General features: G+C 72.5%; 106 protein-coding genes (1 of these 106 cut by a window edge). 57 read left to right on the top strand and 49 right to left on the bottom strand.

Features of this window, described 5'->3' with window-relative positions:
* The 6 genes from J2W20_RS10420 to ald all read right to left on the bottom strand — a co-directional run.
* Nucleotides 1-216, bottom strand: the beginning of a protein-coding gene (locus tag J2W20_RS10420) for an MOSC domain-containing protein (RefSeq protein WP_307006500.1). The gene continues 351 nt to the left of window position 1, outside the view; the window shows 216 of its 567 coding nt (coding positions 1-216); its start codon is at nt 214-216; its stop codon lies beyond the left edge, outside the window.
* A gap of 33 nt (nt 217-249) precedes the next feature.
* The gene (locus tag J2W20_RS10415; RefSeq protein ID WP_307006499.1) at nt 250-381 is read right to left on the bottom strand and encodes a hypothetical protein; all 132 of its coding nucleotides are present in this window, start codon (nt 379-381) and stop codon (nt 250-252) included.
* Between the two features lie 121 nt (nt 382-502).
* Nucleotides 503-1,207 carry a hypothetical protein gene (locus J2W20_RS10410; RefSeq protein ID WP_307006498.1) on the bottom strand — a complete coding sequence of 235 codons (705 nt, stop codon included), beginning with the start codon at nt 1,205-1,207 and terminating at the stop codon, nt 503-505.
* Between the two features lie 26 nt (nt 1,208-1,233).
* Nucleotides 1,234-2,472: an MBL fold metallo-hydrolase RNA specificity domain-containing protein gene (locus tag J2W20_RS10405; RefSeq protein ID WP_307006497.1), complete on the bottom strand. Its 1,239-nt coding sequence runs from the start codon at nt 2,470-2,472 to the stop codon at nt 1,234-1,236.
* A gap of 312 nt (nt 2,473-2,784) precedes the next feature.
* Nucleotides 2,785-3,369 carry an NADPH-dependent FMN reductase gene (locus J2W20_RS10400; protein ID WP_307006496.1) on the bottom strand — a complete coding sequence of 195 codons (585 nt, stop codon included), beginning with the start codon at nt 3,367-3,369 and terminating at the stop codon, nt 2,785-2,787.
* A 228-nt stretch (nt 3,370-3,597) separates the two neighbouring features.
* Nucleotides 3,598-4,716 carry an alanine dehydrogenase gene (gene ald, locus J2W20_RS10395; RefSeq protein ID WP_307006495.1) on the bottom strand — a complete coding sequence of 373 codons (1,119 nt, stop codon included), beginning with the start codon at nt 4,714-4,716 and terminating at the stop codon, nt 3,598-3,600.
* A gap of 239 nt (nt 4,717-4,955) precedes the next feature.
* On the opposite strand from ald, the gene J2W20_RS10390 reads away from it, so the two are divergent.
* Nucleotides 4,956-6,152 carry a PucR family transcriptional regulator gene (locus J2W20_RS10390; RefSeq protein WP_307006494.1) on the top strand — a complete coding sequence of 399 codons (1,197 nt, stop codon included), beginning with the start codon at nt 4,956-4,958 and terminating at the stop codon, nt 6,150-6,152.
* A gap of 29 nt (nt 6,153-6,181) precedes the next feature.
* Here J2W20_RS10390 and J2W20_RS10385 read toward each other — a convergent pair whose 3' ends face one another.
* The gene (locus J2W20_RS10385) at nt 6,182-6,571 is read right to left on the bottom strand and encodes a helix-turn-helix domain-containing protein (protein WP_307006493.1); all 390 of its coding nucleotides are present in this window, start codon (nt 6,569-6,571) and stop codon (nt 6,182-6,184) included.
* A gap of 182 nt (nt 6,572-6,753) precedes the next feature.
* Nucleotides 6,754-8,208 carry an amino acid permease gene (locus tag J2W20_RS10380; RefSeq protein ID WP_307006491.1) on the bottom strand — a complete coding sequence of 485 codons (1,455 nt, stop codon included), beginning with the start codon at nt 8,206-8,208 and terminating at the stop codon, nt 6,754-6,756.
* 230 nt (nt 8,209-8,438) lie between these two features.
* Between J2W20_RS10380 and J2W20_RS10375 the strand changes: the two genes are divergently transcribed.
* Nucleotides 8,439-8,657, top strand: a complete 219-nt coding sequence (locus J2W20_RS10375) for a hypothetical protein (protein WP_307006490.1) — start codon at nt 8,439-8,441, stop codon at nt 8,655-8,657.
* Nucleotides 8,658-8,725: 68 nt separating this feature from the next.
* Here J2W20_RS10375 and J2W20_RS10370 read toward each other — a convergent pair whose 3' ends face one another.
* From J2W20_RS10370 to J2W20_RS10350, 5 genes are all read right to left on the bottom strand, one after another.
* Nucleotides 8,726-10,201, bottom strand: a complete 1,476-nt coding sequence (locus J2W20_RS10370) for a sugar porter family MFS transporter (RefSeq protein WP_307006489.1) — start codon at nt 10,199-10,201, stop codon at nt 8,726-8,728.
* 139 nt (nt 10,202-10,340) lie between these two features.
* Nucleotides 10,341-12,515 carry a 4-alpha-glucanotransferase gene (gene malQ / locus J2W20_RS10365; RefSeq protein WP_307006488.1) on the bottom strand — a complete coding sequence of 725 codons (2,175 nt, stop codon included), beginning with the start codon at nt 12,513-12,515 and terminating at the stop codon, nt 10,341-10,343.
* 64 nt (nt 12,516-12,579) lie between these two features.
* Nucleotides 12,580-13,050 carry a DUF3237 domain-containing protein gene (locus tag J2W20_RS10360; protein WP_307006487.1) on the bottom strand — a complete coding sequence of 157 codons (471 nt, stop codon included), beginning with the start codon at nt 13,048-13,050 and terminating at the stop codon, nt 12,580-12,582.
* Between the two features lie 19 nt (nt 13,051-13,069).
* Entirely contained in the window at nt 13,070-14,812 is a 1,743-nt protein-coding gene (locus J2W20_RS10355; RefSeq protein WP_307006486.1) for a CocE/NonD family hydrolase, read from the bottom strand.
* 3 nt (nt 14,813-14,815) lie between these two features.
* On the bottom strand, nt 14,816-16,159 hold the full coding sequence (locus J2W20_RS10350) for an MFS transporter (RefSeq protein WP_307006485.1): 1,344 nt from the start codon (nt 16,157-16,159) through the stop codon (nt 14,816-14,818).
* Between the two features lie 126 nt (nt 16,160-16,285).
* On the opposite strand from J2W20_RS10350, the gene J2W20_RS10345 reads away from it, so the two are divergent.
* From J2W20_RS10345 to J2W20_RS10300, 10 genes are all read left to right on the top strand, one after another.
* Nucleotides 16,286-17,191, top strand: a complete 906-nt coding sequence (locus tag J2W20_RS10345; protein ID WP_307006484.1) for a PaaX family transcriptional regulator — start codon at nt 16,286-16,288, stop codon at nt 17,189-17,191.
* 207 nt (nt 17,192-17,398) lie between these two features.
* Nucleotides 17,399-19,474 (top strand): heavy metal translocating P-type ATPase, encoded by a 2,076-nt coding sequence (locus tag J2W20_RS10340; RefSeq protein WP_307006619.1) that lies wholly within the window; start codon nt 17,399-17,401, stop codon nt 19,472-19,474.
* 13 nt (nt 19,475-19,487) lie between these two features.
* Nucleotides 19,488-19,922, top strand: coding sequence for a DUF6153 family protein (locus J2W20_RS10335; RefSeq protein WP_307006483.1), 435 nt, complete (start codon nt 19,488-19,490; stop codon nt 19,920-19,922).
* Between the two features lie 52 nt (nt 19,923-19,974).
* Complete coding sequence (locus J2W20_RS10330) at nt 19,975-20,580, top strand: DUF305 domain-containing protein (protein WP_307006482.1); 606 nt, start codon at nt 19,975-19,977, stop codon at nt 20,578-20,580.
* Nucleotides 20,581-20,670: 90 nt separating this feature from the next.
* A complete protein-coding gene (locus tag J2W20_RS10325; RefSeq protein ID WP_307006481.1) occupies nt 20,671-21,081 on the top strand; it encodes a DUF302 domain-containing protein in 411 nt (136 codons plus the stop codon).
* 101 nt (nt 21,082-21,182) lie between these two features.
* Nucleotides 21,183-22,097, top strand: a complete 915-nt coding sequence (locus tag J2W20_RS10320) for a cation diffusion facilitator family transporter (RefSeq protein WP_307006480.1) — start codon at nt 21,183-21,185, stop codon at nt 22,095-22,097.
* A gap of 42 nt (nt 22,098-22,139) precedes the next feature.
* Nucleotides 22,140-22,520, top strand: coding sequence for an ArsR/SmtB family transcription factor (locus J2W20_RS10315; protein ID WP_307006479.1), 381 nt, complete (start codon nt 22,140-22,142; stop codon nt 22,518-22,520).
* Nucleotides 22,517-23,605, top strand: coding sequence for a cation diffusion facilitator family transporter (locus J2W20_RS10310; protein WP_307006478.1), 1,089 nt, complete (start codon nt 22,517-22,519; stop codon nt 23,603-23,605). The genes J2W20_RS10315 and J2W20_RS10310 overlap by 4 nt, the downstream gene beginning before the upstream one ends.
* Nucleotides 23,606-23,671: 66 nt before the next feature.
* Nucleotides 23,672-23,947, top strand: coding sequence for an SHOCT domain-containing protein (locus J2W20_RS10305; protein ID WP_307006477.1), 276 nt, complete (start codon nt 23,672-23,674; stop codon nt 23,945-23,947).
* Nucleotides 23,944-24,498: a sulfocyanin-like copper-binding protein gene (locus tag J2W20_RS10300; protein WP_307006476.1), complete on the top strand. Its 555-nt coding sequence runs from the start codon at nt 23,944-23,946 to the stop codon at nt 24,496-24,498. The genes J2W20_RS10305 and J2W20_RS10300 overlap by 4 nt, the downstream gene beginning before the upstream one ends.
* A 12-nt stretch (nt 24,499-24,510) precedes the next feature.
* Here J2W20_RS10300 and J2W20_RS10295 read toward each other — a convergent pair whose 3' ends face one another.
* The gene (locus J2W20_RS10295; RefSeq protein ID WP_307006475.1) at nt 24,511-26,175 is read right to left on the bottom strand and encodes an ABC1 kinase family protein; all 1,665 of its coding nucleotides are present in this window, start codon (nt 26,173-26,175) and stop codon (nt 24,511-24,513) included.
* A 37-nt stretch (nt 26,176-26,212) separates the two neighbouring features.
* Nucleotides 26,213-26,929 carry a GntR family transcriptional regulator gene (locus tag J2W20_RS10290; protein WP_307006474.1) on the bottom strand — a complete coding sequence of 239 codons (717 nt, stop codon included), beginning with the start codon at nt 26,927-26,929 and terminating at the stop codon, nt 26,213-26,215.
* Between the two features lie 120 nt (nt 26,930-27,049).
* Between J2W20_RS10290 and J2W20_RS10285 the strand changes: the two genes are divergently transcribed.
* Entirely contained in the window at nt 27,050-28,333 is a 1,284-nt protein-coding gene (locus J2W20_RS10285) for an MFS transporter (RefSeq protein WP_373457998.1), read from the top strand.
* A gap of 84 nt (nt 28,334-28,417) precedes the next feature.
* On the opposite strand, the gene J2W20_RS10280 is transcribed toward J2W20_RS10285, so the two are convergent.
* Complete coding sequence (locus tag J2W20_RS10280) at nt 28,418-29,002, bottom strand: TetR/AcrR family transcriptional regulator (protein WP_307006473.1); 585 nt, start codon at nt 29,000-29,002, stop codon at nt 28,418-28,420.
* Between the two features lie 480 nt (nt 29,003-29,482).
* Between J2W20_RS10280 and J2W20_RS10275 the strand changes: the two genes are divergently transcribed.
* From J2W20_RS10275 to J2W20_RS10265, 3 genes are all read left to right on the top strand, one after another.
* Nucleotides 29,483-30,667, top strand: coding sequence for an NAD(P)-dependent malic enzyme (locus J2W20_RS10275; RefSeq protein ID WP_373458003.1), 1,185 nt, complete (start codon nt 29,483-29,485; stop codon nt 30,665-30,667).
* Between the two features lie 46 nt (nt 30,668-30,713).
* A complete protein-coding gene (locus J2W20_RS10270) occupies nt 30,714-31,217 on the top strand; it encodes a DUF456 domain-containing protein (protein WP_307006471.1) in 504 nt (167 codons plus the stop codon).
* Between the two features lie 306 nt (nt 31,218-31,523).
* Nucleotides 31,524-32,474, top strand: coding sequence for a hypothetical protein (locus J2W20_RS10265; protein ID WP_307006470.1), 951 nt, complete (start codon nt 31,524-31,526; stop codon nt 32,472-32,474).
* Between the two features lie 119 nt (nt 32,475-32,593).
* Here the strand turns inward: J2W20_RS10265 and J2W20_RS10260 are convergent, their stop codons facing one another.
* From J2W20_RS10260 to J2W20_RS10250, 3 genes are all read right to left on the bottom strand, one after another.
* Entirely contained in the window at nt 32,594-33,175 is a 582-nt protein-coding gene (locus J2W20_RS10260) for an Lrp/AsnC family transcriptional regulator (RefSeq protein WP_307006469.1), read from the bottom strand.
* A 267-nt stretch (nt 33,176-33,442) separates the two neighbouring features.
* A complete protein-coding gene (locus tag J2W20_RS10255) occupies nt 33,443-33,727 on the bottom strand; it encodes a WXG100 family type VII secretion target (protein WP_307006054.1) in 285 nt (94 codons plus the stop codon).
* A 158-nt stretch (nt 33,728-33,885) separates the two neighbouring features.
* Entirely contained in the window at nt 33,886-34,464 is a 579-nt protein-coding gene (locus J2W20_RS10250) for a hypothetical protein (protein WP_307006468.1), read from the bottom strand.
* A 205-nt stretch (nt 34,465-34,669) separates the two neighbouring features.
* Between J2W20_RS10250 and J2W20_RS10245 the strand changes: the two genes are divergently transcribed.
* Nucleotides 34,670-35,710, top strand: coding sequence for an LLM class flavin-dependent oxidoreductase (locus tag J2W20_RS10245; RefSeq protein WP_307006466.1), 1,041 nt, complete (start codon nt 34,670-34,672; stop codon nt 35,708-35,710).
* Here J2W20_RS10245 and J2W20_RS10240 read toward each other — a convergent pair.
* From J2W20_RS10240 to J2W20_RS10215, 6 genes are all read right to left on the bottom strand, one after another.
* Entirely contained in the window at nt 35,650-36,522 is an 873-nt protein-coding gene (locus J2W20_RS10240; RefSeq protein ID WP_307006464.1) for an HAD family hydrolase, read from the bottom strand. The genes J2W20_RS10245 and J2W20_RS10240 overlap by 61 nt on opposite strands.
* Nucleotides 36,515-39,229 carry a phosphoribosyltransferase domain-containing protein gene (locus J2W20_RS10235; RefSeq protein ID WP_307006463.1) on the bottom strand — a complete coding sequence of 905 codons (2,715 nt, stop codon included), beginning with the start codon at nt 39,227-39,229 and terminating at the stop codon, nt 36,515-36,517. The genes J2W20_RS10240 and J2W20_RS10235 overlap by 8 nt, the downstream gene beginning before the upstream one ends.
* The gene (locus tag J2W20_RS10230) at nt 39,226-40,404 is read right to left on the bottom strand and encodes an HpcH/HpaI aldolase/citrate lyase family protein (protein WP_307006462.1); all 1,179 of its coding nucleotides are present in this window, start codon (nt 40,402-40,404) and stop codon (nt 39,226-39,228) included. Before J2W20_RS10230 ends, J2W20_RS10235 begins: the two co-directional genes overlap by 4 nt.
* Nucleotides 40,405-40,494: 90 nt before the next feature.
* Entirely contained in the window at nt 40,495-41,169 is a 675-nt protein-coding gene (locus tag J2W20_RS10225; protein WP_307006460.1) for a hypothetical protein, read from the bottom strand.
* Between the two features lie 92 nt (nt 41,170-41,261).
* Nucleotides 41,262-41,837, bottom strand: a complete 576-nt coding sequence (locus tag J2W20_RS10220) for a TerD family protein (RefSeq protein WP_307006459.1) — start codon at nt 41,835-41,837, stop codon at nt 41,262-41,264.
* Nucleotides 41,837-42,373 carry a hypothetical protein gene (locus J2W20_RS10215; RefSeq protein ID WP_307006458.1) on the bottom strand — a complete coding sequence of 179 codons (537 nt, stop codon included), beginning with the start codon at nt 42,371-42,373 and terminating at the stop codon, nt 41,837-41,839. The genes J2W20_RS10220 and J2W20_RS10215 overlap by 1 nt, the downstream gene beginning before the upstream one ends.
* A 90-nt stretch (nt 42,374-42,463) precedes the next feature.
* Here J2W20_RS10215 and J2W20_RS10210 point away from each other — a divergent pair, with 90 nt between their 5' ends.
* From J2W20_RS10210 to J2W20_RS10200, 3 genes are all read left to right on the top strand, one after another.
* Nucleotides 42,464-42,913, top strand: coding sequence for a MarR family winged helix-turn-helix transcriptional regulator (locus J2W20_RS10210; RefSeq protein WP_307006457.1), 450 nt, complete (start codon nt 42,464-42,466; stop codon nt 42,911-42,913).
* A gap of 42 nt (nt 42,914-42,955) precedes the next feature.
* Nucleotides 42,956-43,555 (top strand): cysteine hydrolase family protein, encoded by a 600-nt coding sequence (locus J2W20_RS10205; protein WP_307006456.1) that lies wholly within the window; start codon nt 42,956-42,958, stop codon nt 43,553-43,555.
* Between the two features lie 96 nt (nt 43,556-43,651).
* Nucleotides 43,652-44,869, top strand: a complete 1,218-nt coding sequence (locus J2W20_RS10200; protein ID WP_307006455.1) for a hypothetical protein — start codon at nt 43,652-43,654, stop codon at nt 44,867-44,869.
* Here the strand turns inward: J2W20_RS10200 and J2W20_RS10195 are convergent.
* From J2W20_RS10195 to J2W20_RS10175, 5 genes are read right to left on the bottom strand one after another with little or no spacing between them, the layout of a single operon-like run.
* Entirely contained in the window at nt 44,866-46,068 is a 1,203-nt protein-coding gene (locus J2W20_RS10195; protein ID WP_307006453.1) for a toxic anion resistance protein, read from the bottom strand. The two genes, J2W20_RS10200 and J2W20_RS10195, sit on opposite strands and share 4 nt — an antisense overlap.
* Nucleotides 46,069-46,106: 38 nt before the next feature.
* Nucleotides 46,107-46,688, bottom strand: a complete 582-nt coding sequence (locus J2W20_RS10190) for a TerD family protein (protein WP_307006452.1) — start codon at nt 46,686-46,688, stop codon at nt 46,107-46,109.
* Between the two features lie 34 nt (nt 46,689-46,722).
* Nucleotides 46,723-47,304 (bottom strand): TerD family protein, encoded by a 582-nt coding sequence (locus tag J2W20_RS10185; protein WP_307006451.1) that lies wholly within the window; start codon nt 47,302-47,304, stop codon nt 46,723-46,725.
* A gap of 33 nt (nt 47,305-47,337) precedes the next feature.
* Complete coding sequence (locus J2W20_RS10180; RefSeq protein WP_307006450.1) at nt 47,338-47,937, bottom strand: TerD family protein; 600 nt, start codon at nt 47,935-47,937, stop codon at nt 47,338-47,340.
* A gap of 43 nt (nt 47,938-47,980) precedes the next feature.
* Nucleotides 47,981-49,081 carry a DUF475 domain-containing protein gene (locus tag J2W20_RS10175; protein WP_307006449.1) on the bottom strand — a complete coding sequence of 367 codons (1,101 nt, stop codon included), beginning with the start codon at nt 49,079-49,081 and terminating at the stop codon, nt 47,981-47,983.
* A gap of 333 nt (nt 49,082-49,414) precedes the next feature.
* Between J2W20_RS10175 and J2W20_RS10170 the strand changes: the two genes are divergently transcribed.
* The 6 genes from J2W20_RS10170 (at nt 49,415) to J2W20_RS10145 (ending at nt 59,098) form a co-directional block, all read left to right on the top strand.
* Nucleotides 49,415-50,929: a DUF3375 family protein gene (locus J2W20_RS10170; protein ID WP_307006617.1), complete on the top strand. Its 1,515-nt coding sequence runs from the start codon at nt 49,415-49,417 to the stop codon at nt 50,927-50,929.
* Nucleotides 50,929-51,795, top strand: a complete 867-nt coding sequence (locus tag J2W20_RS10165; RefSeq protein WP_307006448.1) for a DUF4194 domain-containing protein — start codon at nt 50,929-50,931, stop codon at nt 51,793-51,795. Before J2W20_RS10170 ends, J2W20_RS10165 begins: the two co-directional genes overlap by 1 nt.
* Entirely contained in the window at nt 51,792-55,250 is a 3,459-nt protein-coding gene (locus J2W20_RS10160) for an ATP-binding protein (protein ID WP_307006447.1), read from the top strand. Before J2W20_RS10165 ends, J2W20_RS10160 begins: the two co-directional genes overlap by 4 nt.
* A gap of 117 nt (nt 55,251-55,367) precedes the next feature.
* On the top strand, nt 55,368-56,795 hold the full coding sequence (locus tag J2W20_RS10155; RefSeq protein WP_307006446.1) for an LCP family protein: 1,428 nt from the start codon (nt 55,368-55,370) through the stop codon (nt 56,793-56,795).
* Between the two features lie 133 nt (nt 56,796-56,928).
* Entirely contained in the window at nt 56,929-57,789 is an 861-nt protein-coding gene (locus J2W20_RS10150) for an SGNH/GDSL hydrolase family protein (RefSeq protein ID WP_307006444.1), read from the top strand.
* A gap of 115 nt (nt 57,790-57,904) precedes the next feature.
* The gene (locus J2W20_RS10145; protein WP_307006443.1) at nt 57,905-59,098 is read left to right on the top strand and encodes a multidrug effflux MFS transporter; all 1,194 of its coding nucleotides are present in this window, start codon (nt 57,905-57,907) and stop codon (nt 59,096-59,098) included.
* A 195-nt stretch (nt 59,099-59,293) separates the two neighbouring features.
* Here the strand turns inward: J2W20_RS10145 and J2W20_RS10140 are convergent, their stop codons facing one another.
* On the bottom strand, nt 59,294-59,665 hold the full coding sequence (locus J2W20_RS10140; protein WP_307006442.1) for an antibiotic biosynthesis monooxygenase family protein: 372 nt from the start codon (nt 59,663-59,665) through the stop codon (nt 59,294-59,296).
* A 192-nt stretch (nt 59,666-59,857) separates the two neighbouring features.
* Between J2W20_RS10140 and J2W20_RS10135 the strand changes: the two genes are divergently transcribed.
* The 4 genes from J2W20_RS10135 (at nt 59,858) to J2W20_RS10120 (ending at nt 65,181) form a co-directional block, all read left to right on the top strand.
* Entirely contained in the window at nt 59,858-61,333 is a 1,476-nt protein-coding gene (locus J2W20_RS10135; RefSeq protein ID WP_307006439.1) for an ATP-binding protein, read from the top strand.
* Nucleotides 61,334-61,452: 119 nt separating this feature from the next.
* Complete coding sequence (locus tag J2W20_RS10130; RefSeq protein WP_307006438.1) at nt 61,453-62,622, top strand: App1 family protein; 1,170 nt, start codon at nt 61,453-61,455, stop codon at nt 62,620-62,622.
* Nucleotides 62,623-62,791: 169 nt separating this feature from the next.
* Complete coding sequence (locus J2W20_RS10125) at nt 62,792-63,985, top strand: type III polyketide synthase (RefSeq protein WP_307006437.1); 1,194 nt, start codon at nt 62,792-62,794, stop codon at nt 63,983-63,985.
* Between the two features lie 44 nt (nt 63,986-64,029).
* On the top strand, nt 64,030-65,181 hold the full coding sequence (locus J2W20_RS10120) for an FAD-dependent oxidoreductase (protein ID WP_307006435.1): 1,152 nt from the start codon (nt 64,030-64,032) through the stop codon (nt 65,179-65,181).
* Nucleotides 65,182-65,280: 99 nt separating this feature from the next.
* Here the strand turns inward: J2W20_RS10120 and gluQRS are convergent, their stop codons facing one another.
* From gluQRS to J2W20_RS10095, 5 genes are all read right to left on the bottom strand, one after another.
* Nucleotides 65,281-66,180: a tRNA glutamyl-Q(34) synthetase GluQRS gene (gene gluQRS / locus J2W20_RS10115; protein WP_307006434.1), complete on the bottom strand. Its 900-nt coding sequence runs from the start codon at nt 66,178-66,180 to the stop codon at nt 65,281-65,283.
* Nucleotides 66,181-66,199: 19 nt separating this feature from the next.
* On the bottom strand, nt 66,200-66,451 hold the full coding sequence (locus J2W20_RS10110; RefSeq protein ID WP_307006432.1) for a hypothetical protein: 252 nt from the start codon (nt 66,449-66,451) through the stop codon (nt 66,200-66,202).
* Nucleotides 66,452-66,546: 95 nt separating this feature from the next.
* Nucleotides 66,547-67,248 carry an LLM class flavin-dependent oxidoreductase gene (locus tag J2W20_RS10105; RefSeq protein WP_307006616.1) on the bottom strand — a complete coding sequence of 234 codons (702 nt, stop codon included), beginning with the start codon at nt 67,246-67,248 and terminating at the stop codon, nt 66,547-66,549.
* Nucleotides 67,249-67,397: 149 nt separating this feature from the next.
* Nucleotides 67,398-68,726, bottom strand: coding sequence for an alkaline phosphatase family protein (locus tag J2W20_RS10100; RefSeq protein ID WP_307006431.1), 1,329 nt, complete (start codon nt 68,724-68,726; stop codon nt 67,398-67,400).
* A 123-nt stretch (nt 68,727-68,849) separates the two neighbouring features.
* On the bottom strand, nt 68,850-69,134 hold the full coding sequence (locus J2W20_RS10095; RefSeq protein ID WP_307006429.1) for a YciI family protein: 285 nt from the start codon (nt 69,132-69,134) through the stop codon (nt 68,850-68,852).
* Between the two features lie 24 nt (nt 69,135-69,158).
* Here J2W20_RS10095 and J2W20_RS10090 point away from each other — a divergent pair, with 24 nt between their 5' ends.
* Both J2W20_RS10090 and J2W20_RS10085 read left to right on the top strand, forming a co-directional pair.
* Nucleotides 69,159-69,686, top strand: coding sequence for a MarR family winged helix-turn-helix transcriptional regulator (locus J2W20_RS10090; protein ID WP_307006428.1), 528 nt, complete (start codon nt 69,159-69,161; stop codon nt 69,684-69,686).
* Entirely contained in the window at nt 69,683-70,450 is a 768-nt protein-coding gene (locus J2W20_RS10085; protein WP_307006427.1) for an SGNH/GDSL hydrolase family protein, read from the top strand. Before J2W20_RS10090 ends, J2W20_RS10085 begins: the two co-directional genes overlap by 4 nt.
* 73 nt (nt 70,451-70,523) lie before the next feature.
* Here the strand turns inward: J2W20_RS10085 and J2W20_RS10080 are convergent, their stop codons facing one another.
* From J2W20_RS10080 to argE, 6 genes are all read right to left on the bottom strand, one after another.
* Nucleotides 70,524-71,312, bottom strand: a complete 789-nt coding sequence (locus tag J2W20_RS10080) for an FAD:protein FMN transferase (RefSeq protein ID WP_307006614.1) — start codon at nt 71,310-71,312, stop codon at nt 70,524-70,526.
* Between the two features lie 61 nt (nt 71,313-71,373).
* Complete coding sequence (locus J2W20_RS10075; protein WP_307006426.1) at nt 71,374-71,916, bottom strand: FMN-binding protein; 543 nt, start codon at nt 71,914-71,916, stop codon at nt 71,374-71,376.
* A complete protein-coding gene (locus J2W20_RS10070) occupies nt 71,913-73,355 on the bottom strand; it encodes a ferredoxin reductase family protein (protein WP_307006425.1) in 1,443 nt (480 codons plus the stop codon). The genes J2W20_RS10075 and J2W20_RS10070 overlap by 4 nt, the downstream gene beginning before the upstream one ends.
* A 127-nt stretch (nt 73,356-73,482) precedes the next feature.
* A complete protein-coding gene (locus tag J2W20_RS10065) occupies nt 73,483-74,325 on the bottom strand; it encodes an enoyl-CoA hydratase/isomerase family protein (RefSeq protein ID WP_307006424.1) in 843 nt (280 codons plus the stop codon).
* Between the two features lie 76 nt (nt 74,326-74,401).
* Nucleotides 74,402-75,685, bottom strand: coding sequence for an MFS transporter (locus tag J2W20_RS10060; RefSeq protein WP_307006423.1), 1,284 nt, complete (start codon nt 75,683-75,685; stop codon nt 74,402-74,404).
* 28 nt (nt 75,686-75,713) lie between these two features.
* Nucleotides 75,714-76,907, bottom strand: coding sequence for an acetylornithine deacetylase (argE, locus tag J2W20_RS10055; RefSeq protein ID WP_307006421.1), 1,194 nt, complete (start codon nt 76,905-76,907; stop codon nt 75,714-75,716).
* A gap of 180 nt (nt 76,908-77,087) precedes the next feature.
* On the opposite strand from argE, the gene J2W20_RS10050 reads away from it, so the two are divergent.
* From J2W20_RS10050 to J2W20_RS10020, 7 genes are all read left to right on the top strand, one after another.
* A complete protein-coding gene (locus J2W20_RS10050) occupies nt 77,088-78,059 on the top strand; it encodes a glutamate ABC transporter substrate-binding protein (protein ID WP_307006420.1) in 972 nt (323 codons plus the stop codon).
* 10 nt (nt 78,060-78,069) lie between these two features.
* Complete coding sequence (locus tag J2W20_RS10045) at nt 78,070-78,717, top strand: amino acid ABC transporter permease (protein WP_307006419.1); 648 nt, start codon at nt 78,070-78,072, stop codon at nt 78,715-78,717.
* Nucleotides 78,714-79,577 (top strand): amino acid ABC transporter permease, encoded by an 864-nt coding sequence (locus tag J2W20_RS10040; protein ID WP_307006418.1) that lies wholly within the window; start codon nt 78,714-78,716, stop codon nt 79,575-79,577. The genes J2W20_RS10045 and J2W20_RS10040 overlap by 4 nt, the downstream gene beginning before the upstream one ends.
* 65 nt (nt 79,578-79,642) lie before the next feature.
* The gene (locus tag J2W20_RS10035) at nt 79,643-80,740 is read left to right on the top strand and encodes a glutathione S-transferase family protein (protein WP_307006417.1); all 1,098 of its coding nucleotides are present in this window, start codon (nt 79,643-79,645) and stop codon (nt 80,738-80,740) included.
* Nucleotides 80,737-81,585, top strand: coding sequence for a gamma-glutamyl-gamma-aminobutyrate hydrolase family protein (locus J2W20_RS10030; protein ID WP_307006416.1), 849 nt, complete (start codon nt 80,737-80,739; stop codon nt 81,583-81,585). Before J2W20_RS10035 ends, J2W20_RS10030 begins: the two co-directional genes overlap by 4 nt.
* 50 nt (nt 81,586-81,635) lie before the next feature.
* Nucleotides 81,636-82,700 (top strand): enoyl-CoA hydratase/isomerase family protein, encoded by a 1,065-nt coding sequence (locus J2W20_RS10025; protein WP_307006415.1) that lies wholly within the window; start codon nt 81,636-81,638, stop codon nt 82,698-82,700.
* A gap of 86 nt (nt 82,701-82,786) precedes the next feature.
* Nucleotides 82,787-84,073: an APC family permease gene (locus J2W20_RS10020; protein WP_307006414.1), complete on the top strand. Its 1,287-nt coding sequence runs from the start codon at nt 82,787-82,789 to the stop codon at nt 84,071-84,073.
* Between the two features lie 3 nt (nt 84,074-84,076).
* On the opposite strand, the gene J2W20_RS10015 is transcribed toward J2W20_RS10020, so the two are convergent.
* The 4 genes from J2W20_RS10015 to J2W20_RS10000 form a co-directional block, all read right to left on the bottom strand.
* Nucleotides 84,077-85,642, bottom strand: a complete 1,566-nt coding sequence (locus tag J2W20_RS10015; RefSeq protein WP_307006413.1) for an aldehyde dehydrogenase family protein — start codon at nt 85,640-85,642, stop codon at nt 84,077-84,079.
* Nucleotides 85,639-86,850: an acyl-CoA dehydrogenase family protein gene (locus tag J2W20_RS10010; protein WP_307006613.1), complete on the bottom strand. Its 1,212-nt coding sequence runs from the start codon at nt 86,848-86,850 to the stop codon at nt 85,639-85,641. Before J2W20_RS10010 ends, J2W20_RS10015 begins: the two co-directional genes overlap by 4 nt.
* A gap of 163 nt (nt 86,851-87,013) precedes the next feature.
* Entirely contained in the window at nt 87,014-88,189 is a 1,176-nt protein-coding gene (locus J2W20_RS10005) for a CaiB/BaiF CoA transferase family protein (RefSeq protein ID WP_307006412.1), read from the bottom strand.
* A 155-nt stretch (nt 88,190-88,344) separates the two neighbouring features.
* Nucleotides 88,345-89,715, bottom strand: coding sequence for an aminotransferase class III-fold pyridoxal phosphate-dependent enzyme (locus J2W20_RS10000; RefSeq protein WP_307006411.1), 1,371 nt, complete (start codon nt 89,713-89,715; stop codon nt 88,345-88,347).
* Nucleotides 89,716-90,027: 312 nt separating this feature from the next.
* On the opposite strand from J2W20_RS10000, the gene J2W20_RS09995 reads away from it, so the two are divergent.
* From J2W20_RS09995 to J2W20_RS09980, 4 genes are all read left to right on the top strand, one after another.
* The gene (locus J2W20_RS09995; protein WP_307006410.1) at nt 90,028-91,428 is read left to right on the top strand and encodes a PucR family transcriptional regulator; all 1,401 of its coding nucleotides are present in this window, start codon (nt 90,028-90,030) and stop codon (nt 91,426-91,428) included.
* Between the two features lie 148 nt (nt 91,429-91,576).
* Entirely contained in the window at nt 91,577-93,094 is a 1,518-nt protein-coding gene (locus tag J2W20_RS09990) for an MFS transporter (protein WP_307006409.1), read from the top strand.
* A gap of 53 nt (nt 93,095-93,147) precedes the next feature.
* Entirely contained in the window at nt 93,148-94,413 is a 1,266-nt protein-coding gene (locus J2W20_RS09985) for an amidohydrolase (protein WP_307006408.1), read from the top strand.
* A 209-nt stretch (nt 94,414-94,622) separates the two neighbouring features.
* Nucleotides 94,623-96,104, top strand: a complete 1,482-nt coding sequence (locus J2W20_RS09980; RefSeq protein ID WP_307006407.1) for an amino acid permease — start codon at nt 94,623-94,625, stop codon at nt 96,102-96,104.
* 31 nt (nt 96,105-96,135) lie between these two features.
* Here J2W20_RS09980 and J2W20_RS09975 read toward each other — a convergent pair whose 3' ends face one another.
* Nucleotides 96,136-96,915, bottom strand: coding sequence for an IclR family transcriptional regulator (locus tag J2W20_RS09975; RefSeq protein ID WP_307006406.1), 780 nt, complete (start codon nt 96,913-96,915; stop codon nt 96,136-96,138).
* A 132-nt stretch (nt 96,916-97,047) separates the two neighbouring features.
* On the opposite strand from J2W20_RS09975, the gene J2W20_RS09970 reads away from it, so the two are divergent.
* The 7 genes from J2W20_RS09970 to J2W20_RS09940 all read left to right on the top strand — a co-directional run bounded on the left by J2W20_RS09970 (nt 97,048) and on the right by J2W20_RS09940 (nt 106,326).
* On the top strand, nt 97,048-97,881 hold the full coding sequence (locus J2W20_RS09970; RefSeq protein WP_307006404.1) for an ABC transporter ATP-binding protein: 834 nt from the start codon (nt 97,048-97,050) through the stop codon (nt 97,879-97,881).
* Nucleotides 97,878-98,726: an ABC transporter permease gene (locus J2W20_RS09965; RefSeq protein ID WP_307006403.1), complete on the top strand. Its 849-nt coding sequence runs from the start codon at nt 97,878-97,880 to the stop codon at nt 98,724-98,726. The genes J2W20_RS09970 and J2W20_RS09965 overlap by 4 nt, the downstream gene beginning before the upstream one ends.
* Before the next feature lie 40 nt (nt 98,727-98,766).
* Nucleotides 98,767-99,885, top strand: coding sequence for an ABC transporter substrate-binding protein (locus J2W20_RS09960; RefSeq protein ID WP_307006401.1), 1,119 nt, complete (start codon nt 98,767-98,769; stop codon nt 99,883-99,885).
* Nucleotides 99,866-101,140, top strand: coding sequence for a CaiB/BaiF CoA transferase family protein (locus J2W20_RS09955; protein WP_307006399.1), 1,275 nt, complete (start codon nt 99,866-99,868; stop codon nt 101,138-101,140). The genes J2W20_RS09960 and J2W20_RS09955 overlap by 20 nt, the downstream gene beginning before the upstream one ends.
* Nucleotides 101,137-102,114 carry a hydroxymethylglutaryl-CoA lyase gene (locus J2W20_RS09950; protein WP_307006398.1) on the top strand — a complete coding sequence of 326 codons (978 nt, stop codon included), beginning with the start codon at nt 101,137-101,139 and terminating at the stop codon, nt 102,112-102,114. Before J2W20_RS09955 ends, J2W20_RS09950 begins: the two co-directional genes overlap by 4 nt.
* Nucleotides 102,115-102,177: 63 nt before the next feature.
* Complete coding sequence (locus J2W20_RS09945; protein ID WP_307006397.1) at nt 102,178-103,749, top strand: Na+/H+ antiporter; 1,572 nt, start codon at nt 102,178-102,180, stop codon at nt 103,747-103,749.
* A gap of 114 nt (nt 103,750-103,863) precedes the next feature.
* Entirely contained in the window at nt 103,864-106,326 is a 2,463-nt protein-coding gene (locus J2W20_RS09940; protein ID WP_307006395.1) for a glycoside hydrolase family 31 protein, read from the top strand.
* Between the two features lie 42 nt (nt 106,327-106,368).
* On the opposite strand, the gene J2W20_RS09935 is transcribed toward J2W20_RS09940, so the two are convergent.
* Nucleotides 106,369-108,381 (bottom strand): acyl-CoA dehydrogenase family protein, encoded by a 2,013-nt coding sequence (locus J2W20_RS09935; protein ID WP_307006394.1) that lies wholly within the window; start codon nt 108,379-108,381, stop codon nt 106,369-106,371.
* A 301-nt stretch (nt 108,382-108,682) separates the two neighbouring features.
* Between J2W20_RS09935 and J2W20_RS09930 the strand changes: the two genes are divergently transcribed.
* Together J2W20_RS09930 and J2W20_RS09925 are read left to right on the top strand one after the other, a co-directional pair.
* Nucleotides 108,683-109,531, top strand: a complete 849-nt coding sequence (locus J2W20_RS09930) for an esterase/lipase family protein (protein WP_307006393.1) — start codon at nt 108,683-108,685, stop codon at nt 109,529-109,531.
* A gap of 140 nt (nt 109,532-109,671) precedes the next feature.
* Nucleotides 109,672-110,133 (top strand): SRPBCC family protein, encoded by a 462-nt coding sequence (locus tag J2W20_RS09925; RefSeq protein WP_307006392.1) that lies wholly within the window; start codon nt 109,672-109,674, stop codon nt 110,131-110,133.
* A gap of 73 nt (nt 110,134-110,206) precedes the next feature.
* Here the strand turns inward: J2W20_RS09925 and J2W20_RS09920 are convergent, their stop codons facing one another.
* Entirely contained in the window at nt 110,207-110,851 is a 645-nt protein-coding gene (locus tag J2W20_RS09920) for an NADPH-dependent F420 reductase (protein ID WP_307006391.1), read from the bottom strand.
* 177 nt (nt 110,852-111,028) lie between these two features.
* On the opposite strand from J2W20_RS09920, the gene J2W20_RS09915 reads away from it, so the two are divergent.
* From J2W20_RS09915 to rpsN, 5 genes are all read left to right on the top strand, one after another.
* Entirely contained in the window at nt 111,029-111,364 is a 336-nt protein-coding gene (locus tag J2W20_RS09915) for an ArsR/SmtB family transcription factor (protein WP_307006390.1), read from the top strand.
* Entirely contained in the window at nt 111,361-111,816 is a 456-nt protein-coding gene (locus J2W20_RS09910) for an SRPBCC family protein (protein ID WP_307006389.1), read from the top strand. The genes J2W20_RS09915 and J2W20_RS09910 overlap by 4 nt, the downstream gene beginning before the upstream one ends.
* Nucleotides 111,817-112,047: 231 nt before the next feature.
* A complete protein-coding gene (rpmB, locus tag J2W20_RS09905; RefSeq protein WP_307006388.1) occupies nt 112,048-112,284 on the top strand; it encodes a 50S ribosomal protein L28 in 237 nt (78 codons plus the stop codon).
* Nucleotides 112,284-112,454, top strand: coding sequence for a 50S ribosomal protein L33 (rpmG, locus tag J2W20_RS09900; protein ID WP_043122011.1), 171 nt, complete (start codon nt 112,284-112,286; stop codon nt 112,452-112,454). Before rpmB ends, rpmG begins: the two co-directional genes overlap by 1 nt.
* A 2-nt stretch (nt 112,455-112,456) precedes the next feature.
* The gene (gene rpsN / locus J2W20_RS09895; RefSeq protein WP_066500625.1) at nt 112,457-112,762 is read left to right on the top strand and encodes a 30S ribosomal protein S14; all 306 of its coding nucleotides are present in this window, start codon (nt 112,457-112,459) and stop codon (nt 112,760-112,762) included.
* Nucleotides 112,763-113,191 lie beyond the last annotated feature (429 nt).

Here is a 113,191-nt window from a genome sequence, read left to right as displayed (position 1 = left end):
CTCGAGCCCCTCGACGGCCAGTACGGTCAGGGCAGCGTCCACATGTGCGGCCTTGCCGAAGAACCGGTCTCCCACGATCCCCTTGCCGGCCACGACCTCGATGGCGTGGGCATCCTCCGACGGCACCGCCGCGGCGCCGTCGCGCGCCCTGCCGAAGTAGGCGTGCGCAGGCGAGACGAAGAGGTGGAGCACCTCGACCTGGTACGGGTAGTCCATGGCCTCCACAGTACTGGAGGGCAGCAGGCGCGCTCAGTCCTCGTCGGGCCCCTCCGCTGCGTCCTCGGAATGGGCGCGGACTCCGCCGCCCTCGAGTTCGGTGTCGCCCTCGGCCGGTGCCTCGGTATGCACGCGCTCGTCGTCCTCAGGCTCGATTCCAGCCATGTCGTCCGCCTCGGTTCGGGAAGGGGGCCTGCCCCGCGGGCGGCGGGAACGCCACCGGCCCCACCTCCAGCGTAGGTCCGCCGGGCCGAGATGGCGACGGGTTCCGCCGCGCGTTCTGCCGCTACTTGAGGCTCAGCACGTCGGCCATCGGCCGGCCGTTGACGAACACCTCAGCCCGCTTCGCCCCTGCCGCGGCGATGGCCGTGAGGTTGATCTGCGCCTCGGCCCGCGGGATGTCGCACACACCGCCCAGGAAGAACGAGCCGGAGAGGTAGACCGTGATGGTCGTGCCGTCGAAGGAACTCCCCAGGTACTTCAGGGTCGACTGGTAGAGCACGTTGACGAGGCCGGACTCGCCGATCTCGCGGCTGCGGTTGGCGAACAGCCGCGTGAGGCTCGGCCCGACCTGGTCCCGGAAGGTCACCGGCTCGGTGTAGGTGGCCACGGCGGAGTCGCCGCATCCGACCTTCGGGCCGGACACGCCGCCGTCCTCGATGGCGATGTAGTAGAGGGTCAGCGGTGCCGTCTGCTCGGGCAGCTGCCCTTCGGCGGCGGGGGCCGAGGAGGAGGGGGGCGCCGGTGCCGTGGTGGGCTGCGGCGGGGCGGCCGGCGGGGTGGTCGGCGCCGGGGGCGAGGCGGAGGAGGACGACGGCGCGGGGGTGCCGCTCGCCGTCGTGCCCGCCGAAGCGGGGGGCGAGGTGGACGCGGGCGCGCTGCTCGCCGTCGTGCTCGGGGACGGCGCCGGCGACGGCGGCCCGAAGCAGGCTGCGAGGGTGAGCACCGCCGCGAGGGCGGCGGCCCCCAAGGCCGGTCGGATGGGCTTCATGGCATCCTCCTCGTGGGTTCGGCTGGTCAGCGTGGGGCGGTGAGGTCCACCCGCTCGAGGTGCTCCGGGACCCTGGCGCGCCAGCCGAGCTCGTGCTGGATCCGCCGGCGCAGGGTGTCCGAGGCCCCGATCTCCCCGTGGGTCACGTAGACCATCCGCGGCGGCCGCGGGCAGGTCCGCATCCACTGGAGGATGGCGTCGGCGTCCGCGTGCGCGGAGAGGTTGTCGAGGCTGACCACCTCGGCGCGGACCGGGACGTCGCGGCCGTAGATGCGCAGGCTCGTGGCCCCGTCGAGGAGCAGGGCGCCGCGGGTGCCCCCGGCCTGGTAGCCGCTGAGGACGATCGCGTTGCGCGGATCGGGGCCGTAGGCCTCGACGTGGTGCAGCACCCGGCCGCCCGTGAGCATGCCGGACGCGGAGATGACGACCATCGGCCCACCGCGCAGGTTCAGCAGCCGCGATTCGTCCGGGTCGCGCACCATCGTCGGGAGGGCGTACATCTCGCGGAACTCCCGGTCGCTGATCCTGTGCTCCTCGGGGTACCTCCGGTAGAGCTCCGTGGCGTCCACCGCCATGGGGCTGTTGAGGTAGACCGGAATGTCCGGGATCCGGTCCCGCCGTCGCAGGCGGGCGAGGTGCAGCATGAGCGTCTCGGCGCGGCCCACGGCGAAGGCCGCGATGACCACCACCCCATTGCGCTTCGCCACCCGGCGCACCACGTCGCCGAGCGCCTCGGTCGGGTCGTCGCGGGGATGGGCGCGGTCGCCGTAGGTGGACTCGGTGATGAGGACGTCCGTGGGCTCCAGGGGCGCAGGCGGGTTCATCAGCGGATCGTCCTCGCGCCCCAGATCGCCGGTGAAGTGCAGGGTGGTCCCGGAGGCCCCGCCGCCGTCGAGGCGGACGCGGACCTGGGCGGCGCCGAGGATGTGCCCGGCCGGGACGAAGCGCGCCTCGATCCCGGCCCCGAGGTCCAGCGGCTCCCGGAACGGCCGGGGACTGAAGCTCCCGAGGGACTCGACGGCGTCCCGGGCCGTGTAGAGGGGCTGCGGCATGCTGTGCCGCGACGACCCGCGGGCCCGGGCGGTCTCGGCCTCCTCCTCCTGGAGGTGGCCGCTGTCCGGCAGCAGGAGCGTGCACAGGTCCGTGGTCCCCGGGGTCGCGTAGACGGGGCCGCGGAACCCGCGCTTGACGAGGGCCGGGATGTAGCCCGAGTGGTCGAGGTGGGCGTGGGTCAGGACCACCGCGTCGATCGCCTCGGGCCGCACCGGGAGGGTTGCGCTCGCGCAGCTTCTTGTACCCCTGGAACAGCCCGCAGTCCACGAGGATCCGCCGGCCCCCGTGCTCGAGGAGGTAGCGGGAGCCGGTGACAGAGTCCGTGGCACCGAAGAAGCTCAGGTGCGTCCCGCCGTCGTCCCTCATGGCGGAAGCGTAGGAGCAGCGGGGCGCGGCGGCTACGGGCTTTGTGCCCCCCTAGAGACTTCTGAGGGTCATGTTCTGGAAGTCACCTGATGTGACCTCCAGAACATGACCCTCAGGAGGTGGCCTCCAGGAGGTGACTCCCAGACGGGGGGGCGAGATCAGCGGGCGGCAGCCTCGGCGAGCTCGGCCGGGGCGGTGGCGCCCGTGGTCCCGGCAAGCGCTGCGACGACCTTGGCGATGCCCTCGACGACCTCGGCATCGTCCTGGGGCTCGACCTCGGCGAAGCGCGAGTAGGAGGCGCCGATCGCGAGTGTGGCGTCCTCGACGACCTCGGCGCCGGCGACCTTGAGCGACTTGCGCACGTCGTCATGCGCCCAGACGCCGCCGTACTGGCCTGCGGAGGTGCCGATCACGGCCGCCTTCGTGCCGGTCGCGGAGGAGGCGCCGAAGGGCCGGGAGATCCAGTCGATCGCGTTGTTGATGACCGCGGGCATGGTCCCGTTGTACTCGGGGGTGACGAGCAGGAGGCCGTCCGCGGCGGCGACGGCGGCGCGGAGCTCGGCCGCCTTGGCGGGGACCTTGCCCTCGACGTCGAGGTCCTCGTTGTAGAAGGGGATCTCCTCGAGGCCCTCGAACGTGGTGACGGCGGTGCCCTCCGGGGCGGACGCGGCGGCGACCTGGGCGAACTTGCTGTTGACGGACTCGGTGCGGAGGCTGCCGACGAGGGTGAGGATCTCTGCCATGGGGGGCTCCTTGGGGTAGCGCGGTCCCCGCGGGGGAGCGGGGCTTCTGTGATGCGTCAACTACCTTGTCGCCCCGCGCATTCCACGAATCCGGAGTGCCCTTCACCACACTTCCTCCGGCGGAACGCCGCACGACGGCGGGCCGGCCCCCAAGGTGACCGGCCCGGCGTCGTGCGTCGGTTCCGACTCGGCTGCCGGCTGGCGGCTGCCGGGCCGCGCGTCGGAGTGCTAGGCGGCGACGGCCTCGCGCCAGTCGGCGACCAGCGGCAGGCCCAGCGCCTCGGACACCGAGCGGTGCGTGACCCGGCCCGCGGCGACGTTGAGCCCGCCGGCGAGGACCGCGTCCTTCTCGAGGGCGCCCTTCACGCCGAGGTCGGCGAGCAGGATCCCGTACCGCAGCGTCACGTTGGTGAGCGCGTAGGTCGAGGTGTTCGGCACGGCGCCGGGCATGTTGGCCACGCAGTAGAAGATCGAGTTGTGGACGCGGAACGTCGGGTCCTGGTGCGTGGTCGGGTGCGAGTCCTCGAAGCAGCCGCCCTGGTCGATCGCGATGTCCACGAGCACGCTGCCGGGCTTCATCCGGGCCACCAGCTCGTTGGGCACCAGCTTGGGGGCCTTCGCCCCCGGGATCAGGACCGAGCCGACCACGAGGTCCGCCTCGACGAGGGACTTCTCGATCTCGTACTTGTTCGACGCGACCGTCTTCAGCCGGCCGCCGTAGAGGGCGTCCAGCTCGGTGAGGCGCGCGATGTTGATGTCCAGGATGGTCACATCGGCGCCGAGGCCCATCGCGACGACCGCGGCGTTGGTGCCGGCCACGCCGGCGCCCAGGACCACGACCTTCGCCGGACGCACGCCCGGGACGCCGCCGAGGAGGATGCCCTTCCCGCCCGTCGGGGCGGTGAGGGCCTGCGCGCCCACCTGGACCGAGAGGCGGCCGGCCACCTCGGACATCGGGGCCAGCAGTGGCAGGCTGCGGCCGTCCTGGACCGTCTCGTAGGCGATCGCAGTGACGCCGGCGTCGAGCAGGGCGCGGGTGAGCTCCGGCTCGGCGGCGAGGTGGAGGTACGTGAACAGGATCAGGCCCGTGCGGAAGTGCCGGTACTCCGAGGCAATCGGCTCCTTCACCTTCATGACCATCTCGGCGCGGGCCCAGACGTCCGCGGCCTCCGTGACGAGCTCGGCGCCGGCCACGTGGTACTCGTCGTCGGTGATGCCGGAGGCCACGCCGGCGCCGCGCTCGATCAGCACCGTGTGGCCGTGCGACACGAACTCGTGCACGCCCGCTGCCGTGATGGCCACGCGGAACTCGTTGTTCTTGATCTCCTTGGGGACTCCGATGATCACTTTCGTCTCCATTGTGTTCGGCGGGGCCGGTGGGCCCTCGGGGTTCCCCGGTGGCGGGGAGCTTTCGGTGGTGTCTCCAGCGTAGGCCCGGTTGTGAGGCGCATTACATGGAACTGGAGGCTGCCGCTGGCGAGAACCGCGTCATTCCGGGGATCGCGCCGGTTCGCGTTCTACAGATGTCGCAGGATGGGCCGTCAGTTGTCTCCGCGTGGTTCACGCGGGGACGTATGCTGTGGCGTATGCGGCACGGCGTCGAAGATCTGGTGGAAGCGGCGGCGGCCAAGCTGGGCCGGGGGCTCAGCGTCGAGGACCTCGACGGGCTGCTGATCGCCTACTCGTCCAACCAGGCGCAGGCCGACCCCGTGCGCGTGAACTTCCTGCTCTCCAAGCGGCTCCCACCCGATGTGCAGGCGTGGCAGCTCTCGCACGGGATCGCCACCGCGGTGCGCCCGGTCACGGTCCCGGCCAATGCCGACCTCGGCATGTACGGGCGGGTGTGCGTCCCGCTGCTCGTGCGCGGCTTCCGGGTCGGATACCTGTGGGTGCAGCAGGCGGCCGACGAGGAGAGCTCCGCGGACGTCCTCGCCGCGCTGCCCGGCATCCGCCTCGAGCTGGACCTCATCGGCCAGCTCCTCCTGGAGTCCAACACCGCCGAGTCCGAACACCGCCGGCGCCGGGAGGCCGAGTTCCTCGCCGCTGCGGCCGGGGACAGGTCCGCGCTCGCGGCGATCGCCGGGTGGCGCGAGGTGCACGGGCACGCCCCGTGGCAGGTCGTGGTGCTGCTGGACCCCGACGGCGTCACCCCGCGGGACCCCCAGGCGGCGGTCGTGGCCACGAGCACCGCGGCGATGCAGGCGACCGCGGGCATCGACCCCGCCCTCTTCACCGCCGGGACCGAGACGCACGCCGTGGCCCTCTTCGCCGGGACCACCGCGCGCGCGAGCCACGCCGCCGTCCTGACCCATTACGAGCGGGAGCTCGCCAAGCGCTCGGGCCGCCCCGCCGGCCGCGTGCTCGTGGGGATCTCCGAGCCGTTCTCGGCGCTGCGGGACCTCGGCGCGGCGTACAGCCAGGCCAAGGTCGCAGCGCAGGCCGCGGCGGTCGACCCCGAGCTGGGCGAGCTGGTCGACGTGCGCTCCGTGGGCGCCTACCAGCTCATGGGGGCCCTCGCGGCCGAGCCGACGAGTGTGTTCTTCGCCGCACTCGAGGCCGAGGACCGCAACGGCGAGCTCCTGCCGGTGCTCGAGATGCTCTACGACTCCGACGGCGCCGTCCAGGCCGTGGCGGACAGGCTCCACGTGCACCGCTCCACGGTGTACCACCGGCTCGCGCGCGTGCGGAAGGTGATCCGCGCCGAGCCGCTCTCCGGGCGGGTGCGGCAGGAGCTCCACCTGGCGATCAAGGCCAGGCGGTGGGCGGGGCGCCCCCGGATCTGAGGCGCTCCCCGCGTTGAGGGGTCATGTCCCTAGGTTGAGGGGTCAGCTCCCGGCGCGCCCTTCTTCTGCGCCGAGACCCAGGCGAGCACGTCCTCGCGGCGGATGCGCCGGTGCGTGCCCCGGTACTGGACCGGCCACGTCCCGGCATCGGTCAGCTTGCGCACGTACGAGTGGCTGATGCCCGCGAGCTCGGCGGCCTGCGCGACGGTCAGGACCTCCTCCGCGCTGGTGACGGTGACTGCCTCGCCGCGGGACAGACGGGCGAGCAGGTCCCGGACGGCCTCGTCGACAGCACCCGAGAGCCGGTGTGCCGTCCCGTCGACGAACAGGGAGACGTCCTTGGCCGCGAGCGCCCTGCCGAGGGCTTCCGCTTCCGCCGGCTCGGGTGCGGGCGTGGTGCGCGGGGCGTAGCGGCTCATGGGCCCAGCGTAGCGGGGTCCCGGCGGCCTGGCTCAGGGTCTTAACCACGACGGCGGGTGGCCGGCTCGTGTGAGCCGGCCACCCGCCGTCGTGCGTACCCGAAACCCGGAAAGCGCGACGAGATGCGTACCAGGAAGCGCGATAACGCGGCGAGATGTGTACCCGAAACGGAGTCGGGGGGCTAGGCGTTGACCTTGGCCTCTTCGCGGAGGGTCTCCTGGTGGTTCGCGATCCGGGCCTGGTGGACCGGGGACTTCTTCACGAACTGCCACGCCACGAACAGGACCACGAACCAGATCGGCGTCACGCACAGGGCCATGAGCGTGTCCAGCTGGGTGGTCAGCGCCCAGACGAGGAAGGCGAAGAAGGCGTACACGACCCAGACCATCGCGCGGCCGCCGGGCATCTTGTACTTCGAGGCCGCGTGGAGCTCGGGGCGGCGCTTGAGGAACACGAGGTAGCTGGCGAGGATGATCGACCAGACGAACATGAAGCACACGGCCGAGACCGTGGTGACCATGTCGAAGGCCGCGCCGATGCTCTTGCCCGAGTAGAGCAGCACCACGCCGGAGAGCAGCAGCACGCACGAGAGGAACAGCGCGTTCTGCGGGACCTTGCGGGAGGAGAGCTTGCCGAAGGCCTTCGGGGCGTCGCCCTCGATCGCCAGGCCGAAGACCATGCGCGAGGTCGAGTAGATGCCCGAGTTGGCGCTCGACATGGCGGAGGTGAGGACCACGAGGTTGACCAGGGTCGCCGCCGCGCCGAGCCCGGCGAGCGAGAACATCCCGATGAACGGCGAGTGGCCCGCCTTGAACTCCATCCACGGCGTGACGGACATGAGGATCACGAGGGCGCCCACGTAGAACAGGCCGACGCGCACGGGGATCGCGTTGATGGCGCGGGGCAGGTTGTGCTCCGGGCTCTTCGTCTCGGCGGCGGCGGTGCCCACCAGCTCGATGCCCACGAACGCGAACACCGCGATCTGGAAGCCCGCCACGAAGCCCATGAACTCCTTGGGGAAGAACCCGCCGAACTGCCACAGGTTCGCGAACGAGGCGGTGCCGGCGCTCGAGGAGAAGCCGGTGAAGATCATGTACAGGCCGGTGATGATGAGGGCCAGGATCGCCACGATCTTGATGAGGGCGAACCAGAACTCGACCTCGCCGAACGCCTTCACGGTGGGCAGGTTGAGGGCCAGCAGGATCAGGATCGTGGCGATGCCGGGGATCCACAGCGGGATGCCGGGCCAGAGTTCGTTCGAGTACCCGGCGATCGCCACGACGTCCGCGACGCCCGTGACGACCCAGCAGAACCAGTAGGTCCAGCCGGTGAAGAAGCCGGCCCACGGGCCTAGGAGGTCCCCGGCGAAGTCGGAGAAGGACTTGTAGTTGAGGTTGCTCAGCAGCAGCTCGCCCATGGCGCGCATCACGAAGAAGAGCATGAAGCCGATGATCATGTAGACGAAGATCACCGAGGGGCCGGCTACGGAGATCGTCTTGCCGGAGCCCATGAACAGACCGGTGCCGATGGCGCCGCCGATGGCCAGGAGCTGGATGTGGCGGTTGGACAGGCCGCGGGAGAGGTGCGGCTCCTCGATGTGGCTCGACGCTGAGCCCGAGGGATTGGGCGTTGTCATAATGCGCAGACCTTCGCAGTAATGGCTTCAAATGTGACCCCTGCAACAGGGCCTTTCCAGCCTACCGCGCACTAGATGTGGTCCCGACCATACACAGTGTCTCGATGATCACATCAGACATGCGACAGATGTCGCGTCACCGGGCATGGGTGCAGAGATCTGCCGTTTTGTCCAGTCAAACTCTCGGGCCCTAAGATCCTGTCGTTTCCACCGTTTCGCCAGGAGATCCCATGTTTCACGGCAACCACGCCCACCGGTCGCTGACCGTCCACGTCGACTCTGCGCGCGAGCTCGATTCCGCACTCAGCAGCGCGATCGGCACCCTGCAGCAGCACGCCGTCGCCAACCCGTGCTGCGGCATCCTCGTCACCCGTGAGGCGGCGGGGGAGTACCGCGTCGCCGTCGACGAGAGCGTCCCCTTCGGCGTCACGCAGCAGCGCTGCGCCTGATCGGCGCCTGACCGCCCCGGCGGCGGCACTCTGGCGTACGACGCCGACCGCCCCCGCGGGCTGGCCGACTAGCGCTTGGCCCCTTTCGAGGCGCCCTTCGCGGGACGGACGAACAGGGTCTCCGCCTGCTCGAGGGACATCCCGTTGGTCTCGGGGACCTTCGCGAGCACGAACACGAAGGAGAGCACCGCGAACGCGGCGTACATCCCGTACGTGAGGGTCAGCGACCAGGCCGCCATCGGCGGGAACGAGACCGTGATCAGGAAGTTCGCGATCCACTGCGCTGCGGCCGCGATGCCCAGCCCCCGCGCGCGGATGGAGGGCGGGAAGATCTCGCCGAGCAGGACCCACACGACCGGGCCCCACGAGGCGCCGAAGCAGACCACGAAGACGTTCGCCGCGACGAGTGCGACCGGGCCCCACACGCCGCTGAGGGACGGCTCGCCGTTCACGAGCGTGGCGGTGGAGAACGCCACCGCCATCGCGGCCAGCGACACGGCCATGCCCGCCGAGCCCACGAGCAGGATCGGCTTGCGGCCGACCCTGTCCACGAGGGCAATGGCGATGAGCGTGACGAGGACGTTGGTCACCGAGGTGATGACGGAGATCTGGAGCGAGAACTGCTCGCCGAAGCCGACCGACTTCCACAGGGTGGTCGAGTAGTAGAAGATCACGTTGATGCCCACGAACTGCTGGAACACGGACAGTGCGATGCCGATCCACAGGACGGGCTTGAGGCCGAGCGCGCTGCCGCGGAGGGCGCCCTTGCGCTCGGAGAGCTTGTCCGCCTCGATCGCCTCGTGGATCTCCTTGAGCGCCCGGTCGATGCTCTCGTAGGGTGCCGTGGTCTCGAAGATCCGGCGTGCGCCGGCCTCGTCCCCCTTGAGGACCAGGAAGCGCGGCGACTCGGGGAGCGTGAAGGCGATCCACCCGTACACGGCCGCGGGGATTGCGCCGGCGATGAACATCCAGCGCCACGCCTCCACGCCGAAGAACAGCGCGTGGCTCGCGCCGCCGGCGATCGAGGCCAGCGCCGCGTCGCTGAGGAGCGCGGCGAAGATGCCCAGGGTGATGGCGAGCTGCTGGAAGGACGCGAGGCGGCCGCGGATCCTGCGCGGGGAGATCTCGGCGATGTACGCGGGGGCGACGACGGAGGCGAGGCCGATCCCGAGCCCGCCCACGAGCCGCCACAGGATGAGGTCCCACAGGCCCACGGCGAACCCTGCCCCGATGGCGCTCACCAGGAACAGCAGGGCGCCGAGCTTCATCGCGGGGATGCGGCCGTAGCGGTCGGCGAGGGCCCCGGCGAGCCACGCGCCGATGGCACAGCCGATGAGGGCGATCGCCACGGCGAGCCCGGTCACGGCGTGGGAGAGGCCGAGGGCGCCCTGGATCGAGTCGACGGCTCCGTTGACCACCGAGGAGTCGAATCCGAAGAGGAACCCGCCCACGGCCGCCGCGACGGCCAGGCCGGCGACCTTCGCCGCGGACTTCCTCTGCGGGGGCTGGGGGTCGTCCGGGGTTCTGGCTGGGTTGTTCGCCACGGTGGCTCCTGCTTCTGTGTCGGATGAGGAATGGCCCCTGGCGCCGGTGGGCCCCGCGAGCGCCGCCCAGTCTGGCACCGTCCGGCCGCTGTTCCCAAGGCCGACGCGCCAGCTCAGCCCGCTGCCGCCGTGATGCTCATCATCCTCCGGCCCCGTCGCCGCCGTCCACCGCCTCGCGCATCGCGGCGAGCAGGGAGGCGAACCTGGCGGTGGCCGGAAGGTCTTCGAGCAGGACCGCGGCGCCGTCGGGTCCCGTGAGCGGGATGCACCAGTTGGGGTACTCGCGGTTCGTGCCGGGCTGGTTCTGGGTGCGGCGGTCCCCGACCGCGTCGACGAGCGCGACGCCGAGCAGGCTCGACGGCGTGAGCGCCGTGAGCTCGTAGAGCGCCTCGATGATGTGCTGCTCATCAGCGCCGTCCTCCGACCCGTCCGCGGGCGGAGCAGGCAGGAGCCCGCGATCGCGGGCGAGGTCCAGGACGCCGGCGATCTCGGCGCTGGCCGCCTCGAGCTCCTCCTCGACGGGCCGCTCGAGAAGGCCGAGGGACTCGCGCAGCCGCACGTGCTCGCCTGCGAGGTAGCCCGCGGTCGGCGGGAGGTCATGGGTGTTCACGCTCGTGAGGCACGCCTGCCGGTACCTCTCCGGCGGAAGGGGGACGCCGGCCTCGCGCTCGAACCACAGGATCGAGGTGCCGAACACGCCCCGCTCGGCGAGGTAGTCCCGCACCCATGGCTCGAAGACGCCGAGGTCCTCGCCGATCACGATCGCGTCCGCCCGCTGGGCCTCGAGCGCGAGGATGCCCACGAGGGCCTCGTGGTCGTAGTGCACGTACGTGCCCTCGGCGGGGGAGGAGGAGCCCTCGGGGATCCACCAGAGCCGGAACAGGCCCAGGATGTGGTCCACGCGGATGCCGCCGGCGTGCCGGAGGATGGTGCGGAGCATGTCCCGGTAGGCCGCGTAGCCCGACTCGGCGAGCCGGGTGGGGTGCCACGGCGGCTGGCTCCAGTTCTGACCCTGCTGGTTGAAGACGTCCGGCGGGGCCCCCACCGACACGCCGCCGGCGAGGACGTCGGAGAGCGTCCACGCGTCCGCGCCGTCCGGACGCACGCCCACGGCGAGGTCGTGGAGCAGCCCGATCTCCATGCCCGCGGCGAGCGCGGTGCTCTGGGCGGCCTCGAGCTGCTCGTCGCAGACCCACTGGAGCCAGCGGTAGAACTCGACCCGGTCGGCGTATTCCTCGCGCAGGCCGGCGGCCTCCTGAGGCGTGGGAAGCGCCGGAGCCGGGGACCCGCCGTCGTCCGCCGCAGCCCCCGCGGCGCGGCCCTCGGCGAGCGCGGACCACAGTGCGAAGTCGGCGAGGCCCTGCCCGGCGCCCGCGCAGAACCGGGCATAGGCCTCCTCGCGGGCGGGGCTGCGGGGCACGTGCCACACCAGGTCGAGGGCGGCGAGCTTCGCGGCGTAGGAGGCGTCGCGGTCGAGCAGCGCGGCGGAGCCGTTGGCCGACTTCGGGCCCTGGGCGAGCTCCTCGATGCGGGCGCGGTCCTCCGGAGCGAGATAGCCGTACTCGGGGATGGCCTCGACGCGCACGTACAGCGGGTTCACGAAGCGCCGCGTCGAGGGCAGGTACGGGGAGTCCTCGAGGGGCGGCACCGGCGCCGACGCGTGCAGGGGATTGACGAGCACGAAGCTCGCGTCCTGCCCGGCGCCCACGGCGGCGAGGTCGGCGAGGTCGGCGAAGTCGCCGATGCCCCAGGAGCGCCGGGACCGCACGGAGTAGAGCTGGGCCATGAGCCCCCACCGCTGGCGGTCCGAGAGCCGGGCCGTGGTGGCGAGCCGGTCCGGAGTGACCACGAGGGTGGCCTCGGCGCTCCGGTCCTCGTTGCGGGCATGGAGGGTGTGCCACCCGAGGGGGAGGTCCGGCGGGAGGAGGAAGGAGGCGCGGCCCATCAGGACGCCGTCGACCCTGCGCGGCTCGGCCCAGTTCTCGGCCTGCTCCGCCGCGTACTCCGTGCCGTCCTCGGCCGTGACCCACACGGTGACGGCGCTGCCGTGCGGGACGTGCGCGTCGACGGTCGCGCCGGCGCCCTGGCGGACCACAGCGACGGGCGGCAGCAGCCGGCGCCAGGGCGCGGCCTCCATCTCCTCGAGGGCCGCGCGCATCGCCTCCGCTGAGTCCGTTGGCACCCCGAGGGCACCGAGCACCGCCCTGAGTGTCTCCGCCGAGACCTCCCGCCGGGTACCGTCCCAGCCCGCGTAGGAGGTCGCCACCTGGTGCCGTTCGGCCAGCTCGCGCAGGAGCCCCACTGCATCAGCCATGCCTTCACCCTATGCGTGCGGGGCGGCAGGGCAAGGGTGCCGGCCGCCCCGCGCGCGCCGGATGTCAGCCGACCGCGAAGACGTGCACGACGACGCGGTCCGGATGGCGCTCGCCGGTGCCCACGAACAGGGTGCGGTTCACCCAGTCCCACTGCGGCGCCGAGGAGCGCAGGCGAGGGGCGCAGCGGAAGTAGATCTCGCCCGGGTCCACCGGTTCTCCGCGCGCGATCCGGCCCAGCGCCTCGGCGGAGCCGGAGCGGATCGCGGCGTTGTCCACGGAGATGATGGCGCCGTCCTCGGTCTCGACAGCGTAGCGGGCGTCGAGCTGGGAGAGCTCCGGGGTGTGGAGGATCTGGAAGTCCGCCCCGCCCGGGAGCACGCGCCCGTTCAGACGGGGGCCGGACACGGTGCCACCGGTGATGGGGATGATCCGGCGGTGGCCCTCCGGCGTCGGGCCCACGTCGATCGGGTCGCCGATGAGGACCGAGAGGGTCCCGGCGTGCACCAGGGCGGGCGGCTGCGGCGTCTGCGTCATGGCTGGGACAGTACCCCTCTCACCCGAGGACCCCGAACGTGATCCGGCTCGGCGTGCCCGCCCCGAGGTGCACGCGCTGGTGGGCCACCGCCGTGTCCGAGGAGTCGAGCGCCCTCGCCCCGGTGTTGAGGTTCCTGTCCCACCGCGGATGGCAGCTCGAGGTGACCTGGATCCGGATCCGCTCGCCCGCGGCGAAGGTGCAGGCGGTGCTCCACAGGCTGATGGTGAACTCCTCGGCCGCCCCCGGCGTGAGGGGACGCCGCGGCACCCCGGCGCGGAAGGCGCCGTCCTCCGCGCACGCGTCCCGCCAGGAGGCGCGCACGATCCCGTCTGCCACCGCCAGTGAGCGCCCGTCCTGGGCCACGCGGCACAGCCGCACGACGAAGTCGGTGTCGACGGCCGACGACGACGCGAACAGTCGCGCCGTCACCTCGCCGAAGACGGTGAGCGGCTCCGCGAGGGGGTCCGTGGTGAACGTGAGGACGTCCGCGCGGTCCTCGACCCGCGACTGCTCGGCGGGCCCAGGGAAGTCGGCCCCGAGGTGCATCGTGGCACCGCCCGTTGAGGGGACGGGGTCGAGCGGGTCGTAGTCGTAGTCCTCCGCTGCCTCCTCGCCCGGCGTGTCGGAGAGTTTCCCGCCGGCTCCGAGGAAGAGCTCGCGCTGCCCCCTGGGTTCGGGCAGCTCCTCGAAGCCGCGCCACCGGTTCTCGCCGAGGACGTAGACAAGCACGGGGGGCATCTCCGGCTCGGGGCCGCCGGCGAGGACGTGGCGGAACCACCGGGCGTGGAGGGCGGAGAGGTCCCCGTAGGGGCCGAGTGCGGCAGCGGACCCGCCCGGGAACGCGGCGTCCGGGAACAGCCCGGTGAAGCTCGCGTGGCTCCACGGGCCGAGGACCAGGCGCGGCCGGGGCACAGTGGGATCTCGGCGGGAGGCCTCCAGCTGGAGGCGGTACTGGTCGAGCGTGTTCGGCAGGAAGATGTCGAACCAGCCGCCGATGTGGAGCGTGGCCAGCGGCACGGGCTCGGACGCCGGCCAGTTCCATGCCTCCGACGCCTCGCCGCCGGGATCCCCGCCGGCAGAGGGGACGATGAACGACTGCATGAAGGTGCACGCGCCGGACTTGAGCCCGTTCAGGGGCAGGGTGCCGTACGCCGAGCCGTCGGCGAACGCTGCGTCCAGCTCCCGCCAGGCGGCGGTCTCGCGGCCCAGACGGGCAGCGTCGGCGGCGAACTCGCGGCGGATCGTCTCGAGCGAGATGGAGCCGTGGCCCCAGCTCAGGCGTGAACCGAGCTCGAACGCACCGCCGCGGAAGAGGGCGCCGTGGTCCGCGTTGCCCGCGGCGCAGACGCCAGAGGCCAGCGCAGCGAGGCCCCGCGGGGTGCGCCGGGCGGCGCGCCACTGGGATTCGGCGAAGTACGAGCGGCCCCACATCCCGACCTTCCCCGAGGAGTACGGGAGGCGCGATGCCCAGGCGACCGTCTCGGCGCCGTCGTCCGCCTCCTGCTCGCTCGGGGCGAAGTCGCCGTCCGAGCCGAACCGCCCGCGCACGTCCTGGAGGACCACCACGAAGCCCTCCGCGGCCACGGTGGCGGGGTTGAAGTAGGCGGAGTTGACGGACAGGTCGCGCCCGTAGGGGGTGCGGGTCAGGAGGACGGGGAAGCGCTCGCCATCGGCGGCCGGCCGGTAGACCGTGGAGCGGAGGACGGCGCCGTCGCTGAGGGGGGTCTCGACGTCGTTCTCGACGAGGACGTTGTAGGCCATGCCTCAGGCACCCGCCCGCGCGCCGAGCTCGTGGGTGTCCACCTTGTACGTCTCCCGCACCCACACCAGGGTCACGAGGGCCGAGAGGCAGCAGCAGATGGCCGTGAAGACCGCGACCGGGATCCAGCCGTCGGGGCCGGGCCGCACCACGGCGGCGGCGATCGTGGGCGCGAAGCCGGTGACGATCAGCCCGAGCTGCGAGGAGATCGCGGCGCCGGAGTAGCGGATGCGGGTGGGGAACATCTCCGCGACGACCGCAGGGCCGAGCGGGTTCACCATGCCGTAGCCGACCACCATGACGAGGATCGAGGTGGCGAACACGAGCAGGACGTCCTTCTGCGAGATCGACCAGAAGAAGGCGAAGATCGAGGCCGCGCAGATCAGGTTGCCGGTGATGAAGACGGGCTTGCGGCCGATCCGGTCGGCGAGGATGCCGAACAGGGGCTGGGCGATGATGCCGAGGGCCGCCGTCACGATGGTGGTGGTGAGCATGACGCTGCTCGGGACGAAGTGGCCGTTCGTGGCGTAGGAGAGGCCGAAGGCCGAGACGATCGTGGACACGACGGCCCAGACACCGAAGAGGATGACCTTGATGACCGTGGGCCAGTAGTCGCGCAGCACGACCTTGAGGGGCAGTTCCCGCTCGGTCTCCCCGGCCTCCCGCACCTCCTCGAACACCTCGGCCTCGGGGATGCGGCGGCGGATCACGAATCCGGCCACGGCGACGACGATGCTCGCGAGGAAGGGCAGGCGCCAGCCCCACGCGATGAGGTCCGCCTGCGGCATGAAGGAGACGGCGAGGAAGGCGAGCGAGGCGAGCATGATCCCTGCCGCGGCGCCGGTGTTGACCCAGCTGGCGAAGAACGCGCGCCGGCCGGCCGGGGCGTGCTCGAGGGAGAGCGTGACGGCGCCGACAGACTCCCCCGCGGCCGAGATGCCCTGGACCACGCGCAGGAGCACGAGCAGGACCGGGGCGGCGGCGCCGATCGCGGCGGTGGACGGGAGGCAGCCGATGAGGAAGGTCGCCAGGCCCATCGAGACGAGCGTGAAGACGAGCATCTGCTTGCGGCCGATCCGGTCGCCGAAGTGGCCGATGAAGGCCGCTGCGAGCGGGCGGACCACGTAACCGATGCCCAAGGTGGCCATCGAGAGGAACTGCCCGAGGAGCGGGTCGATCCCGGGGAAGAAGATCTTGTTGAAGATCAGGGCCGAGGCGGAGCCGTAGATGAAGAAGTCGTAGTACTCGAGCGTGCTTCCGGCGAAGCTCGCCACGGCGGCTTTGCGCGCGTGCTGCCCGGGGACTCGGGCGGCTACGGCGCTGGCGGGGGAGGTTGGTCCGGCGGTCATGCGGATCTCCTGGAGGACGACGGTGTCAAGGATGTGGTGCGCGTCACCTGAAAGCCAATCGTTGCGTTAAAACTCGCGAGCGTCAATAAAACTGCAAAGTTACTTTCCGGCTGCAAGGATGAGAGGGTGCGCTATGACGGACAGGGGCGGCCTGGTGCTGCCATCGTCGACTTCCCTCGGCCCCAACGAGGGGGCACGAGCCAGCACCTCCTCGTGACCATGCTGGGCGAGTTCTGGCGGCACACCGACCTGTGGCTCCCCGCCCGGGCGATCGTCCGGCTCGCCGAGGACGTTGGGCTGAGCCGGTCCGCCGTCACCACTGCGTTGAGCCGGCTCGCTGCCCGCGGGGTCCTCGAGAACGACGGCGCCGGGCGGGCCTCGCGGTACCGCTTCACTGCCGCGGCGCGCGCCCGGCTCGCCATCGGGACACGGGAGGTGGGCCAGTTCGGCGATCCAGGCCTGAGCTGGGACCGGAGGTGGACTGCCGTGGCCTTCTCGGTGCCCGAGTCCGAACGGGAGATCCGCGAAGCCTTCCGGGCCCGGCTGAAGTGGTTGGGATTCGCCCCCGTCTACGGCGCCCTCTGGTTCTCGCCCAGAGAGCGGATGGCGCAGGTGCACGAGATCGCCGAGGCGTACGGGGTCGAGGACTACATGGCGTTCCGTGTCGAGGACAGCGCGTTCGAGGGGCGCCGGCCCTCCATCGTCAACACTGCCGAACCACCCCGCAGGTACGCCGAGTTCGCGGACGCCAACCGGGTCCGCCTCGAGAGGCTGCGCGCCGGGGAGGCCAGTCCGGCCGAGGGGTTCCGCGTGCGCGTCGAGGTCCTGGACGAGTGGCGCGCCTTCCCGTGGGACGATCCGGGGATGCCCTACGAGCTCCTTCCGGGCGACTGGCCGCTCCTGCGTGCGCGCGAGTCGTTCGTGGCGGTCTTCACGCAGACCGCACCCCTCGCGGAGCGCCATGTCCGCGACGTGCTCGGCGAGCTCGCGCCCGAGGCGCTGGCCGGCGTCCTCGTTCCCGCCGTCCCCTGACGGCTTGACCAAAATACCCCTCCGGGGTATGTTTGCAGTGCGCTGTCAGCGATGGACGCGGTCCGGGGCAGCCCGCTACCGCCGATCGCCCCACAGCCCGAACTGACCCCAGATGCGGAAAGAACGGGTAGAACGGTGAACCAGCACGGCCACGAGCACCAGCAGGGCGCAACCCTGCAGCACGCCCACGAGCGGCACTCCCACGACATGACGGCCCAGCTCCACGCGGGCCACGGCGACGCCCACACGATGCACACGCACGGCGAGCATGCCGGGCACTCCGTGGCGATGTTCCGCGACAGATTCTGGCTCACCCTGGGACTGTCCGTCGTCGTCGTGTTCTTCAGCCCCATGTTCTGGCACCTCTTCGGCGCCATGCCGCCCATGTTCCCCGGCAGCGAGTGGATCGGCCCCGTGCTCGGCACGGTGATCTTCGTCTACGGCGGCATGCCCTTCCTCAAGGGCGGCCTCGGCGAGGCACGCTCCCGCCAGCCCGGCATGATGCTGCTCATCGCGATGGCCATCACCGTCGCGTTCCTCGCCTCCTGGGCCACGAGCCTGCGGATCGGCGGATTCGACCTCGACTTCTGGTGGGAGCTCGCGCTCCTGGTCACCATCATGCTGCTCGGGCACTGGCTCGAGATGCGCGCCCTCGGCGCGTCCCAGGGGGCCCTCGCGGCGCTCGCCGCCCTGCTCCCCGACGAGGCGGAACGGGTGCTCGGCTCGGGCGCGACGGAGACGGTCCCAGCGGCCGATCTGGCACCCGGCGATCTGGTCCTCGTGCGCGCCGGCGGCCGGCTCCCGGCCGACGGCCGCATCGAATCCGGCACCGCCGAGCTGGACGAGTCCATGATCACCGGCGAGTCCAAGACGGTCAGCCGGAGCCCCGGCGACTCCGTGGTGGCCGGCACCGTCGCGACCGACACGAGCCTGCGGGTCCGGGTCGAGGCGGTCGGGGAGTCGACGGCGCTCGCCGGCATCCAGCGCATGGTCGCCGATGCGCAGTCCTCCTCGAGCCGGGCCCAGGCCCTGGCCGACCGCGCTGCGGCCTTCCTGTTCTACTTCGCCGCCGGCGCCGGCATCCTCACGTTCGCCGCATGGGCCCTCCTCGGTGAGCTTCCTACGGCAGTGACCGCCACCGTCACGGTCCTCGTCATCGCGTGCCCCCACGCCCTCGGACTCGCGATCCCCCTCGTCATCGCCATCTCGACCGAGCGCGCAGCCAAGGGCGGCGTCCTCGTGAAGGACCGGCTGGCCCTCGAGCGCATGCGCACGGTCACCGCCGTCCTGTTCGACAAGACCGGCACCCTCACCCAGGGCGCGCCGGACGTGGTCGCCGCCGCGGCGGTGCCGGGCGCAGCGGGCGCGGACAGCAGTGCGGGCGAGGGCGCGCTCCTCGCTCTCGCTGCCGCTGCCGAGTCGGACAGCGAGCACCCCGTGGCCCGCGCCATAGTCCGCGCGGCCCGGGATCGGCGCCTGGACGTTCCCGCTGCAGCCGGCTTCCAGTCCAGCTCCGGCCGCGGAGTCCAAGCGCGCGTCACCGATGCGGGCGGCGAGGCCCTGGTGCAGGTGGGCGGCCCGGCGCTGCTCACCGAGCTGGGGCTCACGAGCCCAGCGGGGCTCTCCGGGGAGGTCGAGTCGTGGACCGCGCGCGGCGCCTCCGTGCTCCACGTGGTCCGCGACGGCCGGATTGTCGGCGCGCTCGCGCTGGAGGATGCCGTCCGCGAGGAGTCCCGTGCTGCGGTCAGCGCGCTCCAGGGCCGCGGGATCCGGGTGGCGATGATCACCGGCGATGCCCAGCAGGTCGCCGACGCGGTGGCCCAGGACCTCGGAATCGACGAGGTCTTCGCCCAGGTCCTTCCGCAGGACAAGGACCGCAAGGTCGCCGAGCTCCAGGGCCGCGGGCTGAAGGTCGCCATGGTCGGCGACGGCGTCAACGACGCTCCCGCCCTCGCCCGCGCGGACGTGGGCATCGCGATCGGCGCCGGGACCGACGTGGCGATCGAGTCCGCCGGCGTGGTCCTGGCCGGCAACGACCCCCGCTCGGTGGTCTCCGTCGTCGAGCTCTCTCGGGCGAGCTACCGCAAGATGTGGCAGAACCTCGTGTGGGCCACCGGCTACAACCTGATCACGGTGCCCCTCGCCGCGGGCGTCCTCGCCTTCGCCGGGGTTGTGCTCTCGCCCGCGGTCGGCGCCGTGCTCATGTCCCTCTCCACGATCGTCGTGGCGCTCAACGCGCAGCTGCTGCGACGCCTCGACTTGGACCCCCGGCGCGTTGCCTAGCACGATGGGGGGCGTGCAGATCGACACAGCTGGGGCCGCCACCGGGGTCTTCAGGCGGCTTCCGGGCCCCGAGTCGTGGCGATCTGCCCGCGCGGTGCTCCTCGTGGCCGCGGTGATGGCCGGGCTGCTGGGCATGCACGTGCTCGGGGTGGACCACACCATGCCCATGCCGGGGTCCTCGGCCCCGACGGCAGCCGCGGCCCTGCCCGCCGTGGGGCACGCCCAGCACCCCGGGGCCGCCGCCTGCAACCCTGAGTCGCCGGCCCCGGCCGGGGCGATGGTCCACTGCACTCCGGCGCCCGGCGTGCTGCCCCCTGCACCTCCCGCCGCCGTCGTGCTTGGTCGGCCGGACGCACTCCAGCGGCCGGCCCGCGCCGCGGTGCCGGCCGCCGTGCAGCCGCGGGCGCCCACGCCAGACCTCGCGGAACTCTCGATCAGCAGGACGTGACGGCGGGCCCCAGCGCCCGTTCCCCTTGCATGCCCACTGATCGGAAGACACTGTGAACACCAAGACCCTTGCCCTGCCTGCTGCCGCCCTCCTCGCCCTCGCCGGATGCGGGACCGCAGCCCAGCCCACCCCGGCCGCCAGCGGCCCCCATGACGGCCACGCGATGCCCATGGCCTCGGCCGCCAGCACGTCCGGAACGGCCTTCAACGCCCAGGACGTGATGTTCGCGCAGATGATGATCCCCCACCACGAGCAGGCGGTGGAGATGAGCGACATCATGCTGGCCAAGCCCGGCCTCGACGGCCGTGTCAGTGCCCTCGCCCAGAAGATCAAGGGCGCCCAGGCGCCCGAGATCGCCACACTCAAGGGCTGGCTGGGTGCGTGGAATCAGCCCGGCGCCATGCCCGGCGACGCTGGCCACGGCATGGACGGCATGCTCAGCGGAGAGGACCTGGGGAAGCTGCGGGCCGCCGACGGCCGCCAGGCCTCCCGGCTGTTCCTGAGCCAGATGATCGCCCATCACGAGGGCGCCGTCGCGATGGCCCAGACCGAGAGGGCCGGCGGCTCGCACCGTGATGCCGTCGCCATGGCCAGCTCGATCGTGGACTCCCAGTCCGCCGAGATCGAGTCCATGAAGTCCCTTCTGAACACCCTCTGAGCGGGCGGGCACCGCCCGGCCGCCCGGCGCGCCCGGCGGTGCCCGCCCCGGTCCCTTGATCCCGGGCGGCGGGGCTGGGAGCGTAGGTGCATGGCCTACACGCTCACCACCCACGTCCAGCTCCCGTACGCAGAAGCGGTCGAGGCGGTGCGCGCCGCCCTCAAGGACCAGGGTTTCGGCGTCCTGACCGAGGTCGACATCCGGACCACCTTCGCCGCGAAGCTCGGCCCCGACGCCGCCAACGCGGTGGGCGACTACGTGATCCTCGGCGCCTGCAACCCGAACCTCGCCAGCCGCGCGCTGGCTGCCGAGCCCGAGATGGGGGCGCTGCTGCCCTGCAACGTGGTGGTGCGCCGCGGCGCGGGCGCGGACTCCACGACCGTCGAGGCTATCGATCCGCAGACCATGGTCCAGCTCAGCTCGAGCGAGCAGGTCCGCGAGGTGGCGGACGACGCCGGCACCCGGCTCCGCGCGGCCCTCGCCGCCGTGGCGGGGGACTAGGCAGCGCACGGTCCCGCCGCTGCTCGATCTTCTGTAACGTTGTTCCGTGGACATGGGGCCGGCGAGTCCGCCACGAGCCCGACGAAGCGGAGGAGCCGGTGATGAACGGGCACGACCATTCCCACGCCGGCGCGACGCAGGACCGCCGGCGCCTCCTCGCCGCGCTGTGCGTGACGGTGCTGATCCTGGCCGCCGAGATCGTCGGGGCGGCCGTGTCCGGGTCACTCGCCCTCCTCGCGGACGCCGGGCACATGTTCACCGACGCCTCCGGGCTCGTCATCGCGCTGATCGCCGCATCGCTGGCGCTGCGGCCCCGCACCCCCGAGCGCACGTGGGGCTACCGGCGCGCCGAGGTCCTGGCCGCCGCCCTGCAGGCCGGCCTCCTGCTCGTGGTCGGCACCCTCGTCCTCATCGAGGCGATCCGCCGCCTGATCGAACCGCCCGAGGTCGGCTCGTCCGCCATGCTCTGGTTCGGCGTGATCGGGCTCTGCGGCAACGCGATCGCCCTGCTGGTCCTCGCCGGTGGACGGCACAGCAGCTTCAACCTCCGCGCGGCGTTCCTCGAGGTGCTCAACGACGCGCTCGGCTCGGCCGCCGTCATCATCGCGGCGATCGTGATCGCCGCGACCGGGTTCACCCGCGCGGATGCCCTGGTCTCGCTCCTCATCGGCGCCCTCATCGTGCCCCGGACCCTGCGGCTGCTGAAGGAGACCACCGACGTCCTCCTCGCCTCCACCCCGAAGGGCCTCGACCTGCGGGCCGTGCGGGAGCACATGCTCGCCCTGCCCCACGTCCTCGACGTCCACGACCTCCACGCCACGCTGATCGGCACCGGCACACCGGTCATCACCGGGCACGTGACCCTCAAGGACGAATGCCTCGTCAACGGCCACTCGCAGCAGATCCTCGTGCAGCTCCAGGAATGCGTGGCCGAGCACTTCGACGTCCCCGTCGAGCACTCCACCTTCCAGCTCGAGAACGCCGCGCACCGGGACCGGGAGCACCTGCACCACTAGCCCGGCTTTGCCTCCCGGGACGCGGGGTGTCATTATCTGCGTATGAATGCAGATAAGAAGGTCTGCGGGCTCGACCCCGATTCGCAGTACGTGGACCTCGCGGTCGAGGTGTTCTCGATGCTCGCCGACGCGACCCGTGTCAGGATCATCCTGGCGCTGCGCGCCCAAGGGGAGCTCTCCGTGAACGACCTCGCCGAATCCGTCGGCAAGGCGCCGGCCGGGGTGTCACAGCACCTGGCCAAGCTGCGCCTCGCCCGCATCGTCACCGCCCGCCAGGAGGGGACGCGGGCCTTCTACCGACTGGCCAACGAGCATGCCTCGCAGATGGTCTCCGACGCGATCTTCCAGGCTGAGCACTCCCTCGACGGGGTCCCCCGCCATCACCATGCCCAGGTCGACATCGGCCAGAAGGAGAGCGCATGAGCGCCGAGCACGCCCCGCACTCCACCGGAGCGGACCAGCACCACGATCACGACCACGGGCACGCGCATGACCATGATCACGCCCACGCCCACGCCCACGGTCATGATCACGGGCACGGTCATGATCACGGGCACGACCACCACCACGGCTTCCTCGGCACGCTCAAGGAATTCTTCGTCCCGCACACCCATGACTCCTCGGATTCGATCGACGACGCGCTCGAGGCGAGCACCGAGGGCGTCCGAGCACTCAAGATCAGCCTCTTCGTCCTCCTGGGCACCACGGTCCTGCAGTTCCTCGTGGTGCTCATCAGCGGCTCGGTGGCGCTCCTTGCCGACACCGTGCACAACTTCTCGGACGCGCTCACGGCCGTCCCCCTCTGGGTGGCCTTCCTCCTGGCCCGCCGTCCCGCGACCCGCCGCTACACCTACGGCCTCGGCAAGGCCGAGGACCTCTCCGGCCTGTTCATCATCGCGGTCGTCGCCCTCTCAGCCATCGTGGCCGGCTGGCAGTCCATCGACCGGCTCTTCCACCCCCAGCCCCTCGAGAACCTCTGGTGGGTCGCCGCAGCCGGAGTCATCGGCTTCGCCGGCAACGAGGCCGTGGCCGTCTACCGCATCCGCGTGGGCCGCAAGATCGGCTCGGCCGCCCTGGTGGCCGACGGCGTCCACGCCCGCACCGACGGATTCACCTCGCTCGCCGTGGTCGTCGGGGCGGTCGGCGTCATGCTCGGCTTCCCGCTGGCGGATCCGATCGTCGGCCTCCTGATCAGCGTCGCGATCTTCGTGCTGCTGTGGGGCACCGTCCGCAGCCTGGGGCGCCGGCTGCTCGACGGCATCGAACCCGACCTCGTCGACCGCGCCGAGCACGCTCTGGCGCACACCCCCGGGGTGATCGGGGTAGAACGCGTCCAGCTGCGCTGGATCGGCCATCGTCTCCACGGCTCCGCCACCGTGCGCGTCGACGCCCTCACCACCGCCGCCCAGGCGGATGAGCTGCGATCTGCTGGCGCCCACCGGCTCGGGCATGCCCTGCCCAACCTCGAGGACGTCACGATCGCCGTCACGGCACAGGGCGCGGGGTAGGGCCCTCACCCCCGCGGTTCCGGGCCTGACGGCCCTGTCGCCCACGGCCGGCAGGGACCATGCTCGGTGACGTCGAGGGAGGACGCGATGATGTACGGCTGGTACGGCGGCGGCGGCATCTGGGGCTGGGTGGTGATGGGCGTCGTCATGCTCCTGTTCTGGGGAGGCGTGGCGGCCGTCGTCGTGCTCCTGATCCGCGGCTCCCGCGGCGGGGCAGGCCACTACCCGCCCGGGGCGCCCCCCGATGACCCCGAGCGGATCCTAGCCCAGCGGTTCGCGCGCGGCGAGATCGATGAGACGGAGTACAGGGCCCGCCTCGACGCCCTCAGGCGCAGGCCGTGACCACAAGGGGCCCGTCCACAGTCCTCATCGCCGCCCTCGCGGCCGTGCTGATGACGGCGGCGTCCCTGCTCGCCGTGGCCCTGCTCGGTCCGCCGCCCGGGGCCGTGATGGAACGAGCGCCCGCATGCGCCGCCCCCAGCCTGCCCGGCACCACGGTCAGGGTGACCGAGACGGACATGGGCGCCGGCATGAGGGGGCGGGGCATGAGGGGCCGGGGCATGCGGTTGGCCGCGGACAGGACCTCGGTCCCACGGGGGCAGGTGTCCTTCGCGGTCACCAACCTGGGCAGCGTCCCGCACGAGCTGCTGGTCCTGCCCCTGCCCGAGGGGCAGGCTCTCGGCGCCCGGGCGGTGGGGGCCGACGGGACCGCAAGCGAGGCCGGCAGCCTGGGCGAGGCCTCGGCGTCGTGCGGCGCGGGCAAGGGGGAGGGGATCGCCCCGGGGGCTGCCTCCTGGGTCACCCTCGACCTTCCCGCTGGCCACTACGAACTCCTGTGCAACGTCCCCGGCCACTACCTCGCCGGGATGTACGCCGAGCTCACGGTCACCTGAGGCCGGCTCGCCCTACCGCCGCCGGCGGCGACCGAGCGTGGTCACGGCGAGGTACCCCGTCAGGCCCGCGATCCCTGCGAGCCCCGTCCGCACGAGTGGCTCGCGCCACCCGCGCCAGCGCTTGTCGGAGGCGACGACCTCGCCCACGCCGCGGATGAATGCCGCCGCGATGACGCCGGCGAGCACCTTGTTCCCGATCCTCTCCGCCCGCGCCACGAGGGGCTCGAGCTCCGAGGCCCGCAGGTGCACCTCGAAGCCGCCCGAGTCCAGGACGCGGTTGAGGCTGTCCACGAGGTCGGGGACGTCCGAGGCGAGGTCCAGCGCCGAGAGGCCGGCGGCGCGGAGGCCCCGCAGGAGCGCCGCGGGGGAGTACTGCTCGATCAGCAGCCGGCGCACGTGGGGCTCGAGGACGCGGGAGAGCCGGAACCCCGGGTCCAGGACCCGGCCCAGGCCCTCGGCCATGACCATCATCTTGATGACGATCGCCGCCTCGGCGGGCATGAGCAGGCGGTGGCGCCGCACCACTCCCAGGAGCTTCTGGGCCATGCGGGCGATGTTCACGTCCGCGAGGTCCACGCCGTCGTACAGCTGGATGAATTCGGCCACGTCCGCCGCGAGGCGGGCCCGGTCGGCGACGGGGCCGGTCAGCGACATGCCCTCGAGCGCCCGCGCGAGCCGGCGGGCGTCCTTGCGGGCGAGCGCGATGAGGAGGTGCCCGAGGTCCCCGCGCAGCTTGTCGTCGATCTCCCCGACCATGCCGAAGTCGATGATGGAGATCCGCCCGTCCGGCTCCACGAACATGTTCCCGGGATGCGGGTCGGCGTGGAAGAACCCGTCCTCGAAGATCATCTGCGCGAGGGCCGCCGCCGAGTGGTCCGCGAGGGCGCGCCGGTCCAGCCCTGCCGCGTCGAGCGCCTGGACGTCGTTGATCTTCAGGCCCTCCATGAACTCGAGGGTGAGCACGCGGGACGTCGTCGTCTGCCAGAAGACCCGCGGGAAGCGGTAGCGGCCGTCCCCGGCGAAGTTCGCCGCGAACCGCTCGGCGTTGCGCCCCTCCTCGAGGTAGTCCAGCTCCTTGGTGAGCGTGCGCGAGAACTCGCCCACGAGCGCCACCACGTTGTACGACTCCAGCACCGGCCACGCCCGGCTGGCCCGGACCGCGACGTTGTGGAGGATCTCGAGGTCCTCCCGGATCCGCTCGACCGCGCCCGGCTTGCGGACCTTGACCACCACCTTCGTCCCGTCCGCGAGGCGCGCGGCGTGGACCTGGCCGATCGACGCGCTCGCGAGCGGAGCGTCGTCGAACGCGGAGAACGCCGCGAAGGCGTCCTCGCCGAGTTCCTCGCGCACGACGGCGCGGATCGCCTCCGCGGGGACGGGCGGCGCCGCGTCCTGCAGCTTCGCCAGCTCCGCCTGGTAGGCCTCGGGAATCAGGTCCGGCCGGGTCGAGAGGATCTGGCCGAGCTTCATGAAGGTGGGGCCGAGCTCCTCGAGGGCAAGGCGCACGTGCACGGGACCGCCCACGGGGCTCCCCGGCAGCGCCGCGCCGCCGCGCCCGCGGGGGACCAGCCGGCCGAAGCCTGCCCGGGAGAGCACCTGGCTCAGCCCGTGCCGGGCCAGCACGTCCGCGATCTCGCGGTAGCGCCGTGCATGGGTGGTCCAGGGACTCGCGGCCATGGGACGAGCCTACCGGGACTGCTGGTCCCGGACGGCGCTACCGGACCGGCTCGCCCAGCTGTTCCGCGAGCCCTTCCTGCACGGGTCGGCGGCCCGCCTCGACGTGGGCCTCGGACAGCGCCTGGGCGAGGTGGGGCTGGCCGGTGATGATGGCGTCGGCGAGCCCCTCGTGCTCGCGGGCGCTGACCTCGAGCGGCCGGTTGACGGACAGGCCGAAGACCCAGCGGTTCAGGCCCCGCAGCGGCCGGATGGACCGCTCGAGGAGCGCGTTGTCCGTGAGCGCGACGATCTGGTCGTGGAAGGACGCGTTGAGGTCGGAGGCGAGCTCGGTGTCCCCGGCCGCCAGCGCCGCGTGCGCGGCGGCGAGCGTGTCCCTGAGGACCGAGGCGTCCGCGCGGCCGTCGGCCACCCGTTCCGCGGCCCGGGCCGCGGCGAACGACTCGAGCAGCACCCGCAGGTCGAACAGCTCGTCCACGTCCTTGAGCGTCAGCTTCCGCACCACTGCGCCGCGGCGCGGGGCCGTGACCAGGAAGCCGTCCTGCTCGAGCCGGTGGATGGCCTCGCGGACCGGGATGCGGGAGACGCCGTACTGCTCCGAGAGCTCGCGCTCGCGCAGCCGCTGGCCCGGCTGGAGCTGGCCGGACACGATCGAGTTGATGATCTGCTGGTACACCTGAGCCGCCATCGCCTCGTCCGGCGCTGTCGCCGGGCTCTCTGCGTTGGCCGCGTTCGCCGCGTTCTCCACGTTCTCCACGGAGGCGACGATACCCGCTGTCCGGGCCGCACCCGCGCGCCTCCGGGGCGTCATGGAGGGCCCAGACGGGCCGTTCTGCCGTACCCTGAGGGCACCAGTCCAGCTCAGCCGGAGGTCCCCGTGGCCGTGCCCCACCGCCCCGCCGCCGCCCAGCCCGGCACGGCCGTCGCCGCCGAACCCACGGTCCCGGTCCGATTGCCCTGGATCCTGGGCGTGGTCCTGGTCAACGTGGGGATCAATGTCGCGTTCTTCGGCCCGCTCCAGGTGCTCCTGGCCCAGCAGGCGGCCGCGTTCGACCCGGGCGCGAAGGAGGCTATCTTCGCGCTGGTGACGGGCGCGGGGGCGGCGGTCTCCACGTTCGGGAACCCGCTGGCCGGGGCCCTCTCGGACCGGACCCCTGGCCGGTTCGGCCGGCGGCGGCCCTGGGTGCTCCTCGGGGCCGTGGCAGGGGCGCTCGGCCTCGTGGCCCTCGCCGGCGCGCCGAACGTTGCCGTCATGGCGGCGCTGTGGTGCCTCGTGCAGGCTGGCTGCAATGCCGCCTATGCGGCCATCACTGCGGCCATCCCGGACAAGGTGCCGGTGGCGCAGCGCGGCACCGTCGGCGGCCTGGCCGCGATGGGGATCACCGTGGGCATCCTCCTCGGCGCCGTGGTGGCCGCCGCCGTGGCCGGCAGCTTCTCCCTCGGCTACGTGGTCTGCGGGGCAGTGCTCGTCCTCGGGACCGTCGTCTACCTCGTCACCGCGGGGGACGCCGCCCTGCCGCGCGGCGCGTTCGGGGGCTTCTCGCTCCGCAGATTCCTCGCCTCGTTCTGGATCAGCCCCCGGCGCTACCCGGACTTCGGGTGGGCGTGGTTCACCAAGCTGCTCGTCAACGTGGGAAACCACATGATCCTGCTCTACCTCGTGTACTTCCTCACGGACGAGGTGCGGATCGAGCAGACCACCGGGATCGCCCCGGCCACCGGCGTGCTCATCCTCACCGGCATCTACGCGGTGCTCGTCATCGTGACCAGCGTGGTGGGCGGCCGACTCAGCGACCGCATGGGCCGGCGGAAGCCGCTCGTGATCATCTCCTCGTGCGTCATCGCCGTGGCCTCCCTGACCATTGGGCTGTTTCCGACCTGGGCCGGGGCGATCGCGGGCGCGAGCGTGCTCGGCATCGGGTACGGCGCCTACCAGGCGGTCGACTTCGCGCTCGTGACCCAGGTCCTCCCGCGCGCCGAGGACCGCGGCAAGGACCTCGGGGTCATCAACATCGCCAACTCGCTGCCGCAGGTCATCGCCCCGGCGATCGCGTACCCCTTCGTGGCGTTCCTCGGCGGGTACGTCTCGCTCTACATCGCCGCCGCCGTGATCGGCCTGCTCGGGGCCGTGTTCGTCACCCGCATCCGCAGCGTCGCCTGACCCCCCTGGACGTCCCGGACGCGGCTCCTCGAGGTCGCGGACGTGGCTCCTCCGCGGGAGGGGAGAGCAGGGGAAGGGGAGGGGTCAGCGGGCGCGGGCCACGCGCCGTCGTGCGACGATCTCGCACGCAGCCTTGAGCTGCTGCTCAGCCTCGTAGGGCATGAGGCGGCCGGTCCGCACCCCGGACACGAGCCCCGAGATGACGAGCACGATGCTCCGTCCCCGTTCCGCGTCCCCGGCCAGGCGCCCCAGCACCGACCAGGACAGCTCGTCCACCTCGCCGATGAGCGCGGCGAGCTCATGGTCGGCCGGGACCACGAGCTCGTCGAGGCACGAGTTGACGGCGGGCTGGGCCAGCCGCATGGCGAACAGCTCTCCGGCGGCGCCGGCGAGGGCGCTCGCCCGCTGCGCGTCCGTCCGGGAGGCGGCCACGCGGTCTTCGACACGGTTCCTCAGCTCGAGGAGCTGGCGCCGGTGCAGGCCCAGGAGCAGGTGCGCGGACGAGGGGAAGTACCGGTAGGCAGTGCTCGAGGAGACCCCGGCCTCGTGCGCCACCTCGGTAACGTCCACCTCGGGGTACTCGCGGGTCGCGAACTGCGCCGCCGTGTCCAGCAGCTGCTCGTACCGGGCAGCCATGCGGGGCGTCGCCGGCGGTGGAGCAGGGGTCACCAGATCGTGGGGCAATTCGAGCACTGCGAAGCAACCTCATTCCGGACGCTGGGGGGCCGTTCGGCACGCGGACAGAGAGGGGGACCGGGGGACTGTCCAACTATACGCCAGCGGCCGCGGACCGCCCGGGACCGCCCGGGACGGCGCGGTGCGGGCGCTGGCCCGGCCCGTCGGTCGGGTGACGACCCTGCGTCTTCCGCCTTGCGGAAGGCGGGCTCCATCCACCTATGATGTCCTTACCTCTTTCCCGAGGCCGGTGCCCGCGCGGTCATCCCCGCGCATGAGCCGGCTCCCGGAAGTGCCGAACCCGGCAATCACCCCGGATCCCACCAGGCTGAGCACGGGAGACCCGCGCCGACACAGCGGTCGGCCGTCTTCCCGCGCGAGGCCCGCCACGCCGTCGTGCGCCCCTCACTACCCGCGGCCCGAGCCGCGAGCGCGGCGGCACCTGACCCAGGAGACACTGCCGTGACTGCTCCCATCGACACCTTTGCCCCATCTTCTGACTCGCTCGCCGAGCCGATCAGCACCGAGGAGATCTTCGCCGCGCACGAGGGCGGGAAGCTCTCCGTCGCGGTGGAGCGCCCGCTCGTGACCAAGCGCGACCTCTCGATCGCCTACACGCCCGGGGTCGCGCAGGTGAGCCGTGTGATCGCCGCGGACCCGGCCCTGGCCCGCACGCACACGTGGGCCTCGCGGCTCGTGGCCGTGGTCTCGGACGGGACCGCGGTCCTGGGGCTGGGGGACATCGGCCCGTCCGCCTCGCTGCCCGTGATGGAGGGCAAGAGCGCCCTGTTCAAGACCTTCGGAGGGCTGGACTCGATCCCGATCGTGCTGGACACGACGGACGTGGACGAGATCGTTCAGACCCTGGTGCGGATCGCGCCCTCGTTCGGGGCGGTGAACCTCGAGGACGTCGCCGCGCCGCGCTGCTTCGAGCTCGAGGCCCGGCTGATCGAGGCCCTGGACATGCCCGTGATGCACGACGACCAGCACGGCACCGCCGTGGTGGTCCTGGCCGCGCTGACGAACGCCGCCGCCGTGGTGGGCAAGGAGCTGTCCTCGCTGCGGGCCGTGATCGCCGGTGCCGGGGCCGCGGGGATCGCCATCGCGGAGATCCTCCTGGCCTCCGGGCTGACGGACGTGGTCCTGCTCGACTCCAAGGGCGCCATCCACGCTGGGCGGCCCGGCCTGTCCGGGCTCAAGGCCGAGTACGCTGCCCGGACCAACCCGCGCGGGGTCGAAGGCGGAACGGCCGAGGCCCTCGCCGGGGCGGACGTCTTCATCGGCGTCTCCTCCTCGACCGTGCCGGAGGAGCGCCTGGCCGGGATGGCCGAGGGCGCGATCGTGTTCGCCCTGTCCAACCCCGACCCCGAGGTGGCCCCTGAGGTCGCTGCCCGGCATGCGGCCGTCGTGGCGACGGGGCGCAGCGACTTCCCGAACCAGATCAACAACGTCCTGGCCTTCCCGGGGATCTTCCGCGGGGCCCTGGACGCCGGGGCACGGCGGATCACCCCGGCGATGAAGATCGCCGCCGCCAGGGCCATCGCCGGGCTCGCCCACGACGGGCTTTCCGCGGACTACATCGTCCCGAGCCCCCTCGACCCCCGCGTCGCCCCCGCCGTCACCGCCGCGGTGGCCGCCGCCGTCGTCCCGGGCGAGTAGGCGCTCCCTCCCCGCTCCCGGCGTTCGCATGGGGGAGGATGGCCGCGTGGATACCAGCCTCCTCGCGGCCTTCCTGTGCGCGATCGCCCTCGCCGTCTCAGTGCTCGGCACGATCCTGCCGGTGCTCCCGGGCAGTGTCCTCGGGACTCTCGCCCTGCTCGAGTGGGCGCTCTTCGGCGGGGCCGGGGCCGGCGGATGGACGGTGTTCGCCATCGGCACGGTGCTGTTCACCGCCGGCATGGGTGCTTCCTATGTGCTCACGGGGCGAAGGCTCGCTGCCCGCCAGGTCCCCAACGGCTCCATTCTCGCCGCCACCGTTGTCGCCGTCATCGGCATGTTCGCGGTGCCAGTCGTCGGGCTGTTCCTGGGCTTCGCAGTGGGGCTGCTCGGGAGCGAATGGGTGAGGACCCGCGATCTGCGGGCGGCCGGGGCGTCCTCGTGGGCTGCGCTCAAGGCCTTGGGGCTGGGGCGCCTCGCCGAATTCGCGTTCGCCGCCGCGGCTGCGACCGTCTGGGTCATCGGGGCATGGGTGCACTTCGCGACCCGCTGACCCCCTGTCTCCCGTTCCGGGTACGCATCTAGTCGCCTCTTTCCCGTTCCGGGTACGCATCTAGTCGCCTCTGAGGGCTTACGGGTACGGCTGCCCCTGCGCGCCCGCGGCTGCCCCGCGCCGCCCCTCTGGCGGCCCTCGGCGCACGACGACGCGCAGCGCCGCCGTCGGCCGTCTCGCCGGGGCTTCCCCTCGGGGAAGGAACGGCCGGGCCGGTGGTGTACCCGGAATGCCGTTTCCCCAGCGAGATGCGTACCCGAAAGCCCGCCTGGGGGTGGGCGGGGCCGCGTCGCTAGCATGGTGGGCATGCCTTCCCGCGAATTGGGCGGCCGCCCCCCGTTCCACGACCCGCGCGACCTCACTCCCTTCCGCGGCGCGCAGGTCTATGCCCCTGTCCGCGGCATCAGACGCCGCCTCGCCCAGCGGGTCACTGGCCGGACCAGGGCTCCGCGCTTGCGGCCGTTCGCGTCCAAGGTGGAGAAGCAGGTCCACGCGGCCGTGTTCGCCCACGCGGAGCCGGAGCGGCTCGTGGTGATCGCCCGCGCCCACCCCAGCTGGTCCGGACTCTGCTACGTCATGGCAGGCCTCCAGGCCTACCGGTCCCACCACCACGCCCAGGCCGCCGAGCTCCTGGCCCGCGGACTCGCGGGCACGAGCGAGCCGGCCGCCGCCGCGTTCGCCACCGAGTACCTCGGGGGAGTGCGGCACTGGATCGAGGTCTCCGAAGGGGTCGAGGTCGAGGTCCTCTTCAGCGAGGAGGCCGTGTGCCTCGCGCTCGCCCACAGCCTCCGGGAGGTCGGCCGGCCGGATGAGGCGCTCGCCGTCCTCGCCCCGCTGCCGCCCTCGATGCCCACCGCCCTCGCCTCGTGCCGCCTCGCCGAGGTGCTAGGGCGCCCGCACGACATCGTGGCCTGGACCGAGGGCCTGGCCAACGCGAGCGACCTCGCCGCGGCCCTCCTCGTGCTCCGTGCCCGGGCCCTGCGCGAGCTCGGCCGCCGCGCCGACGCCCACACCGCCGTCCGCGAGGCCCTCCGGCGCCGCCGCACCGCGTTCGCGGTCAAGAACTCCGCGGCCACCGAGCGGGCGCTGCTCATGCTGGGCGTGTCCAGACGCCGGCGCGGCGCCGCAGCCTCCGCCCCCTCCTCGGCGTTCGAGGAGTTGCGCGCGCTCACGCAGGCCCGGCGCGCGCGGGACACTGAGGCCCGCGAGCTGTGGCTGAAGGACTTCGAGGACCTCGAGCGCCGGTCAGGGGAGTAGCCGGGCGTCCCGCCTGCGGACGACGGCGGGGGCGCGCCTGGCGTACCCGGAACGGCGAAAGGGCGACGAGATGCGTACCCGGAACGGCGAAAGGGCGACGAGATGCGTACCCGAAACGGTCAGGGGCGGCGGGACCTGGGCCGGGTCGCCGGGGGCGGGGCCGCGGACGACGGCGCGGGGGTGCCGCCGTCGTCGGCCTCGAGGAGCGCCGTGGTCCGGTACGGGATGACCGTGCGCAGGATCATCCGGGTCGACGTGCGCCGGATGCCTGGGCATAGGCGGATCTCCTCGGACACGCGGTAGAGGTCATCCGGGCTCGTGGCGACCGCCCGGATGAGGAGGTCGGTGTCCCCGGCCGGGGCCAGGCACTCAAGGACCTCGGGGATGCGGCCCAGCGCGGCCACGGCCTCGTTGATGTGGCTCTGGTCCAGCTCGGCGCTGACCTCGGCCAGGACGCCGCGGCCCAGCCCCTCGGGGTGCACGCGGGTACTGCTGGCGCGCAGCACGCCGCTCGCGCCCATGCGCTCGAGGCGGGACTGCACGGTGCCCCGTGCGAGGCCCAGGCGCTGCGCGAGGACCATGATGGGCGCGCGCGGGTCCTCGTCGAGCGCGAGGAGGATCCGGCGGTCGGTGCGGTCAAGCTGCTGCGTTCTGATCACTCTCCACGGCTCAAAGCGGGTTCTCTTGGTCAGATTGACCATCGATCAGCGGGACAGTTGTCGCTGGTGCCCGTGACTTGCTCTGATGGTAGCAGTCAGCCCGACGAGCCCACCGGCCCGGACGGCGCGGCGACGGCCAGCGCGGGACACCCACCGCCCCGGCCCGAGCGGTCCCACCAGACCCGGCCGCAGCAGGATGTCCGGGACTCCAGCAAGGGAGCCGGAACGCGGCGAGAGGCCCCACGGCAGATGCCGTGGGGCCTCTCGCGTGCGCGGGTCAGCGCGGGCGGCGCGGTGGCCGCGCGGGTGCTAATGCAGGCTGCTGGAGGTCTGCTCCTGCGCCGTGGCGTTGGTGTTCATGGTGCGCGAGGCGTCGCGCAGCTGCTCGACGAGCTTGGCCAGGGACTTCATGCCCGTGGACTGCCACTCGCCCTTGAACTGCTCGGCGTCGCGGCCGGCCCAGTTCGCCGGGATGTTGTTGTTGATCAGCGCATTGAGGTTGTTCTTGATCTGGTCCACCTCGTTGGCCTTCGCGTCGAACTGCTTCGCGACACCGCGGAGCTCGGCAACGTTGGCACCCTGCTGAATAGCCATGGTCTTCCCTTCCGTCCTGCCCCTCGGGCTTCCCCCGTGGACTTGGCTCCACGCTATACGCCGCCCCGCACCCGGCGCGATGGGGAGAACTCTCCACACAGGGAAGGGGCCCAACACCGCGGCTGGCGCGGCGTCGGGCCCCGTGGCGTGCCGTCCTGTCAGCTGGCCCGGCTGACCACCAGGATCGGCTGCGTCCCGGTGTGCGGGCCGGGTCGGGCGGGCATCGGCCGGGCAGGGCGCATGCGGGCGACGGCGGCGGGCTCGCTCGGGCGCGCCGGCGCCGCGTGGTCTTCGGACGACGGGGCAGGAGCCGGGGCGGGGGCCGCGGCGGAACTCAGGGCGGGCAGCAGGACCGGTATCGCGACCTCCTCGTCGGCAGGCTGCGCGTCCTCGGCGTCGACGGACCGCGGGGCGCGCGAGTCCGCGGCGGCCGAGGCGGCGGTGGCAGAGGCCCGCTTGGCGGCGAGGAGGGCATCCGCCTTGGCAATCACGGCCCGGCGGGCGTACTCGGCACGGGCCTCCTCGGTCTCGACCGCGGGCCCCTGGGCTGCGGCCTCGCGCCGGGCGAGCGCCCGCTGGACCAGTCCGCGCGCTGCCCGCAGAGCGGCCATGGCGGCCGACGCGACTCCCTGGCCAGCGCCGGCGATCACGAGCGTGATGACGGTGGCCACCGCGAGGAACAGCAGGAGCGCGCCCCCGATCATGAGCGTCCCGAAGTACACAAGGTTCGTCACCATCAACGCATCGTCCACAGCAGCTCCTCCCACGAGCTCGGGATGTTCCCCCGGCCGGCCACAACGCCTTCATTCTTTCCCGCTGGCCACGCTTGTAACACCCGGAATCGAGGACGTTGCTGAAACGCAATGGAGCTGTTATCCAACGTGACATCGGGCTCACACTTGTCTCGGGAACATCTCGGCCCGGGCACCGGTTGCCGCCCTTGTGACCGCACTTTCGATCCTTGACCTCGCCCCCATCGTGGAAGGCTCCGACGTGGCCGGCGCGCTGGCTGCCTCGACCCGCCTCGCGCGCCTCGCGGACGAAGCCGGCTACCGGCGGCTCTGGTACGCCGAGCACCACAACACGGACGCGCTCGCCTCGAGCGCCACGGCGCTCCTGATCGCCAATGCGGCAGCGAACACGTCCAGGCTGCGCGTCGGCTCGGGCGGGATCATGCTCCCGAACCACGCGCCGCTCGCCGTCGCCGAGGCGTTCGGCACGCTCGCCAACCTCTACGGCGACCGCATCGACCTCGGCCTGGGGCGCGCCCCCGGGACCGATCCGCGCACCGCTGCCCTCCTGCGCCGCGGGGCGCGCGACGACGGCGAGGCCGCCTTCGCTGCGAACATCCGGCTCCTCGCGTGGTTCTTCGGCGAGCAGGAGGACGACGCCGAGAGCGTCCAGCTCTCCCAGGGGGTCCACGCCGCCGTGGCCCGCGGGACCGAGGTCCCGCTGTGGATCCTCGGGAGCTCGACGGCCGGCGCAGCGATCGCGGGCCAGCTCGGTCTGCCGTACGCGGCCGCGAGCCACTTCGCCCCGTTCCAGCTTTCGGAGGCGATCTGGACCTACCGGCAGATGTTCAACCCGTCCGCGCCGACCGCGCAGATCTCCGAGCCGTACGTCATGGCCGGCGCCAACCTCATGGTCGCCCCGACGCGCGAGGAGGCGGAGTTCCTCTTCACCACCCACCAGCAGATGTTCGTGGCGATCCGCCGCGGCGCCCGGGGGCCGCTCCGTCCGCCGGTCCGCGAGATGGACTGGGCCCCCCACGAGGAGCAGATGGCCACCTCGGCGCTGCGCTTCTCCGCCGTCGGCACCCCCGGAGAGGCGGCCGAGTTCCTGCGGGTCTTCGCGGCCTCGTACGGCATCGACGAGATCATCCTCACCGGCTACGCCCACGATCCCGCGATGCGCGAGCGCTCCTACCGCCTCATGGCCGAGGAATGGGCCAAGGACGCCTCCGCGTCCGCCGCCGTCGGCTGAGCGCGGGCAGGCAGGACGCGCGCGGCCTCCAGCGCCGCGCGGAGGATTTCCTCGCCCGCCAGGACCCCCGCGCTATCCGTCACCTGCAGCCCGGGGTGGGTGTAGCACACGGCCTCGAGCTCGCCATGGCGGGGGCGCAGGGCCACGTCGGCCAGCTCGAGGAGCCCCCGGTCGAGCAGCGAGTCGCCGGCGGCGATGAGCCGCGCTGACCCCGTCCGGTCCATCACCTCGGCAACGGCGGCCTCCTTGGTCACTGCCGCCGGGACGCAGTAGAGCTTGCGCCCCTGGAGCGAGACGATCCAGCCGCGCCCGGCGCACCAGTCCGTGAGCTCGGCGAGCCACTCGTCCGGCAACGCTGCCCGGTTGACGATCGCGTAGGCGAACAGGTCCTCGGCCGTCCGGACCCGCTCCACCCACGGCGGATCGTTCTCGCACAGGCGTGCCAGAACCTCGCCGATGGGTGCCGAGCCGCGCCCGACGGCGCCGCGCACCCGCGCGGACCACGCGCCGTCGGGCGTCCCGTGGTGCAGGAGGACGCCTCCGTTGGTGGTGATCGCGTACGGGGTGGCGGGGAGCTGGACGCGGGCGAACTGGGCCTGGGTCCGGGTGGTCACCGGGACCAAAACGGCGTGGCCGTCCAGCTCGTGCAGGAGGTCCTCCGCCACGCGGGTCATGTAGCTCAGCGGGGCGTTCTCGTACACCTCGCTCACCACGAGCCGCGGAGCGTCCTGGTCGGGGCCGTCGAGGTGGAGCGCCTTCGCGGAGTAGATGAGGGTGCGGTCGAGGTCGCACGCCACGAGCGGCCTAGACATCGCGCACCGCCCTGCCGTCGGCCCCGGTCGCGCCGGGGGTGAAGCGCGGATGGATGATCCCCACGCAGCTGTACGGCAGGCCGTCCGACGGCTCCACCGGAACGCCCCGCTGGGCGGCGAGCAGGAGCACGTGGGCGAGGTCGCCGTGCAGGAGGCGGCCGGCGTCGTCCGTGGCCAGCAGCTCCGGGCGCGCGAGCACCTTCCAGGGGACCCGGCGCAGCAGCACGCGGGTGGTCTCCCCGACGCCGGGCTTGACGAGGTTGACCGCGTGCTCGAGTGGGCCGAGGCCCTGCTCCGCGGCAATCCGCTCGACGGCCGCCCAGCCGGCCCACGTGGGCTCGGCGAGGGGCCCGGGCAGCCGCGGACGGACGCCGGGGAAGTGCGCGGCCACCGCGTCGACGAACTCGTTCGAGACGTCCCGGGGGGCGAGCTCGCGGTAGAACTTGGCCCCGTGCGTCTCGTGCGGGCCGACCAGCGCGCGGTTGAACACCGTGCGGGACACGAGCCCCGAGACGGTCGAGTTGAGGCAGGCCGAGGGGATGAGGAAGTCGTCCCGGGTGCCGAACACCCGCACGCAGCGCCCCGGGTCCGCCAGGACGGCGAGCTCGGAGGAGAGGCGCACCCCGTCGGAGGCGGCGAAGTCCCCGAGCGCCGCGGCGAGCTCCCGCGCGATCGCGCCCTTGCCGGTCCAGCCGTCCACGAACATGATCTGCTCGGGCCGGTGGCGGGTGAGCAGCCAGCGCAGCGCGTTGGCGTCGATCCCGAGGCCGCGCACGATGCTCATCGTGTAGTGCGGCACGTCGAGCCCGTGGGCGTGCGCGGCCCAGCGGCGCATGAGCACCCCGACGGGAGTCCCTGCCCGGGCGAGCGAGACGAGCACCGGCTCCCGCCCGCGCAGGGCGAGGACCTGCTCGGTGACGTCCGCGACGGCCTGCGCGATGGGCTGCCCGGATGCCGCGAGGGCCTCGTGGAACAGCGCCTGGTACTCGGGGCTCGGCTCGTACTCCTGCGGCAGCGACTCGGCGTAGCTCGCCCGGCCGGACTGGATCGCGGCCTCGCGCTCGTGGGCCGGCGCCTCGAGGCGCGCGCCCGAGAGGTCCTTGAGCAGCCAGCCGACGTCCTCGGGCGGGTAGGAGCCGAAGCCCCCGGAATGGGCGCCGCCGCGCAGCGGCTCGGCGTACGGCGGCTCGGCGCCGAGGTGGAGCACGACGACGGTGCGCGCCGCCCGGGCGAGCGCCTCGTTGACGCCGGGCTCGCCGTGGGCCTCCGTTCCCGGGCTGCCCGGGGAGGCGAGGTCCTCAGGCTCGGTGCCGGGCTCGGGCACATAGACGATGGCGTCGAAGCGCTCCCCGGGGGGCAGGACGTTGTAGGCGTGCCGGCGGCCGGTGCCCGGCGCGCCGTCGAGGGCGTGGTCGTGGGAGGCGAACGTCAGCGCGGAGCGAACCGCGTAGCCGGGCTCGTCGTGGACGTGCACGGGCGAGCGGGTGGTCGAGGAGACGAGGACGCCGGGGACGTCGGCGGCGAGGGCGTCGGCGATGGCGAGGGGCAGCGCGAGGTGCTCCTCCGCGCCGAGCACGAGGACCCGGCCGTCCCGCGGGACCCCGGCCCGGGCGAGGGCCGCGGACGCGGCGCGCGCTGCGGGGGCGGCGAGTTCCGCGAGCCGGACCCCGTGGGGACCGGCGGTGTCGACGCCGAACCGCGCGCTCCGGACCGTGCCGAGGTCACCCCGTAGGTGCGCGAGGTCGCCCGGTGGGGGCGCGAGGTCGCCCGATGGGACCGCGGGGCCGGGGGACTCGGCCAGCCAGTGTGCGGCCCGCTCGAGGACACCGGCGGGCAGGCCCACCGATCCCTCCCCGAGCGCCACCACCGTCAGGGCGCACCCGAGCTCGTCGGCGAGCCGCTCGAACTCGGCGCGGTCCTCGGCCGAGCGAAGGTCAACCAGGGTGGCGACCACGTACCGCCGGCGAGGCGGGGTGCCGGCGGAGGGGCCGGCGTCGTGCGCGGCCTCCGGGAGCCAGGCGGCGTGCAGCTCGCGCACCGTGTTGAGGACGGTGCGGCCGGTAGAGAGCTCGTCGTCGACCAGCACCACGGTGGCGGCTCGGGCGAGGCGCGTGGGGTCGCTCGGCACGAGGGCGTGCCCCGTCGCATGCGAGTGCTCCTCCTCGAAGCCGCCGAAGGGACGCACGGGCGTGCTCAGCCGCGTCGAGTGGAGGTAGTACGAGCCGAGGTACTCGGCGACTACATGGCCGAGGCCCGTGGCGGTCTCGGCATAGCCGAGGGTCGCGATCTGCTCGCCGCCGGCGGGCGGCGCCGGCAGGGGGAGGGGCGGCGCGTCCGACGGCGCGTCCCCGGCGAGGCGGGCCAGGAGCGCCCGGGCGGCCTCCTCCAGCGGGGGCCCCGGGGCCGTGTGGTCTGCGGGAGTGAGCCCCAGCTCGCGGGCCACGGCCGCGCCGAGGAGCCGGGCGGCGCCGAGGGCGAGCGCCGGCGAGGTGGGCACGTGCTTGGCGAGGACGCGCGAGACGAGCAGCTGGGCCCGCTTCGGGTTGCGCCGCACCGCGAAGCCCACGAGGGCGGCGACGGGCAGGAGGCTGCCCGGCGCCGTCGCGAGCGTGATCCCCAGGCGGTCGCGGACCACCGTGCCGGGCCACTCGTCCTCCGGCGGGGTGACCTCGCGGTCCCACGGGGTGACCTCGGCGGTGCTTGTCACTTCATGCTCGCTTCCAGCAGGTCCACGAAGGTCACGTCCGGCCGGGCGACGCCGAAGGCGTCGGCGCGCAGGAGGGTGCGGCGGGCCCACGCCCGGTGGGGCTTGGCCTCGTTCATCCGCACGCCGGAGCGGGACGCGACCGCCCCGCCGCCCTCGGCCGCCATGATGTCCACGGCGTCGACGTACTCGTCGTGCGCCACGACGTGGAGCGCGTGCACGAGCGGGACGTGGGAGGGGTGGATCACCGTCTTGCCGAGCAGGCCGTTGGCCAGGTCGAGCTCGATCTCGCGCAGGAGCCCGTCGAGGTTCGCACCGAGCAGCTGCTCGCGCAGCACGCCCGAGTTCGCGGCATCGAACGGTGTGGCGCGCAGGAGGGGCCGCAGGATCCGCTCGGTGTTCGTGTAGTGCTCCCAGACGGGACCGGAGACGACCCACCCGCCGTCGGCCCGGCCGAGGATGCCCACCACGTCCGCGATCACCTCTGCGACCACGGCCACGTGGTAGATGGTCAGGTCGCGCGAGCGCCGCAGGCCGTAGGCGGAGGCGATGTCCGTGGCCCCGATCCGCACCGACAGGATGAGCTCGCGGTGGGCCTCGAGCAGGTCGCGGACGGCGAGCAGGGCCTCCGGCCGACTCTCCCGGTGCGTGGTCACCGGGTGCTCGATGATGGGCATGGCCCGCAGCGGCACCCGCGGCGAGAGCTCGGCGTTGAGCTGCCCGAGGGCCTCGAGGAACCGCTCGGCGCGGCCCGAGGAGTTCTCGAATTTGGGGAGCACGAAGCCCGTGAGGATCTCTGCGGCGTCCCCGAGCCGGCGGCCGAGGGCGAGCAGCTGCTCGGGCGAGCGGGGCCGCACAAACAGCAGCGGCAGCGTCCGCGCCCGGGCCGGCGCCTCGAGCCCCGCAAGCTCGGCCAGGGCCCCGGCCACGTTGTCCTCGGCGCTCTCCACCGCCGAGTCGGGGACGGCGTCCTCGAGGCACAGCACGGTGCTCGTGCAGCCGGAGCGGGCTCGGCGGAGGATCCCCTCGGCGAGGCCCGGCCGGGTGCCCGGCGTGTAGAGCGTGGCACCGAGGCCGACGGCGAGCGCCTCCGCGCCGCTGTCGGGACCCAGCTCCCGCGGCCGCCGGGCGAAGAGCCGCTCACGGGTGCTCGCGGTCAGGTACGAGTAGTGCAGCACGGGGTCCCCCAGGTGTCGGTGCGTGCAGGAACAGGGCGGCTCCGCGAGTCGCGGGGCCGAGTGGTCGGGACCGCCGGGTGCGCGGCCGGGCTAGCGCCGCAGGCCTCCCAGTCCCACGGTCATCGTGAAGGCGAACTCGCGCCAGATCTCGCCGTCGTCCCAGTCCTCGGGGACCGATTCGGCGCGCAGCTCGAGGAGCGCGCCGATGCGGGTCGCGGTCAGGACCGTGCGCTGGCCCGGGCCCAGGGTGCCCTGGACCGCGATGGCCGAGCCGTCGAAGGTCTGGACCGTCATGGTCCCGCCGGCCCCGATGAACAGGGCCCGGCGGAGCCTGCGCACATGGCGCAGCACCACGACGGCGTCCCGATTAACGAAGCCCACGAGCGGCCGGTTCCCGGGGGTCGGGATGGGGGTGCCGATCTGCTCCCGGTGCACGCTCTGTGCCCCCGTGGTGCGGTCCTCGCCCTCCCAGGCCGTGCCGCGCGCGCCGGTGACGAAGAGGGACCCGATCCCGGACTGGCGCGGGTTCAGGCGCACGACGGCGGCGCCCTCCGCGAGCTGGTGGAGCTCGCCGAACGCCGGTGCCGGGTACAGGCGGGACTCGAGCGTGGCCGGGCCGGGGTGGCGCGCCGCGACGGCGGACTGGCCCCCGGCGGCCGGGGCGGGGGAGAGGTCGAGGCCGGCGGACGGCACGCCGGCGGAGGGAGGTGGGGCGGGGACCGTGGGTTCGCCGAGCTCGAGGGGGTTTCGGCTGCGCTCAGCCACCGGTTCGGGGTTTCGCCGGGGCTCAGCCACCGGCGCGGGCGCCTTGACCCGCCGGGTCATGAACGGCACATCGGAGCCAGCCAGGCCCTTCATCAGAGGTCGAGCCCGAAGTCGCGGGAGACGCCGGCGAGGCCGTTCTCGTAGCCCTGGCCGAGGGCCCGGAACTTCCAGTCGTCGCGGTGCCGGTAGAGCTCGCCGAACATCATGGCCTTGATCCGGTCCCCGTGCAGCTCCGGGACGTCGAAGCGCAGGAGCTCCGAGCCGTCGGGCCGGGCGAGCCGGATGTAGGCGCTGCGCACGGCGCCGAAGGTCCCCGGGCCGCGCACCTCCGGGTCCACGTAGGCGAGGAACGCGATCTTGGCGACCTCGGCCGGGATGAGCCCGAACTCGACGTCGATCTGCTCCTGGTCGTGCGTCGCGCCGTGCGCGCCGTCCTCGCCGCCGGTGAAGCGGACGCCGCCGCCCGCCGTCGTGAGCTGATTGAAGAAGACGAGGTGCTCGGGAGAGAGGGCGTGCCCGTCCTCACCGCAGATGATCGCGAGCGAGGTGAGCTCGGACTGGGGGCCGTTGCTCGGCACGGTCTGCCAGCCCATCGCCACCATCACCCCGCCGAGCCCGGGGTTCTCCGCGGTGAGGGCGGCATTGCTGCCTGCGACCATCGTGGCCATCAGAGTGCGTCTCCTTCTCGGGATTGCGGAGCTGAGGTGAGGCGGATGCCGCCGACGTCGAACTTGTCCTGCAGGAAGCGCCCATGGACGCTGAGCTCGGCGAGGGCCCCGGTGCGGACCTGGTTGTCCAGGTCGAGGGCAGTCGAGTGCAGGATGTCCAGCTGCTCGAGCAGCTTCTCCGACTCGGGGCTCGAGTCCGTGTGGGTGGAGGGCGGCAGGGCGCGGTAGACGCGCAGCGACGTGGGGAGGTAGTCGGTGACGATCGCGTTGAGCAGGACCCGCTGCTCGGTGGAGGCGCCGTGCTCGGCGATGTAGTCGATGAGTCCTGCCAGGAGGTCGTCGGTCTGCCGGACCCGCGAGGACGCGAGCGTGGGCAGCACGGAACCCGCGCGGCGGATGGCGCTGCGCAGCGTCCCGAGGGCCCCGCGCGTCTGCTCGAGCTCCTGGGCCTGGGTGAGGGGCAGCTGCTCGTCGAGGCCATGCTCGGGCTCGCGCCCGGCCCCGCCGAACAGCGATCCGAAGAACTTCCCGACCATGGATTCACCTTAGCCGCTCGCGCTGTGATCGGCGCCGGGAAACCCTGAAGGAGGCTGTGCAGGTTCCTTCGCATGTGCTGGAATGGGCGGATGGAGACAGACCGCGCGGCCGGCCCCGAGGCTGCAGCCCTCGCCGGCGAGCTCCGGCCGGTGCTCGCCCGCCTCAGCCGCCGGCTGCGCCAGCAGGCGGACCCCGTGGACCTCACCGGGTCCCAGATCAACGTCCTCGTCCGGCTCGAGCGGGACGGCCCGGCCACCGTGAGCGGGCTCGCCCGCGCTGAAGGGGTGCGCCCGCAGTCCATGGGCGCCACCGTCGCGGCGCTCGAGGTTGCCGGGCTGCTGCGCCGCGATCCCGACCCCGCCGACGGGCGCAAGGCGCCCCTGTCCCTCACCCCGGAGGCCCGAGAGCAGTTCGCCGCCCACCGGCTCGCCAAGGAGGACTGGCTGCAGCGCACCCTGGCCCGCGAGCTGGACGCGGACGAGCTCGCCCGGCTCCGCGACGCCCTCGCCCTCCTGGCCCGCATCGCCGACGCCGGCTGAGCCCGGTCCGGACCGAACCCCGACCCCCCAAGGAGTCCAGCCATGGCCCTCACTGCCCTCGACCCTAGGACCGCCCTCGTGGTCATCGACCTGCAGAAGGGGATCACGGGCCGGCCCCAGGAGCCCTCGGGGACGCCACGCATCCCGGACGTCGTCGCCGCGTCGACGCGTCTCGCCGATGCGTTCCGGGCCGCCAGCCTGCCCGTGGTCCTCGTCAACGTCGCCGGCGCCCCGGCCGGCCGGACCGAACTGGGACGGCGGCTGCCGGCGGAGCTGCCCGAGGACTTCGCGGCCCTCGTCGAGGGCCTGCACACCGCCGACGACGACGTGCTGCTCACCAAGCGCAGCGTGGGCGCCTTCGCGACCACGGACCTCGACGCGGTCCTGCGCGGGCTCGGCGTGACCCAGATCGTCCTGGCCGGGATCTCCACGAGCATGGGCGTCGAGTCCACGGCCCGCGCCGCCCACGACCTCGGCTACTCGGTGGCACTCGCGGTCGATGCCATGACCGACTTCAGCCCCGGCGCGCACGAGTACGCCGTCTCGGCCGTGTTCCCGCGTCTGGGGGAGACCGGGACCGCCCAGGACGTCCTCGATCTGCTCGCCGCCCGGCAGCGGACCGGCAAGCCGACGGCGCCCTGACCCCTGCGCCGCTGGCGTCGCCCCCCGCACTGCCGAGGCCCCCGCCGGCGCAGGCAGGGGACCGCCGCCGTGTTGCGGGCGGCGTAGGCTCTTCTCATGCCGAAGAGCCGCACACGCAAGCCGAAGAACACCCGCCCGCGCACCACGACCTCGAGGAACGACTACGAGCGGCGGCGCCGCAGCATCGACCTCATGATCGACGGCCTCACCCCCGAGTACGTCGCCTGGGCCTCGCGGGAGGAGGCCGACCTCGCGGGCTTCGCGGCCGGCCAGCTTACCGTCGTGAAGATGTTCGTCACGATCGTCTCGAGCCTCGCCAAGGGCACGCCGTCCCTCCGGCTCGACCCCGACCACGTGGCCGGCTTCCTCCCGCCGTTCCTCGAGGACGTCGCCGCCGCCGCGGACAACGAGGACCAGTCGATCGACGACCAGCGCTACGTGATCGGCACCCTGATCGACTGGCTCACCTTCCTCGAGGAGACCGGCCGCTGGGAGGGGACCGCCGAGGAGCTCGAGGCCGTCGCCGAGGTGCTCGACGCGCAGGCCGAGGCGCTCGGCGGGATCGTCGACGAGGGGCCCCGGGCCAACCTGCCCCAGGCCAGCGAGGAGGAGGCCGCAGCCTTCGCCTCCGGTGCCCCGTTCGTGCAGCACGCCCGGGCACTGCTCGACTGGCTCGGCACCGGCCGCGAGGTCACCCCGGACGCGACCCTCCCGGCCGACGCGCTGGCGTCCGCCGCCGAGGTGGTCGGCTCCGAGGCCCGCGCCCAGAGGCTCTGGGAGGCCATGGTCAACGCCGAGCTCGTGGACACCGCCGGCGGCGTGGCCCGCGCCGGCGAGGGCGCCGCGGATCTGGGCGGCACCGACGGGCTCGGGCGGCTCGAGGCCCAGTTCCTCGGCACGGAGATCGTGGTCGCCGCGTGCACCGACGGTGCTCCCGGGACTCCGGACGGCGAGACCGCCGCCGTGCTCACGACGATCCTCACCGCCGCGGTCCACCAGCAGCCGTTCCCCCTCGAGGACGTCGCGTCCCTGGGCACCGGCCTCGCCGAGGACGGCGAGGCCGAGGAGGACGAGGATGAGCTCGGCCCCGGGGCCGCCCAGCAGCTCCAGGGCCTCTCGGAGGCCCTGCTGCGCGAGATCCGCGAGCTCGAGGCCCTCGGCCTCGCCGACACCTCGGACGGCATGGTCAACGTGCCCGTCCCCGCCCTCGACGCCGTGTACGACGCGGTCGTGGACTACGAGGAGGAGGCCGGGGACGAGGACGAGTTCGAGGAGGGCTTCGACGACGAGGACGAGGCCGGCGACCAGGCCTAGCCCGCGTTGCCCTCCTGCCGGCGCACGCGCTCGATGTACGGGCGCGACTTCTCGAGGCCCGTCTCGAGCGCCTGGACCGTGCTCTCCATGCTCTTGGCCGCCTGCGAGCGGAACGTGTCGATGGCATCCATCGTCTGGTAGATGTTCGCGAACGCCTTCTCGAGCGTCTGGACCGAGACGCCCGAGGAGGAGGCCTGCTGGTGGATGCGCGCGGTCTGGTCCTTCAGCATCTCCGAGGTGCGCAGGATCATGTTGTTCGTCGTCGTGTTGATCGCGTCGATCTGGTCCAGGACGAGCTTCTGGTTGGCGAGCGCCTGCGCGACGATCACGGCAGTGCGGAGGGCGCTGATCGTGGTGGTGCGGGCGCGGTCCACGCCCTTGATGAGCTCGGTGTTGTTCTTCCGGATCATGTCGATCGCGAGGTAGCCCTGCACCGAGACGGCGAGCTGGGTGAGGATGTCCTGGCGGCGCTGGCGCACCGGGAACAGCACGTCCGACTCGAGCTGCTGCGCGTGCTCGGTCTGGCCGCTGCGGCGGACCTCCTCGATCTTCTCGACCGTGGCCCTGTCCAGCTCCTGGGCGAAGACCGCGTACTCCGACAGCTGCTTCATCGTCTCCCAGAGGTTCGTCTTCTCCTGGGCAAGCGAGGCGTTGTCCTTCATGAGGGCGTCCTGGCCGGCCATGAGCGACTTGATGATCTTGTCCAGCTGGGTCTGGGCCGACTCGTAGCGCTGGAAGTAGCGGGCCAGCTTGTTCCCGCCCGGCACGAAGCCCAGGATCTTCCGGCCCGCACTGAGCTCCTGGCCCGGGGTGAGGTCCTCGACGGTGGAGCGCAGCTCGCCGAGCGTGGACGCGACGTACATCTGCGCACTGTTGTTCGACTTCTTGGCACTCGCGAGGGAGGTGCTCGAGCGGTCGAGCATCCTGCTCGAGGCGTCCGAGGACGCGACCATCTCCCGCCCGGCGAACCGGTTGAGGCCCTCGACCTTCTGCTGGAACTCCGGGCTGCGCGAGTCCATCGCGGCGATCTCGGCCACGTAGGCCTTCGCCTGGCTGGCGATCTCGGTCTGGCGCTCGGTGGGGACCGGGACCATGCCGGGGGCCTGCTCCTCCTGGATGACGGGGGCGGGCTCCGGCGCCTGCAGCACGAGGGCGTTCTCGGACTCGGTGGGATCCGGCGGGGTCAGGGAGATGGACATCGAGGTGCTCCTTGCAGAAGGTGGGTGGGAGGGCTGCGTCAGCCGAGGTTCACGCCGAAGTCGGTCGCGACGCCGGCGAGGCCGCTCGCGTAGCCCTGGCCGACAGCCTTGAACTTCCATTCGCCGGCGTTGCGGTAGAGCTCGGCGAAGATCATGCAGGTCTCGCTCGCGGCGTCCTCGGAGAGGTCGTAGCGGACCACCTCGGCGTTCGTGCCCTCGTTGACGATCCGGCAGTACGCCGAGCGGACCATGCCGAAGTTCTGCCGGCGGCCCTCGGCCTGGTCGATGCTCACCACCACGACGATGCGCTCGACGTCCGCCGCCACCTTGGTCAGGTCGACCTGGATCTGCTCGTCGTCGCCCTCGCCCTCGCCCGTGCGGTTGTCGCCCAGATGGGTCACCGCGCCGTCGGGGGACTGCTTCTGGTTGTAGAAGATGAAGTCCGCGTCGGAGCGGACCTTGCCGCTGGCTCCCACGAGCAGCGCCGACGCGTCGAGGTCGAAGGCGTCGCCCGTCGTCGTCCGCGGATCCCAGCCGAGCCCCACGATCGCCTTGGTGAGGCCGGGATCGGTCTTGGTCAGAGAGAGATTGCCGCCCTTGGTCAGGGTCAGTCCCGCCATGTGAAGTGCTCCTTCTTCTGTCTCGGATGCGGTGTCAGTCGAGGACGACGCCGAAGTCGGTGGCCAGCCCGGCCAGGCCGCTCGCGTAGCCCTGGCCGACCGCGCGGAACTTCCATTCGCCGCCGTGCCGGTAGATCTCGGCGAAGATCATGCAGGTCTCGCTCGCGGCGTCCTCGGTGAGGTCGTAGCGGACCACCTCCTGGCCGGTGACGTCGTTGACGACCCGGCAGAACGCGCCCCTGACCATGCCGAAGTTCTGGCGCCGCGCCTCCGCCTGGTCGATCGAGACCACGATGACGACCTTGTCGACGTCGCCAGCCACCTTCGTCAGGTCGATGAGGATCTGCTCGTCGTCGCCCTCGCCCTCGCCGGTGCGGTTGTCGCCCTGGTGGACCACCGAGCCGTCCTTGGCCTCGAGCTGGTTATAGAAGATGAAGTCGTCGTTGTTGCGGACCTTGCCGCGGGCCGAGACGAGCAGGGCGCTCGCGTCGAGGTCGAACATCTCGCCCGCGGTGGTGCGCGGGTCCCAGCCGAGGCCCACCATGGCGCGGGTGAGGCCGGGATCGGCCTTGGTCAGGGAGAGGTTGCTGCCCTTGCTGAGGGTGAGGCTTGCCACGGTGCTCCTTGTGATGTGCGGTGGTTCGGTGGTCTACAGGACGGCGGCCGACGGGCCGACGAGGTCGCCCACCGTGCGGCCGTTCGCAGGCTGCCCGATGGCCGTGAACTTCCAGCCTGCACCCTCGCGGGAGAGCTTGGCCATGATCATGCCCGTGGTGGGCCCCTGCTCGGTGAGCGTGTAGCGGGCCACCTCGGGGCTGCCGGCGGCGGAGTCGTCCACGATCCGGCAGAACGCATTGCGGACCTCGTTGAACGTCTGCTGCGAGTAGCTGGTGATGACGAAGACGATGTGCTCGACCGCGCCGTTGACGGACGGCAGGTTGACCATGATGGTCTCGTCGTCGCCCTCGCCGGCACCGGTGAGGTTGTCGCCCGTGTGCCGGATCGAGCCGTCCTTGCTCGTGAGCTGGTTGAAGAAGACCGTGTCGAGCGGCTGGCGGCCGGCGTTGTAGAGGATGGCTGAGGCATCCAGGTCGATCTCCGTGGCGCCGCCGCCGAAGAGGCTGCCGAAGAGTCCCTTGCGGGGCTGTTCGACAGCATCCCATCCCAGTCCGAGGCGGACCTGGGTCATGCCAGAGCCGTCCTTCTTGGTCAGCGAGAGGCCCTGCCCCTTCTGCAAGCTCAGTCCCACGGTGTGCTCCTTACGTTGTCCCTACAGGGTGCGGATGTCCTTCTCAGGCGGTGGCGGCGTGCTCGGGTTCGAGGGCCTTGCGCCGGTTGCGCATCACGGAGGCGACGAAGGCGGCCCCGATGAAGACCACGCCGATGAGGCCGGTGATGACCTCGCTGACCTCGACGCCGATCGTGATCAGGAGGATCACCGCGAGGGCGCCGATGGCCCAGTGCGCGCCGTGGTCGAGGTACTCGAATTCGTCGAGGGTGCCCTGGCGGACGAGGTAGACCGTGAGCGAGCGGACGAACATCGCGCCGATCAGGCCGAGGCCGAGCGCGATGATGATCGGGTCCGACGTGATGGCGAACGCGCCGATGACGCCGTCGAACGAGAACGAGGCGTCGATGACCTCGAGGTAGAGGAACAGCATGAACGCGGCCTTGCCGGCCACCTGGATCGCCTTGTTGGGGCGCGTCCCGGCCGCGGCCGCCGGCTCGGAGGGCTCGGCGTCCTCGTCCTCGTCTCCGGTGTCGAAGAGCTCGCCGAGGCCCTGGACCAGGAAGTACGTCACCATGCCGAAGATGCCGGCCATCAGGACGCTGCCCTGGAGCTCGGGGCCCGAGAGCTGGCCGATGAGGCCGAGGGCGAAGAGCCCGACCACGAGCGAGGCCCCGTTCATCCGGCCGATCCTCGCCAGCGGCGCCTCGAACCAGTGCAGCCACTTGAGTTCGCGGTCCTCGAACATGAAGTCGAGGAAGATCATGAGCAGGAAGATGCCGCCGAACGCGGCGATCTGCGGGTGGGCGTGGTGGAGGACGTAGGCGTAGGTGCCCGGCTCCTCGATGGGGCCCTTGGCCAGGGCGAGCTGGACCGCCTCGACCGGGTTGAGCTTCGCGGTGACGCCGACGATGAGCAGCGGGAACAGCACCCGCATGCCGAACACGGCGATGATGACGCCGACGGTGAGGAACATCCGCTGCCAGAACGGGTTCATGCGCTCGAGGATGCGGGCATTGACCACTGCGTTGTCGAAGCTCAGGCTCACCTCGAGGATGCCCAGGACCAGCGCGAGGAAGAGGGCCTGCGGGCCCCCGTAGACGAAGGCCACGACGAGCGCTACGGCGCTCACGCCGAAGGACCAACCGAACGTCTTCAGAAACACGTAGGGCGCAGAGCTCCTCGTTCAGGCCCGGGGTGCCGGGCGGCAATCAGTAGGCTGCACGAGCCGAGGAGCGGTTCCCCCCAGACCAGCCAAGGCCCATTATGTCCCGGGGCGCCGACAGTTCTGTATCCCCACGGTCCGAGCAGTCTCTCTCGTGTTCCAACGGGGGAACGGCCGGACGGGTTCCTGCCGTGCCGGTGGACGCCCGGTGGACGCCCGGTAGAGTGGTCAGCCGTGCCAGAACCCTCTCCGCGACCGCTGCCGGCCCCCTCGCTTGCACGTACCCCGGCGCGCGGCGAGGGACCCGCGCCGGCGGGGTCGCCGTCGTCCGCCATGCTGGTCCGCCTCGCCGAGCTCGAGTCGCTCCACCGCGGGCCGGCGTGGGCGCTCACCCGCTCGGCCCCGTGGACCATCGCCGCGCTGCAGACCGCGTTCTCGCGCAACCGCCCGCAGGTGGAGCTCGAACAGTTCCACGAGGAGCTCGACGCCTTCCTCGAGGACCTCCGCGCCCACGACGCCGCCTCCGGGGCCGCGCCCACCGCCGGCGCCGCGACCGGCCGCGCCGTGGCCGACGACTGGACCCGCCGCCGGTTCCTCGCCCGCCGCGCGCACGGCGGCCGGATCGTGTACGAGCTCACCGAGGCGACGGCGCGCGTGCTCGCGTTCCTCGACTCGCTCTCCTCCGAGCGGTCCACGCTGACCGGATCGCGCCTCGGCACACTCCTCGGCGACGTGGAGAGGCTCGCGCGCGAGACCAACCCGGACACGACCGCGAGGATCGAGGCCCTCGAGGCCGAGATCGAGGAGCGGCTCGAGCTCGTGCGGGCCATGCGCGCCGGGGAGCAGACCGGGAGCCTCGACGACGAGACGGCCCTCGAGGCCGCCGAGAACATCCTCGACCTTGCCGCCGGCGTCCCGGCCGACTTCAAGCGCATGCGGGACCGCATCGAGGACTCGGTGGGCCAGCTGCGCAACCAGATCATCGAGGAGTCGCTGACGAAGGGCGCCACGATGGCCCAGGTCCTCGAGGCGGACCGCCGGCTGCGCGCCTCCAGCGAGGGCCGCACCTTCCGCTCGTTCACGGCGTTCCTGGATGACCCCGAGCAGCAGATGCGCTTCCGGGGCGCCATCTCCGAGGTCCTCTCCCGGGACTTCGCCGACGGCCTCGGGCACGAGGAGCGCGAGACCCTCCGGCACCTCGTAGCGGAGCTGCGCGAGGCCAACGCCCAGATCCAGCGCATCTACGGCAAGCTCTCGGAGAGCCTGAACACCTATGTCCAGAGCGACGACTACCGCCAGTCCGTCCGGCTCCGCGACGCGATCCGGCGGGCGGAGCAGGCCGTCCGCCACCTCCCGTACGTCCGCGAGGAGTCGGGGTTCGCGCCGGCCCCCGAGCTGTTCGGCGCAGAGTTCGAGTCCCTGTCCATGGTCAAGCTCTTCGACCCGGACGAACTCGCGCCGCCGCCCCGGCTCGCCGACCCCATCTCCTTCGGCCGGGAGGACCGCGTCCGCTCCGCCCGCACGGGGAAGGCCAAGGCCGCGGCGCTGCGGGAAGCCGTGGATGTGGCCCTCGAGGCAGGTGGCGGCCGCGCCGAGCTGCCCGATATCTGGGCCCAGCTGCCCGCCGATGAGCAGCACATCAACTCGATCCGCGCGCTCCTCGGGCACCTGCTCAACCGGGGCGTGGGCTTCGGCCGGGACGCGTGGGCGCCGCTGGAATTCGAACAGGTCGACGGGACGCGGCGCACCGCCTTCGTCCCCAACACGACGGTGACCGTGGGACCGGCGGGGGCGCCGGCAGGCGTCCGGAGCACCATGGCCCCTGCGACCTCCCGGGAGGAGAACTGATGGAAACTGCTGCCGAGGTCGCCCCCTTGGACTCCGAGGTCGCCCCGGAGGAGCCGTTCGTGCCCGGCACGGCCCTGTACGACGGCGACACCGGCGTCCTCCCGCTGCGGGTCCGCCACGTCCTGGTCCGCCTCCTGAAGGGCCCGTACCTCGACGGCGGCCGGGACGAGAAGGCGTGGACCACGCTGCTGGACCACGAGGACGTGCTGCGCTCGCGGCTGTCCGAGCTCTTCCTCCGTCTCCACATCGACCACGAGCGCAAGGTCGCCGTGCTGCGGCCGGTGGACCCGGAGCTGCTGGGCACGGCCTCGCGCGCCACGGTCCTGCGCCAGCAGCGCGCGCTCAGCAGGGTCGAGACCATCCTCCTCCTGCGGCTCCGGCTGCTCCTGGACCGGCATGCCACGGCCCAGACGGAGCCGACCGTCACGCTCGAGGAGCTCGCCGACGTCGTGGCCCACTACCAGCCGGCCGAGGAGCAGGACGCGCTCCGTGACGCCGATACCGTCCACCGCGCGGTCGCCAAGCTCCAGGCCCGCCGCCTCCTCATCCCCACCCCGCTCGAGGACGTGTACCTCATCTCCAACGCGCTGCCGCTCGCCCTGCCGTTCGAGAACATCGGCGACGTCACCCGGCACCTCGAGGCCGTCGCCGCGGCGGGGCCCTCGCGGGATGGAGGTGCCGCGGACGACGCCGGCCAGGTCGCCTTGGGCGTGGACCTCGCCGGAGGAGGCGGGGACGGGCCAGACGAGGCCGAGGGCGCGCACAGCCCCGACGAGGCCGATCCTCTGGAAGAGGTCGGAAACCCTGACCTTGGGGACCCACAGGGTGACCTCGGCGATTCCGGCGAGACGGAGGGGCTCCTGTGAGCGTCGCGACCATGCTCCCGCTCGGGACGGACATCAACCCCGGACAGTACCGGCTCAGCCTCGTCCAGGTCGTCAACTGGGGCACCTTCCATGGGGCGCACACCATGCACGTGGACCGGGCCGGCACCATGCTCACGGGCAACTCGGGGGTGGGCAAGTCGACGCTGTTCGATGCGATCGCCCGCGTGTTCGACGCCCGCCCGCGCTCCAATGAGGCCGCAGCGGCCCGCGCCGGGCACAGCGAGGACCGCCGCACCACCTACACCTACATGCGGGGCAAGGTCGGCGACGTGGCCGTGGGGGAGGGCCGTGCGAGCGCATTCCAGCGCCCGGGGGCCACCTGGAGCGCCGTCGCCCTCACGTTCGACAACGCGGCCGGCACCTCCTACACGCTCACGGCGCTGTTCGACCTGCCCAAGAACGGCACGGAGTCCAGCCTCGGCCGCTTCTACCTCATCGACTCGGTGCCGCTGGACGTGGCCGCGGTCGAGGGGATCATCGGCCAGGCCCAGGGCCGGCGCTTCACCCGCAGCGGGCTCGAGGCCGTCTTCCCCGAGGCGCAGGTCTTCGACGTCCACAAGAACTTCGCCGAGCGCTTCCGCCGGCTCCTGGGCATCTCGAGCGACCAGGCGCTCCCGCTCCTGCGCGTGATCCAGGCAGGCAAGGGCCTCGGCGGCAGCGTCAACAGCTTCTTCCGGGACCAGGTCCTCGACCCGCCGGCCACGCTCGCGGCCGCCGACGAGGTGGTCGAGGAGTTCAGCAACCTCATGTCCATCCGGGCCCGGCTCGAGGACATCAGGCTCCAGCGCGACCAGCTCGCCCCGGTCCCCGGCCTGAATCAGGAGTACGAGGCCGCCCTGACCGAGGCGGCACGCCTGCGCGAGCTCGCCGACGAGCCCTTCGACGCCGTCCGCCAGTCGCACGCCGTCACCGTCCAGGAGCGGCTCATCGTCGGCATCCGGGACCGAGCCCAGGCCAAGGCGAAGGAGCTCTCCGCCGAGCGCCACCGCCGCGACGCCCTGGCCGCCGAGCTGCGCTCCCTCGAAGCCGAGTACAACAGCGCCGGCGGCAACCAGATCTCCGCCCTCGAGCAGGCCCGGGACAACGCGACGGTCGGCCTGCGCCTCCGCCGCGAGGTCGAGGCGGCCGCGAAGGAGGGCCTGCACGACGCCGGCCTCGACCTCCCGTTCTCGGCCGAGGGCTGGGAGGCTGCGCACCGCCGGGCCGCCGAGGCCCTCGCCGGGCTCGAGGGGGACACGGCGGCGCTGCGGGAGGCCCGCTTCGACGCGTTCGAGGCCCACGCGACCGCCAAGCGAGAGCTCGCCGAGGCCCGTTCGGAGCTCTCGGCCCTCGCGCAGAGCAAGAGCCTCCTGCCCCAGCACGCGGTCGAGAACCGCGCCGCGATCGCCGCGGCCCTCGGCCTCGACGAGGACGAGATGCCGTTCGGCGGGGAGCTGACCGACCTCGCCGAGGACGAGGAGCGGTGGCGCCCGGCCGCCGAGCGGGCCCTGCGCTCGCTGGCCACGACCCTGCTCGTCCCCGGGGAGCATTTCGCGGCGGTGACCCGGTGGCTCGACGCGAACCCGGTGCGCGGGGCGCTGCGCGCCGTCGACCTCTCCAGCCGCGTCCCCGGCGCCGAGGCCGCCCTGGCCTCCGCGGGGGAGCGGGACCTGCTCTCCAAGCTGGAGGTCGTCGAAGGCCCGGCCGGCGACTACCTCCGCGAGCGCATCGCGGTGGACTTCGCCTACACGTGCGTCGAGGATCCCGACGAGCTCGCCGGCCTCGAGCGCGGACTGAGCCTCGGCGGCGTGGTCAAGCGCGGCCGCGGCACCGTCGAGAAGGACGACCGCTTCGCGGCCCGCGCCGACTTCGTCCTCGGCTTCGACAACGCGGCCAAGGTCGAGCTCCTCGCCGCCCGGGTCCTCGAGCTCGAGGCCTCCCTCGCCGCCGCGGCCGAGGCCGCCCAGGCCAGCGAGGACTCCCACCAGGGGCTCTCCCGCCGGCTCGAGGCGCTGCGGCGCGTGGCCCGGGACGAGCGGGCGTGGGAGGAGGTCTCCTCCGCGGCGGCAGAGGAGGAGCTGCGCCGCATCGGCACCCGCCTCGAGGACGCGCTCGCGGCCCAGGGCGACCTCGAGCCGCTGCGCGCCAAGGTCGAGGCGGCCCGCGCCGAGCACCAGGCCTCCACCGAGGCCGCCGCGGTGCTCCAGAGCGAGTACCGCCAGCTCGATGCCCAGCTCGTGACCGCCGACCGCCTCCTCGAGGCCGCGCGGACCCGCCTCGCCGACGCCCCGCCGTCGGCCGCGGCGACCAGCACGCTCGGCCCGCTCTTCGACGAGTTCGGCCAGGCCGAGGACCAGCACGACCTCGAGCGGATCGCCGCCGAGGTCCACGGCCGCCTCGCCGCCCGCGTCCACGCCGCGGAGAGCCGTGCCCAGGCCGCCGCCGAGCGCCTCACCCGCATCTTCGAGCAGTTCCAGCGCGACTGGGGCCCCGTGGTCGCGGCGGACCACGGCGTCTCGATCGGGGCCGCGGCCGCGTTCGAGGCCCGCTACCGGCAGATCGTCTCGGAGGGCCTGCCCGCGCAGGAGGCGCAGTTCCGGGAGTTCTTCGCCCAGCGCACGCACGAGTCCTTCTCGACCCTGCTGCACCTGCTCGACGAGGAGCGCCGCGGCATCGCGGCCCGCATCCTGCCGCTGAACTCGATCCTCGCCGGGGTGGACTTCCATGACGGCTCCTACCTCGAGCTGGACATCCGCCAGACCGTCCCGGCGTCCGCGAAGCAGTTCAAGGAGGCGATCGTCTCCGCGCTCAGGGCGCGCCACGCGCCGTCGTCCGCGAATTCCGCTGCGGCGCACGACGCCGGCCCCGCCACCTCGGGCGGGAGCGGCACCGGCGAGGACCAGCTCACCGTTCGGTACAAGACGCTCGAGGCGCTCGTGAAGCGGCTCGCGTCCCAGACGCCCGAGGACCGGCGGTGGCGGTCCGACGTGCTCGACACGCGCTCGCACGTGTTCATCTCGTGCAAGGAGCACCGCGTCTCGCGCGACGCTGCCGCGGGCACGGCGCGGGACGAGGTGTTCGTGCACGCGGACACGGGCTCGATGTCCGGCGGCGAGCGGCAGCGCTTCACCGCGTTCATCATGGCCGCGGCGCTGAGCTATCAGCTGGGCATCGCCGAGCACGGGTTCACCGGCTACGGGACGGTCATGATGGACGAGGCGTTCGTGCTCGCGTCCGAGGAGTTCGCGGGCCAGGGCATCGCGGCCCTGCACGAGTTCGGCTTCCAGCTGCTCCTCGCGGCCCCGGAGAACGTGATCGACCTCTCGCGCTACCTCGGGTCCGTCACGGAGATCCTCCGGGACAAGCGCACCAACCGGTCGGGGCTCATCGAGGGCCCGGCGGTGCCCGGGGGGCCGGTCTCCCAGGCGAACCCGGTGGACATCGTGCTGCGCTGACGGGCCGCTTGGCCCGCTGCCGCCCCGGCGCGCTTCCAGCTGCCGTTGAGGCTCCGGCGCTAGCGTGGGGGCGCGTCCGGGCTGGGCGCGCCCCGAGTCCACCGAGAGGTACCCCGCATGCGCCGACCCGAGGACGCGTCCTTCCGCAACCTGTACCAGAAGTCGCTCGCGTACGACCGCCGGTGGACCTACCGCCGCCGCCGCGCGGCCGTGCTCGCCGGGGTCGTCGCGGTCGCGCTCGTCCTCGGGGCGGGAGTGTGGGCGGCGGCCACCTACTTCGGCTTCGAGAACGGGATCCGGCGCTCGGACGCCCTGACCGGCGGCAAGGGCCTGGACCAGGACGTCAACATCCTCCTCATGGGGCTGGACTCGCGCCTCGACGAGAACGGCAAGCCACTGAGCCAGGAGGAGTACGACGCGCTCCACTCGGGCAGCTCGGACGACGGCGGCTACAACAGCAACGTCCTCATGGTCCTGCACGTGCCCAAGGACGGCAGCCGGGCCACGATCATCTCCGTCCCCCGCGACGACTATGTGGACCTCGCGGGCTCGCCCGACGGCATCCAGCAGGGCAAGGTCAAGCAGGCCTACGGCTACGCGATGGACCAGGCCATGCGCGAGTTCGCCGCCAGCCCCAACGGCAAGAGCCAGGACGAGATCTACCAGGCCGCCAGGGACGCCGGCCGCAAGGCGGAGATCTCCACCGTCGAGAACTTCCTGAACATCAGGATCGACCACTTCGCCGAGGTCACCATGGCCGCCTTCCTCTCCGTCGCGAAGGCGGTCGCCCCCATCACGGTGTGCCTCCAGGAGGCCACGCAGGACTCCTACTCGGGGGCCGACTTCAAGGCTGGCGTCCAGCAGATCAACGCCCAGCAGGCGGTGGCGTTCGTCCGGCAGCGGCGCGACACCTCGGGCTCCGGGGTGGCGCTGAGCGACCTCGACCGCTCGCGCCGCCAGCAGGCATTCATCTCCTCGCTCGCGACCCAGCTCAAGCAGAAGGGCACGTTCACGGACCTCGGCAGGGTCACCGGGATCCTCGATGCCCTCAAGGACAAGATCGCCGTGGACCAAGGCCTGAACCTCATCGACTTCGGCCTCAAGGCCAAGCAGCTGACCGAGAACAAGACGAAGTTCGTGACCCTGCCGATCGTCCAGTTCGGCACGAGCGACACCGGCGAGTCTGTGAACATCGTGGACAAGCAGGCCATCCAGGCCCAGGTCGCCGACCTGCTGAACCCCAAGCCGGCACCCGCGTCCTCGGCCGCTGCCCAGCCCGCGCGGCCGGCGCCGGCGGCCCCGGCTGCGGGGTCCTCGGACGGCGCGGGCACCCAGGGATCTGGCGCGCAGGGGTCTGGCGCTGGACAGGACTCGTCCACGGGCCAGACGCCGGCCGGGCAGGGGTCTGGTGCCCAGGGGCAGGCCGGGCAGCCCGCGTCCGGGCAGGCTCCGCCGGCGGCCGCGTCGCCGTCGCCGTCCTCGACGTTCAACGCCGGCGACTGGTCCGACGCCCTCGTCGGCGGCGGGGTCCCCTGCGTCAAGTGACGGGCCGAGGGGTCACCTCCGTCGTCGGGTTGAGGGGTCACTTCCGTCGGGTTGAGGAATCACGTCTGTGGCCGTTGCCTCGCGTTCACCCTCCCGTCGGCCGCCGGTAGCACGCCGGCCCTAGGCTCGCCGGGTGGCAGGCAGTGTGCGCGGGAACCGGAAGAGGTTCGTCGCCCTGGGCGACTCCTTCACCGAAGGCGTGGGGGACTGGAACCCTGCCCTACCCAATGGCGTGCGCGGATGGGCCGACCGGGTGGCCGAGAAGCTCGCCAAGGCCGAGAAGGGCTGGGAGTACGCCAACCTCGCTGTCCGGTCGAAGCGGCTGCGGCAGATCGTCGCGGACCAGCTCGCGCCGGCGCTGGCCATGGAGCCGACGCTCGTGACCCTCTACGCGGGCGGCAACGACATCCTCGACCTCGGCACCGACATGGACCAGCTGCTCGGGCAGTACGAGGACCTCGTGCGCCAGCTCGCCGCGACCGGGGCGACCCTGGTGCTGTTCACGGGGTACGACGTGAAGGTCAACCCCCTGCTCGAGCCGCTCAAGCACCGGAACTGGCAGTACAACGAGCGCGTCCGGGGCCTCGCGCGCGAGCTCGGCGCCGTCCTCGTGGACTACTGGTGCTTCGACGAGTATGCCGACCGGAGGATGTGGGACACCGATCGCCTCCACATGTCCAAGGCCGGCCACAAGTTCCTCGCCCGCCAGGTGGTCGACCAGCTCGGGTACCCCCAGAGCGCGAAGCAGCGCGGGCGCGAGCCCCGGATGCGGCGCGGCCCGCGCGAGTGGGTCGCAGCCCAGAGGGCGTGGCTCGGCGACTGGGTCGTGCCCCTCATCGGTCGGAAGATCCGCGGCGTGACCCTCGGTGACGACCTGTCCCCCCGCTGGCCCGACCCGGTGAAGGTCCCCCGCAAGGGCGGCCTCCGCCGCTACGCCGAGGAGCATCCCGAGGTGCTCGAAGGCACGCCGGGCTGGGCCCAGAAGGCGCCCTAGCGCCAGCGGCCGACCCGCGCGGGAGGCGGCGTCACGCGGGAGGCGCGGGGGCGGCGTCGTACGTGCCGGGCGCGTAGTCTGGGCGGGTGCCTGACGTCTCAACCATCGCCGTGCCATGCCCCCGAAACCGCTGAACCGCAGCGAGGGGATCAGCGCGCCGTGGCTGCTGGTCCTCGCGTTCCTGTCCATGACTGCGCCGCTCTCGACCGATCTGTACCTGCCGAGCTTCCCGCGCGTGCAGCAGGAGTTCGCCGCAACGGCCTCCGGCGTGCAGCTCACGCTCACGGGGTTCCTGCTCGGGATGGCGGCGGGGCAGCTCGCGTTCGGCTCGATCTCGGACAAGTTCGGCCGGCTCAGGCCGCTGCTCATCGGGAACGTCGGCGCGATCCTCTCCTCGGTCGCGGCCGCGCTCGCGCCCAACCTCGAGGTGCTCATCGCCGCCCGGCTCGGGCAGGGGCTGTTCGGCGCTGCCGGGATCGTGATCGCCCGGGCCATCATCGTGGACCTCACCCGCGGGTCGGAGACGGCCCGCACCCTCAGCCTCCTCATGACCGTCAACGGCGTGGCGCCGGCGGTGGCGCCGTCGCTCGGGGCGCTGCTCGAGGGGCCCATCGGGTGGCGCGGGATCATGTGGACCCTCGCCGGGCTGTTCGCGCTCATGATGCTCAGCGTCTCGTCCGTGGTCCGCGAGACGCTCCCACCCGAGTCCCGCGGGGAGCACGGCATCCTCGGCGGCCTCGCCCAGCTGTTCAGGGTGCCCCGGTACCTCGGGTACGCGGGGCTCTTCGCGACCTCGTTCGCCGCGATGATGTCCTACATCCCCGCCTCGCCGTTCGTGTACCAGGTGGTGATGGGCCTGCCGCCGCTCGCGTACGGGGCGCTCTTCGGGCTCAACGCCGCCGGGCTCATCGCTGCCGGGTACATCTCGTCCCGGCTGGTCAAGCGCATTCCGGCGCAGCGGATCGTGGGCGTGGCGGCGCCACTGCTGCTGCTCTTCTGCGTGGCCATCCTCGCGCTCGCACTCGCGCCCGTGCCGCGATGGCTCCTCGCGATCCCGATCTGGTGCGCGGTGACGAGCGTGGGCTTCCTCATGGGCAACTCCTCCGCACTGGCCCTCGACGCCGTGCGGCACGTCTCGGGCAGCGGATCAGCCGTGCTCGGGGCCGTCCAGTTCGTGTTCGGCGCGATCGTGTCGCCGCTGTCCGGGCTCGCCGGAGACCGGACTGCCGTGCCGATGGCGGTGATCATGACGGTGGCGGCCGCGGTGGCCGCGGTGCTCGCCCTCGCACTGCGTCGCCGGCACAGCTGAGGCGGGCGCCCCTGAGGCGCGGCCGGGCGGCGGGGCTGCCGGGCTGGAGCCGCTCGGCGCGCGGAGCCGTCCGGCGCGCGGGGCCCGCGCCCGGCTGAAGGAAAGCGCCCTGCCCTTCGGTCAGAATCTCCGGCTGCAGACGGGGGCTCTGACCGAAACGCAGGGCCTTCCGAGCGACTGTTCGGCGGAGCCGGCCTACCGGCCGAGGTCCGCGGGCACGAAGCTCCACAGCTCGGCGGACATGCCCACCGGGCGCTGGCGCTCCCCGCCCTCGGCGCCTGCCTCTGCGCCCGCTGCGCCCTCGGCACCTGCACCCGCGCCCGCACCCTCGGGCCGGCCGTGTCCGCGCCCGAACGAGGCCGAGTTCTTCCACGCCTCGAAGCTGTCCTCGTCGGCCCAGCGCGTCACGACGAGCCAGACGTTCCGGCCGTCGGTCGGCTGCAGCAGTTCGAAGCCCTCGAAGCCGGGCTGGCCGTCCACCGCCCCGGCGCGGGCAGCGAAGCGGCGGGCAAGCTCGTCGCCGGAGTCGGCGGGAACGGTGATGGCGTTGATCTTCACGATGCTCATGCACGGATCCTGCCAGAGCAGTCTGGTCGCCGACTGGATGCCGCCTCGTCGCCGAGGCAACGCGGGCCCACGGGGGCAGGAGCGGACCCCGCCCGTGCAACCTCTCCGCCCGTGCAACCTCCCCGCCACGTGCCGTCGATAGACTCGCCCCAGCGGCCGAGAAGGGGCCCGCGGAGCGAAGGAGCACCGGCGATGACCACGTGGCGGATCAGGGACTTCCACCCCTCGGACCTGGACGGGATCCTGCACCTCTGGAGCGCGATGACGGCCTCGGGCATCGAACCGGTGTACTCGCTCTCCGAGGTCCTCGCGAGCTGCCAGAAGGATGTGGCCGTCGTGGCCCTGCACGGCGACGACGTGGTCGGGGCCGCGGTGGGCCGGGCAGCGCACGAGCAGGGCTGGATCGTGTTCCTCGCGACCCTCCCGGAGTGGCGCTCCCGTGGGATAGGCACCGCGCTCCTCGCCGCCCTCGAGAACCGTATGGCGCCCCTGGGCCTGGCCAAGCTGTCCGCGCTCATGCCGGACACCGAGACCCGCCTCGAGGCCTTCCTCTCCCGCGGGTTCAAGGACGTGCAGAACCTGCGCTTCTTCGAGCGGCAGATCCCGGTGCAGCGGACCGAGCTCGAGCCCCTGGCCCAGCTGGGCGGCCGGGTCCTCCCGCGCGACCTGTGGGACAAGGTCGCGGGCATGAAGCGGGAGAAGCAGCTCCTCGAGCGCCGGCTCGTGCTCCCGCTGGCCCAGGCCGAGCTCGCGGACGAGTTCGGCGTGGTCCCCCCGCGCGCCGTCGTGCTCTTCGGCCCGCCCGGGACGGGCAAGACGACGTTCGCGAAGGCGATCGCCTCCCGCCTCGAATGGCCGTTCGTCGAGGTGTTCCCGTCCCGGCTCGCCGCCGGGCCCGAGGGCCTCGCCGGGGCACTCCGCACCACGTTCCTGGAGATCTCCGAGCTCGAGCACGCGGTGGTGTTCCTCGACGAGGTCGAGGAGATCGCTTCCCACCGCGCCGGGGACCCGCCGAGCCCCAACCAGGGCGTCACCAACGAGTTGCTCAAGATCATCCCGGCGTTCCGCGAGCAGCCCGGCCGCCTCCTCGTGTGCGCGACCAACTTCATCCGAGCCCTCGACTCCGCCTTCCTGCGCCACGGCCGCTTCGACTACGTGATCCCGATCGGCCTCCCGGACGCCGAGGCGCGCCGGGCCATGTGGCAGCGCTTCATCCCCGAGGCGGTCCTGCCGGAGGTGGACGTGGAGCAGCTCGTGGCGCACACCGAGGGGTTCTCGCCGGCGGACATCGAGTTCGCGGCACGGTCCGCGTCGCAGCGCGCGCTCGAGAAGGCCGTGTACGCCGCGGAGCCGGTGCCGGAGCCGGTGCCCGTGGCGGGGATGGCGGGATCGCCCGCGGCAGGCGGGGCCGTCCACCGCGACGCCGGGGACCTCGCGCACGACGCCGGCCTGCCCTCCGGCGGCGCTGACCTCGCCGGCGGCTCCGCGCCGGATCAGGAGCCGAGGCCCGGGGGTACCCCCGAAGGCTCCGGCTCCGCGGCCGCCCCGGCCCGCCGGGGGCCCAGCACCCAGGACTACCTCGAGGCCATCGCCGAGACGAAGACGACCGTGAGCGAGGAGGTCGCGGCAGCGTTCCTCGAGGACATCGAACAGCTGGCGCGCGTCTGAGCAGGAGCCCCCGCCCGGCGTCCCCGTTGCAGCGGATCCGGGCCGGGCCGCGGACACGGGGCTGCCGCACGGGGCGGCCCGATGTGATGCGGCCCCCACCCTCGTGGGAGAGTTGGACCATGACCGCGCAGCACGCCCACGCCGTCTCCGGCCCGGACGGCCCCCGCACCGGCGGCGCCGGGCCCAGCGGCGGGGCGCCCGCCACCGCCACTGCCCCCGCAGCACGGCCCATCGCCGCTGCGCCGGTCCCGGAGTGCGCAGGAGCCTCGCCCCGCCTCAAGCCGCTATTCCGCCTCGCGCAGCGCGTCGCGCAAAGGTGGAACGACCTGCGCACCCGCCAGGCCCAGCGGGGGGACTACGTGGCCCAGGTGGTCGCCTACCGCGGGTACGGGTCCACCCGGCGGGTGCGGGTGCTCGGCCGCGTCATGTACTCGAGGCCGGGGCTCCACGGGGAGTCGGACGCGTTCAACAACTTCCGCGGCTGGGTCTCGTTCACCTCCGTGCCGATCCAGCACGCCGAGGTGACGGTAGAGATCGGGGTGACGCGCGCCGTCGTGCATGCCGACGCCGGCGGGGTGGTCGACGCGCTCGTGGACGTGGAGCTCGAGCCGGGCTGGCACGAGGTGCGGATGAGTGCGGACGGCGCCGAGCCGGACGTGGCGCAGGTGCTCGTGGTCGAGCCGGGGGCAGGCTTCGGGATCGTCTCCGACATCGACGACACCGTCATGGTCACCGCCCTCCCGCGGCCGTTCCTCGCCCTGTGGAACACCTTCGTGCTCAGCGAGCGGGCGCGCACGCCCACGCCGGGCATGGCGGTGCTGCTGGACCGGCTTGCGACCGAGCACCCGGAGGCGCCGGTCGTCTACCTCTCCACCGGTCCGTGGAACGCTGCGCCCACGCTCCAGCGGTTCCTGGGCCGCAATCTGTACCCGGCGGGCCCGCTCCTGCTCACGGACTGGGGGATGACTCCGGAGCGCTGGTTCCGCTCGGGCCGGGACCACAAGCGGGAGAACCTCGAGCGCCTCGCCGCGGAGTTCCCGGGCATCCGCTGGCTCCTCGTGGGCGACAACGGCCAGCACGACGAGTCCATCTACGCCGAATTCGCCGCAGAGCACCCCGACTCCGTGGCCGCGGTCGCGATCCGGGAGCTCTCGGCCAGCCAGGCGGTCTTCTCGGGCGGCACCACGCACGACGCCGCGGGGGGCGCCTCCCGCCCCGGCCTCACCTGGGCCTCGGCGCCCGACGGCGCGGGGCTCGCCCAGCAGCTCGAGTCCGCCGGCGTCCTCTGACCCGGCCCTGACGAGGCCCCTACCGGCTGAAGGTCACCTCCTGGGAGTCACCTCCTGAGGGTCACCACCTGAGGATCACCTTCTGGAGGTCACCTTCTGGAGGTCACCTCCTGCGGGCAGGCTCGCCCACCCCTTGTTTTCGCCCCCCGCCTCGGGGGAAGAATGGCCCATGACCGTCCTGGTGAGGTCCCTCGAGACCGCTGTCCCGTCCACCGTGCTCAAGCAGGCCGAGGCCCGCGACGTGTTCGCAGCGCAGGAGGGCCTCACCCGCCTCGGCCAGCGCCTCGTCACGACGTGCTTCGACGCCGCCGCGATCGACACCCGCTACTCGGCCCTCGCGGAGTTCTCATGGGACCGGCCGGACCACGATCCCGATTTCTTCGACCCCTCTACGGGCCGGCTCCTGAGCCCGAGCACCAAGACCCGCAACGACGTGTTCGTCCGCGAGGCCACGCCCCTGTTCACCGACACGGCGCGCCGGGCCCTCGACAACGCGGACGGGATCGCGCCCGAGGACGTCACCCACGTGGTCACCGTCTCGTGCACCGGGTTCTTCAACCCCGGCCCGGACTACCGCATTGTGCGCGACCTCGGCCTGAGCCCGTCCGTGCAGCGCTTCCACCTCGGCTTCATGGGCTGCTATGCCGCGTTCCCCGCCCTGCGCATGGCCAAGGCGTTCTGCGACGCGGACCCGAATGCCGTGGTCCTCGTGGCGATCGTCGAGCTGTGCACCCTGCACGTGCGCAGCTCCAACGACCCGGACACCATCCTCGGCGCCTCCCTCTTCGCGGACGGCGCGGCCGCCGCGGTGGTCACGGCCCGCGACCTGCCCCTGAGCCGCCCTGCGGTGAGCCTCGACGCGTTCGAGACCACGCTCACCCCGGTCGGCGAGGAGAACATGGCCTGGAACATCGGCGACCAGGGCTTCGAGATGGTCCTGGGCACCTACGTTCCCCACATCATCGACGACCACATCACCGGCGCCCTCGAACCCCTTCTCGCCCGCGACGCCTCGCTCGTGGGCCGCCCCCACGCCGAGATCGAGCACTGGGCCATCCACCCCGGCGGCCGCAGCATCGTGGACAAGGTCGTGGCCCGCCTCGGCCTCTCGCCGCAGCAGGGCGCGCCCGCCTACGAGACCCTGCGCGAATTCGGCAACATGTCCAGCGCCACCATCATGTTCGTCCTCGAGCGGATCCTCGCCCTCCCGGACGGGGACACGGACGACGCCGCGTCCTCGCCGAGCGCTGCAGCCTCGCCGGGGTCGGACCCCGGCTCGCCCGGGGCAGAACGGATCTGCGCCATGGCCTTCGGCCCCGGCCTGACCGTCGAGACGGCCCTCATGACCCGGAAACTCCCGTGAGCCGGGGCGCCTGAGGGCGGCGGGCCGAGCATGGGCGCCTGAGGATGGCCGCCGGGCGGCACGACGCGGTCGTGGTGGGCGCGGGCCCCGTGGGGCTCTGCTTCGCGGTGCTGCTCGCCGACCTCGGCCTCGACGTCGCGGTCCTGGAAGCCAGGCCCGAGCGCGGCCGGCACACCCGGGCGATCGGCGTCCACCCGCCCGGGCTGCGGGTCCTCGCGCGGGCCGGCGTCGCGGACCGGATCGCCGCCGTCGGCGTGCCCATCCACGAGGGCGCCGCACGCACCCGCGACTCCGGCACCGCCCATGCGGTGGCCCGGATCGCCTTCCGGCCGCCCGTGCTCGCCGTGCCCCAGTGGGCCACCGAGGAGGCGCTCGAGGACCGGCTCGCCGAGCTCGCACCCGGGGCCCTGCGTCGCGGCGTGCGGGCGGTGCGGGCCGAGCGCGAGGCGGGCGGCGCCGTCGTGCGCTGCGAGGACGGGCAGCGTGTGTCGGGCCGCTGGGTCGTCGCGGCCGACGGCGCCCGCTCGCCCCTGCGTGCGGGCCTCGGTGTCCCCGTGCGCACCCGCGCGCTGCCCGACGCGTACCTGATGGGCGACTTCGCCGACACGACCGGGGACGGGGCGGCCGCGGTGCTGCACCTCGAGGCCGCGGGGATCGTCGAGTCGTTCCCGCTCCCGAGGGGCGTGCGGCGCTGGGTCGCGCACGTGCCCGAGCCGGCCCTGGACCCGTCGGCCCGCGACCTCGCCCGGATCGTGGGGGAGCGGACCGGGGTGCGGCCGGACCCGTCCACGTGCAGCATGCTCAGCGCGTTCACGGTCACCGAGCGACTCGCGGCCCGGCTGCGCTCCGGCAGGGTCCTGCTCGCCGGCGACGCCGCGCACGAGGTGAGCCCGATCGGCGGGCAGGGGATGAACCTCGGCTGGCTCGACGCCGAGGCCCTCGTGCCCCTCATCGCCGCGGACATCCGGGCGCCCGGGGACGCCTCCGGTGACGGGTGGCCCGAGCTGTGGGCCGCGGCCGAGGCGGAGCGGCTCCGGGCCGCGCGCTTCGCGGCCCGGCAGGCGAGGGTCAACATGGCGCTCGGCCGCGCGCTGCCCGGGGGCGTCATGGCCGCCCGCAACGCGGCCTTCCGCACGCTCTACCGCGTGCCCTGGCTCGCTGAGCGCACGGCCGCGCGCTTCACGATGCAGGGCTGACGCCGCGCGACCCCGGCGCACGCCCGCAGGAGGTGACTCCCAGGACCTGACCCCCAGACCCAGTCTGGGAGTCACCTCCTGGGGGTCACCTCCTGGGAGTCACCTTCTGGGGGTCAGGTCCTGCGGGTCGAGCACCCACGGGTCGCGGGGGAGCGCGTCCGGATCGAAGGCCGCGAGCGCCTCGGTCAGCGTCGTGGGCAGCCCGAGGGATCCCAGGAGAAGCCCCGTCACCTCCTCGGGCCCGACGCCGGCCGCCGCCAGCGCGCCGAGTGTCACCGCGCCGTCGCGCTTGGCCAGCCGGCGGCCGGCGGGGTTGAGCACGAGCGGCACATGGGCGTACTCGGGCACGGGCACCCCGAGGAGCCCGGCGAGGTAGGCCTGCCGCGGGGCAGAGGGGAGCAGGTCGTCGCCGCGGACCACCTGGTCGACGCCCTGGGCCGCGTCGTCCACGACCACGGCCAGGTTGTACGCGACGACCCCGTCGTTGCGCCGCAGCACGAAGTCGTCCACCACGCCCGAGTACCGGCCGTGGAGCACGTCCGTGACGGCCCAGTCGGTGACCGAGGCGCGGAGGCGGATCGCGGCGGGACGCTCCGCGCGGCGCCGTGCGCGCTGCGCCTCGGTGAGGTCGCGGCAGGAGCCGGGGTACGCGCCCTGCGGGGCATGCGGCGCGCTCGGAGCCTCCTGGATCTCGCGGCGGGTGCAGTAGCACTCGTAGGTGAGGCCCGCCGCGGCCAGGCGCGCGATCGCGTCCTCGTAGAGCCTGCCCCGCTCGGTCTGGCGGACCACCTCGCCGTCCCAGTCGAGGCCGACGGCGGCGAGATCCCTCAGCTGGACCTCCTCGGCTCCCGCCCGGGCCCGGTCCAGGTCCTCGACGCGCAGGATGAACCGCCGGCCTGCCGACCGGGCGAAGAGCCACGCGAGCAGCGCCGTGCGGAGGTTCCCGAGGTGCAGCTCGCCGGAGGGGCTGGGGGCGAAGCGGCCGGCGCCGGAGGTCATGCCGTCTACGCTAGCGGGCTCAGCGCTCGCCGAGGGCCTTCTTCACCGCCGGCACAATCTCCGTGGCCAGCAGCTCCACGGACGCCGCGGTCTCCGCGAACGGGAGGGTCCCCAGGCCCACCTGGGCCATGAACCGGCTCGTGCCGAGGGCCTCGTGCGTGGCGAGGATGCGCTCCGTGACCTCGGCGGGGCTGCCCACGAGGAGGCCGCCGCCGGGGCCGGCCCACGCGTCGAAGTGCTCGCGCGGGAACGTGCCCGCGGGCCGCGGCATGTTCTGCTCGATGTACGCGGCGTAGTGGGGGTAGAACGCGTCGCGGGCCTCCTGGGAGGTGCGCGCGGCGTAGAAGTGGCTGCCCGTCCCGACCCTCAGGGACGACGCTGCGTGCCCGGCCTGGGGCCCGCCGTCCGGTAGAGCTCGACGAGCCGCACGAAGTGCTGGTGCCCGGACAGGAGCGCGAGGAACAGCGGGACTCCGGCCTGGCCGGCCCGGACGAAGCTCGAAGGGGTGCCGCCCACGCCCCGCCAGATCGGCAGCCGTTCCTGGAGCGGGCGCGGCGCGATGGCGGCCTCATGGAGGGCATGGTGCGCGCGCCGCCGGGTGCCGGCGCCCGGGGCGGGCCACGTGACGTCCGCCTGCTCGCGCATCTGCAGCAGGAGTTCGAGCTTGTCCTCGAAGAGGGCGTCGTAGTCGGCGGGGTCGTAGCCGAAGAGCGGGAAGGATTCGGGGAAGACGCCGCGTCCGGCGAGGATCTCCGCGCGGCCGCCGGAGACGATGTCGAGGGTGGCGAACTGCTCGAACACGCGCGCCGGGTCCGCGGTGGAGAGGACCGTGACGGCCGTGGTGAGGCGGATGCGGTGGGTCTCACGGGCGATCGCGGCGAGCACGATCTCCGGGGCAGAGAACGCGAAGTCGTGGCGGTGGTGCTCGCCGAGGCCGATCACGTCCAGCCCGGCCTCGTCCGCGAGCCGGGCCAGCCGGAGGGTCTCGTCGATGCGCTGGGCGGCTGAGCGCCCGGAGCCCGAGGGGCCCCGGGTGAGCTCGCCGAAGGTGAAGATGCCGAAGTCCATGGTCACTTGAACATTCAACCATCCCATGGCATTCCCCCGGCTGCGCGATTCTGCTCGCACCGGAGCGGGATGCCGGGTTCCCTCGGCGTGTCGCGCGGCGACGCGCCGAGGCGGACGCTGCAGCGTGAGCAGGACGGTACGCCCGCGGTCTAGGGGGTCTGCGCCGGGGCGAACCGCGCCATGAGCTCGTCCCGGACATCCGCGAGGTGCGAGGGCGTGGCAGCCAGGGCAGCGGGGACAGCGGGCGGCGGCGGCGCGGACACGCCGGCGAGGGGATCGTCGGTGCGGGCCGCCGCGAGCGTGAGGGCCCCGCCGACATCGGGCGCGGCCGCATCCCGGCGGGTGAGCGGCGGGAGCCCGAATCGGCGTTCCACGGTGGCCAGGATGCTCGTGTGGTCCAGCGGCGTGGATCCCGCGGGCACGCGGAACACGGTGCCGGCGGGGATGAGCGGGCTCACGAGCACCGTGGGAACGCGGGGCCCGAAGCGCGTGAAGTCGAACCCGAACTCGCCCGGGGATCCGTCCGGCGGAGTCGCGCCCGCGGGCGGCGGAACGTGGTCGTAGCACCCGCCGTGCTCGTCGTACGTCACCATCAGCAGGGTCTTGGCCCAGGTGGGGCCGGTGCGGAGCGCGGTGTAGGTGTCGAGGATGAGCTGCTCCCCGGCGGCCATGCTGTAGTTGGGGTGCTGGCTGTTGCCGGTGGAGCTCCAGGCCGGCTCCACGAAGGCGAAGCCGGGCAGGGTGCCGGCCGCGGCGTCGGCGCGGAAGTCTGCGAACCTGCCGATGTTCGCCGCCGGGGCCTTCTGCGTGTCCGGGAAGTTGAGGCGGGTGAGGGGCGGCTTGCTGTAGCCGTAGATCTTCCACGGCACCCCGTGCTGGCCGAGGAGGCCGAAGATGCTCGGCACGGTGAAGGACTTCGTGACATCGTCCATGTGGCCCTGGCTCGTCCCGGCGCAGGTGAAGGCCCGGTTGGGCATGGTCTCGGTCGGCACGGAGCTGAACCAGTGGTCGCACACGGCGAACCCGCGCGCGAGCCCGCTGAGGACGGGGAGCGTCTCCGGGGCGAAGCAGCCCATGATCCAGCCGGGCTCTGTGCCCGGCACCACGTACCACTTCTTGGCCTGGTTGTCCTTGATGGCCTGGGCGTAGTCGGCCACGAACCCGGTCATCGTGGGCACGGCTCCGGGAGCGGGCTTCGTGGTCCCGAAGAGCTGGTTGTTGGCCTTGGCGAAGCCCTCGCCGGGGTCGGCGCCAGGCATGAAGTACGCGTCCGGGGTGGTCGGGGTGATGGGGTAGACGCCGACGGGCCGGCCATCGGTCCCGGGGCAGCTCTCGGTCCCCGTCAGGCCCTCGAACGGCGCCCCGCCCGGCGAGACGTTCCCCTCGGCGTGGTAGAGGTACCCGAGGAGATGGTCGAACGAGCGGTTCTCGAGCATGAGCACCACGATGTGGTCGATTCCTGCGAGTCCTGCAGCCATGGCCTGTCCTCCGCTGGGATAACACCGGGGAGCGCCCCGGGGGCATCCGGAGCCCAACGGGGACAGGCTATGGCGCGGGCGCGCGGGACGGAACAGCCCGGGGCAGAGCTCGTCCTCCCGGGGTCAGGCGAGCAGTGCCTCGAACCCCGCGGCCGCGGCGGTCATGTCTGCCTCGATGACCTCGAACTCGGCCACGCCGTGCACCGAGAAGGGGTCCTCGGCGATCGCGGCCTCGAGCGCGTCCCGGTCCGCGAGGGAGAGGAGGATCCCGCCGGTGCGCGGATTCTTGCGCCCCGCGGCGACCACGAGCGCGCGGTCCACGGCGTCGCGGAGCCACGCCCGGTGGGCCCCGAGGTGGGCTTCGACGACGTCGAGGGGCACGGTGTAGGTGAGCGAAACGATGAGCATCCCCACAGCCTATGCTTGGTACCCGTGACGGAACCCCGCTGGCTTGACGCCCAGGAGCGCCGGGCGTGGCTTGCCCTGCTGAGCGTGACCACGCTCCTGCCGGCAGCCCTCGATGCGCACCTGACGCAGCTGAACAAGCTGTCCCTGTTCGACTACAACGTGCTCGCGATGCTCTCGGAGGCCGAGGGCCGCATGCTGCCGATGAAGGAGCTCGCCTCCCGCACCTCGGCCTCGCTCTCGCGCCTCTCGCACGTGGTGACGAAGCTCCAGGGGCGGGGGTGGATCGACCGCCGGCCCTCCCCGGACGACGCCCGCGTCACCACCGCGCACCTCACGGACGCCGGCTGGGAGACCATCGTGGACCTGGCCCCCGAGCACGTCGAGCGTGTGCGCAACCTCGTGTTCGACGCCCTCGGCGCGGAGGACGTGGCCCGGATGGCGGACATCGGCGAGAAGATCGTCGGCCGGCTCCAGGAGGAGAACTGGATCTTCCGGGACCCGTCCCGCGAGCGTCTCCTCGGCCCGGTGCACGACGGCGAGGTGGCACCGTGAGCGAGTCCTTCACCTCCCGCTTCGTGGCCCTCGGTGACTCGTTCACCGAGGGGGTCGGCGACGCCGACCCGTCGCGTCCCAACGGGGTGCGCGGCTGGGCCGACCGGGTGGCCGAGCAGCTCCAGCGCGCCGACCCGGGCCTGGGCTACGCGAACCTCGCGATCCGCGGGCGCAAGATCCGCCAGATCCTCGCTGAGCAGATCGACCCTGCCCTCGCGCTGCGCCCCACGCTCGTGACGCTCTACGCCGGGGCGAACGACATCCTCCGGCCCAAGGTGGACATCGACGCGCTCATGGAGGGCTACGACGCCGCGGTGGGCCGCCTCGTGGATGGGGGCGCGCGCGTGCTGCTCTTCACGGGCTTCGACGCGGGCTCGTCCAAGGTGTTCGGGGCCATGCGCGGCCGCACCGCGATCTACAACGAGCAGGTCCGCTGGATCGCCGACCGCCACGGGGCAACCCTCGTGGACTACTGGCGCTTCCACGATTTCCAGGACTGGCGCATGTGGGATGTCGACCGGATGCACATGTCCGCGCTCGGCCACGCGACGATGGCCAACCGGGTCCTCGAGCTGCTCGAGCACGAGGGCCTCGCCGAGGTGCCGGACGCCGTGCCGCTGCCGAAGCTGAGCCGCGTCGAGCAGTTCCGCGCCAACGCCGCGTGGACGCGGGAGTACGCCTGGCCGTGGGTCGTCCGGCGCATCACGGGCCGCTCCTCGGGCGACAGCCTGAGCCCGAAGTACCCCGAGCCCGTACGCCTCTGACGAGCCTGTACGCCGCTGACGAGCCGGTGCGCCGCGGACCCCGTCGCGCGGCAGGGCGGGCCGGGGAGCGGTGCTACGCCGCGCGCGGGGCGCGGAATCCCGGGGTGGCGAGCAGGCCGCCGTCGTCCGCCACGGCGAGCACGTCCACCTCCCAGCGGGCGGTGACCGCATCGAGGGTGGGCCGGCCGCCGGCCACGATCGCCGTGGCGAGCACGTCCGCGGTCACGATGTCCTGCGCCGCCACGCTCACCTGGGTGAACTCGGGCCGGCGGGGGCCGGAGGCGCCGCGCAGGCCCACGGTCCAGATGTGGTCGCCGCGCTCGGCCGAGCCCGAGGTCGCCAGCGCGAGCCGCGGGGATGGCCGGGCCCCCAGCGGACAGGCACCCAGCAGGGTGCGCCGGTCGGCGGGGTCCACGATCCCGGCGAGCCACGGGGAGGGCTCAGCGGACGACGGCGCGGGGGAACCGGAGACGAGCACGTCGCCGCCGGCGTTGAGGCACCAGTCGTGCACGCCGAGCGCCGCAAGGGAGCGCCCCGCCTCGGCGATCGCGTAGCCCTTGACGAGCCCGCTCAGGTCGAGCAGCCCGTCCGGGCGTTCGGGGGTGAAGGCGCCCTCGGTCCGGCGGCGCCACCGCACGGCGTCGGCGTACAGCTCCCGCATCAGGGGGCTGGCCTGCAGGAGGGTCAGCTCGCCGCGGGCAATCCGGCTCGCCTCCGAGTCGGGCCGGTACAGGCTGAACTGGGCGTCGAGGGCCGCGAACTGGTCCTCCACCGCGGCGGTCGCGGCCTCGAGCCGGGCGAGGTCGGCCTGCAGGCCCTCGCCGGGACCCACGGGCACGGTGAGGCTGACCACGGTGCCCATGCACACGAACGTGCGGGCGCGCAGTGCCGGGCCGGTCGGCGCCGGGTTGCCCGGTGCGGGCTCAGAGATGGGCTGCATCGAGGGCCGCCTGGAGGGACTGGAGGTAGGCGTCGGAGGTGATCGTGGCGCCGCTGACGGTCTGGATGTTGGCAGACTGGGCCTGGAGCACCTCGGAGCGCAGGATCGGCGCCGCGTTGGCGCTGATCATCTGGGAGCGCATCTCGGCGTCGGTCAGGTGCAGGGCTGTGACGTCGGTGATCTTGCCGTTCTGCACGGTGATCTGGACCTGGACGTCGCCGTAGCGGGTCGAGACGGCCTGCCCCGCGTAGGTGGTCTGGGCCTTGGCCTGCGCACCCGCGGTCGCCTGGGATGCGGTCCCCGAGCCCGAGGAACCCGAGCCCGACGCGGAGGATCCGGAGGCGCCCGAGCCGGAGGCCGCCGTCGTGCTTCCCGTGCCGTTCGCCGCACCGGGGGTCCCGGAGGTCCCGGCTGCGCCGGCTGCGGTGGGCTGGGCGGCCTCGAGGGCGTGCGCGCCGGCCTGCCAGCCGATGGCGAGGATGCCGAGGGAGGCGACGGAGGCGGAGAGTGCTGCGCGTTTTCTCACCAGTCGAACCTTTCGCGATGGAGGGTCTCGTCGCGGGAACCGGAGGCCTTCGCGTCGGCGAGGACGGCGTCGGACCACTCGCGGGGTCCGCAGACGTAGACGTCGGAGTCGGCCAGCGTGGGGGCGCCGGCGGGGAGGTAGTCGGTCAGGTGCAGCCCCGTCTGGTGCCGGGGGAGCCAGGAGCTGCCGCGGGCGCGACGGCCCACGAGCTCGTACAGCACCGCGCCACGGGCCTGGCACAGGGCGGCGATCTCCTCGCGCAGGTAGAGCTGGTGCGGGGCGCTGGCCCGCAGGATCACTGTCGCGTCGCCGGGGGCGAACTCGGCCCGCTCCAGCAGGGCGCGGATCGGGGTGATGCCGATCCCCGAGCCGACGAGCACCAGGCCCGGGCGGGTGCGGGAGGTGTGGGCGAAGTTGCCGTAGGGGCCGGCGAGGGCCACTTTGGTGCCCGGGCGGAGCCGCGCGAGGGCGGCGCTGCCGCGGCCGAGGCTGCGGACGGTGATGCGCAGGGCGTCGCCGCGCGGCTCGGCGGAGAGGCTGAACGGGTGCGCGTGCCACCACAGGCCGGGGGCCAGGAAGCGCCAGATGAAGAACCGGCCGCCCTCTCCGGTGAGCTCGTGCAGGCGCAGGCCCGTCATCTCGATGCTCACGACGCCGGCGCCCTCCTGGGCCACCTGGGTCACCGTGAGCTGGTGGCGCCACGTGCGCACCAGGGGGGTGACCACGCGGAACCAGACGAGCGCCACGACCACGCCCCAGTAGAAGACCTCCCAGTAGAGGCGCTGCCAGTGCCCCTCGGCGAAGAGGGCGCCGACGCTGAACTGGTGGGGAATGGCGGTCAGGACCGCCGCGTAGGTGAGGAGGTGGATTCCGTGCCAGAACTCGTACGGCATCTTCCGCCGCACCGCCACGAGGGAGGTCACGACGACCGCGATGAACAGCGCGATGGAGACGAAGGCGAGCCACATGTCCGGCACGAGGTTCCACAGGCTCACGGCCTCGGCGATCGGGTTGAGGCCCTCGGAGGCGCCGTAGCCGAGCAGGAGGAAGACCATGTGGGCCAGGAGCAGGTAGAGCGAGGGCTTGCCGAGGCTGCCGTGCACGGCCATGGCCCGGTCGTGGCCGATGGCCCGGTCGATCCAGGGCAGCCGCGCGGCGAGGAGGAGCATCACGAGCACGAGGTCCGTGCCGATGAGCCCGGCGATGATGCCGATGGCGGTGAGCGCCGAGGGGACCGAGCCGAACTGCCCGGCCCCGCCGTCCGCGAGGTAGAGGGCCACGGCGGCGGCCGCCGAGCTCCACGCGGCCACGCTGAGCAGGTCCGCGCCGATCAGGCGGCGCCGTCCGCGGGCCCGGAGCTCACGGCCCAGGGCGGCCCGCCGGGTTGCCCGGGGCAGTGCCTCCGTGCGGGGCTGGGGAGTGGGAAGTGTCGCCGTCATGCTTCAACAATCGGGCAGCACCCTGTCGATTTGCTGTGGCGGTCCTTGCCCTCAGCCGTGCGTTGGTTGAATTCTCAACCCTTGTGGCCGGTGCCACAGCAGCCCGGGCCGCCGGCTCCGGCCGGCGCTACTTCCCGGCGAACGCCGCCGTGCGCTTCTCGAGGAACGCCCCGGTGCCCTCGTGCATGTCCTCGGTGGTGAACGCCTCCCGGAACAGCTCGGCCTCGATCTCGAGGCCCTGGCCGGTGTGGCGCCCGTACGCGCGGGTGATGGACTGCTTGGCGAGCCCGACGGCGAGCGGGGCCTTCGGGGCGATCTCGCCGAGGGTGGCGCGCGCCGCCGCGAGGAGCTCCTCGCGGCTGGGGAGGACGCGGTTGACGAGCCCGAGGCGCAGGGCCTCGGCCGCGTCGATCCGGCGGCCGGTGTAGATGAGCTCGCGCGCGGGACCCAGTCCCACGCGCTGGGGCAGGCGCACCGAGCCGCCGAAGCCCGGCACGAGCCCGAGGTTGACCTCGGGCTGGCCGAACTGCGCCGCCTCGGAGGCGTAGATGAAGTCGCACGCGAGGGCCAGCTCGCAGCCGCCCCCGAGGGCGAACCCGTCCACTGCCGCGATGACCGGCACCGGCACCTTCTCGATCAGGAGCGTCACGCCCTGCGCCGAGCGCGCATACTCGGCGGCGTCGTCCGGATCCATCGACGCCATCTCGCGGATGTCCGCGCCCGCCACGAAGGCCTTGCCCCCCGCGCCGGTGACGATGACCCCGCGGACGGGCCACCCGGCGTCGTGCGTGCAGGAGTCCTCGATCGCGGTGAAGGCCTTCCACAGATCCGCGATGACCTGCTGGGAGAGGGCGTTGAGCGCCTTCGGGCGGTTCACGGTGAGGGTCAGGATGCCCTCCGTGAGCTCGAGCTCGAGCGTTGCGTAGCTGCCCAGGTCGATGCTGGCCGAATCGCTGCTGGTGGGGGCCATGGGTCACGTCCTCGCCGTCGATGGTGTGTTCCGACCCCCACGCTAGCGGTCCCCGCCGCGGTGGTGAAACCCAGTCTCACCGGGCGTGGTATTTCCGCTTCGCGACGGCGAGCCCGATCAGCGAGATCACGGCCACCGCCATGTAGTAGAAGCTCGGCGCGGCCAGGGCGCCCGTGAGGCCCAGGAGCCACGTGAGCACGAGCGGTGCGAGGCCGCCCATCACGGTGACGCCCACGTTGTAGGCCACGCCCACCCCGGTGGTGCGCACGTTGATCGGGAAGATCTCGGTGAGCAGGGTGGGCAGCGGGCCGAAGTAGAGCGCGCACAGGATGCCGAGTGCCGTGATGACGAGGATGAAGACCGGCAGCGTCGGGGTGCTGATGATCAGCTGGAAGAGCGGCCATGCGAGCACGAGGGCCGCCACGGCGGCCCAGAGCATGAGCCGCGCCGGGCCCACCCGGTCGGCGAGGCTGCCGACGAACGGCGTCCCGACGAGGATCACGAGGCCCGCGACCACGCCGCCCAGATAGGCGGCGCCCGCGGTGACATGCAGGCTCTTCACCGCGAAGGTGGGCATGTAGAGGATCAGGTAGATCGAGATGGTGGCGACGCCGATGCTCGCCGAGGCGGCCAGGAGCCTGCCGAGGTGGGTGGAGAAGACGGCGCGGATCGGCGCGGCGTGCTTCTCGCTCCGCTCGAACTCCTCCGTCTCGGTCAGGCGCGAGCGGATGTAGAGGCCCACCGGGCCGATGAAGATCCCCAGGATGAACGGGATGCGCCAGCCCCACGAGTACAGCTGGTCCTTCGTCAGCCAGCTGAACAGCGCGAACCCGAACGCGGAGGCCAGGAACATCGAGATGCCCTGGGCCGCGACCTGCCACGAGGCGTAGTAGGCCTTGCGGTGCGGGGCGGTCTCGACGAGGAAGGTCGTGGCGGTGCCGAACTCGCCGCCGGCAGAGAAGCCCTGGATGAGCCGCGAGATGAGGATGATGATCCCCGCCCACGCCCCGATGAGCGCATGGGTCGGGGCGATGGCCATGATGAGGGTCCCGAGCATCATGAGCGCGAGGGTGACGGTCAGGGCCTTCTTGCGGCCGTGCCGGTCGCCGTACGAGCCCAGGAACATGCCGCCGAGGGGCCGGACCAGGTAGGAGATGGCGAACGTCGCGAAGGTCAGGATAAGACCGAGGGTGCTGTCGCCCTCCGGGAAGAAGTTCTCGGCGATCACGATCGCGAACGAGGCGTAGACGATGATGTCGAACCACTCGAGCGCGGCGCCGATCGAGCTGCTGACGACGGCCCGGCGGGCCGCGGCGAGCCGTTCCGGGGTGACCCCGGCGGTGGCGGGGATGGCTGGCATGGCGCTCCTTCGGGTGGGTCCGGGCCGGTCAGGCCTTCAGGTGGGCGATGACGCGGTCGAGGAAGGCCTCGCAGCGCGCCAGCTGGGGCAGGTCGACGTACTCGTCGGCGGAGTGGGCCTGGGCGATGTCCCCGGGGCCGCATACGACCGTGGGGATGCCGCCCTGGTCGAACAGGCCGGCCTCGGTGCCGTACGCGACCTTCTCGGTGCTCGGCTCGCCGCCGAACTCGGCGGCGAGGCGGACCACCTCGGCGTCCGCTGCCGTCTCGAGGCCCGGTGCGGCGGCGACGATGGTCACGTCGAGGCCCGCCTGCGGGTGCTCCGCCCTCATCTTTCCCTCGATGCGCGTGAGTTCAGCCCGGAAGCGCTCGAGGAGGGCGCGGGAGTCGACGCCGCCGATGGACCGGAACTCGAAGTGGAGGCTGCAGTCCGCCGGGATCGTGTTGACGGCGATTCCGCCCTCGATGAGGTTGACGGTGCAGGTCGTGTACGGGACATCGAACGCGTCGTCGTACGGGCCCTGCTCGCGGAACTCGTCGGCCACCGAGCGGACGAACCGGGCGAACGCCGCGGCGTGCTCGATCGCGTTCACGCCCCGCGGCGTGAGCGAGGAGTGGGCGGCGACGCCGTGGAAGTCCACGCGGACGAGGTTGATGGACTTGTGGCCGCGGATCACCCGCATGCCCGTGGGCTCGCCGACGATGCACGCCCTCGGGCGGAGCCCGCGCCCCACCATGTCCTTGACGAGGTCCTCGGCACCGAGGCAGCCGATCTCCTCGTCGTAGGAGAACGCGAGATGGAGCGGCTCGCGCAGGTCCGAGGCGGCGATCTGCCCAATCCGGGCGACGACGGCTCCCACGAACCCCTTCATGTCGCACGCCCCCCGGCCGTACAGGCGCCCGTCGCGGACCTGGGGCGTGAACGGTGCGCTCGACCACTCCTGGCCGTCCACGGGGACCACGTCGGTGTGGCCGGAGAGGACGATCCCGCCGTGGACCGAGCCGTCCGAGGCCGGGAACGTGGCGACCAGGTTGGCCTTACTCCCGTCCGCATTCGGGACCAGGACGGGCTCGACGCCGTGGCGGCGCACCTCCGCGGCCACGAGGTCGATGAGCGGCAGGTTCGTGTCCCGGCTCGTCGTGTCGAGCTCGATCAGCCGCGTGATCCACTCCATCGTCTCCGGCGAGACAGCTGGTTCGGTCGCTTCCAGGTCCACGTCCACGTGCACGTCCTAGCGTTCGGAGGGTCTGGGGATTTTCACAGTAGTCCCACGTTTCCCGCGGCGCACCTGCGTGCGTGACGGAAATCATGCTTAGACTGGCGAATCGTAGATCGTCGAGGGGCCTCGGCCCCGCCATTGGACGGCCCGCGCTCGCGGGCCAGACGTCATGGAGGTACACCCATGGAACGCATCGAGATCGCCGGGCTCCAGCTCAGCAGGAGGAAGCTCCTCGGCATCGGCCTGGGGACCCTGGGCGCAGGTGCGCTGGCCGCGTGCTCGAGCAGCCCCTCGCTCCCGGCGCCGTCCGGGTCGGGTTCGGCGGGTGCCTCCGGATCGGTGATCGACCTCGCGGCGTACGACGCCGTGCTGTCGAAGGGCAAGGTCGCGGACGCCTCGCTCGTGGACGGGAACGCGTGGGCCAAGGCCATCAAGGCCCGGGGCATGATCAACCGGGGCGGCACCGACACGTCCTCGCTGTTCTCGCTGCGGGACCCGGCCACCGGGAAGGTCGCGGGCTTCGACGCCGGCATCTCCCAGCTGCTCGCGAAGTACATCACCGGCCAGCCCAAGGAGAACCTCAGCCAGGTCACGGTGGACACCCGTGAGACCCTGCTGCAGAACCAGTCCGTGGACCTCGTCATCGCGACCTACTCGATCACGCCGGCACGCCAGCAGAAGGTCGACTTCGCCGGGCCGTACTACGAGTCGAAGTCGGCCATCCTCGTGAAGTCGACGAACTCGAGCATCAACTCCGTCGATGACCTCGCCGGCAAGAACGTCGCCACCCAGGCGGCGAGCACCGGCGTCGCCCTCCTGCAGAAGTACGCGCCGAAGGCGAACGTGCAGACGTTCGACGACAACCCCAAGTGCCTCGCCGCCGTCCAGCAGGGCCGCGTGGACGCCTACGTGATCGACCAGTCGATCCTGCTCTCGGACGTGGCCAAGAACAAGGACGTCAAGATCGTCGGCGACCCGTTCGGCAACTCCGACCCGTACGGGATCGGGCTGCACAAGGGCAGCGACGCGCTCGCGTTCGTCAACGCCTGGCTCAAGTCCATCGAGGAGGACGGCACCTGGGCCGCGCTCTGGAAGGCCACCGTGGGCCAGGTCGTCAAGACGGATCCGCCCAAGCCGCCGGCCATCGCCTCCTGACCCGGCCGCCATGCAGGAGCTGTTCACCACCTACCTCCCGGAGCTGCTCGACGGGCTGTGGATGACGGTCAGGCTCACCGCGGTGAGCTTTCTGGGCTCGCTCGTGCTCGGCACCGTGATGGCCGCCTTCCGGATCAGCCCCATCGTGCCGCTGCGCGCGGTGGGGCGGGTGTACGTGGAGCTGTTCGTCAACATCCCGCTGATCAGCCTCCTCGTCGTGGTGACGTTCGGGCTGCCGGACATCGGGCTGACGTTCGACCTCTTCACGTGCGCGGCGCTGTCCATGACCCTGCTCGGGGGCGCCTTCACCTGCGAGGCGATCCGCACCGGCATCAACGCCGTCTCTGTCGGGCAGATCGAGGCCGCGCGCTCGATCGGCCTGGACTTCTTCGGGGTGCTCCGCCACGTCCTGTTCCCGCAGGCCTACCGGAGCGTGGTCCAGCCGCTCGTGAACGTGTTCATCGGGATCCTGCTGAGCTCCTCGCTCGCGGGCGTCATCGGTGTCAAGGACCTCACCCTGCAGGTCTCCGAGATCAACAACCAGGCAGCCCTGGGCCTCACGGCGTACGGCATCGTCGCGTTCGCCTACGTGATCATCTCGCTGCTCGCAGGCGGGGTGGGGGCGCGGCTCGAGAAGCGGTGGAGGGTCCAGCGGTGAGCACCCAGGAGCACATCTTCGACGCCGCGGGCCCCCGCGGCCGGCGCACGATCCGGATCGTCACGGTGCTGAGCGTCCTCGCGATCCTCGCCGTGGCCTTCCTCGTCGTGCAGCGCTTCGGCCAGGCCGGGCAGCTCGCCTCCGACCGCTGGGCCGAGTTCACCCAGTGGCCCTACATCCAGTTCCTCCTGGCCGGCCTCGGCAACACCGCGCTCGCGGCGGCCGCGTCGGCGCTGTTCGCGATCCCGACGGCGCTCCTCATGGCCCTCGGCCGCACCTCGCACCGTCCGTGGCTGCGCTGGCCCGCGACGGCGTACATCGAGTTCTTCCGGTCGGTGCCCCTGCTGCTCGTGGTGTACATCTTCGTCAGCGGCCTGCCGAACTACGGGATCAACCCTGACATCTTCTGGAAGCTCGTCATCCCCATCACGCTGTGCAGCTCGGCGGTGATGGCCGAGATCTTCCGCGCCGGGATCCTCGCCCTTCCGGCCGGCCAGGTCGAGGCGGCCCTGAGCCTGGGGATGCGGAACTCGCAGGCGACCCGGTTCGTGGTGCTGCCGCAGGCCGTCCGGATCGTCGTGCCGTCCATGGTGGCCCAGCTCGTGGTGCTCCTGAAGGACACGACCCTCGGCTACGCCGTCAGCTATCCCGAGCTGATGAAGACTGCGAACAACCTCACCGCGTACACCAACCACCTCATCCAGACCTTCCTCGTCATCGCCGCGGTGTACGTGGTCACGAACATCCTCATCTCGCACTTCGCCCGGTACCTCGAGCGGCGTGTTTCGGGGAGGACCGCCCGCGCGGGGAAGGCCGCCGCAGAGCCGGAGCGGGAGCCGGCACCGGCCGGCATCGGCTGACGCGGCGCCGCCCGCGCACGCAGGAAGCAGCCCTCGCTGTCGGAGGCGCGCGCTAGGCTGGCGGCATGGCCGGCAGCGAAGCATTCAGCACCAGGGGCGCCTACGTGCACACGGGCGAGGAGTTCACCCGGGACACGAGCTACATCGAGGACCGCGTCACGCGGGACGGCGAGTTCCCGCCCGGCAGTCCCGCGCCGGACGGCGCGAAGGCCTGGCCGGCCGAGAGCGGCCGCTACCGCCTCGTCGCCGCCCGCGCCTGCCCGTGGGCCAACCGGACCGTGATCGTGCGCCGGCTGCTCGGCCTCGAGGACGTGATCTCGCTCGGCCTCCCGGGGCCGACCCATGATTCACGCTCGTGGACCTTCGACCTCGACCCTGACGGCCGGGACCCCGTCCTCGGCATCGAGCGGCTCCAGGAGGCCTACTTCCGGCGCTTCCCGGACTACCCCCGCGGCATCACCGTCCCCGCGATCGTGGACGTCTCCAGCGGGGCCGTCGTCACCAACGACTACCCGCAGATCACCCTCGACTTCGAGCTCGAGTGGACCGCGTTCCACCGCAAGGGCGCCCCGGACCTGTACCCCGAGGCCCTCCGCGCCGAGATCGACGAGGTCAACGCGCGGGTCTTCAAGGACGTCAACAACGGCGTCTACCGCTGCGGCTTCGCCGGGTCCCAGGCCTCCTACAACCGCGCGTACGCCCGCCTGTGGGACGCCATGGACTGGCTCGAGGACCGCCTCAGCCGCCAGCGCTACCTCGTCGGGGACACCATCACCGAGGCCGATGTGCGCCTCTTCACCACCCTCGCGCGCTTCGACCCCGTGTACCACGGCCACTTCAAGTGCAACCGGAACAAGCTCACCGAGATGCCGGCCCTGTGGGGCTACGCCCGGGACCTGTTCCAGACGCCCGGTTTCGGCGACACGATCGACTTCGTGCAGATCAAGCAGCATTACTACATCGTCCACGAGGACATCAATCCGACCGGGATCGTCCCCGAGGGTCCGGACCTGTCGAACTGGCTCAGCCCGCACGGCCGCGAGGAACTCGGCGGCCGGCCCTTCGGCGACGGCACCCCGCCCGGGCCGCCGCCCGAGGCCGAGCGCGTTGCCGCCGGCCACAACCCGCTCTACCCGGCTGATCCCGCGGCCGGCGGCGCATGAGCGCGCCGGCCGTCGGGGCCCCGCGGGTGGCGGTGACCTGGGCGGACAGCGCACCCTCGCACGAGCCGTGGTTCCACGCCGAACTCGCGGGCCTCACCGCGAGCGCGGCCGCCGCGCTGGAGGCCGCCGGGGCACGGGCCGTCGTGCTCGACGCGGCCGCCGGCGCCCTGCCAGCGGCCGAGGACTTCGACGGCGTCGTGGTCATGGGCGGCGGCGACGTGGACCCGGCCCTGTACGGCGGGGACGCCGCACACCCGACGATCGACGGGGTGGACCGCGCCGCGGACGCCGCCGAGGCGCACCTCGTGCGCGGCGCCCTCGCCGCCGCCCGTCCGGTCCTCGGCATCTGCCGGGGGCTGCAGCTGGTCAATGTGGTGCTCGGCGGTTCCCTGCACGAGGACCTGCCCCGGACCACTGTGGACGGCGCCCCCGGGATGCACCTCAACCAGGCCGACCCGACCGGACCGATGGTCCTCCACGACGTGGCGATCGAGCCCGGAACCCGCCTCGCCGGCGTGCTCGGCGACCGGGCCAGGGTGGTCTCGGGCCACCACCAGGCCGCTGCGGTGCTCGGGGCCGGCCTGCGCGTGAGCGCCACCGCATCCGACGGCGTGATCGAGGCGGTCGAGGCGGCGGACCCCGACGTCTGGCTCGTCGCCGTCCAGTGGCACCCGGAGGATCCCCAGACCGTCCGCGCCGCGCCCGGCCAGCTCGAGGCCATCATGGGCGCCTTCGTCGCGGCCTGCCGCGACGCGCCCCGGACCCGCAGCCGGCAGCCCGCCGCCACCGCTCCTGTCGTCGAGGAGCCGCGTCCGTCGCCGCGAGGAGTCACCCCCGCGCGCTGAGGGGCCACATCCGTCCGTTCGAGAAGCCACGTCCACCAGGAGGAGCGCCCATGGCCGAGCAGCACCTTCCCACCAGCGAGTACGTCCGCGCCGAGACCCGGGGAGCCTTGGGCATCCTCACCCTGGACAGGGCCCGCGCCCTCAACTCCCTCGACCGGGACATGGTCCTGGCGATGGAGGACGCCCTCGAGCGGTGGGCCGAGGAGCCCGGGGTGCGTGCCGTCGTCGTGCGCGGCGAGGGCCGCGGGCTCTGCGCGGGCGGGGACGTCCGCGCCCTGCGGGACGGCCCCGACGAGGCGGCCGTCGGGTTCTGGGCGGACGAATACCGCCTCAACGCCCTCATCGCGGCGTACCCGAAGCCGTACGTGGCGCTCATGGACGGCATCACGATGGGCGGCGGTCTCGGCATCTCGGCCCACGGCTCGGTGCGGGTCGTGACCGAGCGGACGTCCGTGGCGATGCCCGAGACGCGGATCGGGTTCACCCCGGACGTCGGCATGGCCGCGCTGCTCGCCCGCGCCCCGGGCGAGCTCGGAACCCACCTCGCGCTCACCTCCTCGACCGCGACCGGCGCCGACGCCGTGTACCTCGGCTGGGCCGACCACCTCGTGCCCTCCGAGCGGCTCGGCGGGCTCCTGGACCTCCTGGACGCAAGGCTCGGCGCCCCTGAGGTATCCGAGGAGACGGCGCTCACCATCGCGCACGACGCCGTGCGCTCGCTCGCGCTGCCGGCCTCCGAGGCACCGCTCGCCGCCGAGCGGGACTGGGTGGACGAGGCCTATGCCGGCGACGACGCCCAGACGATCCTGGACCGGCTCGTCGAGCTCGCCGCCGAGGGGCACGAGGGTGCCCGCGCTGCCGAGGAGGCGGTCCGTTCCGTCTGCCCGTTCTCCGCCGTGGTCACGCTCGAGGCGCTGCGGCGTGCGGCCGTCATGGACGTGGTCGACGTGCTCGCCCAGGACCTCCAGCTCGGCGCGGCGCTCGTGGCCCGCGGCGACATGCGCGAGGGCATCCGGGCGCTCCTGGTCGACAAGGATGGCGCGCCCCGGTGGAACCCGGCCAGGATCGAGGACGTCGACCCGCACGAGGTCGAGGCCGCGTTCGGCGGGGACTGAGCGCGCCGGCGGCGGGACCTCCGGTGGTTGAGCGGAGTCGAAACCAGCCGCCGATCGGCCTTGTCTCCGCTCGTTAGAGTGTTCCCGTGACCAAACCCCAGCTCGCCCGGAGGCTCGGGCTGTTCGATGCCGTGGTGATCGGCCTCGGCTCCATGATCGGTGCGGGGGTGTTCGCCGCGTTCGGCCCCGCCTCCCGCGCGGCCGGTTCGTGGCTGCTCGTGGGCCTCGCGATCGCGGCGTTCGTCGCGTACTGCAACGCGACGGCGTCCGCCCAGCTGGCCGCCGCCTACCCGACCTCGGGCGGCACCTACGTCTACGGCCGCGAGCGACTCGGCCCGTGGTGGGGGTTCACCGCCGGGTGGGGGTTCGTGGTCGGCAAGACGGCCTCGTGCGCGGCGATGGCCCTGACCTTCGCGAGCTACGCGGTGCCCGCGTCGGTCCCCGGGTCCGGGTGGATCCAGCGGCTCGTCGCGGTGGCCGCAGTCCTCGCCCTCGCGGGGCTGAACTACCGCGGCGTGACCCGGACCGCCCAGCTCACGCGCGTCCTCGTCACCATCACCCTCGCTGCCCTGGCCGTGCTCGTCGTCGGGCTCTGGGCGAGCGGCCACGCGGGCCCGGGAACCCTCGCGGCGGACCAGCCCGCGGGCTCCGGCGGGGTCTACGGCGTGCTGCAGGCCGCGGGCCTGCTGTTCTTCGCCTTCGCCGGCTATGCCCGCATCGCCACCATGGGGGAGGAGGTCCGCGACCCTAGGACCACGATTCCCCGGGCCATCCCGCTCGCGCTGGGGATCGCGGTCGTGGTCTACGCGATCGTCGGCGTCACGGCGCTCGCCGCGGCCGACCCGGGCGTCCTCGCCGGTTCCTCCGCGCCGTTGGCCGACGCCGCCCACGCCGTGGGCCTGGACGGGCTCGGTCCCGTGGTGCGCATCGGCGGCGCAGTCGCGAGCCTCGGAGCGCTGCTCGCGCTCATCGCCGGGATCGGGCGCACCAGCCTCGCGATGGCCCGCGAGCGCGACCTCCCCGCGTGGCTCGGCGCGGTCCACCCCGTGCACCGGGTCCCGCACCACGCCGAGCTGGCCCTCGCCGTGGTGGTCAGCCTCCTCGTCCTGACCACGGACCTGCGCGGGGTCATCGGCTTCTCGTCCTTCGGCGTGCTGGTGTACTACGCGGTCGCGAACGCCTCCGCCTTCACCCAGCCGGCCGCGGACCGCCGCTGGCCGCGCACCCTCAACGTCCTCGGGGCGATCGGCTGCCTCGTCCTCGTCGCGACCCTGCCATGGCAGGCGGTGGTCGCGGGCGTGGTGATGTTCGCCGTCGGGCTGGCGGGGCGCGCCGTCATCCTCCGGCGGCGGAGGAGGACGACGGCCGCCTGAGCCCTACCCCCGCAGGTAGACCGTGGTGGTGTGGGTGAAGAACTCCCGCGCCGCCGCGCCCTGCTCCTTGGGCCCGTACCCGGACTTCTTAGCCCCGCCGAAGGGCACATGCGGGTCAGCCCCCGCCGACTCCGAGTTGACGTGCAGGATGCCCACATCGAGTGCGTCGACCGCCTCGAGCGCCGTGGCGATGCCCCGCGTGAACAGCGCCGCGGACAGCCCGAACTCCGAGTCCTCGGCGAGCGCGAACGCCTCCTCCGTCGAGGCCGCGCGGCGCATCGCGAGCACCGGGCCGAACAGCTCCTCGCGCCATGCCGTGTTCCCGCACGGGACGCAGGACGCCGGCCGCTCGCCGGCCGCCGCATGGTCGCCGACCGGGGAGCCGGCGCCGACCTCGAGGACTGTCGGCGGGACGAACGCGGACGGCGCGTCCCCGCCGTCGGACGCGGTGGGGGAGGGGCCACAGTAGGCGACCCGCGCCCCCTCGGCCTCGGCGGCGGCGATCGCTGCCCGCACTCCCTCGGCCGCGGCCGGGGTGACGAGCGGGCCCATGTGCACGGACGGGTCGGTGGGATCGCCCAGGCGCCACGCGTCGAGCCGGGCCGTCAGGAGTGCGAGGAACTCGTCCGCGACCTCGTCGGCGACGATGAGCCGGGACGTCGCGGTGCACTTCTGACCGCTCGAGCGGAACGCGCCGAAGAGCACCTGCTCCGCGGCGAGGTCGAGGTCGGCGTCGGCGAGGACGATCGCGGCGTTCTTCCCGCCCATCTCGCCCTGGAACGGCACCCCTCGGGAGGCGGCCTCACCGGCGAGCATGCGGCCCACCCCGGTGGAGCCGGTGAAGGAGAGCCCGTCGAGTCCGGGCTGCCGCACGAGCGCCGTGCCCAGGGCGCCGGGCCCGATCAGGAGGTTGAGCGTCCCGGCGGGCAGGCCGGCGCCGTCGAGCGCCTCGGCGAGCCGCATCGCGAGCAGCGGCACGGTCGAGGCCGGCTTCCAGACCACCGTGTTCCCGTAGACGAGCGCCGGCGCGATCTTCCAGGCCGGGATGGCGATGGGGAAGTTGAAGGGGGTCACGATCCCGACGACGCCGAGGGGCCTGCGGGTCACGAGGATCCGTTCGCCGCGGCGCGGGGACGCGAAGTGCTCGCCGGCCACGCGGTCGCCCTCGCCCGCGTAGTAGCGCAGGATCTGCGCCGCGCGCAGCACCTCCCCGGTGCCCTCGGCGAGCGTCTTGCCCTCCTCGCGCGCGAGCTCGAGGCCGAGCTGGTCCGCGCGCTCCTCGAGCGCGGCCGCCGCGCGGGCCAGGACGGCGCCGCGGGCGTGGATCGGGGTGCGGGCCCACTCGCGGGCGGTGGCGCGGGCCGCGCGGACCGCGCGGTCGACGTCGGCGGGCACGGCCTGGGTGCCCTCGGCGACGACCTCGTCCGGGCGGGCCGGGTTGCGAGAGGCGAGCGGCGCGCCGTCGCCCGCGACCCACGCGCCGCCGATCAGGAGGCGCAGCGGGACGGGGAGTGCCGCCCCCGGGGTGGCCAGAGCTCCGTCGTGCGCCGTGTCCGTGCCCGCGCTCACCGGAAGGCCGCCTCTCCGGTGAGCTGCTGGCCGAGGATGAGGGTATGGACCTCGTCGGTGCCCTCGTAGGTGCGCACCGACTCGAGGTTGTTGGCGTGGCGCAGGGGCGAGTGCTCGAGGGTGATGCCGTTGCCGCCGAGGATGGTGCGGGCCTCGCGGCAGATCTCGATGGCCTCGCGGCAGTTGTTGAGCTTGCCGACGGAGATCTGGTGGTGGGCGAGCTTCCCGGCGTCCTTGAGCCGGCCGAGGTGGAGGGCGAGGAGGAAGCCCTTGTTGATCTCCAGTGCCATGTCCACGAGCTTGGCCTGGGTGAGCTGGTAGCCGGCGAGCGGTCGGCCGAACTGGAGGCGCTCCTTGGAGTAGGCGAGGGCATCCTCGAACGCATCGCGGGCGGCGCCCATGGCGCCCCAGATGATGCCGTAGCGGGCTTCGTTCAGGCACGAGAACGGGCCCTTGAGCCCGGTGACGTTGGGCAGGACCGCGTCGTGGGGGAGGCGGACCTCGTCGAGCTCGATCTCGCACTGGATGGAGGCGCGCATCGAGAGCTTGGGCTGGATCGGGGTGGCGGTGTAGCCGGGGGTCGCGGTGGGGACCACGAAGCCGCGCACGCCGGCGTCGGTCATGGCCCAGACGACGGCGACCTTGGCCACGTTCGCGAGGCCGATCCAGCGCTTGGTGCCGGTGAGGACCCAGTCCGCGGTGGGGCTCTCGCCGTCGCGGCGGGCGAAGGTGGTCATGGATCCGGGGTCGGAGCCGGCGGTGGGCTCGGTGAGGCCGAAGCAGCCGATCGCCTCGCCGGCGGCCATCTGCGGCAGCCATTCCTGCTTCTGGGCCTCGGAGCCGTGCTTGTGGATGGCGGACATGGCGAGGGAGCCCTGGACGGAGACGAACGTGCGCAGGCCGGAGTCGCCGGCCTCGAGCTCGGCACCGGCGAGGCCGTACTCGACGGCCGAGCGGCCGGCGCAGCCGTACCCGTGCAGGTGCATGCCCAGCAGGCCCAGCTTGGCGAGTTCGGGGACGATCTCGAGCGGGAAGTGCGCGTCCTCGTACCAGCGGGCGATGTTCGGCCTGATCTCCGCGCGGACGAACTCGCGGACCGTGTCGCGCAGGGCGAGTTCCTCGGGCGTGAGGAGGGAGTCGAAGGAGATCAGGTCCGCGGGGTCAGGGACGCGGTCGGGCGAGCTGGCGGTGCCTGCGGCGGTGTCCATGCCCGAAAGGCTAGCGGTGGCAGTCATGGCGGTGGGTTCCTTTCAGGAGTTGTGGGGTCTCTGGCGGGCGGTTGCGGGGTCTCTGGTCACTGCCAGAGACCCCACAACCCGCCGCCAAGGACCCCTCACGGGGTCGGGGAGTCGGGTCCGTCGGGTTGGGGAGTCAGGTGCGGAGCCAGCGGACGACGTCGGCCGTGTCGGCGCCCAGCGCGGGCGGCGCCTGGATGCGCGGCGGCAGCGGCGGCGTCCAGGTGATGGGGTGGCGCACCTGCCGGCCCACGGCGGCGCCGCTGCGGTCGCAGACCTCGACCGTGGGCGACAGCCCGAGCGATTCGGCGTACTCGAGGCCCTCCCCGATGTCGGCCACGCGCCCGCACGGGATGCCGAGCGCGGTCAGCTTGTCCTGCCAGACCTCGGCGGAGGCACTGGAGAGCCCGGCCTCGAGCAGCGGGACGAGCTCGGCCCGGTGGGCCACCCGGGCCCTGTTCGTGGCGAAACGCGGGTCTTCGGCGAGCTCAGGGGCGCCGGCCGCGTCGCACAGCCGCGCGAACTGCCCGTCGTTCCCAGCCGCGACGGCGAGGGGTGCGTCGGCGGTCGCGAGCAGCTGGTACGGCACGATCGAGGGGTGCTCGTTGCCCATCCGGCGCGGCACCACGCCGGCACCGAGGTACGCCTGGGCCTGGTTCGCCAGCGCGCCCTGGAGCGAGGAGAGCAGGTTCACCTCCACGCGCCGCCCCCGCCCGGTCCGGGCCCGTTCGGCGAGGGCCGCGAGGATGCCGATCGTGGCGTCCTTGGCGGTGAGCACGTCCACGAGCGCCACGCCGGCCTTCATCGGGCCGGCCCCGGGCGAGCCGTCCGGGGCACCGGTGATGGACATGAGGCCGCCGAGGGCCTGGACGATGAAGTCGTACCCCGGGAGGTCGCGCCCGCCCGCCGCGCCGAATCCGGAGATCGACGCGTACACCAGCCCCGGGTTCTCCGCCGCGAGCGAGGCATACCCGAGCCCGAGCCTCTCCAGTCCGCCGGGCTTGAAGTTCTCCACGAGCACGTCGGCCCGCAGCGCGAGCTCCCGCGCGAGCGCGAGGCCTTCGGGATCGCCGAGGTCCAGCTCGACCGACTCCTTGTTCCGGTTCACGCTCTCGAAGTACGTCGAGCCCGTCTCGGAGAACGGCGGCCCCCAGTGCCGGGTGTCGTCCCCGGACCCGGGCCGCTCCACCTTCACCACCCGCGCCCCCAGGTCCGCGAGCGTCATCGTGGCGAGGGGCCCGGCGAGCACCCGGGAGAAGTCGGCGACCAGCACCCCCTCGAGCGGGGCGGTCGCGGCGGAAACGCCCTGCACTTCGGTCGTTGCCCGGCGCTCCGGACGGGGGTCCTGTCCGAAGGTGGGGGCACCTTCAGCTGTGGTTCGGGCGGACGACGTCGCGTGGCCGCCTCCCGCCGGCGCGGTCACCGCGGGCTCCGGGGCGCGGCCCGCGCCGCCCCCCTCGGCCGCGGTCACGAGAGCGCCCCGCGGATCGCGGCCTCGAGCACTGCCAGGCCTTCCTCGAGGACCTCGGGCTCGATGCCGAGCGGGGGAAGGAGCCGGATCACGTTGCCGTGCGTCCCGCACGTGAGGGTCAGGACCCCGGCGGCGTTGGCCGCGGCGGCCGCGGCCTTCGCGATGTCGGCGCGGGGGCCGGAGGCGTCGGCGAACTCGACCGCCATCATGGCGCCGCGGCCGCGGACGGAGGCCACGCCGTCGCGCGCGAGGAGCGGCTCGAAGCGCGCCCGCACCGCGGCCTCGACGGCCCGCGCCCCGGCGAGCAGCGAGCCGTCCTCGAGGAGCTCGAAGACGGCGAGCGCAGCCTCGCACGCGACCGGGTTGCCCGCGTAGGTCCCGCCGAGGCCGCCCGGGTGGACGGCGTTCATGAGCTCGGCGCGGCCGGTGACGGCCGAGAGGGGCAGGCCCGCGCCGAGGGCCTTGGCGGAGAGGGTGATGTCCCCGGCCACGCCGTCGTGCTCGGAGGCGAACAGCACGCCCGTGCGGCCCATGCCGGCCTGGATCTCGTCGACCACGAGCACGATCCCATGCCGCGTCGCGATCTCGCGCAGCCCCGGCAGGAAGCCCGGCGCGTGCACCACGAAGCCGCCCTCGCCCTGGAGGGGCTCGACGACCATCGCCGCGAATGTCTCGGCCCCGGCCGCGGCGAGGACCGCCTCGACCCCCGCGAGGGCCTCGGCGACGTACGCCGTGGACCCCGCAGGATCGGCAGGCGCCAGGTGCGCGGGCGCCGTCGGGCCCCGGAACACTGCGCCGGGGAGCGGGCCGAAGTTGAGGCGGTACGGGTTCTCCTTGGCGGTCATGGCCATGGTCAGCTGCGTGCGGCCGTGGTAGGCCTCGTCGAAGACGAGGACATTCGGGCGCCGGGTCGCCGAACGGGCGACCTTGACCGCGTTCTCGACCGCCTCCGCGCCCGTCGAGAAGAGGGCGGTGCGCTTGTCGAAGTCGCCCGGCGTGTGCTCGTTGAGCCAGCGGCACACGTCCACGAAGGAGGAGTACTCCGTGACCATGAAGCACGTGTGCGTGAAGCGGGCCAGCTGGGCGGCTGCGCGCTCGGCCACGCGCGGGTTCGCTGCGCCCACGCTCGTCACCGCGATGCCCGAGGCGAAGTCGATGATCCGGTTCCCGTCCACGTCCACGAGCAGCGCGCCCTCGGCCCGGTCGATGAACACCGGCAGCGTGATGCCGAAGCCCTCGGTGACGTGGCGGCGGCGCTCGGCCTCGAGCTCGCGCGAGCGCGGGCCCGGCAACTCGGTGGCGAGGCGGCGGGCGCGCTGCGGGACGGCGGCCGGATCGGCGGAGGGGGCAACGGGTGCGGCGGTCATGGGTCCTCCCGGCGTTGAGTTCATGTGGTTGAGACCACAGTAGGGAGGGGGCCGTGGGCACGTCTCTGGACGTTCTGGCCCATACTTGGTTCCCATGAGACTGAATGCACAACGGGGTGCGCGAGGGGCCAGGGCGCAGCGGCACCCGAGCGCGGCCTTCAGGCCGGTGATCCCGCCCAGCGCGTGCCATCCTGCCCACCTTGCCCCTCGAGCGGCGCTCCCCACCGGCGTGTCCTGCCGCGACACGCCGGTTCGGGCCGGCCACGGTGGGCAGGAACGGACACCGGGGCCCGCGACCCCGGAGCAGCGGCGATGATCACGCTCGCCCAGCTCGCCGACGCGGCCCGGGGCGACCTGGTCCCGTATTGGCCCGTGCCCCTGCCGCGCGTGGAGCTCACGGGCGTGCACGTGTCCGAGCTCGAGGACCCCACGGTGTTCCTCGACGGCGGGGAACTGCTGCTCACGGTCGGCATGCAGCTGGCCGGCCGGGACGGCGCCGGGCGCGCCGAGGCGGCCCGCGCCTATGTGGCGCGGCTCGTGGCCGGCCGCGTCGCTGCCCTCGGGCTGGGCCTCGGATCGGGGCACAGCATGGTGCCCGACGAGCTGCGCACCGCGTGCGCGGAGGCAGGGCTGCCGCTGCTGACCGTCCCGCGCGAGTCGCCGTTCCTCGCCGTCTCCCGCGCATACTGGGAGCTCGTCCGCCGCGGTGGCGAGGCCGAGCTCACCGCCCTGCTCGGTCTCCAGGTAGCCCTCACGCGGGCGGCCTCGAGGGACGACGCCGAGCCCGCCATCGTGCGCGAGCTCGCCCACGCGCTGGGCACCTGGGTGGCCTACCTGCCGGGAGACGGCAGGGCGGCCTCGTGCGCGGGGGCCGACGGTGCGACCGCGGCCCTCCTCGATGACCTGCGCCGGGAGGCGGCCGCGCTGCGCGCAGCGGGGCGGGGCGCCACCGCGACGGTGCAGCTCGCGGCGGGCCCTGCCGCGCTGTACCCCGTGGAGCCGGGGGCGGGCGCCTACCTCGCCGTGGGCCGCGGTGGGCAGCTCGCCCCCGCCGAGCGTCACCTGTTCCTCACCGCGTCGACCCTCCTGGCCCACCGGGCCGCGGGGCTGCGCCGGGCGGAGGAGGAGCGCGCCCGCGGGGACGGCATGCTCGTGGCCCTGGTCCTCTCCGGGCACGACGACGCCGCCCGTCTCCTCGCGGGACAGATGGGCGCCGCGCTGCCCGAGTCGGTGTTCCTCGCGGTGCTGGTCCCGGGCCAGGGTCGGTACAGACTGCGGACCGGTGCGCTCGCCACCGAGGATGGGGGCCTGCAGCACGTGCTCCTGGCGGCCGATGCGCCGAGGCCGTCGCTTCCCGACGGCGCGCACGGGGCCTGGGGCGGCCCGGTGCCGCTGCGGCGCGTGCGGGAGATCGCAGCCCAGGTGGCAGAGGCCGCCGGACATACCCCCGCCGGGACGGTGGTCCGGGTGGGGCACGGGCTCGAGCTGCCCGCCGACGAGTGGGCGGAGGCGCTCGCGGGCGCGGGCGGGGAGCTGCTGCCCACGGTGCGCGCCTATCTGAAGCACCGCGGCCACTGGGAGGCCACGGCCCGGGAGCTCGGTGTGCACCGCAACTCCGTGCGCCACCGGATGGCCCGCGTCGGGGAGCTGCTCGGCGTCGACGTCGACGACCCGGATGTGGCCGCGCACCTCTGGCTCGCGCTGCGAGCCTGAGGGCCTAAGTGGGGCGGGCCCATAGCCAGCAGCTGTGTGACGGACCAGACTTGGCACGGGACGGCAACGCGCTGGGAGCCGCCGGACCACCGTGCAATAGTTGAAAAGTCAACTAAAACATGGATGTCGGTTTCCCTGAGGAGCTGTCATGGCAAGCACCACCCCCGTCCCTGCCCGGACGACGTTCCAAGGCAACGACAGGCTGCTCTTGGGCATTGTGCTCGGCGTCGTCACCTTCTGGCTGTTCGCCGGTTCAATGGGAACTGTGGCGCCGAACGTCCTGAACGAGATCAACGGGGCGTACTCGGACCCTGCCAAGAAGGTCTGGGACCATCCGCTCATCTCACCGGACGCGATGAACCTCGCCGTGTCGATCACCGCGCTGTTCTCGGGCATGTTCATCGTGATCGCCGGCGGCCTGGCGGACCGGATCGGCAGGGTCCGCATCAGCCTGCTCGGCAACGGCCTGAGCATCCTCGGGGCCCTCCTGATCGTGTTCGCCGCGGGTCCGGTGGCACTCCCGCTCATGCTCGCCGGCCGCGCGGTCCAAGGCCTCTCGGCCGCCTGCATCATGCCGGCCACCATGGCCCTCGTGAAGACGTACTGGGACGGTCCGGGCCGCCAGCGCGCCGTGTCGATGTGGTCGATCGGCTCGTGGGGCGGCTCCGGGCTGGCCTCGATCCTGGGCGGCTACGTCGCCACGTTCGCCGGGTGGCGGTGGATCTTCATCGCCGCGATCGTCGTCTCCGCGCTCTCGATCATGCTCATGTGGGGGACGCCGGAGAGCAGGGTCGTCCAGGCCGGACCGCGCAGGTTCGACCTGCCGGGCGTCCTCGTCTTCGTCGTCGCCATCCTCTCCCTGATGATCGTGCTCATCTTCGGCTCGAAGATCGGCTGGGGGAGCCCGGTCACCCTCGGCCTGCTCGTCGTCGCCGTCGTCGGGATCATCGCGCTCGTGGGGCTCGAGCGGCGGTCCGCGAACCCGTTCATTGACCTCGCGCTGTTCAAGAACCGCACCTTCACGGGCGCGACCGTCTCCAACTTCCTGCTCAACGGCAACATCGGCATGCTCCTGGTGACGCAGCAGCTCCTGCAGCTGGCTGGCGGGATGAAGGCGTCCGACGCCGGCCTGCTCACCTTGGGCTACGCGGTCACCATCATCGCCTTCATCCGGGTCGGCGAGAAGCTCCTGCAGCGGTTCGGGCCGCGCCTGCCGATGATCTGGGGCAGCGGGATCGTGGGCATCGCCGTCATCCTGCTCATGCCGACCAACCTGCTGCTCGGCCAGTACCAGTGGTTCGCCATCGTCGCGTACGCGCTGTTCGGGCTCGGCCTCGCCTTCTACGCCACCCCCTCGACGGACGCGGCACTGGCCAACCTACCCGCGGACAAGGCCGGCACCGGCTCCGGCATCTACAAGATGGCCTCCTCGCTCGGCAGCGCGATCGGCGCCGCGATCTCCCTGGCGGTGTTCACCGCGCTGGGCAGCACGGGCGCCCAGTTCGTCGGCGACGTCCTGACGAACCACGGCCGCACCGACAACATCGACCTGCGTCAAGCGGCCGTCGTGGCGCTCGTCTTCAACCTGCTCATGGTCGTCGTGGCGATCGCCTCGATCATGATGACCGTGCCGAAGGGCCGGGAAGACTCCAGCACAGGGAAGTAAGCTTCGCCCCTACCTCAAGGATCACCCCTCAAGGATCACCGAAGGAGCACGTCATGACCTCCACCGCATCCGCCCGAAGGATCCTGTCCGGCCAGGACGCACTCCGCGACTGGCAGGAGGCGCTCTACAAGGACTTCCACGTCCATCCCGAGCTGAGCCACCAGGAGGAGCGCACCTCGGGGATCGTCGCCGAGCAGCTCACCGGCCTGGGGTACGAGGTCCACTCCAAGGTGGGCGGCACCGGCGTCGTCGGTGTCCTCGCGAACGGGGACGGACCCACGGCCCTGCTCCGCGCGGACATGGATGCCCTGCCGGTCAAGGAGGCGACCGGCCTCGACTACGCGAGCACCGCCGTCGCCACCGACGACGCCGGCAACCAGACCCCGGTGATGCACGCCTGCGGCCACGATGTCCACGTCAGCACCCTCCTCGGCGCGGCGAGGCTGTTCGCCGAGCAGCGCGACGCCTGGGCCGGGACCCTCATCGCGCTGTTCCAGCCCGCGGAGGAGCTCGGGGACGGTGCGAAGACGATGGTCGACGGCGGGCTCGCCGGCCTGATCCCCACGCCGGACGTCGCCCTCGCCCAGCACGTCCTCGTGCATCCGGCGGGCACGGTGGGCCCGCACCCGGGCCCGTTCCTGTCGATGGCGGACAGCGTCCGCATCACGCTCTACGGCCGCGGCAGCCACGGCTCGATGCCGCACCTGTCCATCGACCCTGCGGTGCTGGCCTCCATGGTCGTGGTGCGGCTCCAGGGCGTCGTGGCGCGCGAGGTCCAGCCCGGGGAGTTCGCCGTCCTCACGGTGGGCAGGATCGCGGTCGGCGCCAAGAGCAACATCATCGACGACCACGCCGTCCTCGAGCTCAACATCCGCACCTACAGCCAGCCCATCCGGGACCAGCTCCTGGCCGCGATCGAGCGGATCGCGAAGGCCGAGTCGGCGGCGTCGGGCTCGCCCAAGGAGCCGGAGATCGAGATCTACAACAGCTACCCGCTCACGGACAACGACGCCGACGCGACCGCGAGGATCACCACCGCGTTCGAGGACTTCTTCCCGGCCGGCACGGTCCAGGACTTCGGCCGCCAGACGGCCAGCGAGGACTTCAGCGACGTCCCCACCGCGCTCGGTGTGCCCTACACCTACTGGGGTGTGGGCGGCACCGATGCCGCGGTGTATGCGGCGGCCGAGGCCGACGGGACGGTCAGCTCGCTGCCTGCGAACCACTCGCCGATGTTCGCCCCCGTCCTGCAGCCGACGCTGTCCGCGGGGACCGCCGCGCTCGTGGTCGCGGCCTCGGCGTGGCTGGGCAGGGCCTGAGTCCCACCCACCGCCGGGACGCACGACGCCGGGGCCGCGCCTTCCGGGGCGCGGCCCCGGTCCGCGACGGGGCAGGCAGGATGAAGCGCACAGCGATGTCCCGCTCCCCAGTGCAGTTCATCCATCGCGCCTGCCCGCCCGCTCGCGCATCCTGACGGGGCACTGTGATCGGCGCCACGCCGGTCGCCCCGGATGGAACGGAGATCCGCATGCAGGCACCAGACAACTTGGCTGCGCCCACCCGACCAGAGGCGGAGGCGGGTGCGGACCGGACAACGGAGTCCGGCCGCGCGAGCCTCAGGCCACGTCACCTGACGATGATCGCCCTCGGCGGCATCATTGGGGCGAGCCTCTTCGTGGGCTCCGGCTCGGTGATCCGCAGCGTGGGCCCGGCCGCCCTGCTCTCGTACGCGATCGGCGGGGCGCTCGTGGTCCTCGTGATGCGCATGCTCGGGGAGATGTCCACGAACCGCCCCGTCGTCGGCTCCTTCATGGAGTACGCCCGAGAGGGGCTCGGCAACTGGGCCGGGTTCACGATCGGCTGGCTCTACTGGTACTTCTGGGTCGGAGTGGTCGCCTTCGAGGCGGTCGTCGTCGGCCGGATCTTCCACGAGTGGTTCCCGGCGGTGCCGGACTGGACGTTCGCGCTCGCCGGCATGCTCGTCTTCACCGCCACGAACCTGATGTCCCTGCGCTCCTTCGGGGAGACGGAGTTCTGGCTCGCATCGATCAAGGTGATCACCATCGTGGTGTTCCTCGGAGTGGGCGCACTCTACGTCTTCGGCGTCATCCCCGGCTCCACCGGCTCGGTCGCCCACCTGACGGACCATGGCTTCATGCCGCACGGCTGGACGGCGGTGTTCAACGGCGTCGCCGTCGTCATCTTCAGCTACTTCGGCACCGAGATCGTCACCATGGCCGCCGCCGAGTCCGACCAGCCCGCCCGCGCCGTGGCACGGTCGACCAACACGGTGGTCTGGCGCATCCTGCTCTTCTACGTCGGCTCGGTGGCAATCCTGCTCATGGTGGTCCCCTGGGACGAAATCCCCGCGAAGGCCAGCCCGTTCGCGTTCGCCTTCGGCCGGTTCGGGCTCCCCGGCGCCGAGCAGGTCATGAACGCCGTGGTGCTCACCGCCGCGCTCTCGGTGCTCAACTCCGGTCTCTACTCGGGCTCGCGCATGCTGTTCGCCCTCGCGCGGCACGGCTACGCCCCGCGCTGGGTCGAGGACCGGAACGGGGCGGGTGTGCCGTGGAAGGCCATCCTCCTCTCCACGGTGGTGGGCTACGGGGCGATCGCCGCGAACTACGCCGCGCCAAAGGACGTCTTCGACTTCATCATGAACTCCGCCGGCTGCGTGGCCCTCTTCGTCTACGCCTTCGTGGCGCTCACGCAGTGGCGCCTGCGCAACCGGATGAGCGCCCAGGAGCGCGCCGGCCTTGCCCTGAAGATGTGGCTGCACCCGTGGCTCAACGCGGTGGTCCTGGCAGCAGTCGGGCTCATCGTGGTCCTCATGGCCCTCGACCCGGACGCCGCACCCCAGGTCTGGCTGAGCCTCGGCGCGCTCGCGCTGCTGCTGGTCGTCTACCCGTTCGTGCGGCGGCGGGCCAAGACCCGCTCGGCTGGCACCCGCTCGGCCGGTGCCGCGGCGCACGACGGCGAGGAGTCGCCGTCGGCGGCCCCGCCCGCCTGAGTCCCCGGCGGCCTCCAAAGAGGAGGCCACCCTAGGCCGCGGCGGGGATCCTCCCGCCCAGGAGCCGGGTGGCTTCCTCCGCGGCCGCGAGCAGGGGCTCGACCCAGGACTCGCACACGTCCCGCGGCATCCGCGCGGTGGGGCCCATGACGCTGAGGGCACCGAAGAGTTCCGCCTGGGGGCCGAAGATGGGCGCGGAGAGGCCGCTCGCGCTCGTGACGCGCTCGCCGATGGTGATGGCGTAGCCCTCGGCCCGCGTCTGAGCGACCGCCCGCTTGAGTTCGTCCGGGCTGGTGATCGTCTGGTCGGTGATCGCGCTCAGCCCGGACGCGTAGACCTCATCGGCGAGCTGCGGGCTCCACGCGAGGAGGACCCGGCCCGCCGATCCGACGTGGAGCGGCATGATGCTCCCCACTTCGACAGCGCGCCGGAGGATATGCCGGGTCTCCGCCAGTGCCACGCACACCCGCTGGCGCTCGGAGGCCCTGAAGACGCACACGGTCTCGGTGAGCTGGTCCCGGAGCCGCTGCAGCACGGGCGTGATGAGCTCGAGGTAGTCGAGGCCCTGGGTGGCGGGGGCGGCCCAGTGCGCGACCCGGAGGCCTACCCGGTACTTGTCGCCGTGCCGGTCCAGGAGCCCTTCCTGGGCCATGTTCGCCACGAGGCGCTGCACGGTCGAGTGCGGGATGCCGGTGATCGAACGGATCTCGGCCAGTCCCAGCTCAGGGCGCGCCAGCGAGAAGGAGCTCAGGATCGCCGTGATCTTCTTCAGCACCAGGAGCGGCGTCGCCCCGGTGTCGCGGTCGGTCATGGCTTGAGTGTAGGGGGAGGCCGGGGGCCCGTCGATTCGGCCGCGAGGGGTTGAGCGTGACGCCGGTCACTGTTATCGTCGGCCCATAATCTGAACTAGATCCCACGATGTGGTGGGCCCGGGGGGAATGGGATGGATCAGCAGACTGCGCTCGACGAGTATGCCGTGGACCTCGAGGGCTGCTCGAAGGAGTTCACGACCCCGGGGGGAGAGACCTACGTCGCGGTGCGCGACATCAGCCTGAAGGTCCGGCCCGGACGCTTCGTGTCCGTGGTCGGCCCCACCGGCTCGGGCAAGTCCACCATCCTGAACATGGCCGCAGGCCTCCTGGCCCCCTCGGAAGGGACCGCGAAGAGCTTCGGCCAGCCCGTCAAGGGCGTGAACCGGCGCGCGGCGTACATGTTCCAGCAGGACGCGCTCCTGCCGTGGAAGACGGTGGTCGACAACGTCAGCCTCGGGCTCACCATGGCCGGCGCCGGCAAGGCCGAGGCCCGGACCGAGGCGCAGAGGTGGCTCGAGAAGGTGGGGCTCAAGGACTTCGCCGACCGCTACCCCCACCAGCTCAGCGGCGGCATGCGCAAGCGCACCGCCGTCGCGCAGGCGTGGATCGTGAACCCGGACATCCTGCTCATGGACGAGCCGTTCTCAGCGCTGGACGTGCAGACCCGCCAGATCATGGAGAACGAGCTCCTGGCCCTCTGGCAGGAGTCCGGCAAGGCCGTCGTCTTCATCACCCACGACCTGGACGAGGCCATCGCCCTCTCCGACGAGGTCGTCATCCTCGGCGCGGGGCCGGGCAGCACCGTGGTGGGCTCGTACGAGATCACCATTCCCAGACCCAGGGACCTCCTCGAGATCCGCGACGACCCGCAGTTCATCGAGCTCCACCGGGAGATCTGGGGGCGGCTGCGCATCGAGGTCTCCAAGACGTACCAGACCTCGGCCCTGGGAGGGGGAGCGGAATGACCGTCGCCGACGTCAACCGGCAGGGGGCCGCACCCCGCACCGAGTCCGCGCGGCAGCGCCGCGCCGCCCGCGGCCGTGCCCGGATGACCCCCGCCATGCGGCTGCTCCAGCTGGGCCTGACCGTCGCGGTGCTCGCGGCATGGGAGGTGCTGGTCCGGGTCCACGTCATCGACGAGTTCTTCTTCCCGCGGCCGTCGGAGATCTTCTCCACGATGTGGCTCTGGATCTCCTCCGGCTACGTGTTCCCGCACCTGTGGGTCACCATCCAGGAGTCCCTGCTGGCCTTCATCGTCGGCGCCGCGGCCGGCCTGCTCCTCGGGTTCGCGCTCGCCCGGATCGGTTTCCTCGAGCGGCTGTTCCAGCCGTTCCTGCAGATGTTCAACGCCCTCCCGCGCGTGGTCCTCGCCCCGATCTTCCTCCTGTGGTTCGGCCTCGGGATCTGGTCCAAGGTCGCCTTCGGGTTCACCCTCGTGTTCTTCATCGTCTTCTTCAACACCCTCGAGGGCGTCAAGAGCGTCGACCGCGTGCTCATCGACAATGCCCGCATGCTGGGCGCCACCGAGCGCCAGCTCCTGCGGCACGTCTTCATCCCGAGCGCGCTCACGTGGATCTTCTCGAGCCTCCACATCAGCGTCGGCTTCGCGATCACGGGCGCCGTGGTCGGCGAGTACCTCGGCGCCTCGGCCGGCGTCGGCTACGCAATCGCCCAGGCACAGGGCGTCTTCGACACCAAGGGCGTCTTCGCAGGGATGTTCATCCTCATGATCGTGGTCCTGATCGTCGATCTCGCGGTCAACCGCATCGAGCACCGGCTCCTGCGCTGGCGCCCCACCCAGTCCGCCTGACCCCAGCCTCCCCACCGACATCTCCGGAAGGACCACCTCCATGACCTCGTCTCCCGACCCGCACCAGAACCCGGCCGTCTCCGAGGGCTGGACCCGCCGCCGCGTCCTCTCGGTGGCAGGCATCACTGCCGCCGGCCTCGCGCTCGCTGCCTGCGGCGCGCCCTCCTCGGCGCCGCCCGGGCAGGCAGGCACCGGCGGGGCCTCCGGCGCGGCGGGCGGGGGTTCCGGCGCGAAGGTGATCATCGGCGTCGGCGGCCAGACCCTCCTGACCTACCTGCCGACGACCCTCGCCCAGCAGCTCGGCTACTACAAGGAGGAGGGCGTCGAGGTCGAGCTCCAGGACCTCCAGGGCGGCTCGAAGGCCCTCACTGCGATGATCGGCGGCAGCACCCAGGTGACAAGCGGCTACTACGAGCACACCATCCAGATGCAGGCCAAGAACCAGAGCATCGAGGCCTTTGTCGACATGGGCCTCTCCTCCGGCCTCGCGCTGGTCGTGGCGCCCAAGAACGAGGGCTCCATCAAGGGCATCGCGGACCTGAAGGGCAAGAACGTCGGAGTGACCGCGCCCGGGTCGTCGACGGACATGTTCGTCAAGTACCTCCTCTCCAAGAACGGCTTCCAGCCCACGGACGCCGCCGTCTCCGCGATCGGGGCCGGCTCGAGCGCGGTGGCCGCGGTCCAGAACAACCAGGTCGACGCGGCGGTCATGCTCGAGCCGGACATCTCGGTCCTGGCCAAGCGGCTGGGGAAGGCGCCCGTCATCCTCCAGGACGTGCGGACGGTCGACGGGCTCAAGGCGGTCTTCGGCACCGAGTCGTGGCCGTCCGCCTGCCTGTACGCCAAGTCGGACTGGATCTCGAAGAACCAGGACACCGTGGGCAAGCTCGCCAAGGCGATCGAGCGCACGCTCGGGTACATCAGCGAGCACTCGGGCCAGGAGATCGCGGCCAAGATGCCCGAGAAGTTCGCGGGCGGCGACAAGGTCCAGTACGCCAAGGTGATCGACGACCTCAAGAAGACCCTCAGCAAGGACGGCAAGTTCACCGAGGACGGCACCCAGGCGGTCCTCAAGACCCAGCGCGTGGCCAACCCCGAGATCGGGGACAAGGCCATCGACCTGAGCAAGACGTACACCAATGACTACGTCAAGGCCTGAGACGGGCTCGGCAGAGGCCCCCCGGGCGTTCGCGCCCCTCGCCGGGATCCGCGTCCTCGAACTCGGGAACTACATCGCCGCGCCAACGGCGGGCCGGCTCCTCGCCGACTTCGGTGCCGAGGTCATCAAGGTCGAGCGTCCGGGCACGGGGGACGAGCTGCGCAACTGGCGGCTCTACGAGGGCAGCACCTCGATGCTGTACCGGACCATCAACCGCAACAAGAAGTCGGTGGTCCTGGACCTGCGCTCGGAGACGGGGCGAGACCTGGTCCTCGACCTCGTGCGGCACTGCGACATCCTGCTCGAGAACTTCCGCCCGGGCACCCTCGAGCGGTGGGGGCTGGGACCCGAGGTCCTCAGCGCCGCCAACCCGGACCTGATCATCACCCGGCTGTCCGCCTACGGCCAGACCGGACCGCTGTCGGACCGCCCCGGCTTCGCCGCCGTCGCCGAGGCCGTGGGCGGCTTCCGCGAACTCGTGGGCGACCCGGACAGGCCGCCCGTGCGGGTGGGGATCTCCATCGGAGACTCGATCGCGGGCCTCTACGCCGCCTTCGGGTCCATGATGCTGCTGTTCCAGCGCGAGCGTTCCCAGGGGGCCCGCGCGCCCCTCGCCGAGAGGGTCGTCGATGTGGCCCTCAACGAGGCCATCTTCTCGATGATGGAATCGCTCATCCCCGACTACGAGGCCTACGGCGTCCGCAGGACCCGCACCGGGGGCCGGATGGAGGGCATCGCCCCCAGCAACGCCTACGTGTGCGCGGGCGGCGGGAGCATCGTGATCGCGGGCAACGGGGACTCCATCTTCGCCCGGCTCATGCAGATCATCGGCCGTCCGGACCTCGCGGCGGACCCGGAGCTGGCCGGCAACGCCGGCCGCTGGGAGCGGCGGGACGAGCTCGACGCCGCGATCGGCGTCTGGACCGCCACCCTCCCGCCGGCGGAGGCGCTCGACGTCCTCGACCGTGCCGGGGTGCCCTCCGGCCCGATCTACACCGCAGAGGACATCTGCGCCGACCCGCAGTACGCCGCCCGGCACATGATCCAGAAGTTCGACGTCTCCACGGGCGAGCGGACCATCACCGACGTGGGCTTCCCGGGGATCGTGCCGGTCCTCGGAGAGGCCTCGCTCCCGGTCCGCTCCCTGGGCCCCGACCTCGGCGAGCACACGGAAGAAGTCTGCCGCGATCTGCTGGGGCGGTCCGAGGAGGAGATCCACGCGGTCCTCCGCGCAGCGCAGGGGGTGACGGCGTGAGCCACTCCTTCACCCCGGCGGCCAGGCTTCGCGACGTGACCCTCCGCGACGGGCTGCAGCTCACGGGCAAGGTCCTGCCCGCCGACCGGAAGGTCGCGCTCGCCCGACGGCTGCTCGCCCTGGGCGTGCCCGCACTCGAGATCGGCTCCCTCGCCCGCCCAGACAAGGTCCCGCCGATGGCCAACACGCTGGAGGTCGTCCGCGCGCTCACCGCCGAGGAGCTGGCCGCATGCTGGCTCTGGGTGGCCACCCCCAAGCACGTGGAGCTCGCCCTGGAGGCGGGCGCCCGGAACCTGCAGTACTGCTTCTCGGCGAGCGATGCCCACAACCTGGCCAACATCGGACGGACCACGGAGGCCAGCCTCGAGGCGATGCCGCGGTCGCTCGCCCTGGCCCGGGAGGCGGGAGCATCCGTGGAGCTGTGCATCGCGACCTCCTTCACCTGCCCCTTCGAGGGCCCCGTCCCGCCCGAGCGCGTCCTCGGCATCGCCAACGACCCCCGCACCGAGGGCGCCCAGGGCATCGTCATCTGCGACACCCTCGGCCAGGCCGTGCCCGCCCAGGTCGCGGACCTCGTCGCGCGGGTGGGGAAGGAGACCCCCGAGCGCGAGATCGTCTACCACGGGCACGACACGTGGGGCCTCGGCGTCGCCAACACGCTCGCCGCGATCCAGGCCGGTGCCACCATGGTCGACGGCGCGCTGGGCGGCCTCGGCGGGTGCCCCTTCGCCCCCGGAGCGAGCGGCAACACCTCGAGCGAGGACATCCTCTTCGCGACGCGCCCGGAGTGGTTCACGCCCGCGACCCTCGCCGAGCTCGTCGGCATCTCCGAATCGCTCCTCGTCGACCTCGGGGAGCCGAACCGCTCGCGGGCGTCCCAGGGTGCCCGGTCGCGGGCCCTGGCCTTCGAGTGGGTCATCGGCGGGCAGACGCACGACGGCGAGGCCTCGCCGTCGGCCTCCCCGCTCACCTGAGCGCACGCCCCCGACCGCGCCGACCGCCAGCATGGAAAAATGCTCCTGAGGCGAAGGGGGCCCATGGAATTTCTGCTGCTGGTGGTCGGCCTGCTGTTCGGGACGGTCCTCATCGTGGGGATCGGGGAGCGGATCCGCCTGCCCTATCCGATCCTCATGCTCGTGTTCTCGGCGCTCGCCGCGTCCCTGCCGTTCGTCCCGAACGTCCACATCGACCCCGAGCTGATCCTGCCGCTCTTCCTGCCGCCGCTGCTGTTCGCGGCGGCGCAGCGGTCCTCCTGGTCCGTGTTCAGGCTGCGCTGGCGCTCACTCGTGCTCCTGGCGGTGCTGCTGGTCGCGGCGACGGTGGCGGCGGTCGCGGCGGTGACGTGGTGGCTGGTCCCCGCGGTCGGGCTGCCGCTCGCGCTGGCGCTCGGGGCGATCGTCGCCCCGCCGGACCCCGTGGCCGTCGAGGCGATCGCGGGCAAGGTCAGCATGCAGCGCCGGCTGCTGACGGTGCTCCAGACCGAGGGCCTGTTCAACGACGCAATGGCCATCGTGATCTTCCAGGCCGCGGTGTCCGCGACCGTCAGCCACGGCCGCGTGGGCTGGAGCGTGGTCCCGCAGTTCCTCGTCGGGGCCGCCGGTGCGGCCCTGCTCGGCTTCGCGGTGGCCTGGGTCGTCGGGACCCTCACCCGCTTCGTCCCCGACCTCGTGGCCCGCAGCGCCGCCTCCCTCGTGGCGCCGTACGCCGTGTACCTGCTGGCTGAGCTGGTGCACTGCTCGGGGGTCGTCGCGGTGGTCGTGACCGCGGTCGAGCTCGGACGGCGGGCGCGGCCCCAGGATTCGGGGGAGCGGCTCACCCGCTCGGCCTTCTGGGACGTCCTCGAACTGCTGACCACGGGGGTGGCGTTCGGGCTCGTGGGCATCGAGATGCGCTCGGTCATCGAGGCCGAGGGGGCGAACCTGCTGACCTTCGTCCCCGGGCTCGCGGGGATCTGCGCGACCGTCATCGTCGTGCGCTTCGTGTGGATGTACGCGATGTACTGGATCGGCGGGGCCGAGCGGCGGGAGAAGACGCCCGGCTCGCTCAGGGAGGTGGTGGTCCTGACCTGGTGCGGCATGCGCGGCCTGGCCACCCTCGCGCTCGCGCTGGCCCTGCCGACCACGCTCGCGGACGGCTCCCCGACGCCGGGGCGCAACTTCGCCGTCGCGGCGGCGGCGTCGGTGCTCGTGGTCACGCTCGTGCTGCCCGGCCTGACCCTGCCCTGGCTCATGCGCATGCTGCACCTCCCCGACGACCGCGCCGCCGAGCAGCGCGCGCAGCGGGCCCTCGCGCGCCGCGCCGAGCGGGTGGCGCTCGAGGCCCTGCGCACCTCGCCGGCGGCGCAGAAGCTCCCGGAGGGGCGCCGGCGGGCCCTGGCCCGGCGCATGTCCTCGCTCCACACGATCCTCCAGGCCGACTACGCAGAGGATCCCGAGAAGATGCGCCGGATCCAGGCCGTGCTCGCCGCGATGGAGCGCGCCCAGCGCGACGCCCTGGCCGCGGCCCGGCGTGAGATGCTCGCGGCGCGCAACGAGCCCGGCAACGACCCCGAGCTGGTCGACCGTGTGCTGCGGCGTCTCGACCTGCGCACCGTCACCCTCGACCGCTGACCGACGCTCCCGGCGCACGACGCCGGCCGGCCGCCTCCCGCGCCCCGGCCGCCGCACGCCGAGGTCCAGCCAGGACCCGGTTCGGCCCTGCCCTCCGCGGGTAGGCTCCATGACGTGACCGAGACCACGGGGACCGTCCGCCTGCCCGACCACCTCCGCCCGGTGACCTCGCCGCGCCCCCGGGCCGCCGCCGTCGTGCGCGGCCCCCGTTACAGGATCACGGTGCTGACCTCGCGCCTGCTGCGCCTCGAGTACTCCCCGGACGGGGAGTTCGAGGACCGCGCCTCGCAGGCGGTCCTGCACCGGGACCTGGAGCCGCCGGAGTTCACGGTCCTCGACTCGGACAGCCGGCTCGAGATCCTCACGGCGCACCTCCACCTCGTCTACGACAAGGGCCCGTTCGCCCCGCACGGGCTCTCGGTCAAGGTCTTGGGCGGGGTGAGCAACTACCACAGCGTCTGGCACTACGGCGAGGAAGGCGAGCGGAACCTCGGCGGCACCGCCCGCACCCTCGACGGGGTGGACGGCGCGTGCGAGCTCGAGCCCGGCCTGATGTCCCGCTACGGCTTCTCGGTCCTCGACGACAGCAGCACGCTCGTCTTCGACGATGACGGCTGGCTCGCTCCCCGCGCCCGGCCGGGTGCAGGCGCCGCAGCAGGCCACGGCGGCAGCGCCGCCGGGCGGGTGGACCTGTACTTCTTCGGCTACGGGCGCGACTACCGCGCCTGCCTGCGCGACTTCTACCGCATCTCCGGCCCCACCCCGCTCGTGCCCCGCTTCGCGCTCGGGAACTGGTGGAGCCGCTACCACCGGTACTCCGAGCAGGAGTACCGGGGCGTGGTCGAGCGCTTCGCGGCGGAGGAGGTCCCCCTCTCCGTCGCCGTCCTGGACATGGACTGGCACCTCACCGAGATCGATCCGGCGCACGGATCGGGCTGGACCGGCTACACCTGGAACCGGGAGCTGTTCCCCGACCCGGAGGGCTTCGCCCGGTGGCTGCACGGCAGGGGCCTCGCGCTGACCCTCAACGTCCACCCCGCGGACGGGATCGCGGCCCACGAGGAGGCGTACGAGCGCACCGCGCTGGCCCTCGGCCTCGACCCGGCGGCCGGGGAGTCGATCGCGTTCGATCCGGCAGACCCGCAGTTCCTCGGCGCCTACCTGCGCGAGGTCCACCACCCGCTCGAGGAGGCGGGAGTGGACTTCTGGTGGCTCGACTGGCAGTCAGGGCCGTACTCGCGCCTGCGCGGACTCGACCCGCTGTGGGTGCTGAACCACGTGCACTTCCTCGACTCGGCGCGCGGGGGGCGCCTGCCGCTGACCTTCTCCCGCTACGCCGGACCCGGCAGCCACCGGTACCCGATCGGGTTCTCCGGGGACACGATCGTCACGTGGGAGTCCCTCGCGTTCCAGCCCTACTTCACGGCGACCGCCTCGAACGTCGGTTACGGCTGGTGGAGCCACGACATCGGCGGCCACATGGGCGGCTACAAGGACGACGACCTCGCCGCCCGGTGGGTCCAGCTCGGCGTCTTCTCGCCGATCACCCGCCTGCACAGCTCGTCGATGCCGTTCACGGGGAAGGAGCCCTGGCGGTTCCGGCCGGACGCGGAGGCGGCGATGGAGGAGTTCCTGCGCCTGCGGCACCGGCTCGTGCCCTACCTCCACACGATGAACCACCGCGCCGCCGCCGAGGGACGGCCCCTCGTGGAGCCGCTCTACTACGAGCACCCCGAGGCCGCCGAGGCGTACGAGGCCCCCAACCAGTTCCTCTTCGGATCCGAGCTCATGGTCGCGCCGATCGTCACGCCCCGGGACCGGGCGCTCAACCGCGCAAGCGTCACGGCGTGGCTCCCGCCGGGGGACTGGTTCGACGTCTTCACGGGAACCCGCTACCGGGGCGGCCGGTGGGTGCGGATGTTCCGCACCCTCGAGTCGATCCCGGTCCTGGCCCGGGCCGGCGCGATCCTGCCGCTCGCCGCCGGTGCGGTGGCGAACGGGACCGCCTGCCCGGAACGGGTCGGCGTGCGCGTCTTCGCGGGCGCCTCCGGCGCGTTCGAGGTCATCGAGGACGACGGCACCGGCACCGCCGGGCTGCGCGAGCACCAGGTGTGGACCCCCATCGCATTCGACTGGGAGGCCGGCAGCCTGCGGGTCGGACCGGCGCGGGGCACCGCCGGCGGCGTGCCGCGGACACGGGCCTGGGAGCTCGCCATCGAGGGGATCGCCCGCCCCGGCACCGTCCGCGTCGCGGCGGGCGGCCGGGAGCTGGACGCCGTGGCCGAGTACGACGGGCAGGCCGCGGCCCTGCGCGTGACGGCCGAGGGAATCGACGCTGCCGAGGCCCTCACCCTCACGGCCGCCGGCGGCTTCAGCCTCGCGCCCAACCGGACCGTCTCCGCCGTCGAGCGTCTCCTGACCGACGTGCACGCGGAGTTCGCCGTCAAGGGCGAGGTCTACGCCCGGGCCGCCTCGGGCGCCCCTCCCGCCGCGATCGTGGCCGCGCTCGCGGGCCTCGGGCTGGACGACGGCCTCTTCGGCGCCCTCGTGGAGCTCATCCTCGCCGATGCGGGGTGAGGCCCGGCGCACGACGCCGGCCGCGCGCCTGCCGCGCCGGGCTCACCGCACGTCGCGGTGCAGGTCGGGCCGCGTGCCCGGGTCCTCCGAGCGCGGCGCGATCCACGGCCCGGTGCCCTCGGAGGGGTCGAGCACACCGTCCTCGACCCAGGTGAACTCCCCGTCCAGCACGCGGCGCGCGAGGCGCCGGTCGGCGTCGTCCGTGTTGTCCCACAGCGCCGCGAAGAGCGCCTCGACGCGCCGCCGCGCCTGCTCGCAGAACGCCTCGCCAAGGTCCCGGGCGCTCTCCGCCCCGTCCGCCCCCGTGGCCCGCAGGTGCTCGGACCAGGCGCAGACGGCGGCCATGGCGAAGAGCTCGGCGCCGATGTCCACGACGCGGCCGAGGAACGCCTGGCGGTGCTCGAGGGCGGCCTGCCAGCGGCCCATGCCGGCGAACGTGTGCCGGGCCAGGCGGCGCGAGGCCCGCTCGACGTAGCGGAGGTGCCTGGCGAGCGTGCCGAATCCGCGGTAGGCGCGCGGGTCATTGCCCTCGCCGGCGAGGAGCCGGGGCAGCCACTTGGCGTAGAAGCCCGAGGCGTCCCTCGCGGCACGGGCCTTCTCCGACAGGGTCGCGTCGGCGCGCGCGAGGTCCCCGGCGGCCGCGAGGTGGGCGTCCACGGCCTCGCGGGCGATCAGGAGGTGCATGATCTCGGTGGAGCCTTCGAAGATGCGGTTGATGCGGAGGTCGCGCAGGAGCTGCTCGGCCGGCACGGCCCGCTCGCCCCGGGCCCGCAGGGACGCGGCCGTCTCGTAGCCGCGGCCGCCACGGATCTGCACGAGTTCGTCGGCGACCCGGTAGGCCATCTCGGAGGACCAGAGCTTGGCGAGCGCCGCCTCGATGCGCACGTCCTTCATGCCCGCGTCCGCGAGCGCGGCGGAGACCTCGAAGACGGCCTCGAGCGCGAACGCGGTCGTGGCCATGAAGGCGATCTTCGTGGCGACGGCCTCGTGCTCGCCGATCGGGCGCCCCCACTGCACCCGGGCCGCCGACCAGCCGCGGGCGATCTTCAGGGACCACTTCGCCCCCGCGGCGCACATGGCCGGGATCGAGAGCCGGCCGGTGTTGAGGGTGGTGAGCGCGATCTTGAGGCCCTGCCCCTCGCGGCCCACGCGGTTCGCGGCGGGCACGCGGACCCCGTCGAAGCGGGTCACACCGTTCTCAAGGCCCTTGAGCCCCATGAAGGAGTTGCGGTTCTCGACCGTGATCCCGGGGGTGTCCATCTCCACCACGAACGCGGTGATGCCGCCCTTGCCCGCCGGGACGTCCCCGGCCGCTCCGTGGGGCAGGACTGCGGCCATGATGACCACGAGTTCGGCGATCACCCCGTTGGTGGTCCACAGCTTGGACCCGTCCAGCACATAGCTGAGGCCGTCGTCGGAGAGCCGCGCGGTCGTGGTGAGCCGGGCGGGGTCTGAGCCGACGTCCGGTTCCGTGAGGAGGAAGGCCGTCACCGCGCCGGCCGCGCAGCGCGGGAGGAACTGCCGCTTCTGCTCCGCCGAGCCGAACATCTTCACCGGCTCGGGCACGCCGATGGACTGGTGCGCGGACAGGAGCGCGCCGATCGAGGGGTGGAGGGAGCCCACGAGCATGAGCGCGCGCCCGTAGTAGGCGAGGGAGAGGCCGAGCCCGCCGTACTCGGCGGGGATCTTCATCCCGAAGGCGCCGATGTCCGCGAGGGAGCGGAGGTACTCGTCGGGGATGCGGTCCTCGGCCTCGATGCGGGCTCCGTCCATGGTCGCCAGCACGCCGCGGAGCCGGGCAAGGAACGCCTCGCCGCGCTCGGCGTCCTCCGGCGTGGGCTCGGCGACGGGGTGCATGAGGTCCCACTGGAAGTCGCCGAGGTAGAGGGCCTTGGCGAAGCTCGGCCGCTCCCAGTCGGTCTGCCGGCTCGCCTCGGCGACGGCGCGGGATTCCTCCCAGCCGGGCGCCTTCCCCTCGGCGGCGCTGGCCGTGGTGATGCTGGCCGCCTCGGCAGTGGCTGCTGCAGCACTGGCGGGGTCGATGTCCGTGCTCATGGCGGTTCCCCTAGCGTCCGGGGGCCGCCGCGGGCCGGAGGCCCTTCAGCTGTGGATTCATCGTACGCCGCACTCCTACTGGCGGGTAAGGGGGCCGAAGGTCCCGCGGTGAGCGGGCGGGGCGCGAGGATGTGCAGGAGTCCGGCGGCGGCGGCCACGAACTGGGACCCGGCTCTCGGCCACCGCTGCACATCCGTGCACATGACGTGGATCACTCTTGCGACACGCGCGGGAGCTACCGGAGGGTAACTTGCAGCCCGCGGGCAACGAAGCCCGCGGCCCGAGACACTGGAGGCCGCCGATGCGCCGAATCCACCTCACCGCCCTGCTCTCCGCCGCCCTGCTGGCCCTCGGCCTCGTCGCGGCGCCCGCCGCCCAGGCCGACTCGGTCTCGCCCGACCCGCCCGGGGCGAACGACTTCACGTGCAAGCCCTCTGCGGTGCACCCGTATCCGGTGGTGCTCGTCCCGGGGACCTTCGAGACCATGGCCAAGAACTGGTCGCTGCTCTCGCCGGTGCTCAAGGATCAGGGCTACTGCGTCTTCTCGCTCAACTACGGCGTGGTCAACGGCGTGCCCGCGAGCGGCCCGGTCGCGGACTCCGCGGCCGAGCTCGGGCAGTTCGTCCAGTCCGTGCTCGGCGCGACCGGCGCGAAGCAGGTCGACCTCGTGGGGCACAGCCAGGGCGGCATGATGCCGCGCTACTACCTGGGCTTCCTCGGCGGGGCCAAGTACGTGCACCAGCTGATCGGCATCGCCCCGTCCAACCACGGGACGCAGGGCCTCATCGCCCCGTCGCCGGCCGGCATGGTCCTCGACACGACCGCCACCAGCACGGCGTGCCAGGCCTGTGCCGACCAGTACGCAGGCTCGGCCTTCATGGCCCAGCTCAACTCCATCGGCGACACCGTGGCCGGGCCGGCGTACACCGTCATCTCCACGCGCTATGACGAGGTGGTCACCCCGTACACGTCCCAGGCGCTGGCGGGTTCGTCCAAGCAGGTCACCAACCTCGTGCTCCAGGACTACTGCCCGCTGGACACCATCGAGCACGACCAGTCGCCCAACGACCCGAACGTCTGGGCCCTCGTCTCCAACGCGCTCCTGCAGGCAGGCCCCGCGGACCCGTCCTACCGGCCGGTCTGCGCCTAGTCCGGGCCTGTCACCAGCCCCGTTCCGCGGCTGCGCACGACGCCGGCCCCGCGCCTGCGGCTCCTCGCGAGCGGCGGGTGCGGGGCCGGCGTCGTCCGCACTGCCTTCCGCGGGCCGGTGCGGACTGGTTGACTGGCGCCATGACTGATTCCTCCTCCGCAGAGTCCCGCGTGGTGAGCGCCGAGCGCGCCATCGCGGCCCCCAGCGCCGCCATCTTCGACCTCATCGCCGATCCGGCCGCCCAGCCCCGCTGGGATGGCAACGACAACCTCGGCGAGGCCGCCGCCGGCCAGCGTGTCGGGGGCGTGGGCGATGTCTTCCGGATGACCCTGACCAAGGGGGCGGTCCGCGAGAACCACGTTGTGGAATTCGAGGAGGGCCGCCGCATCGCATGGATGCCGGCGGAGCAGGGCCAGGCGCCGATCGGCCAGCTGTGGCGCTGGGAGCTCGAGCCGCAGGGGGAGGGGCGCACGCTCGTGCGGCACACCTACGACTGGACCCGGCTCGAGGACCCGCAGCGCCTTCCCCGTGCCCGTGCCACCACGGCGGAGAAGCTCCGGGCCTCAATCGACCGGCTGGCCGAGCTCGTTGAGGGCGCCTAGGGCCGCCGTTCCAGAGCACCGCAGGGGACCACGCCCACGGGGCGTGGTCCCCTGCGTCACGTGCGGGGCCGGATCAGACGGCCGGGAGGAACTTCAGCGCCGAGTTCCACTGGTACTCGGGGAGCGAGTCGCTGGCAGAGAGCAGGATGTTCAGGAAGCCGGTCTGCTCCAGCTGCTGGGCGCGGCGGAGCGGGCCGACCACGACGGCGTTGAGGCTCGCCGCGGAGACGAAGTCGGCGACAGCCCCGACGGCGGCCTCGTCGTCCCCTGCGATGAGCACGTCCAGCTCCTGGCCGGACACGGCGCCCGAGATGAGCGTCCCGCCGAAGGTCGTGTTGAAGGCCTTGACGACCTTGGCCGGAGTCAGCTTCTGGATCTCCTCGGCGGCCGAGGTGCCCGCCGCGACCGCGAGGCCGTCGAAGGTCGAGAAGTCCACCGGGTTGGTGATGTCCACGTAGACCTTGCCGGTCAGGGCGTCGCCGTACTGGGCCGCGATCGCCTTCGAGGCGTCGAAGTACACGGCGGGGATCACGATGGCGCCCGTGACCTCGTCGCCGAGCACGCCCGTGGTGACGGTGCCGCCGAGCTCCGAGGCCAGCGCCTCGGCCTTGGCCTTGTCCTCGTGGGCGAGGAGCTGGACGCTCTTGCCCGCTGCGACCGCGCGGGACGCGATGCCGCGGGCCATGCTGCCGGTTCCGATGATGGTGATGTCACTCATAATGGTCTTCTTTCCAAAGAGGCGGGATAGGAAGCTCATGGCGGGCTTTCGTCGTGATGCTGGCCTTGAGGCCCTTACTTGAAGCTACAACTAAAGAGTAGGCCGATCTATTCCATGTGGTCAACGCCCGCGCAGTCAGCTTGACGTGTAGGAAATTTCCTACGTATCCCTGACGGCGTGCCTCGCCAGAGCCGGGAGACCCCCACCGACCACGTGTTCGCGGCCCTCGCGCACCCGGTGCGGAGGGACCTCCTCGCCGCGCTGCTCGAGGGGGCGCAGACGGCGCAGGCGCTCGCGGACCGGTACGAGATGGCCCGCCCGAGCGTCGCCGAGCACCTCAGGGTGCTGCGCGGCGTCGGCCTCGTCGCCGAGCGCCAGGCGGGCCGGAACCGCTACTACTCGCTCACGCCGGAGCCCCTCGCCCTGCTGCGGGCCTGGCTGGAGCCCTACGAGGACTTCTGGCGCGGCCGCATCCCGCGGCTCGCCGCACTCCTGGAGAAAGAGGAACCATGACGGACGCCACCGCAGACCGCACCCTGGTCCGCGTCGAGGACTTCCTGCCGCAGCCGCCCACCGCGGTGTGGCACGCCCTCACCACGCCGGAGCTGCTCGCCCAGTGGCTCATGCCCAACGACTTCGCCCCCGTGGTGGGCCGCCGCTTCCACTTCCGCACCGAGCCGATCCCGGCCGCGCGCTTCTCAGGGGTCATCGCGTGCGAGGTCCTCGAGCTCCGCGAGCCGGAGCTGCTCGTCATCTCCTGGGCGGACGAGGGGGAGGGAAACGACATGGACACGACCGTCACCTTCCGCCTCGAGGCGCACGACGGCGGCACTCGCCTCACGATCGTCCAGGCCGGCTACCGCCCGGACCACCCGGGGGACCAGATGGCGCGTACCATCATGGGCGGCGGCTGGGCCGGCCGCATCCTCGGCAGGCTCACGGAGGTGCTCGGCGGAGCGGGCTGATTTGCGGCACCCGGGCGCGGCGCCTAGTATTTAACGCTGTCGTATGCAGTGGTTTCCACTATCGGCACTGAAGTCACCGTCAAACCGCGGCGAGGGAACTTCGGCTGGCTCTCACCCCGCCTGGTTCACCCTCCGGAAAGCTGCAGGCGAACGGTGCATCGAGGTGGCGGGACGCTCATGCGGAACGCCATTTTTACTGCAACTGTTTGACTACACCTTGGAGGAGCGAACATGGCAGCGCATTGCCAGGTGACCGGGGCATCGCCCTCGTTCGGTCACAGCATTTCCCACTCGCACCGCCGCACCAAGCGTCGGTTCGACCCCAACATCCAGAAGAAGCGCTACTGGGTCCCGTCCCTGCGCCGCAACGTCACCCTGACGCTGTCGGCCCGTGGCATCAAGACCATCGACGTCCGCGGCATTGACGCGGTCGTCTCGGAGCTGCTTGCGAAGGGTGTGAAGCTCTGATGGCCAAGAAGGACAAGGACGCTCGTCCCATCATCAAGCTCAAGTCCACGGCGGGCACCGGGTACACCTACGTGACCCGCAAGAACCGCCGCAACGACCCCGACCGTCTGGTCATGAAGAAGTACGACCCGGTCGTCCGCAAGCACGTCGACTTCCGAGAGGAGCGCTAAACATGGCCAAGAAGTCCAAGATTGCCCGCAACGAGCAGCGCAAGGCCATCGTTGAGCACTACGCCGCGAAGCGCGCCGAGCTGAAGAAGACCCTGGTCGACGAGAACGCGACGGACGAGGCCCGCGAGGCCGCCCGCCTCGGTCTCCAGAAGCTCCCGCGCAACGCCTCGCCGGTGCGCCTGCGCAACCGCGACCAGATCGACGGCCGCCCCCGCGGCACGTTCCAGAAGTTCGGCATCTCGCGCGTCCGTTTCCGCGAGATGGCCCACAAGGGCGAGCTTCCTGGCGTCACCAAGTCGTCCTGGTAGGAACTCCGCCATCGTGGCGAAGGCCTGACCCGTGCGAAGGGCGGCACCCCCACAGGGGTGCCGCCCTTCGGCGTTCTCGGGCTCGGCGTGCTGCGACACCAGCGCAGGCGCCGACGACACGCCCGGGATGCAGCCGATTTGCCCGGTGCGCGCGCCGCCGGTAATGTTTTCGGAGTCGTCGGGGGTTGCCGCGGAAACGCGGAGGACACAGACGGCCAAACCCCACCAGAAGAACCGGAAACGGAAGCGATCAGTCGCGACCGGAAATACGGTTCGGAGGGCTTTCCACGAAGTGAATCCGAAACAGACGGATTTGCGCCGGGAAAGACGCTCTGGTAGGTTAGAGAAGTTGCTCCGGGAGGGCCTGGCCGGTTTGGCTGGTGTGGTTGTTACCGGGTGCGGCGTGTTGTTTGAGAACTCAATAGTGTG

The organism is Sinomonas atrocyanea, assembly GCF_030812675.1.
Classification (GTDB): domain Bacteria; phylum Actinomycetota; class Actinomycetes; order Actinomycetales; family Micrococcaceae; genus Sinomonas; species Sinomonas atrocyanea_B.
Note: the sequence above shows the minus strand (reverse complement) of the source record. Positions and strands in the feature narration are given on the sequence as shown.

Bases quoted from the DNA above. Each gene is read 5' to 3' on its own strand.
- J2W20_RS10250 (WP_307006468.1), bottom strand. From the start codon at position 34,464: ATGGTGACGAACCTTGTGTACTTCGGGACGCTCATGATCGGGGGCGCG.
- J2W20_RS10110 (WP_307006432.1), bottom strand. From the start codon at position 66,451: ATGCCGCGGCCCGCGGGCACGTTCCCGCGCGAGCACTTCGACGCGTGG.
- J2W20_RS10415 (WP_307006499.1), bottom strand. From the start codon at position 381: ATGGCTGGAATCGAGCCTGAGGACGACGAGCGCGTGCATACCGAGGCA.
- J2W20_RS10380 (WP_307006491.1), bottom strand. From the start codon at position 8,208: ATGACAACGCCCAATCCCTCGGGCTCAGCGTCGAGCCACATCGAGGAG.
- J2W20_RS10100 (WP_307006431.1), bottom strand. From the start codon at position 68,726: ATGGCTGCAGGACTCGCAGGAATCGACCACATCGTGGTGCTCATGCTC.
- J2W20_RS10095 (WP_307006429.1), bottom strand. From the start codon at position 69,134: ATGCTCATCGTTTCGCTCACCTACACCGTGCCCCTCGACGTCGTCGAA.
- J2W20_RS10260 (WP_307006469.1), bottom strand. From the start codon at position 33,175: ATGGTCAATCTGACCAAGAGAACCCGCTTTGAGCCGTGGAGAGTGATC.
- J2W20_RS10325 (WP_307006481.1), top strand. From the start codon at position 20,671: ATGGCCTACACGCTCACCACCCACGTCCAGCTCCCGTACGCAGAAGCG.
- J2W20_RS10255 (WP_307006054.1), bottom strand. From the start codon at position 33,727: ATGGCTATTCAGCAGGGTGCCAACGTTGCCGAGCTCCGCGGTGTCGCG.
- J2W20_RS10205 (WP_307006456.1), top strand. From the start codon at position 42,956: ATGGCCCTCACTGCCCTCGACCCTAGGACCGCCCTCGTGGTCATCGAC.
- J2W20_RS10320 (WP_307006480.1), top strand. From the start codon at position 21,183: ATGAACGGGCACGACCATTCCCACGCCGGCGCGACGCAGGACCGCCGG.
- J2W20_RS09995 (WP_307006410.1), top strand. From the start codon at position 90,028: ATGATCACGCTCGCCCAGCTCGCCGACGCGGCCCGGGGCGACCTGGTC.
- J2W20_RS09985 (WP_307006408.1), top strand. From the start codon at position 93,148: ATGACCTCCACCGCATCCGCCCGAAGGATCCTGTCCGGCCAGGACGCA.
- J2W20_RS09910 (WP_307006389.1), top strand. From the start codon at position 111,361: ATGACGGACGCCACCGCAGACCGCACCCTGGTCCGCGTCGAGGACTTC.
- J2W20_RS10030 (WP_307006416.1), top strand. From the start codon at position 80,737: ATGAGCGCGCCGGCCGTCGGGGCCCCGCGGGTGGCGGTGACCTGGGCG.
- J2W20_RS10215 (WP_307006458.1), bottom strand. From the start codon at position 42,373: ATGGTCGGGAAGTTCTTCGGATCGCTGTTCGGCGGGGCCGGGCGCGAG.
- J2W20_RS09980 (WP_307006407.1), top strand. From the start codon at position 94,623: ATGCAGGCACCAGACAACTTGGCTGCGCCCACCCGACCAGAGGCGGAG.
- J2W20_RS10120 (WP_307006435.1), top strand. From the start codon at position 64,030: ATGGCCGCCGGGCGGCACGACGCGGTCGTGGTGGGCGCGGGCCCCGTG.
- J2W20_RS10390 (WP_307006494.1), top strand. From the start codon at position 4,956: ATGCGGCACGGCGTCGAAGATCTGGTGGAAGCGGCGGCGGCCAAGCTG.
- J2W20_RS10315 (WP_307006479.1), top strand. From the start codon at position 22,140: ATGAATGCAGATAAGAAGGTCTGCGGGCTCGACCCCGATTCGCAGTAC.
- J2W20_RS10355 (WP_307006486.1), bottom strand. From the start codon at position 14,812: ATGGCCTACAACGTCCTCGTCGAGAACGACGTCGAGACCCCCCTCAGC.
- J2W20_RS10080 (WP_307006614.1), bottom strand. From the start codon at position 71,312: ATGGGCACCGTGGTCAGCCTCACCGTGCCCGTGGGTCCCGGCGAGGGC.
- J2W20_RS10035 (WP_307006417.1), top strand. From the start codon at position 79,643: ATGGCCGGCAGCGAAGCATTCAGCACCAGGGGCGCCTACGTGCACACG.
- J2W20_RS10045 (WP_307006419.1), top strand. From the start codon at position 78,070: ATGCAGGAGCTGTTCACCACCTACCTCCCGGAGCTGCTCGACGGGCTG.
- J2W20_RS10000 (WP_307006411.1), bottom strand. From the start codon at position 89,715: ATGACCGCCGCACCCGTTGCCCCCTCCGCCGATCCGGCCGCCGTCCCG.
- J2W20_RS10065 (WP_307006424.1), bottom strand. From the start codon at position 74,325: ATGGCCCCCACCAGCAGCGATTCGGCCAGCATCGACCTGGGCAGCTAC.
- J2W20_RS09930 (WP_307006393.1), top strand. From the start codon at position 108,683: ATGCGCCGAATCCACCTCACCGCCCTGCTCTCCGCCGCCCTGCTGGCC.
- J2W20_RS10265 (WP_307006470.1), top strand. From the start codon at position 31,524: ATGCCTTCCCGCGAATTGGGCGGCCGCCCCCCGTTCCACGACCCGCGC.
- J2W20_RS10105 (WP_307006616.1), bottom strand. From the start codon at position 67,248: ATGGACTTCGGCATCTTCACCTTCGGCGAGCTCACCCGGGGCCCCTCG.
- J2W20_RS10050 (WP_307006420.1), top strand. From the start codon at position 77,088: ATGGAACGCATCGAGATCGCCGGGCTCCAGCTCAGCAGGAGGAAGCTC.
- J2W20_RS10155 (WP_307006446.1), top strand. From the start codon at position 55,368: ATGCGCCGACCCGAGGACGCGTCCTTCCGCAACCTGTACCAGAAGTCG.
- J2W20_RS10195 (WP_307006453.1), bottom strand. From the start codon at position 46,068: ATGTCCATCTCCCTGACCCCGCCGGATCCCACCGAGTCCGAGAACGCC.
- rpsN (WP_066500625.1), top strand. From the start codon at position 112,457: ATGGCCAAGAAGTCCAAGATTGCCCGCAACGAGCAGCGCAAGGCCATC.
- J2W20_RS09945 (WP_307006397.1), top strand. From the start codon at position 102,178: ATGGAATTTCTGCTGCTGGTGGTCGGCCTGCTGTTCGGGACGGTCCTC.
- J2W20_RS10165 (WP_307006448.1), top strand. From the start codon at position 50,929: ATGGAAACTGCTGCCGAGGTCGCCCCCTTGGACTCCGAGGTCGCCCCG.
- J2W20_RS10145 (WP_307006443.1), top strand. From the start codon at position 57,905: ATGCCCCCGAAACCGCTGAACCGCAGCGAGGGGATCAGCGCGCCGTGG.
- rpmG (WP_043122011.1), top strand. From the start codon at position 112,284: ATGGCCAAGAAGGACAAGGACGCTCGTCCCATCATCAAGCTCAAGTCC.
- J2W20_RS10220 (WP_307006459.1), bottom strand. From the start codon at position 41,837: ATGGCCACGATGGTCGCAGGCAGCAATGCCGCCCTCACCGCGGAGAAC.
- J2W20_RS10125 (WP_307006437.1), top strand. From the start codon at position 62,792: ATGACCGTCCTGGTGAGGTCCCTCGAGACCGCTGTCCCGTCCACCGTG.
- J2W20_RS10295 (WP_307006475.1), bottom strand. From the start codon at position 26,175: ATGGCCGCGAGTCCCTGGACCACCCATGCACGGCGCTACCGCGAGATC.
- J2W20_RS10360 (WP_307006487.1), bottom strand. From the start codon at position 13,050: ATGACGCAGACGCCGCAGCCGCCCGCCCTGGTGCACGCCGGGACCCTC.
- J2W20_RS10310 (WP_307006478.1), top strand. From the start codon at position 22,517: ATGAGCGCCGAGCACGCCCCGCACTCCACCGGAGCGGACCAGCACCAC.
- J2W20_RS09970 (WP_307006404.1), top strand. From the start codon at position 97,048: ATGGATCAGCAGACTGCGCTCGACGAGTATGCCGTGGACCTCGAGGGC.
- J2W20_RS10140 (WP_307006442.1), bottom strand. From the start codon at position 59,665: ATGAGCATCGTGAAGATCAACGCCATCACCGTTCCCGCCGACTCCGGC.
- J2W20_RS10170 (WP_307006617.1), top strand. From the start codon at position 49,415: ATGCTGGTCCGCCTCGCCGAGCTCGAGTCGCTCCACCGCGGGCCGGCG.
- J2W20_RS10350 (WP_307006485.1), bottom strand. From the start codon at position 16,159: ATGACCGCCGGACCAACCTCCCCCGCCAGCGCCGTAGCCGCCCGAGTC.
- J2W20_RS10400 (WP_307006496.1), bottom strand. From the start codon at position 3,369: ATGGCAGAGATCCTCACCCTCGTCGGCAGCCTCCGCACCGAGTCCGTC.
- J2W20_RS09975 (WP_307006406.1), bottom strand. From the start codon at position 96,915: ATGACCGACCGCGACACCGGGGCGACGCCGCTCCTGGTGCTGAAGAAG.
- J2W20_RS10410 (WP_307006498.1), bottom strand. From the start codon at position 1,207: ATGAAGCCCATCCGACCGGCCTTGGGGGCCGCCGCCCTCGCGGCGGTG.
- J2W20_RS09955 (WP_307006399.1), top strand. From the start codon at position 99,866: ATGACTACGTCAAGGCCTGAGACGGGCTCGGCAGAGGCCCCCCGGGCG.
- J2W20_RS09925 (WP_307006392.1), top strand. From the start codon at position 109,672: ATGACTGATTCCTCCTCCGCAGAGTCCCGCGTGGTGAGCGCCGAGCGC.
- J2W20_RS10060 (WP_307006423.1), bottom strand. From the start codon at position 75,685: ATGCCAGCCATCCCCGCCACCGCCGGGGTCACCCCGGAACGGCTCGCC.
- J2W20_RS10340 (WP_307006619.1), top strand. From the start codon at position 17,399: ATGACGGCCCAGCTCCACGCGGGCCACGGCGACGCCCACACGATGCAC.
- J2W20_RS10375 (WP_307006490.1), top strand. From the start codon at position 8,439: ATGTTTCACGGCAACCACGCCCACCGGTCGCTGACCGTCCACGTCGAC.
- J2W20_RS10130 (WP_307006438.1), top strand. From the start codon at position 61,453: ATGACCGCGCAGCACGCCCACGCCGTCTCCGGCCCGGACGGCCCCCGC.
- J2W20_RS10190 (WP_307006452.1), bottom strand. From the start codon at position 46,688: ATGGCGGGACTGACCCTGACCAAGGGCGGCAATCTCTCTCTGACCAAG.
- J2W20_RS10210 (WP_307006457.1), top strand. From the start codon at position 42,464: ATGGAGACAGACCGCGCGGCCGGCCCCGAGGCTGCAGCCCTCGCCGGC.
- J2W20_RS10135 (WP_307006439.1), top strand. From the start codon at position 59,858: ATGACCACGTGGCGGATCAGGGACTTCCACCCCTCGGACCTGGACGGG.
- malQ (WP_307006488.1), bottom strand. From the start codon at position 12,515: ATGGCTGATGCAGTGGGGCTCCTGCGCGAGCTGGCCGAACGGCACCAG.
- J2W20_RS10240 (WP_307006464.1), bottom strand. From the start codon at position 36,522: ATGTCTAGGCCGCTCGTGGCGTGCGACCTCGACCGCACCCTCATCTAC.
- J2W20_RS10010 (WP_307006613.1), bottom strand. From the start codon at position 86,850: ATGGACACCGCCGCAGGCACCGCCAGCTCGCCCGACCGCGTCCCTGAC.
- J2W20_RS09920 (WP_307006391.1), bottom strand. From the start codon at position 110,851: ATGAGTGACATCACCATCATCGGAACCGGCAGCATGGCCCGCGGCATC.
- J2W20_RS09935 (WP_307006394.1), bottom strand. From the start codon at position 108,381: ATGAGCACGGACATCGACCCCGCCAGTGCTGCAGCAGCCACTGCCGAG.
- J2W20_RS10070 (WP_307006425.1), bottom strand. From the start codon at position 73,355: ATGACGGCGACACTTCCCACTCCCCAGCCCCGCACGGAGGCACTGCCC.
- J2W20_RS10200 (WP_307006455.1), top strand. From the start codon at position 43,652: ATGCCGAAGAGCCGCACACGCAAGCCGAAGAACACCCGCCCGCGCACC.
- J2W20_RS10025 (WP_307006415.1), top strand. From the start codon at position 81,636: ATGGCCGAGCAGCACCTTCCCACCAGCGAGTACGTCCGCGCCGAGACC.
- J2W20_RS10385 (WP_307006493.1), bottom strand. From the start codon at position 6,571: ATGAGCCGCTACGCCCCGCGCACCACGCCCGCACCCGAGCCGGCGGAA.
- gluQRS (WP_307006434.1), bottom strand. From the start codon at position 66,180: ATGACCTCCGGCGCCGGCCGCTTCGCCCCCAGCCCCTCCGGCGAGCTG.
- J2W20_RS09990 (WP_307006409.1), top strand. From the start codon at position 91,577: ATGGCAAGCACCACCCCCGTCCCTGCCCGGACGACGTTCCAAGGCAAC.
- J2W20_RS09960 (WP_307006401.1), top strand. From the start codon at position 98,767: ATGACCTCGTCTCCCGACCCGCACCAGAACCCGGCCGTCTCCGAGGGC.
- rpmB (WP_307006388.1), top strand. From the start codon at position 112,048: ATGGCAGCGCATTGCCAGGTGACCGGGGCATCGCCCTCGTTCGGTCAC.
- J2W20_RS09965 (WP_307006403.1), top strand. From the start codon at position 97,878: ATGACCGTCGCCGACGTCAACCGGCAGGGGGCCGCACCCCGCACCGAG.